Source organism: uncultured Microbulbifer sp., assembly GCF_947498635.1.
In the GTDB taxonomy this organism is placed as follows: Bacteria; Pseudomonadota; Gammaproteobacteria; order Pseudomonadales; family Cellvibrionaceae; genus Microbulbifer; species Microbulbifer echini.
Genome location: NZ_CANMKV010000021.1, coordinates 1 through 85026, shown reverse-complemented (window position 1 = coordinate 85026; position 85026 = coordinate 1). Strand labels below are relative to the sequence as shown.

Sequence of the window (85026 nt, the reverse complement as noted above, 5' to 3'; positions counted from 1 at the left end):
GTGGAAGCTTACTAGCCTACAGCCAGCTGACCTCTCTCGCTATTGCCAAGTGTGTCGGTTGTTATGGGAATCTAGGAAGAACTGCAGGCACAGGAGTATAATCGGGATATATAACTGATGGACTATTTAGCATGCTTTTCGATTTTACTATATCTCTTGTACTTATATCGCGTAATAAGATGTCAAATTGGCTGTATTTGATAGTAGTTTTAAGGCTGGAGAGCGTCTCAATATCGTGATGTCTATATTTTATTCGATATTAATTTTTCTGACTGTTGGACTATTTATTGGAACTGTCATATATACAGCCCATGTCAGTGAGAAACCTTACAGAATTATGTCAATGCTTTCGTAGCATAGTAAGAAGCCTATTTTCTATATAAATCAATGAGCTGGGTTCTTGTGTGCGTTATCGGTCGCCTGCTATGATTGCGGCGATTCCCATGTCTTAGGTTTGAAAAACGACATCTGGCAGGGAAAGTTTGTAGGCTGGGTAAAAATCCAATGCAGAGAATATCAGGGAAACCTGGCAGCGGCGTTTCGGTAGACCGAATGAAGGTACCGATACCAAGGTCTACGTCCCTACATGCAACCCACGAAGCCGGTGCTGATGAAACCTTGTTAGAAAATAATCGGGCCAGCCCGAAGAAGACGATTCACCGTGGTGGCTAGAATTCAGACGATGTAATTAAGCAAACTTTTACTTGGCAGAGAAAGCTAAAAAAATGAAGTTACCACCCCGATCAAGTGCGCTGCAGTTTCCGTAGAAACAACTGAATCCGACTCTAAATAGGAAACCTCAACAACTCGGCAATGTCAATCTGCATATTAACTGCACCGGCGGTCATTTTCTTGACGGTGCCGTAATATATAACCTCCTCAAAGGTCATAAGGCCGATGTCGAAACCTGGATTGAAGGTATTGCTGCAAGCAGGGGCAGTGTGATCGCCCTAACCGGGGATACCGTAGGCATTGCCGAAAACGCCTATTGCCTCCTACACAACCCCAGCCCCACTTCCAGAATTGATGAAAGAACGCTAGAAAAACCAAGGGAATACTCGCCAAAGTAAAAACCACCATGATCGGCCTCTACGCCTCAAGTATCAGTTATCCTACAAGGAAATTAGCCGGGTAATGCATGGCGAGACCTAGTACATTGGCGCCGAAGTGGTAGAAGCCGGCTTTGCCATTTGTGCTACAACAGAATTTGAGATAGCCGGTAACTTTAACGGTGATCTCTTTAATCATTTAAAAAATCGTAAACTATGCCGAGTACTAGTCTCGCATAACTGGATACAATCGCTGATAATGGGGTCGCACTGTAGTATAAGTTAAAGATTAGCTAGTTACTGCGCCTGATATTCAAGCCTAAACACAGGTACAAAGCTATACAGCTTGGTAATGCAGGAAAGTTAGAGCAGTAAGCGCAAAAAAGCTATCGTATCATAGTTATCTTTGTAATTACTTTGGGTGGATGAAAGGTTTACCTTGCTCAATTCCTATTGGCCTGTAAATTTTTTTCTATCTCTGTAGTGTGGTAATTAAAGGTTCTTAACTGAATTTCCTAATTTGAATCTTTCTTGTAAAAGAATTTCTAAAGCACGGCATATTATGGTTTTTTTTGAGCCTTGTGAACTTCTCCGAAAGGGTTCTTGCGGGGGGGGGATAGGGAGGTGCTCTGTTGATAAGTCAGCAACCCGTACCGGTGAAATGATGAATAACGCATTTCTAGGATATCGGTGCTATCAGGTTTGGACCTCATCAGGTGACAGATTGATGAATTTTTCAATCTGAACCGATCCAACAGAAGATATTTGCTGTCCCTGTTAGGTATGGGAAAGAATATGACAAATTATACGCCCAGACCGGTTAGTCTACACTCTGCTTTGGCTCCTGGATTCGGCATTGCAATCTAGGAATTGCGCTGAAAGAGTATATTCAGTAACTTTAAACTAAATAATAACCATAGACTGATGCGGCTTTTTTACTACTAAGAGCGCTTCTTCCTTAGGGGAAGGCTTGGCCGTGCCGAACTTGAGTGGTAGTTCAGTTCTAACAGACCGTTGAATGGCTTTACGGAAACGCAAGGCGTTTACTAGTACTTTTGTGCTGATAGCAATAAGTACAGGGTTTTAGCCGCGTATATCAGTAGCAAATCACAATAAACACAATAATGAGAGAGAAAGCGATGACCCCGGAAGAACGATACGAGAAGGTGAAGGGCCTGCAGCCATTGGAGCTTCTCTACAGAAGAGAAGATGAAGAGCCAGAGACGGTATTTCTTCGTCAAATGCAGCGACGCCAGTGGCGGGATTACACTTGGCGCGAGGTAATGGACAGAGCCAGGCATATCGCGGGTTGTTTGCGCAGTCGTTTTGAGCCCGGTGATCGTATCGCGATTCACGGTAAAAATTGTGCCGACTGGATTATTGTTGATGTTGGCATCATGCTCGCCGGAATGGTGAGTGTACCCTTGTATCCGGGCCAATCGGCCTCCTCTATGTCTTATGTATTAAAACACTCCGAATCAAAACTACTGTTTTGCGGAGCTACGGATAACAATGCGGCCCTGCAGGAGGTAGCGGACACCTTGCCTTCTGTAGCGATACAGCGTTGTGAAATTCACTGCGCAGAAGAGTTGGAGGCAGTCATAGCGAGCAGTGAGCGCTATGAGGAAAGGCCGGTTTTCGATGCGGATGATCTCTTCACAATCATGTACACCTCAGGAACCACCGGTAACCCCAAGGGGGTGATGCATAGCTGGTCTTCAGTGAGCTTTGTAGTGCCCAATATGATTCGCGGCTATGGCTTTAACGAAAGCGATCGAGTTCTCTCTTATTTGCCGCTTGCGCATGCTGCCGAGCGTATTCTGGTGGAATTTCACTGCCTCTACTCCGGCACCCCGGTGCACTTCCCGGAGTCCCTGGATACTTTCCTGGAGGACTTGCAGCGCACCAAGCCCACTATGTTCTTCTCGGTGCCCAGATTGTGGACCAAATTCAAGGAGGGGATCGACGAAAAGATTCCACCCGCTTTACAGAATGTATTGCTGCGAATCCCTGGCCTGAGTACTTGGTTAAAAAACAAGGTGCGCACAGGGTTGGGACTGGATCAGGCACGAATGTTAGTCACTGGGGCGTCTCCCATTTCCATTGAACTATTGCGCTGGTATGAGCGCATGGGGATGCAGATTGCTGATGGCTATGGGATGACAGAAAACTTTATTTATGGCTGCTTTGTGATGCCGGGTGAAGATCCTGTGCCGGGTACCGTGGGTAAGCCCTATCATGGCTGTGAAGTTAAAATCTCTGGCGAGGGGGAAATTCTGTTCAAAAGCGGCGCTTTAATGAAAGGTTATTACCTAGAACCGGAAAAAACTGCAGAAGCGATTCGCGATGGGTATTACCATACCGGGGATTCTGGCTTTATTGATGAGCGTGGCCTTTTACATATTACTGGCCGCATTTCTGAAACTTTTAAAACCAGTAAAGGAAAGTTTATTCAGCCCAGTTTACTGGAAGGGCATTTTGGTAACGAAACGCTGCTGGCACAACTTTGCATACTGGGCCACGGTATGAATCAACCGGTGATGTTGGTGACTTTATCAGAGTCCGCGGAAAAATTGCCGCGCACCGAAGTCAATGAACAATTGCGACGTGTCCTTGAGTCGGTCAATGAGCGGTTGCCGCAGCATGAGCGTATTCGCACAATCTTTATTTGCAAGGAGGAATGGACCCCATTAAACGAGTTCCTGACACCCACCTTAAAAATAAAGCGTAAAGTCCTGGAGTCACATTACCAGCCGCTATTTAAGCAATATGCGGATGCCTCAGGTATTATCTGGGAGCCGCGAGATATTGCCAGTACAGAAAAATTACAGGCGGATTTGCAGGCCGCCGATTAAGGCGATCTAAACGCCGTAATAAAAACGCCCGCCAGTAAACCACTGCCGGGCTTTTTTATTGAGAATTTTTTTCTGAGGGCTGTTTAGCCTGCTTAGTGCGTATAACTTAGGCAGTTTGTTGTGCTGTCGCTGCGTCCAACCTCAATACTGTCTGCGGAGCACTCGAAGTCGTCATTAAACTTGCAGTCTTCCATTTTGCAGGCACCTACACCGGCGGTGCGGGAGCTGCGGGTATGTTTGGAGTTTGTGAAGAAGGTGTCGCAATCGGGGTCAGAGCCCTCGCCTATAGTGATTGCCCTGGCATGGCAGGCATCGTTGGCATTATAAGCGCACTGGGTTGCGGCACATCTGCTGACTTCTGGCATATCTGTCGCGATAATCATGGCTGTCTTCTCCTAGTTGGTAAGTTGGAGACTAGTACAGGCCCTATCCATGTCAATGAAAAACCATAATTTTTGTAGGGTATTGGGGCTGTTGATTTATCCGAGGTTGGCAGGGAAAAATAATAGCGATCTCTCATGCCAGTTGAGTAAATTAGCGGCACTTGGAGCTATAAGAATGAGCGTTTATAACCCTTGGGAATTAGCGCTGCTGCTGGCTTCCCATGCCATCAAGAGTAATTCAATAGTCTCGCCCGGCAGGGTGATACGGCGCTCTATTTTTAATCCTATTTTTTCCAAAAGTTTCACCGAGGCTAGGTTTTCAGGTTGTGTTATAGCAACGATGCGTTTTAAGTTTAGTTGCTCTCGGGCAAACACCATTACAGCGCGGGCGGCCTCCAGTGCATAACCTTTTCCACGATACTCGGGCAGAAAAGCAAAACCAATATCGGCATCATCGAGGCTATCTCGTTTAATTAGTCCACAGATACCAATGCCTGTGCCATCGGTGAGTGCGACTTTAAAAAGACCAAACTGGTGTTGGCGGTACATGATCATGGGGCCAGTTTGTATATAGTCGCGTGCTTGCTTTAGGTTGCGTACCCCCCGATCGCCAATATTCCGCAAGAAATCTGCATCGTTAAGTAGAAGAAGGATCAGTTCTGCATCAGCGTCTGACAGTTCCCGCAGTGTGAGGTTGGGCGTGTTTATTTGGAACATGTGAGCAAGAGAAAGGTTAATGGGTGTTTAGTTTCCCCGTTGGAATTGTGTTTGGCTAGATGTTTGGCGGGGAGGAGATGTGCCCCCTTACGGGGGCACTGGGTGAATCACTAACGCCGGATTAGAAGCGGTAGGTCACGTTCACTGATGCAGACTCAGCCGCAGGGCGGGAGGTCATGTTTGCACTCAAAGCGATGGACTCAGCGGCTTGCCAGCGAATACCGGCAATCAGGCCCATGCCGTCATCGAACATGCCCTGATCCACACTGGAGTAGCTGGGCATGGCATTCATGTTACCAGCCATGGACTTAACGCCCACTTCCAAGGTGTCCTCATCGGTGCCGTTGGTATCTTCATACCAGATTTGTGCGAAGGCGTTTACAGTATTCCAGCGTTTATTGGCGAAGGCACCAAAGCGCATGGTGGTGTAGCGTCGTTCCTGGTCACCGTAGTGCATACCAATCGGGTCGTATTCAGCGTCAGCTGAGTCGGTGTAAGTAAAGCCTTCGATAGCGTCTTCGGTATAACCGTCAACTTCCATGGAGGCACGGGTTACACCAACGAAGGGACCAAACTGAAAGCTGGATTCGCCGAGCAGATTGGCACCGGCGGTCAGGCTCAGAGTGGTGTTCTCACCGGAAGTATCTCCTTCCAGTTCTGAAGTGAAGCTGTTGCCGAGGGCCAGGGCACGGTTTACCTGGTCGAAATCCACGTCGGTCAGAGTCGCACTACCTTCCACGAAGAATATATCGTGGTGGAAACGGCCGAACAGGCTGTAGTTGGTAGAGGTGGACTCGATGTCGGAGCGGGCATTATCCACATCGATATCAGAGCGACTTACCGCGAAGCCCAGCTCCAGGTTGTCGCGCAGGGCGAAGGTCATACCAATCAGATTGGCGTTACTGTCACCGCTCATATCGGCGGCGAAGCTGTTGTCGTAGTCGATATCACCGAAAACACTGCCCGCGAATACACCGGTCTGAGCTTGGCTATAGCGTACACCGGCCAGGTTTTCATCCAGGCTATTAGTGTGGGTGCGTGCAGCCTGGGCACCGATATCCGGCAGCTGACCGGCCACCTGGGCGGCATTGACAATTGCGGTGTAGTAGTCGGCGAGAACCTGCTGACCAACCTGGGTGGGATGCACGGTATCGTTGAAGATTAGTTTGGAAGCATCGGGGGCCGTGCCATTTACACCGTATACTTCATGTTCAATGCACTCACCGCCGCTGCCGTCATAGCAGTACTGGCTTTGATCGAACTCTGTGGATAGGCCGAGTTGACCGGCATTATTCAGAGCCACTTTAAGCAGACCGGCCTGGTCGACCATCAGTACGCCATCGATATCTTTGGCCAAGTTCAGAAGGTTGGTATTAAAGCCTTCGGAGGCCTTGTTCGCACTTAGCAAAGCTTCATCAATGGCTGCTGTGAGTTTTGCGTTAGCTTCATCCTGGGTCATTAGACCAGCCGCTACAGCCGCCTCAAGTTGAGCTGCGCTTTCACTGGACTCAACAGCATCTTTAACTGCCTTATAAACAACTGGCGTCTTACTGATATCCGGCACATTGGATACCAGAATATAGTTAGCTCCTGCGTTGGATAGAGCGCCTGCAGCGCTCGCAAGCATGACTGATGCGACGCCTGCACTAACGGTAGCTTCTTCGATGCTTATTTCGCCTTTGGCAACACCTTTGAATCCGCTCAGCAGGTCATTACCACCGCCATTTACCCAGTAAAGGGCGCTGGCATCAGCTGTTCCAAGAGTAGTTTCCAGATACCCCCTCCCTGTGGGATGAGGATTACCGGTGGTGCCGGAGTCTGCAATGATAGTAGCCGGTGCGGCTTTAATCATTGCCTCTAGACCAGTAGCCTGAGCTTTGAGCTGTGCGGCAGTTGCTGCGTCCCCAGCGGCTTCATATTGCTCTGCGGCTGCAAGGAGCTGGGCAACCTTAGTAGGTCCCAGGAGTAATAACCCCAACTGATCTAAGTCCGCATACAATTCCGTCGCGGTCTGGCGTGTGGGATCTGGCAACAAGGCACTAGCGAAGTTATGCATGTTGGGATCGTAGGCCAGTCCGTTAGCTTCTAAATAGGCCAAATAGTTTTGAGTGCCAACAATATTTAGCAGGACATCTGCAGCTTTATGCCCGCCTACAGCCCAGCCAGTACCAATATTAGGTAGGGCACTAGCCACTTGCTCTTTTGCGGAAGTTAGCAGCGCCTCATCACTTAGAGTGTCGTCAACTTCAGGGAGGCACAAAGACAGGCCGGCGCAAGAGGGTGTGACAGAACCTAGTCCTAAGTTCTGAGATAAGATGTTAATGGCAATATCATTCGCGTCACCGCCATTGGTGAAAGCTTGGTAGTTACCTACATCGGTCAGGCTGTCACCAAAAGCAATAACTTGACTAAAGGCTGAATCTTCTGCGGTCGCAGAAATGCTGGTGAGGGATGCAAGTGCAATAGCCGCCGCAAGGCTGCGCTTGGCGTTGGGCATGGTTTTCTCCTAGTCGCGGTAATGGCACACCCGCGGAGACATCGGGAGGAATCCAGAGGAAACAACTGGGCGTGCATCTTTTATTGTTTTTTGTTCCTGTACCTCAAGGAAGTTCGGCAATACTAGCGGATTTGACCCAGACAATAAAATAAGTCACGGGCAAAGTGGCTGGCTGCTTGGTCACACCGGGATTGGAGTGGCCTCAAGGCACGCTACAAAGTGGCGCAATAGTACTGAATGATTGTTTTTAGGTAAATGCGCTACAACTTTTTATTTATTCGGTGCATGGTGCGGCTTGTGTCAGGGGAGGGCAAGTGTTTTCTCGAATGGTAGGTACCCAGGTACCCAGGTACCGTAAAATAATTTTTTCCCCAAACTCATCGGGGACTTTTTTAAAATATATAGGAAGTTGCTGTTGTAGGTGGTTTCTGGTTATTGGAATTGAAGAATATGGTAAATGCTCGGCATAAGGTCAATTTGGCTGAAGTGCAGATTAGTGCTGTGCGCGCCCAAGGGGCGGGTGGTCAGAATGTAAATAAAGTCTCCAGTGCGATTCACTTGCGATTTGATATAAAAAATTCTTCTCTGCCCGAGGAAGTTAAATATAGGCTACTGCAGTTGCGGGATCAGAGAATATCTACTGACGGTATTATAGTTATCAAGGCCCAGCGTTTTCGCACTCAGGAAAAAAATCGTGCGGATGGATTGGAACGATTGCAGCAGCTGATTGAGGATGTATCGAAAGTACATAAACGACGTATTGCGACAAAACCCAGTCGCGGTGCAAAGGAGCGGCGGCTGAAAAGCAAAAACCGCCGTTCCCAGGTAAAAGCCATGCGCGGAAAAGTCAGTGATTAAATACAAGGGGGTACTCCTATAGCCCTATGTCTGAAATCCTTATAGGTAAGCGGGCAGGAAAAAAATATTTTTACCGTGAGCATTCAAGCGGCCACTGATTTATGACACCGATCTACAGGGGTGCACTGTGAAGAAGTAGATGATCCACAAAGCCTAGTTGCGGGATTATGATTCACTTTATTGCACAAGGCGCTTTAGTTCACCGAGGGTAAGGAGATCTGGCAACAAGATCTTGGTATTCCATGTGTCTTTGCCCCAGCTCAAATCTCAGATCTTCAATCTCGTGCCCCAGTTCACTATGGCGTAGTTTGAGGCGCGTGATATCGGCAAGTAAGGTAACTCGCTCTTCGCGAGTGGCCTCATCAGCCACGAGTAACGCGCCAATTTCAGTCATGTCATCCAAGAGGTGTTCTCGCTCCAATTCTCGGTCGTGAATGGCAGCCTCAAGTTCTTGCACCGCACTTTGTGCAGTAAAAAGATCCCGGCCAGTTTCATAACCACGCAGAAAGAGTCCCTCCAGGTCTGCGGGACAGGCGCCATTGTAGTTTTCTCCGGCACGCCCCTCGGAAAAGCCCCGCAGCTCTGTACAAAAAAGCTCCAAGCCCTCGTCTCGTCCGCCACGATAAGCACTGGCGTTCAGCTGAATAGCATATTTTGCACAGGATTCCCGGCGTTTGCCCATGTAATCCAGCCCCCGCCCTTGGGCGCCGTCTTCATAACCCAAAGCCTGCCAGTCAGCCATGTGGCACTCATCTTCACTCATGGTGGCGCAGCCTGCGCTTAGGAGGATTAGGGTGATTAAAGGAAGGATTCCATATCGTAGCTTCACTGCCATGTCCTATTACCGGGCAAAAACACAGTTTAAAGAAGGAAACCTGACTGAAAGCTGAAGATACAGGCTAAGAGCTTAATAATTTGGAGAGAAAAAGGGATTACCTTGTGGCAAGAGGTGGATATCTTTAGGGGGATAGCGATTGAACCTTCAGTAGACACAGCGCTGTGCAGCCGGTGAATGGCGTTCTTACCTGTTCTTTGAGCTTTATAGAATCCATTTTATTGGATGGCTTTAGTAGGGGGCCATGGGTCAGAGATGATTTTGTGGTCTTCTAGATACATCTTTGGGTCCAGCCAAGAGGGTATTCATAGTGGCATGAATATATGAAGTAGTTATATATATTGGAAAACCATGTTTCGGCTATAAGCCACCCTGAAGGCTAGGGGTTTTTCTGATCTATTAAGTGATTCCTAAAATCCAGATAATTAAAATATATCAATCAGGCTTAAATTTTATGTTTTCTGGTTGTGTTTGTTGTTTGGTTTTTTATTGAAGGGGGTAGGTGTCCATTTCAAAGATTGAATTATATTCAGTAATTTTTAACTTCTCTAAAGTCTTAAAAATTATTATTTGTTTTTTGGTGAATGGTGCTAAATTATTCAAGTACCGCTTGCTGGGTGGTGCTTGTTGTCTGTTTTTGGCTTGGAGTTAAATAAATTTCCACCCCTGCTTTTTCAAAATTTGAATAATAAAGATAGTTTCAATTGCCTTGCAGTATTTCATGTTGAGTCAGGTTGCGTCTTTAAGTTCAATGTTTGTGCGTTATTTGAATATTGCCGGCGTTCGATTTTGCTGTTTGTGCAAGATTTTTGCATGAGGTTTCAGCGCCCTCCTGTGTTAATTGGGGAAATGCCGACTTGCGCGGGGGGGAATAAATCAATGTGGAGAAGATAATGAAAAAAATGATTTGTACATCGCTACTAGGGCTGCTTGCTGTGCCTGGTATAACTTTGGCGGAGGAGTTGTGGATAACGATCGGCAGCGATGGTTATCAAACCCTGAAAAAAAATAGTGCACTTGTGGCTAAGGAGTCTCTCAGCGCACAAGGAGAGCGCAACGGTATAACCATATTGAAGGTGAATGAGGATAATTTATCCGATATTTCTACGATTATGCATAACAGCCACAATCGCTGTGGTGGTTTTATGGTGCATGAATCTCTTCAGGAGGCGCAAAAAGCTCAGCTCTCACCACTGATTAGCACGATGAGGAGTGTTGCCAGTTATACCGTCGATAACGCCAGTGTGGTGAATGCTCTACAAGCGGAAATTTCTGAAGCAAATATCCGCTCGACAATTAATAGCCTTTCCAGCTTTACCAATCGTTACTACACCACTTCAACAGGTGTGGAGGGAGCGGAGTGGATTCGAGATAAATGGCAGGCATTAACCAGCTCTCGCAGTGATGCCTCAGTGCAGCTTTATAGCCATAGTTGGGCACAACCCTCGGTTATTCTCACGATTCAGGGGCAAACGGAACCGGATGAAATTGTGGTGCTGGGCGCGCATTTAGATTCCACCGTTGGCTGGGGTACGGGTGAGGGCACGAGAGCGCCAGGGGCCGATGATGACGCCTCGGGAATTGCAACCCTCACTGACGTTGTCAATGCCATAGTGGCAACAGGTTACAAGCCGGCGAAGACTCTGGCGTTTATGGGCTATGCGGCGGAAGAGGTCGGCTTGCGCGGTTCCGACGATATCGCCACGGATTATAAGAGCCAAAATAAAAATGTGGTCGGTGTCCTACAGTTGGATATGACCAATTATTATGGCTCTAATAGCGATATTTATATTATTGGCGATTACACCAATAGCGCACAGAATGCTTTCCTCAAAGATCTTGCTCAAACCTATCAGGGGAGTCTCAGTGTCGGCACCACTAATTGTGGTTATGCCTGCTCCGATCACGCCTCCTGGCACGACCAGGGTTATGCGGTTTCTTTCCCTTTTGAGGCCACTTTTAACGGGTCTAATCCCTATATCCACACGGTCAACGATACTCTTGCCAGCAGTGGTGGAGATGCCAATCACGCAGTGAAATTTGGCAAGTTAGCGGCAGCCTATGTGGCGGAACTGGCCAAAGGCGCTATCGGTGATGATCCCGGCCCTGATCCGGACCCAGATCCCGATCCCGATCCTGGCCAAGAGCAGACCGAAAACTTCTCAGGCAGTGTATCGCGTGGAGGGGAGGAAAATTATGGGCCGTTTAGTGTGGCGCCGGGTACGAACTTTGTGGCGAATATGACGGGCACTAACGATGCCGATCTATATGTACGTTTTGGGGCTGCTCCCACCTGGCGTTATTATGATTGTCGTCCTTATGAAAGTGGTTCCACGGAAAGCTGTAGTGTGCAGGTCCCCAGCGACGAGAGCGAGGCGTATATCATGATTCGTGGTTACAGTCGCCTGACTTCCAGTTTTGAGCTGGAGGTCACTTACACTCCTCAGTAACTTTAATCGTCCGGGTTGAAGGTATCCGGGGTGAGTCATCTCTTTACTTCGCCTGGCCGTAAGATGCCGGCTCGAATTTATGAATCTGCGATATTTCATGGATTCGAGTCGGTTTTTATTGCCCAGACAATCCCTGTTTCACATAAATCCAGAAAGTTATTGTTTACTCATTTTTACTTTTGATATCGGGAAAATGACACGATTGGCAGTAACGCCTGTTAGTTCGGTATATGAGTCGTTTTTATAGGTAAAATTAAGCGTCATCCATTTTGGTTTCTAAGGTAACTGTTGTCTAATCGGTTGAGGCAATTTGGTTGAAGCTCAGTCCCTTGAGTCCTGTGGTCAAAATTAGCCGTGCACAAGACAAATTGAGCGAGTGCCAAGTGCCTAAATTGCAGGCCGGATCTCCGGCATGCCTAAGAATAATAATTGTGCATCACTAATCAGGGGTATCTGGTGGTGTGCTGTCCGAATGCATAATGAAAGAGAGGACGGACAACATGCAAACTCACTTACTGAAACCTTTATCCCTGGCAATCGCCTGTGCGTTGAGTGCACCGGCAACGTTTGCCCAGGATCAGGAAAGCTCAGCTTCTGCGGCAGATAATCGTGCCATGGAAGAGGTTATTACCACAGGCACCCGCAAGGAAGGAGTAGCTCCGACCGAAACCCTGTCACCGGTTGATGTTGTGGGTGGGGAAAAGCTCGCTGATCAGGCCAGTTTTGACCTGACCGATTCCCTGGCAAAAATTGCCCCGTCCTTTAACACTCAGCGCTTTCCCATTGCTGATGGTACGGCATTTATTCGCCCGGTGACTCTGCGCAACCTATCCCCAGATCAAACCTTGGTGTTGGTTAATGGCACGCGGCGACACCGCTCGGCCCTAGTCAATTTACAGCTTGCTCCTCTGGGTACGGTCAATCAGGGCGCTCAGGCCGTGGACTTTGCCACTCTGCCATCTATGGCAATTGAGCGGGTGGAGGTGCTGCGTGACGGCGCATCGGCTCAGTACGGCTCCGATGCCATCGCTGGTGTGGTGAACATTATTTTGAAGGATGATGCCGAAGGGTTCGGTTTCTCGGCGCAAACCGGTGAATATTTTGAGGGTGATGGTACTCGTAATAGTTTTGCCGCCAATGCTGGATTTAATCTGTTGGACCGGGGATTTGTGAATGCCACCGTGGAATATTCCAAGTCCGACAAAACTTGGAGAAGTATTGCCCGTCCCGATGCGGAATACGTAGGTTCTGTCGTTGGTCAAGACCTGGTGCCCCTTGATGGTTTGGGTCAACGCTGGGGGGATCCAGATGTGGAGGCCTTGAAATTCTTTGTAAACAGTGGCCTGGATATTAATGAAAATCTTGAAATATATGGAAATGTTGGTTACTCAACGAACGAAACCATTTCAGACTTTTTGTACCGTGGCCCAGTTTTAGACCCTGAGCACCAGTTTGAAGCACGCTCTACGCTGCAGAAAGATAGTGATGGTGATTTTTTGCCAGATCCGGCGCCTCAATCATTGATTGACTCGATTATCGGTCAGGGCTTGAACCCCTCCGACTATTTGGTGGCCGATGACTCCAGTTCCAGTGGCTATGTGCTACGCAACCCTATCTACACCCAATTTCCCGGTGGTTATAATCCGCAGTTCGGTGCTGAAATACATGACATTTCCGCCGTAGTTGGTGCTCGTGGAGAGTTTCAGAATGGTATGGCTTGGGATTTGCGCGCCAGGGTTGCTGAGAACGAAGTGGAGTATGTATTGGAAGGCTCTATTAACCCCAGTCTCGGATTATTGTCACCCACAAGTTTTAGGCCGGGTACGCTGACCCAGGAGGAGTCGAGCTTCAATGCAGATTTTGTTAAGCCTATTGATATCGCTGGTTTAGCGTCTCCACTTAATATCGCTTTTGGGGCTGAATGGCGCGAGGAGACCTATTCAATTGGTGCTGGTGATTTCTCTTCCACTGAAGTTGGTCCTACCGCAGTTTATTTTGGCGTGGGTTCGGATGGTTTCCAGGGGTTTCCTAGTGAGGCTGTGGGTAGTTACAGTAGTGAAAGTATTGCTGTTTACATTGACCTTGAGGCAGACCTAACCGATGCATTAACACTTGGTGCAGCAGTGCGAGTTGAAGAATTTGATGAGTTTGGCTCTACTTCCGATTGGAAGCTATCCGCTCGCTACGATATCAATGATCGCTTAGCTCTGCGTGGCACAGTGAATACGGGTTTCCGTGCACCCACCCCGGGCCAGGTAAATACCTTGAATGTCACTACGACTGCAGACTCTAGCGGCAACTTGATTCCGAATGGTACTTACCCTGTGAGCCATCCAGTAGCCAAGGCGTTGGGTGCGGTGGATCTTAGCCCAGAGGAATCTACAAGTTTTACCCTAGGTGCGGTTTTTTCTCCGTTTACTAATACCAGTGTTACCGTTGATTACTACAACATTGATATCGAGGAGCGTCTGGCCCTGCGTAATAATGCGATTGGTACTGCTGAAGTTGATTTGCTACAGAGTGCGGGAATAGAAAATGCGGACTTAATGAACGGCAGTAATGCTAACTATTTTGTCAACGCCTATGACTCCGAAATATCGGGCATCGACTTGGCGATTACCAGTGACTTTGAAGTGTTGGGTAATTTATTGGTAGTCGATCTGCGTCACAATCACAACAAGCAAGAGGTGAGTGATATTACTGAAAATACTATCAACGCTTCCAGAGTTTTCGATCTTGAAAACCAAGTACCCAGTGATCGCACTACGCTAACTTTTGATTTCGATACCGGCAATTTGTTTAGCGGTTACTTACGCTTGAATCGCTATAGTGATTGGGAATCTACCGGTGGTCTTTTTGGGCCGGGCGATGCATCGGATACCTATAGCTATGGTAGTGAGATATTGGTGGACCTGGAGGCGACGTTTACCCTCTATGAAAATTATAAAGTGGCCATAGGTGGGGAAAACATCTTTGATGTGTATCCAGATGATGAACAGGATGGCACCCTGCAATTTCTAGGGGCACGCTATGCACTAACCTCACCTTTTGGCTTTAACGGTGGTTTCTGGTATCTGCGTGCAAGTGCAGAGTTTTAATCTCTTGTAATGCTTTATTCGTGGTTAGAGGGTAATCGACCGTTAATCAGCTGTTCAGCGATTCCCTCATTAAAAACAAACCCGGCATTAGCCGGGTTTGTTTTTAAAGTTTCCCAGCTTTTTTGGCTGGGAATCTAGTTGCAAGCACCACTTGCTAGAATCTGCGTATTGTAATCCAGTACCATCTGGGGTTTATCCGTAAAGACACCATCTACCCCCTGAGCGGCTAACAGCGTCAGGTCAACAGAGTTATTCACGGTAAACACGTAGTTTTTCAAACCCCGCCGCTTAGCATCGGCTATCAGCTGGGTATTGGTGAAATCCAGACAGGTATGTAGAGAATAGGCTTGTAAAGGTGTTGTACAGGCGGCCAGCTCTAAGGGGACGCCGCTAATTAAAACTCCGCGGCGGACTTCGGGGATGAGTCGCAGACACTGGTAAAGCTGCTGGTGATCAAAAGAGGAAACTATATATTGATCGAAGCTCGTACCGGTATCTCTGACAAAAGCGCGGACTTCCCTCGCCACTAAGCCGGTCGTATTTGGTCCCTTGATTTCTATATTGAGCTGGACGCGGCTGCCGATCAATTCCAGTACCTCACGTAAAGTGGGTATGGTATTGCCACAGGGCAAAGAGCGTTCGCGCAGTTCCTGCGGGTGTAAATCGGTAATCAACTCACTGCCGCAAAGCAATCTGCCCAGCCGTCTATCGTGTGTTACCAGGAGCTGTTCACCGATATTCCAGACATCGATTTCAATGCCGTCCACGCCTATCTCTATCGCATGGCGTATTGCCTGAAGAGTGTTTTCGCTAGCGTGCAGCTGGTAACCGCGATGGGCAAAACAAAAGAGAGTGCCTGGGTTCATTGCCGGTTAATTCCCCTGCAAAGTTTCTGAGAGCCTGCCGCTGAATTATGGCAACTGGGTGATCGATCTACCAAAGTTTGTAGGCGCTAAGGACTGGCAGACAGAGAAAGAATTCTATCAGTTGGCTAAGCATAAGAAGAGGCGCTCGGGAGTCCCTCTGCGTTCTCTATCGTTGAGGTTTATTCCCCAGCCAGCGCGCGATAGCGGCCGCGATGGAACACCAGAGGTTCACCACCGTTAGTGGAAAACTCAAGAACCTCACCAAGTAGAATGGTGTGATCGCCGCCCTCAATACATTGGGCGCGGCGGCAATGAAAATAGGCTGCGCACTCATCCAGGCGAGGGATACCGTTCGGGCCCTCACTCCAGTGAATCTGCCCAAATTTATCGACCCCACGGCCGGCAAATAGGTTGGAAACATGTTGCTGGTCGGCGCGTAGTACATGTACGGCGAAGTGTTCGCGGGTGGTAAAAGCCTCGTAACCCAAAGATTGCTTGTCGATGCTCCAGAGCACCAGAGCTGGGTCCAGGGATACAGAATTAAAGCTATTGGCGGTCATCCCTGCCGGTTGGCCCTCGGCATCCCGGGTGGTAATAACGGTCACTCCGGTAGCAAAATGCCCTAGGGTGTCGCGCAACAGGCGGCTTTGCTGGGCGGAAGGTGTGATAATCGGGCTTCTTTCTGTCGTCATACGATAGTTGCTTGTACAAAAACTGTGCGAGCAGGCCATTTTACGGCAAAAGCGTACTGATTGCGCGTTTTGCCTCGCAGGCTATTAAAAGAAGCTCGAATATTGTAATTACTTTGACTTGGCGTTCATTAACGGAAGGCACTCTAGAGTGAGCCTATCCCTCTTTGCGATTGCGGCGCCAGTCACGGCAAAGCCCAGTAACTCACCCTTGGGACTGCGAAACTCAGCACAGAGGCCTTCCGAATCGCCGGATATTTTCCAACTGCCCACAGCGGTTGGGGGCGGCGGGCACACGGTGGTGGGGCGCAGGGTAGTTTTTACTGCAACAGGGATGGCGCCATAGTAGACAGGGCAAGGCTCTCCACTCAGGGTTTTGGCCAATGCGCGGGCACAGGTCATCAGAGGGGCCACATAAAATAGTTGATGACCTTCTACCTCTGCGCAGTCACCAAGAGCAAAAATGTGTGGATCACTGCTCTGTAGTAGTCGATCGACGGAAATTCCCCGGTTAGTGTTTAGGCCTGCAGTTTCAGCCAAGGAGGTATCGGCTTCGAGTCCCAACGCTGCCAGGGCTATATCGGCTTGCAGCTTTTCATCGTTGTCGAGCAGGGCGTCTAAGCCCGTTTGATTGTGCTTCAGTGAACGAATGGTTCTGCCCAGGTGAAAATTCACACCGCTGTTTGTCAGTGTCTCCTGCAGATCGCGCCCGGCGGCTTCGGGCAGAAGGGTGGCCAGAGGCCAACCCTGAGGATCCACGAGCTCAACGTCAAAGCCGGCCTGTACCAGGTCGTTTGCAAATTCACAGCCAATCAGGCCTGCGCCGATTAGTAGAACTCGCTTATGCCCTACAAGTGCGGTGCGGAAGCGGTGGTAGTCTCCCAGATTGTTGATTCTGAATAGTCTCGCCTGGGCATCGCCGGCGATAGCGGGCAATTTGCGACAGCGAGCACCGCTCGCCAGTACCAGTCGGTCGTAGTGAATTTCTGCTGAGTGATTACCCGTTTCCTGTTGTAGTTTCAGTGTTTTTGTCTTTGGGGCGATTGCTGTGACACGGGTATGCACCAGAATTTCGGCGTCCAGTTCACGAGCCATCTCCTCAGCACTGATTTGGCTTAGCTGCTGGGCTGTTTTTCCATGGGAAAGAGATGCCGATAAGAGCGGCTTAGAGTAAAAGGCGCCATCATCCTTGGAAATCAGCAGTAGGGGGCTAGTGCGGTCGCGCTGGCGAAACTCCCGCGCCAGGTTGTACCCGGCGAGACCGGTACCGATGATCACCAGTGGGGCCGATGCTTCTGGCGAGGTTTTAGCGTGGGCTGGCTCTGTGTGACTGCTCACCGGTGCTGTAGAGGCTAGCACCATATCGAATTCTTCTTTACTTACCCCGCACTGCGGGCAGCTCCAATCCTCAGGGATATCCTCCCAGCGGGTGCCTGGCGCTATACCCTCTTCGGGACAACCGCTCGCCTCGTCGTAGATCCAACCGCAGACCATGCACTCCCAGATACGCAAAGTGGAGTTATTTTTTTCGAGCGATGGGGGGGAAGTAAGCTCAGGGATAGTCGTGTCTTTCTCTTGAATGGGGAGCGCACGCATGGCGAAATCCCGCTTATTGGCCCCACACTGGGGGCAACACCACTCTTCGGGTATGTCTTCCCAACGTGTGCCTGGAGCGATGCCGTCTTCGGGCCATCCTTTGGCCTCATCGTAGATCCAGCCGCAGTTTTGGCATTCCCACTGGCGATATTCAGACATGGTGTTTCCCGGGTCGCAAAAAGGCCCCGACTGCCAAGGCATTCGGGGTTGGATTCTGTTCAATGGGAAATATAAAGGAGTTTATTGAGGGGCGCTGTTATTTGGGGGTGCGCTGGGCAATATTGGTCAGCGCATTTTGGTAGGTATTTGCGATTTCTCCCGGGTGGCTAATGGAAATACCCAAGTCGTGTACCAGTCCATCTTTCAGTCCGTAGACCCATCCGTTGACCGAGAGTGGTTGTCCTGAGCGCCAGGCGTCGCGAACGATGGTGGTTTGGCAAATATGAATCACCTGCTCCAACACGTTGAGCTCGCACAGTAGATCTGTGCGCTGCTGCTCCTGAAATAGGTCGATCAGGGTGTGGTGTTTGTCGCGCACATCTTGGATATGGCGCAGCCAATTGTCGATCAGGCCAAGTTGCTCGTTATGCAGGGCCGCCTGCACACCGCCACAGCCGTAGTGCCCACACACAATAATGTGTTTCACCCGCAAAATTTCCACGGCGTATTGCAATACCGATAGGCAGTTGAGGTCACTGTGCACCACAACATTGGCAACGTTGCGGTGTACGAAAAGTTCACCGGGCAACAGGCCGACAATCTCATTGGCGGGCACACGGCTGTCGGCACAACCTATCCATAGGTATTCCGGGGACTGTTGTTTTGACAACTTTAGGAAAAAGTCCGGGTTTTCCTCACGGGTGGCCTCGGACCAGTCTTGGTTATTTTTTAGTAGGTGATCTAGCGAGTGCAATGGCGTTGTATCCTGATATGACCAGTTGGACATTATGTTGGCAGGATAGCGAGTTTATTCCTGCGGGCCAAGGGGGGTTGAACTAACCTAAATGATGACTGATTTTTAGTGTTGAGTCTTATATGGAGAAAAATAATGGCGAGGAGAAATAATACCGGTTCCGGCAGGCGACAGCGTACCTCCTTGCGCTCGGGATTTGCCGACCGACACCGCTTGCGGATGCGTCAGCTTCAAGCCCGGCGAACGCGCTTGCGAGGCTATTTACCTTATTTGGGGGAATCGGTTGCGATTGAATTCGATGGTGAGGGGGAGTTATCCAGTGATAACGCAATAGAAAAAGAACCCCTCGCGTAATTTTTTCGGTTCACCGTCAAGTTCCGCCTGGGGGGTTCCTTTTGGGGGGCAAACCAGCAGTGCTAAAATGGCACACTATTTAAGTCGGGGATAAATAATCGTCAAATTATCAAAAATTTGTTTACATAAGGCCTCTGATAATAATGCGTTTTCCCACCGGAAAAAAACGGAGAAGTAATAATGGCCTTGTTAACCCCGGAGATGTCTACTGACGTGCGCGTCGTCATGGTAGATTATGCAGATCACCGTCAAGCTGAGGATATCCTCTCACTGATGGATGAATACTCCCGTCATCCCTTTGGTGGTGGCGGGCCGCTGCCAGATAAGTGCCGTAGTGAATTGGTGCCCAAGCTGGCTGATTTTCCGGGAGCCTTCACAGTGCTCGCTTACGACGATACCCAGGCCTTGGGTTTAGTTAACTGTCTTACCGGCTTTTCTACCTTTGCCTGCATGCCCCTGATCAATATTCATGATGTTATTGTTCGTGAGGGCGCACGGGGACAGGGTGTTTGTGCGGCCATGATGGAATTTGTGGCGCGAGAGGCGAAAAAAAGAGGGTGCTGCAAACTGACCATGGAAGTACTGGAAAAAAACCTCCCGGCAAAGGATGCCTATCGCAAAGTGGGATTTAAGCCCTATACCCTGGATGAGGAATTTGGGTTGGCGGAATTCTGGCAGCGATATCTCTAAGTTTTTCGGGAGTGGCGCTGCACCACTCCCTTTCACGGATAACCTTTTTAGCGGCTTCCAGATAAGTGGCGATTAACAGCGGTACTGGACTTGCTGTAATCTTTTCTTTCTGCTGATTAGGCTGGCGAGTACAGCGCAAACCGCGATCAAGGCGACACTGATTAGCATCCCGAGCAGGGGCTGCTGCGGCTCTTTTTCATACAGCCAGCCGCCGAGGGCAAAGCCAATGGTATAGCCGCCGGTATGCATCAGGGCCAGCAACCCAAACAGGCGGCCGCCGCGCTGTTGAGATTGGCTTAAAAGGGCACTGTATCCGGGAACTAAAAAAGCGATACCCACCACAAATACCAGTAGTCCGGCAGCTGCGAAGAGGCTGCCCAGGGTGCTGGAGAGCAAGATACTCCCCATACACAGAGAGGCGACTCCCAACATAAAACTCACCTGCGGGGCTTTAAGCTTGCGTACCAGGGTTACCTGAACCAGGAATCCACAAACCGCCACTGTGGCCAGCAAGACCGCGGTGGCGGACGAGGCGCCCAGGGCGCTTAGGCCGTAAAGGTCCTTGAGAGCAGGGCCCATAATCACCTGCAGTTGACCGACACTGACGGTGCTGAGCAAGGCTGTGGCAAAAAGCATCATTGCTCCGGGGGGCAGTGAAATATGTTCTGCGGGCTTTGTATCGGGTTTATCGCTGTCGATCCTGGGTAGACCGATGGTTAGAACGAGTGCCGTGAGTGGTAGTAATATCAACCATGCCAAGGGCCAAAGTGCCCCGGCCAGCAGTGCAGGTAAAGCGAGCAAGGGTCCGAGTCCGCGGCCCAGGTTGGCTGCTGCACTTAGTCCTGAAAGTATCGACAAGCGCTTTTCCGGCTCGCCCAACTCAATGGCCCAAGCCTGGCAACAGGGATAAATAGCGGCGGCATTTAATCCATAGATAATCCGACTGATTGCCAGGGCTAAAAACGCGTCACTTTCCTCTAGGTGCCCCAGCGCCATCGCAACGAGCAGCGCCACAAAGAGAATCTGGGCGAGTAGAGCGCCGCACAGGCCCGCGAGTAATATCGGCTTGCGGCCAATCCTATCCCCCATTTCCCCCCACAGTGGTCCGGCAATCATAAGGCAAAAAGTGCCTAGGGCCACCAGTCCACCAATACTGGCCAGACTCAGGCCACAGCGCTCGACAATCAGTGGAATCTGAGTGAGCAGCACTACCTGGGCGGCGCCCTGGCTGGCCACCACCATATTGATTTTACGCTGGTGATTTTTTGGGGAATTCAGAGGTGGCCGCATCCGGGGCTCCGCAACAAATAAATAAAAGAAACCGCAAAGGAAAAGCGTGAACCTTTCCTGTGTAAGAGTTCACAGCCAGACAATTTCTCTAGCGGCGGGCTTGAAGTGCGCGGAATTTACCTGCATCATATACTAAATGCAAACCATTCTCACTTAGATTTAGCTCAAAAAAGAATCACCACCATGAATAATCCTCAATCCGATGCGGCTCGAGCCGGCTGTGTCGATGGCGATGCTTTTGCTCAAAACTCAGTTATGACCGCTGGGGATACTCAGGTCAATATGGCCGCGGAAAGAATGTCAGCCAACTGCTTCTTCAACGCACTGCTGCGAGAGACCGATAGTGGCACCTGGCACGAACAGGCTGACGAGCAGCTCCCAGAAGGCATCAGAGTACCTGCGGTGGGGGTTCCCCTGCCGGCAACCGGTGCTGAGCTTTGGCTAAATGCTTTATATCGCAGTGAGTGTGGCCGGCACCAATTTGCCTTGCCCATGGTATGGCGAACAGCGGAAGGTGCCTGTAAGGCGATCGAGCTGGCTGAGGCCGCGCAATTGGTTGCACAAGAGCCCGCATTCTTCCCCGGTGCCGCGGCAGAGTCCAGGGCGCAATTCACCCGCCGGGTCTCAGCCAGTGTGAAAAATATGGCCCAGGCATTGGCCGCACGCAGCGCCGATACGGAAAAACTCTTTGGCCAGCCGCTGACATTTGCCGAGGCGGAACAGGCTCTTTTATGTGGTCATTCAATTCACCCAACACCAAAAAGTCGCGATCCTTTTACGGATACGGATGCCGAGCAATACGCGCCGGAATTTGGCAATAGCTTTACCCTGCAGTGGTTGGGGGTGGATCCTCAGTATTTACGCGGAGCCAGTGGGGCGCAAATTAGTGAGGCGCAGTTTGCCGATGTCGTCCGCAACGCCGATGGCGCTCCCGAGGCACCAGAAGGATTTGTTGCCATTCCGGCCCACCCCTGGCAGTGGCGCCAGTTGTGTGAAGATCCCAGAGTTGCCGAGTTACTTGCGCACGGAAAAATTATTGAGCTGGGTGAGGGCGGTGAATCCTGGCGCGCGACCTCGTCACTGCGTGCTATTTATAGCGGCAAGAGCCCTTATATGCTCAAGTTTTCCCTTAGTTTGCGGCTGACGAATTCGGTGCGCACCCTACAGCCCAAAGAAATGGTGCGTGGATTAGAGGTACTAAAGGTACGCGATACGCCGTTGGGCCAGGAATTTTCCAGCCGCTATCCGCGGTTCCAGGTATTGGCCGAGCCAGCGTATCTGATGCTTGCCGATAATCGAGGCGAGCAAATTATAGAAAGCCTGGTGATGTTCCGGGAAAACCCTTTCCTGGCAGAGTCGGCAGAAAATACCTGCCTACTGGCCACTCTCACCCAGGATCACCCGGATGGATCTCCCTGCAGGGCGGCCCAACTTGTTCAACGCCTTGCGGCGGAGGAGAGTATCTCTATTGAAGCGGCGAGCAAGCGGTGGTTTAACGCTTTCCTCGATGCAGTGATCGAGCCTTTACTCATCGCCCAGGCCGATTTTGGTATTTTATTCGGTGCTCACCAACAAAATCTGATTTTGTCCTTCGACGGCGCCTTGCCTGTTTCCGGTTTTTTCAGAGACTGCCAGGGCAGCGGTTATAGCCGTCTCGGCGAAAAGCTGCTCAAGCCGTACCTGCCCAACCTGGCGCAGAGCAGTGAAAATGTAATTGATGAGCAGATGGCAAATCGCCTATTTGTTTACTACCTCATCGTTAACAGTTGTTTTGGTTTGATTTGCGCACTTTCCGCCGCGGGTTTGATTTCTGAGCGGGCGCTTTTGCGTCAGTTACGCGAGCGCTTGCAGTTACTGGATGAAGGTCAGCGTCGCGATCACAGCTGCCTGGAATACCTACTCAACTCTGACGAGATATGGGCTAAGGGTAATTTTCAGTGTGCCGTTATCGGTATGAATGAAACGACTACCGAAGATCCGCTCTCGATCTACCACACAATGCCCAACCCCCTGAAGGCCGTAGCAGAATCCGAAGTTGTCGACGTCTGATCCACGCGCAGATGAATATTGAAAGGAAAGAATTATGACCAGCTCAACAGCTGTGCTTGAGAATCGCCAAGGGGAGCGTGGTCAGCTACCCGACGGTCGCTTATGGCAAATAGCCTCCGGAGGGTATCGTTGCCAGTCAAGCGCGGAGGCGTATTTTCAAGTTGAATATATTCCCGGGAGGGAGTCCTCTCGCTTTATTTTACCGCACGGTGATATTCAACTCACGCATTTGGACCTTTGGTTTGACTGGCTCTTTGCGCTGAATCCCGCTCTGCAAAAGGTAGATATTGTCCAGGTGGATACCGTTGTAAGCCGGGTCTCCCGCAGTGGTTTTTATCAGCGCACAGAACTTTGGTATCGCGGTAATAATGGAGGAAAGTTTCCCTTGCAGTGGGTGGAGAATGAACAAGGGGTACGTCACCCCCTTCGTGCACACCCGCCTGAAGGGGAAGTCTATCGGCGTTATTTTCACACACTGGGGATGGATTTTAGTCTGCGTCACCTGGACCCAAAGAAGGATTTAGCGCGCTTTACCGATTGGATGAATCAGGAGCGTGTCGCGCAGTTTTGGGAGGAAGAGGGCGAAGCAGAAAAGCAGCGGAAGTTTATCGATTCCGTAATTCAGGACCCTCATAAACATCCGCTGATTGCGTGTTTTGACGATGAGCCCTTTGCTTATTTCGAAATTTACTGGGCTCTTGAAGATCGGATTGCACCCTACTACGACTGTCAGTCATTTGACCGCGGTGCCCATATGTTGGTTGGCGATCAGCGCTTTCTGGGCAAGCGTTTTGCCCAGGCTTGGTTTAACGGTGTTTCCCATTTTATGTTTTTGGATGATAGACGCACCGAAACGCTGGTAGGAGAGCCTCGTGCAGATAACCGTGCGCTACTCAAATATATCAATGGCACCTTTGGCTGGAAAAAAATTAAAGAATTCGATTTCCCGCACAAACGTGCGGCTCTGGTGATGTGCAAACGGGATGAATTTCTACGGAATATGGGGGGAGTATGAGCGGCGATCAATATTGGAAGCAGGCAAATAGAGCCCTGCTGGTCAAGTCACTGGCCGAGCTTTGCTACGAGCAGGCACTCACAGCAACGGCAGAACAGAACAATCAGTTTTCTGTAAATCTTGCGACGGGAATTATCTACCGTTTCAAGGGGCAGTTAACAATTTGGGATTGGCTGTTGATTGACGCACAGAGTATCGAGCGGGTCGCCGGCGGAACGGTAACGTCCGCTGATGATGCGGCACAGTTTTTTATCGATGCTTGCCAAGACCTGGAAGCCACCAGTAGCACCCTGGGCAACTTGCTGCACGAGCTCGCCAATACTCTGGTAGCCGATGTTGCCCTGTTGCAAAAGCGTGAGTCCCTCGATGCACCAGCTTTGGCCTCACTACCGGATGAGCAGCTGCAGTGCCTGCTCGACGGTCACCCCAAGGCCATGGTGAATAAAGGGCGTATCGGTTGGGGAGCGCAGGAATTTAACGCTTATGGCACAGAGGCTGCTCAGGGCGTACGACTCCTGTGGTTGGGGGTTAGACGGGAATTGGCCGTCAGCGGTAATAGCGATGCGTGGGATTGGCCACAATTGCTAGCCGAAAGCCTGAATGAAACGCAACGGCAGCAGCTGGATGAAGCATGCCATGCAAAAGGGGTTGGTTGGCAGGCGTTTTTGCCAGTGCCGGTGCATCCCTGGCAGTGGCAGCACCATATTCGCCAGCACTATGCCCAGCAGATCAGTTGCGGCGATTTGGTCCTGCTCGGTGAATTTGGCGATGACTATTTGCCTCAGGTTTCTCTGCGCACCCTGTCGAATTTGGCGCGCCCGCGCGCCCTGCATGTGAAATTGCCCTTAACGGTGCTCAATACTTCTTGCTACCGGGGAATTCCAGGGAAGTTTATGCGCTGTGGCCCCGCGCTGTCTGAGTGGATGCAGCAACTTTGTGATCGCGATGCGCAGTTGCAAATGCGTGGCACCGGGATTTTACAGGAAGTAGCTGGATTGCATGTACCGCACCCCTACCACGAAATGATTGATGGTACTCCTTATCGCTACCGCGAATTGCTGGGGGCCACCTGGCGCCAGAGTCCGGCGAGCTTGTGTGCGGAGGGGGAGCGCCACCTTTTGATGGCTGCCTTGCTGCAGAGAGATGCCAGTGGTAAATCTGTCGCGGCGGCCCTGATTGCAGCTTCTGGCCTTTCAGCGGAAGCATGGCTGGAGCATTTATTTGACGCCACAGTGGTGCCGCTTTACCACCTCCTCAGCCGCTATGGCATAGGCCTGGTGGCACACTCGCAGAATCTGACCCTGGTATTGCGTGATAACAAAGTAGTGCGCGTACTGCTAAAGGACTTCCAGGGAGACCTGCGCCTAGCCCAAGGGGATTTCCCGGATCGTGCCGACCTGCCGGAAACAGCTGTGCAAGCGCTCGACCAATTGCCGGCCAATTATATTATTCACGATCTGTTTACCGGCCATTTCGTCACAGTGCTGCGATATCTGTCTGCGCAATTAATGACTGAGAGCGGCTTGCAGGAATTGGATTTCTACGGGGTTTTGGCTCGGGTGTTGCGCCGTTATCAAGAGTCCGCGCAACAGGATAACGCCCATATGGCAGAGCGTTTTCAACAATTCGATTTATTCCGCCCCCATATTGAGCGCGTTTGTATTAATCGCGTACGCCTGCGCCAGGGATACGACGATAGCGCCGAGCGCCCGGTCCCCATTGTCGGTGGAGACTTAGCCAATCCCCTTTGGCTCGCTGAGCAAGAGTTACAACAACATCAACTACAACCAAAAACCGCTGCCGCTTTAGAGGCTTAATCATGAGTAATTTCCTAGATCTCGCCGGTATCGGAGCCGGTCCCTTCAACTTGGCTGTTGCCGCTTTAATGCGGGATAAATCCTTGAGTCATCGCTTCTTTGAAGCCAAAGCGGAATTTTCCTGGCACCCGGGGTTGATGCTGCCGGGCGCTATGATGCAGACCTCCTACCTCAAGGATTTGGTAACACCGGTAGATCCCACCAATCCCTATAGCTTTCTCGCGTATCTGGTGGAAAACAAACGTTTTTATGATTTCCTCCATGCGGAACAGCGCACTGTGACACGGCGTGAGTTTGCCGATTATCTGGCTTGGGCTGCGCGCCGTTTGGACTCTATTCAGATGAGCAGTCGTGTGCAAAGCGTAGTGGATAATGGTGATTTCTTTGAGCTGGATGTTCATGGGCCGAATGGCCGTGAACAGATTCTTGCCAAGAATCTATGCATCGCTGCGGGTAAAAAACCAAATATCCCTGAGTGCAGCCGTCCACTGCTGTCTGATAATTGCTTCCATGCACTGGAAATTGCCCTGCGCAATCCGGATGTAAGTGGTAAGCGCGTCGCCGTTATCGGTGGTGGGCAGACGGGAGCAGAAGTAGTGATTAATCTTCTGTGCAAACAATGGGGCCGCCCTCAACAGGTCACTTGGGTCTCCCGTCGTAGCAATTATTTGCCACTGGATGAAACGCCTTTCACTAATGATTGGTTTACCCCAGAGTATGTTGATGTTTTCCGCCAGCTGAGCCCACAGCGTCGTGAGCAGGTTGTTGCTGAACAGAAGCTGGCTTCCGATGGAATTTCTCCAGATACCCTCAAGGAGCTTTACCAGCAGTTTTATCGCCTTGTCCACCTGGATAAAGATGCTGAACGTGTGGCATTGATGCCCAATCGCGAGCTGGTGGATATGTCTCACCGCGGCGACTACCAGTTGCAGTTGGAAAACCATTTGTTGGGTGATGCTGACGGTGCCGAGTGGATTAATGCTGACGTGGTAATTTTGTGTACTGGCTTGTGCGAAGCGCTACCACCGTGCCTGGCGCCTTTACAGGAAAGAATCTCGCGGGATGGGGAGGGGCGCTTGTTACTTGATGATGCTTTTGCTGCAAAACTGTCTGGTGATGAAAGTGGGCGCCGACTCTATTTCCTCGGTACCGGTCGCACCAGTCATGGTATTGCCGAGCCGCAGCTGAGTCTCTCTGCCTGGCGCGCCGCGCAAGTGGTTAATGATTTGCATGAAAGTGCTGTGTATGACAATCAGCAAACCGGTAACTTCATGAAGTGGATTACTTCACAAGCTCCGCAGGTAGCGGTAGCTTAACGCGATTGTTCACGCCATTAAGGTTTGTGTGATTATCGATTCCTCGGCCGAATATTTTGCTGGAATGCCCAGTAATGGATTCGGCCATGAGGAAATTATTGTTGATGGTTAATCCCGGATTACGGATTTCCTAAGTCACTTTAGATCACTTGGTAATATCAATAAAAATACCCATGTGATCAGTGACTGCCGCAGCCATATTTGCACCATTCACACTAACGGCGGTGCTTTGTGAGATGTAGTCCACATTAATGGTTTTGATTGTCGCCGTATTGTAAACGGCCACATCATACTTTTTACTGGCAGTGCTATTGGTGCCGGAAAAACTGCGCTGGTATGCGTCTGATGGTGTCACTTCATTACCGGAGTGCGCATCGAGAAAATCATTCCCCGTCGCTTGGCTGAGTACAGTGGGTGTAAAACGGGTACTGCCCTGGTTGGTATCCCCCATTACGAGATCGATACCGCCGTGCCCCTGTTGGAGGAGGAAATTATTGATGTTTTGGTAAAAAAGCGTTGCCTCCCCTTCATTTCTGGCAATCCTATTGGGAACATGTACAAATACAGCATTGACGTTACCGGTCTTAATCGCAATCCAACCCATACCGGAATTGAGTATCTGGTGTTGCAAGGTATTGGCTGCATGTACACTAAAACTGTTACAGGCCATTCCGGTAGATCTCGCTCCCACTAAGCCTCCAGCGTGCTGCTGCATGGTGCTCCACTCGCTGTTGGAGCCATTCATCTCGCCATAAACCAATAGATCGCAGGGTTTTCCGAAGGAGCGATAGAGGTGTTGATGGGTTTGGCGCGCCTTGCCTTCAATCATACTGAGAAATTGACTGTTACTGTGTTGCCCCCTGGCCATATGCCCCCGCGGTGCTTGTGCTACCAGTTGGGCCGGGCCATAAATAGGAACATGAGGTTCCACACTATCGGCAGTAGGCATGACCAAATGCCAGGAGTCCTGATTGGCGGCTTGATGGTTATGTGTCACACGAGTGAAATGTTGGCTGTTGGAGGCACCAACGCCGTGATTGGTACTGGCGCTCGAATTTATGGACTGGTAGGCAAAGGTTGGCATATTGGCCACTCATTTTTATCAGGTTATTGAGTAAAGTTATGTATTTAATACCGTTTATTAATAAGAGAAGCCAGTATTTCTTTGGGGATTACACTCTAGGGCGTAAAGCCTAAGATTCCTACGGACTGATTCGGTTGGCTTTTTTGCGTTATTCCTGTCGGTATTCACAGGCTGAACGTCGTTTGCGATAACTTTGGCATTTCTCTACAGCAATTAATCAAGTAGGGGTATAAGCTGGGGATTAAAAATCCGGCACAAGAATGCGTTTGTGCAGGCTGCGCCGAAGTGATGGCTACACTCTGGTCAATCACAAACCTGGGATTGGCTTGAAGATGTTTTCAGGTTTTTAGATCTTTACTTCCGCCGATATGGGCTTCTCTATTTTTACGTTTTCCACTGTCTGTGCAAGCAAATGTTACCTGCTGTAATTTTCTGTTTATCCTGCTCCGCGATCAGTGGGTACATCAATTTCATAAAAATGTATTTTAAAAACGCTTAATAGGCGCCCCAATTTTTTGCTAAATGTGGCGCCAAAGCCGGCGTGCGCAATGCTCCTTGTGCAATACTTTTTGGGTACTGAACCGTCGGTCTGGTGCATGCAGTGAGCAGGGAGGAAATCTGTAATGCGTTTAAATTCAACCCTTGCACAAGGGCGTTATCACTACAGTTGTGACGGGCGAGAAATGCCTGTCCAAGACAGTTGGCAACTGGGATTTGATGCTCAGGGTCGCCGCTCTCTGGTGAGCCAGAGGCTTGTGGGTGATCAGGGCTTCGGCATAGAGGTCTTTGCGGTATTAAGCCGCGGTTTGGTGAGTGAGTGCCAATTAAATTGGCGTGATGAGGTCGATGAGGTCAGTGCCAATTATCATTTATGCCCTGCCGAGGGGCATTCTCCCCGGTTAGGCGATGAAATAGAAGCCAAGTGGAGTGGACCCAACGGTCCACAGGCGTTGCGATTAGGTGGGGACAACCGCCTACTGTTTCCCCTGATGCGGGTATTTATGGGGCCTCTACTGAAAACACTGGTGAAGCACCGGGAGGGCCTGGAAGTGGTCTCTCCTGATATCGTTGATCCTTCCCAGCGAGGCAAGTTGTTGGCTCCGAGGATCAGTCATCGTACTGCGCGAGTCATGGCGGGCGATTCGGCAAGCCAGCGGGCGCAGGATCTAGGGCCAGATATCAGCGGTTATATCTACCAGGGGGACGAGGCGGAGCGTGATGCCCACTGCTATGTGGACAACCGCAGTTTGTTGGTCGGTTATGATTGGCCCTCCAGCACCGGGCGCCTGTGGCAAGTTCGCCTAAGAGACCTCGAGTGGTCGCCCAGTCTCACCAGTCTGCTCTTCTAATATTTACCCTGGGTTGTGTTCACTTATGTCCCTGAAAGTGAACACCCCTACTATATCGGCCTTGTGAATAATGATTATTCGTTGGCGCTTCGTACATAAGGGTGCCGGTTGAATTTTTCACTTCAAAAAAACCTCCAAAATACGTACTTTTTCTCACTCTTTTGAACTTTCCAATCCCAGTGGGCATCCTAGGATGCTGGCTGTAACAGGGCTTTAAGAGAGTGCCTGGAAAATGATATAGCGGGATTTTTACAGTACTGCAGTGTAAGCTTGCGTCACTTTTGTGCTTATGGGGGAACCATTTTGCCTTTTATCAAATCCAGTCCCCGATGGGGTATGCCACTGGCGATCACACTTTTTGTGACTTCTCAGTTAACGTTTAACGTCGCCTTTGCCAGTATCGATGGGGATACAGAGGTAGAGATTCAGGAACTGGACCAGGAGTCTGAGCAGCAACAGGAACAATGCTTACGCGAGCAGTTGCTGATCTCCTCCGCCGATACGACATTGCGCGATATTCGACTGCTCTGTGCCAATCGCTTAAGGGCGGATCTGGGGATAGAGGAAGATTTTTTTGAAGTCGATCCGGTGGTTGAAGCCTATTCCGAGGAGCTGCCCACCGATCAAGTGTTGCTCGGGGGGCGGGCTCAGGCTATTCGCGATGCCGCCAGTAACCCCTTTACCCTGGCTTCCCACAAAACCAATTACATCCTGCCATTGACCTACAATCCATCCCCGGAAAAAGGGGGACTGTCCGATTATGAAGGCAAAGGTTCCGACCTGGATAACCTAGAGGTGCAATTCCAGTTATCGGTTCAGGTACCTGTGTGGCGGGGTTTTCTGGGGAGCGCTTCATTTATGAGTGTGGCTTACACCAACCGCAGTTTTTGGCAGGCCTATAACTCTGATAACTCCTCGCCATTTCGCGAAACCAACCACGAGCCGGAGCTGATTTTCACCTGGCTCAATGATTGGAGCCTCTTTGGCTGGCAGAATGTGGCCAACCAGGTCGCTTTTAATCACCAGTCCAATGGGCGCAGCGAACCCTACTCGCGCAGCTGGAACCGGGTATACGCAAACTTTCTGTTCGAGCGGGATAACTTTTCCCTCGGTGTTAAACCCTGGTATCGCATACCGGAGGAGCGCGAGGATGACGACAACCCGGATATCGAGCACTACCTAGGGCATTTTGAACTGAGTGGGCGCTATCGCGACGGCGATCACACGGTGGCGATTATGGTGCGCAATAATTTGCGCTCGGAAAATCACGGTGCGGTTGAGCTGACTTGGGGTTTCCCCCTGGGCGACCGGGTGGATGGTTACATCCGCTATTTTAATGGCTATGGCGAAAGTCTGATCGACTACGATGAGTCTGTTCAGACTCTGGGCTTTGGTTTTACCCTGGCTCAGGGATTCTAGCCCTCATTTAGAGATAGAATCGTCAGATCAGTATCGGATCGTCAGGGATGGGATCGATGGGATTTGAAGACAGCTACCGGCTCAGCGCACACGCGGTAATTACCAATGATGCGGGTGAAGTCCTACAGTTGCTGGCCACCTATGCCAATCGCAGCTGGGGACTTCCCGGCGGTGCTCTCGATCCGGGAGAGACCATCCACGAGGCCCTGCGGCGCGAATGTCGGGAGGAGCTGGGTCGTGAGGTGTGTATCGAGTACCTGAGTGGTGTTTATTACCACAAAGTTTATAACTCCCATGTGTTTATTTTTCGCGCTCGCTTTGATGACAGGAGGCATATCTCCCTGTCGAATGAGCACTCCGAGGTAGCCTATTTCCCTCTAGAGCGGCTCCCCGAAGTGCAGCGACACAGGGTCAGGGACTGCCTCGAATTCGACGGCTGTGTGCGCAGCGCAAAGTTCTAACTTTCCACTCTTCCTTGGCAATAGATCTGGTCGGTCAGCTTGCTTTTGGCGAATATCGCCAAAAGCGCTGTCGTCGCGGAATTCCGATGCCCTCTCTATTAGTATTTGCCCTCTGGTTTTTCACCCAAGAATTCCAGATCCTCCGCGATTGTCGGGGGACTAAATAAAAGTTAATAAAATCAAATAGTTGAATAATTAAAGCGGCGGCCCCCGATAAGTTGCGGGCTATGCTGGTGGATAAGAATATGGGTTTGGACATGAAGATGCCTGAATTGGGCAACCTGAAACACAGCGCACAGAAGCTGGAATGCCATGTGGCGCTGGTGAGTGCAGACAGCAAGTTGGCGGGAGACTGGGTCAGCGCCCTGAACAGCACCGCAGCTTTGCATGAGAATCCCTTCGGCCTGGTTTTTGAAGCGGTGATCCCCGCAGATGCGGAACAGCTGGCGCTGGAAGAGGGGCGTCTACAGGCCGTTATAGTGGATGGGGGTACTGATGCCCAGGGCCTGGAAGCTGCGGATATGCTCGCTGACCAGATTCATGCACTTCGCTCTCAACTCAATATTTTTCTGGTGGCGCAAAGCGATGTCGCCGGTGGTACGCCACTGGCAGGGAAAAGCGGCGTCAAATCACTGACCAGTCTGCGCAGGCGCTTCGACGAACTATTTGACCGCCGTGAGGGCAACTTCAACCATATGTTCCGTCTGGTGCAGGCATTTATCGCCCGCCGGGCCTCCACTCCCTTCGCCGATACTTTGAAAGAGTACGTATTCTCCGCGCGCGATGCCTGGCACACACCGGGCCACTCCGGAGGGGACAGCCTGCGCAATAGCCCCTGGGTGGGGGATTTCTACCGCTTTATGGGCGAACACGTTTTCAATACGGATTTGTCTGTCTCGGTGCAGATACTGGACAGCCTGCTGGAACCACACTCGGTGATCCAGGAAGCACAAGATCTGGCCGCCCAGGCCTTTGGTTCGCGCCACACTTTTTTCCTGACCAACGGCACTTCCACTGCTAACAAGGTAGTGATTCAGCAGATCCTCGGCGGTGGTGGCAAGATTATTGTCGACCAGGCCTGTCACAAGTCGGTCCACCACGCGATAGTGATGAATCGCTGTGAGCCGGTTTACCTGAAGTCGGTACTGCACCCCGAATTCGGTATCTATGGCCCGGTGAAGCGCTCCGATATCGAGGCGGCCCTGGATGAGCACGGCGATGCGCGTCTACTGGTCATCACGTCCTGCACCTATGATGGCCTGCGTTACGACCTGAAGCCCATCATCGACTACGCCCATGAGCGGGGCGTTAAGGTGCTGGTTGATGAGGCCTGGTTTGCCCACGGTTTCTTCCACCCTGAGCTGCGTCCCACCGCGCTGGAGTGTGGCGCCGACTATGTAACCCAGAGCACCCACAAGATGCTATCGGCGTTTTCCCAGGCCAGTATGATTCATGTGCAGGACCCGGACTTTGACGAGTTCCGCTTCCGCGAAAACCTGAACATGCACGCCTCCACCAGCCCGCAATACGCCATGATCGCCAGCCTCGATGTGGCGCGAAAGCAAATGGCGATGGAGGGTTATGGGCGTCTTAAGCAGTGCTTACAGATGGTGGAAACTCTGCGCCGCGCAGTGAATGAAACCGGTGTATTCCGCGCCCTAACCCGTGACGATCTGATTGCCGAGCCACTTGCCGGCGACAATATTCGCTTGGACCCCACCAAGGTGACCATCGATATCTCCCGCAGTGGCTACTCGGGTAATGAGATGCAGATCAAGCTGTTCGACCAGTATGGTATCCAGGTGGAGAAGACCACCTACAATACCATCACGGTGTTGGTGACTCTGGGCAGCACCGAGAGTAAATTGTTGCGCCTGATTCATGCGCTCAAGCAACTGGCGGGCAATACCCATAAGCGTATTCATGTGGGTACTCCGCGTCGACTGCCGGAGTTTACCCGCTTTACCTGTCTGCCGGCAGACGCCTACTTTGCCGAGACTGAAGAGCTTCCGTTAATGGATAACGGCGTGGATGCGACGCAGAACCTGATCGGCCGCACCAGCGCCGATGAGATTGTGCCCTACCCACCGGGTATTCCTGTACTGGTGCCTGGTCAGGAGATTTCCGCGCAGATTGTGCAGTACCTGCAACAGTTATTGCAGGGGCAGAATACTACGGAAATTCACGGCCTGATTTTCCGCTCCGATGAACCCATGTTGCGTGTGGTCAGGGAAGTACCTGGGACCCTGGAAGCCACAGGTAAAAAATCCGGCGGCAAAAAGGCAAAATAGACCCCACGAGCTATCCGGCATGGAGGCCGGTATGTTTGATCAACCAAGGACGGTATTACTTGCTGGCGCGTCAGGCGACCTGGCCCGCGCAATAGGCGCCGAAATTGTTCGGCGCTATCCCGATATAGCGCTGCTCACGTTGAGCCGCGCTGCGGTGGATCGGGTGCCGGGGCACGCGGGTGAGCGCCGGCACCTGACAGTATCCCTTGCGGACGAGCACTCGATTCAATCGGTCAAGGCCTTTCTCTCTGAATTTTCCTCTCCGCCCGACTGGGTAATCAACTGCTGTGGGCTGTTACACGATGAGTTCCGTGGTCCGGAAAAATCCCTGGCCCAGTGTGAAGATGACTGGCTGGTACAATCCATACGCATCAATTTGCTCACTCACTTGCACCTGGCCCAGGCACTGGATAGGAAGTTGCTGCGCAAGCAGCCGCTGCTGTGGGTATCCCTATCTGCCAAGGTCGGTAGTATCGGCGATAATGAGTTGGGCGGCTGGTACAGTTACCGTATCAGCAAGGCGTCGCTCAATATGTTGATAAAAAACCTGTCTATTGAATGGGGGCGTCGACTGGAAAGTAGTTGTGTGGTGGCAGTCCATCCGGGAACCACAGATACAGTGCTCTCCAAACCTTTTCAGGGGAATCTAGCACCCGGTAAACTCTATAGCCCGGCACTGAGTGCCGGGCGTATTGTGGATGTAGTAGAACAACTGGCGCCGGCCGATAGTGGCAATTTGTTTTTTTGGGATGGTAGCCGCTTGCCCTGGTAGGCAGTCAGGGAGTCATCAGGCCCGGCCAGGTGTCATCGTCGGTTGTTCGTGGATATCCGTTATACGCCTGATCCGAGGTGATGGAATAGCGTATATAGCGTTGATTTTTCAGGAAGAAATAAGCGCGAATAGAGTTCCATTGGTGGGCCGCAGTAATCTCTGATGCATAGGCGCCGAGTCCCGGCCAGGTGTTGTCATTGACAGCTTGAGGGTAACCGCTGTCAAGCTGATCTTCTTCCAAGTCATAGCGTAAATAATTCCCATCATTGAGAAAGAAATATACTTTATTATTGGGCCACTTCAGGGCTGCGCGAATTTTATTGGCGTAGGTGGCCATACCCGGCCAGCTGTTGTTATCAACCAACTTTGGGTAGCCGGAATCCACGCGATCTTTATCGAGATCGTAGCGTAAATAGCGCCCATCATTTAAGAAAAAATAACCTTTTTCGCTACTGGTTTTAAATGCGGCAACAATAAGGTTGGCATAGTCTCCCAAACCAGGCCAAGTGTTATTATCCGTTGTGCGTGGATAGTCGCTAGAAGCCCTGCCCAGGATTTTGTTATAGCGTACATATTGATTGTCGCTTCGGAAATAGTAAGCACGCGAACCGCTCCAATCGAGACCGGCGATAATGTCCAGAGCGGATTTTCGCAGAGCGACCGGGGTATTGTTATACACAAATACATAATCGAGGATTCCCTGGGCTTTTGTGCGATCGGTCCAGCTCTGTAAACTCGCATCCGTTATATCAATAAGCTGATCATTTTGGTAAATCTCAACTGGACCGCTATCCGTTGAATACCATTGAATCGTTGTATTATTGGTCGATATCAATTTACGTATGCCAGGGCTACCAATCAGTGGATTACCATCCAGCTTCCAGGTCGTTTTTAGGTCGATATCCATAAAACGGAGCACCGTTGGTGCAATCGAAGTTTGTGCGGCATGGCCATAAATCCCATCAAAATCTTCATTGTGGATATCCTCAACATATTCACTGTGCTCGGCATTCAATGGCAGGTTACTGCCGATAAAAATAGTTTTCTCACTGGTCGTTTGTGATCCGTGTCCGCAGCCACGGGAATCACGGCCGTGATCTGTGGTTACGAGTACCAACCATTCCTCCCCGCGAGCAATACGTGACTCGACTGCATCTAGCAGCATACCCAGCTGAGTATCGCTTGTGTGAATGCTCTCGTTATAGCGATCGCCAAAGCAAGAGCTATGACCGGCACCATCGGGATCATCCAAGTGCAGGAATAGGAAATCTACTTTGCCAGAAGAAATCTCCTGCACTCCGCGAGCGGTGACATCCGCATCGGAAAGGCCACTTAAAACCAGATCGGCCTGCGCCAGGTCAGCTGTAAAGAAGTTGGTATTGATAGGGCTCCAGTGCGATAGGCTGCCTACCCAAAAGTTATTGTCCGCTTCTTTAATACGCTTGAATAAACTTGGAAATATAGCATTTGCTTGGCCAGAGTCATTGGCGGCAACTTTGTGCTTGTCCACCCAAACTCCAGTAAGAATAGTGGACCAGCCAGGTCCACTTTTAGTATCTTGCTGGTTGGGGGTACCGTTGATGCCACCGGTATAGGCTTTGTGTAAAATTAATCGGTCATAATTGGGGGTGTCTAAGGCCTTTAGCTTTTCGTACTGTAGCCCATCAACGCCAATAAGAAGTACCTTCTTATTGTTCTGGGCAAAAACGTACTGGGTACTGGAAACCAGCATGATCCACAATAGGCAGGAGATGAGCCTCTTCATATCGAATATCCTGTATTTTAAATTGTATCTGGCCTAGACCAGATTTATTAGGATAGACAATGGTTGTTAAATGCCAATGAAGGGGTTTTGACTGAGATACTGCAAAGAAAAGACGGTTAATTAAAAGCGAACAACTAACCGACCCCCTTGGGTAAAAGCCAGAAAAAAGTAGCAAGACCGTAAGGGAGGGAATTACTGGGTGGCGACTTCCATTTCTATGGCATGAGGTAGCCAGTATTCAATATTGTAATCGACCAAATGCTCACTGGAATCAAAGCGGAGTCGTATTATTTTCAGGCTTAGGGCGCCAGCGGGAATGCCAAGGGGCTCTGCACACTGTAATTCCAAGTTGGCAACCTGAATGGTACAGCGCTCATGAGTAATAGTTACCGCGTAGCGATCTTTTAATATTTCTGTAACCGATCCCGATAAATCGGAGTCAGATAATCCAGAAAAGCGCTCTGCGGGAAGATAGCTTTCTTCTACCATAACTGCCCGCTGGTCTAGGTAGCGTACTCTTCGCATCTCAAAATACTTAGTGCTTTTACTGGAGCTAAAGACCGAGTAAATAGCGCGGCGTACGATCAGTTTGCGAAATCCCAGCACATTGGTGGTGGGGCTGAACCCCTGTTGCCAAGCCATGGAATTAAAATTGACCTTTTGGGCTGGATTCATTACGAAGCGATTTGGGGCAACAAACCAGCCACGCCGATTTTGACGGTAGATCAGCCCCTCTCCCTCAAGGCGGTTTAATCCGTCGCGCAAGGTAATACGCGTGACTTGCAGTTGCTCTGCCAGTTCACGCTCGGCGGGTAATTTCTGGTTGACGGCCAGGCGACTATTAGTGATCAACAATTGAACATAGGACTTGATATCATCGTAACTGGAGGACACAGTACTTCTCTTGGGTTTGTTCTTAAACTTGGTCTTTAGCCTGGGCTACCGAAGAATTATTGTTGCAGGTTGATAGCCTATCAGGGGCGTTGTCCAAGGGCCAGCCGACGATTGATATCGACCAGTACAGGTTCAAGCTTACTGATATCGTCTATCAAGTAGTGGGCGCCACTATTCTCCAGTTTTTGATAGGCGCTAGTACGGTGACTATTTTTCTCTTCCTCTGAGAGCATCTGCCAGCTTTCCTGGGATAATCCTGAGGCGTTTCCGGAAAGCACCACTGCAACGGTCCACATACCGGCATTTCGCCCTTCGTGAATGCCTGCAGCGGTGTCATCTACCTTGACACATAGGCTGACGGAGGGGATTTCCATTTCAATAACGTTCTTCAATGCGGCGGCCGGTCCGGGTCTCGCGCCTACAGCTTCATCGGCAGCAACTACACAGTCGGGCCTCAGGCCCTGTTGTTGAGCGTTTGCCAGCATTCCCTCAATCATCATGCGGCTATAACCGGTGGTACTGCCGATACGTAAATTACGCTCACGCAAACGAACAAATAATTTGTCTGCCCCTGGCACTATTTGGCTGTGTTTATCAATTTCCTGAATTTGTATTGGGGTCAACTGACGATACAAATCGTCGATATCGGATTCCTGGGATGAGCGCCCGTACTCTTCTTGCCAGGCAGCTTGAATGGCTTCCTGTTGTAACATCCGGCGAATATGCTCTTTCTTCTCGGTACCCATTGGAATGCGGGTTTGCGCCTCATTGACAGAAATCCTCGCATCAGAAAAAACCTGTATAAATGCTTGCAGAGGAGCGCGAGAGCCAAAGTCGACTAGTGTTCCGGCCCAGTCGAGGATAACTGCTTTTAATTGTAGGGATTCCATGTGTTCTCTCTTTTAGGTGATGGATATGGAATTGAAACGACAGATTATTTATTGCGTACCTTTGCACAGACCTTTAGCCAATGATGAAAAGTGGCCATATCTCTTCCTGGAATCTTTCCGGCATCATCCCATTTGCGGAGGAGCAGGGCGTCTCTGGCGAAGGGATTTTGTAGAAAACCAATTTGCTCTTGATTGCTCATGCCTTCGCCTTGCTTTACCAGAGTGTTTCGGCTGGCTCTGGATAGCTGCGCTTCGTAATGACTATCCGTATTCTTAAGGAATCTCTTCGCCTGAACATGCAAGGCGATGGGTATGGTGACACTAGAGGGAAATCCCCACTTTTCGAGCAGAGCTGCGCCTATAAGTTCATGTTTGCAATAGCCCTCGGAATCTATACCGGGTAAGTTTTCCTTAATGGCGTAGAGATGACCGATATCGTGTAGAAATGCAGCCACAATCAATTCGTCAGTGCTATCAGTGTGTTCTGCCAGGGTTGCACACTGGATAGCATGTTGTAGTTGTGTACAGTTTTCCCCGAGTGTTAAATGACCGTACTGTAAAAAAAGCTGACTTATTTCATCCACAACATCAATATTCATCGATAAGGCACTCTTCAAGAGGATTTTCTTCAAAAATATTTTTCACTACCCGCTCCATTAATGCGGGTCCAGTCGTCATGCCTTTTCCGCCAATACCGGTCACTAAATGGATATGCTCAGCAGCCGATTTGAGGAAGATACCTCGATTATTTTCCTGGCTGTAATAGCCATTCCAGGCCCTGGCTATATTGTAATGGGGAAGGTTGAGGATACGTTTGGCTTCAGCCATTATCAGTGTGTTGATTTCTTGTCGGATCTCATAGTCCAACGTGCCCGAGTCTAGGGCAGAGAAATACTCATGGGAGTCACCGATGATAAGGCTACCATCGGCAGACTGACGAAATAGCAGGTGGATTCCAAGTTTTTTATAGTCTGGATCGATCTGAGGTTTCGGTAAATTTTTATAGTTGGGACAGCTTTTGAAGGCCTCATAACGGCGTATAGTCAGGGCTGTTAACAAATTTCCTGGAACCTTGATCTTTTCGAAGGGCTGAGTACGCAACATTTGTAACTTACTAAGTTGCATTTTTTTCGTTTGCAATAAATGTGGAAACAAGTGGCTAAGTTGGTGGCCACAACAAATCAGTGCGCGCTCTGAGAGATGAATTTCTCCAGTTGAGCAGCGAACCCCAATACCGCTATGAACTTCTTCTACGGCAATTACCGGAGTGGCTTTTTTAAAGTGGAGGTTGGCCTCATCATCCAGGTGTTTCCAGAAATATTTCATCATTAGAGTACTTTCTGAACTCATTTCCTGTGGGTAGAGGAGACCACCGTGACAATAACCCTGGGCCAGGGGGGCAATACGTTTTCGGCACTGTGTGGGTGTAAGAAGCTTGGAGGTGTAGTCCGTTTCACAATTAATCTCGTGCATTTCCTCAAGGATACTTGTCTCTTCTGCACAAGAAGCTACATAGAGAGATCCTTGTTGCTTAAGTGCATCTGGCATTAATGATGTCAGCTCGCCATAAAGCTCTAGTGATCGCCGCCCCAGGTTACGCCATAAGTTCAGATTCATACCCGATGGCACTATTTGCCCAAAATTCCGTACCGTTGCGCCGTGAGATTTAGTACTGGCATCGATGAGCAATACCTTTTTTCCGGACTTGAGTGCATGGTAAGCGGCAAAGCTACCAAGCACTCCGGCACCGACGATGGCGATATCGAATTTCATATCTTGCTTATAACCCTTTTTACACTGGAGAAGTAACTAGCTCTGACCGTGGACAATGGTTACGGCGCAGGCGGCGGAAGGAGATAAGTGAGAACAGCATTAGCAGAATGCACGCAAAACCGGTGGCGTAGGAAAACTGCTGGGTAAACTGTAACCAGTTTAGATTTGGCTGTGCGAATGTTTTATACAGCATGACTCCAATACTGCCGATATAGCCTGAACTATCTGCCAGATAAATAACGAATCCGGCATTGCCAAGACTTTTGGTACAGGCGACTAGACGTTCAAATAATAAGCAGTTAAACGGAACATAACCGATATAGAGTCCAACATTTATAGCGATCATCCAGGTGGCGCCGGTTATAGAGCCCGTCTCGAACACCAGCGTTGCTGTAATGCAAGTAGCTCCCCCAATCGCTACAAATAACTGATTTAGCTGCAATGCACGATAGTTATTTCGTACAAAAATAAGTAGAGCCAGGGAGCCAAGTACCACCAGTGCAACAAGTAGACTACTGGTGAGGAAAATATGAGGTGTTTCACCATATCCCAGAGCTTGCCAGAGTTCAGCAGCAAAATTATCGGTGAAGTCGCGAAATGCGGTTAGAAATACATAGGTCAATATTAAGGCCAGCAGACCAAAATGCGTTTCATTGAGAAAACGGTTGCGCATCTCATCAGTCATAGGTGTTCTTTTTTTGCGTGCACTAATGTCGGCTTGGCTAGGTTGTGGGGTTCTACTGAGTGCAAGTGTAGATACCAGCAGGCCAGGTAAGAATAGTAATCCAGCCGCTGCAGGCATCCAGAGTTCTGGAATTTTCCATTCCAGCAGAAGATAAGCAGCTACCGCTTTTACGGCTCCTGAAGAGACGATTAGGCTAACACATAAAATAGCGCCTAGCGCTTCAGTAAGGCGACGGCCTTCCAGGTAACTGAACACCAACCCCCAGACCATTCCCAGGGGAAGGCCATTTAAAAAAAGCATGGCCACATTATAGGGAGCAGGAGTTATTGCGAATGCAACCAGGGCCAAGTGACTGGCAAGGACCAGGGCTAGAAGTAACCGGCCTCGCTGTAATGGACGCAACTCTGAGACGACCTTAATCCCGATAACTTTTGAAAATGTATAGCCTAGTAGTTGGGAAATAATCAGCGCGGTTTTGAAGTCGAGAATAAACTCCCAGCCTGGAATATCAGAATAGGAAGCGGCTGCAAAGGGCTTTCGAAAAGCATACATGCAGAAGTAAGTAGAAAAGGCAGCGATTCCAGAAAAGAGCAGTAGAAGCTGCTCGCTGATAAAATCTTTGCTGTAATTGGGTGCCTTTCTATTGCTGATATTTTCCATACTGTTCAGTAATCATATTCTGGTCTAGTCCAGATTCTAAAGGTTATCGATTAAACTTTTGTGACCGTATCTTTCTTAAATTCAGAAATGTTTGTCTGCTGTACTAAGTGATTTCACTAAAGATATATCGTGCTGTGGGGGCGTGAAAATATTCATGCTTCTGTTATACAAACGTCATGCCTGCACACTAGCATTCTGGTCTAGTCCAGTTTGTGGTGCGGTCAAACTCGTTAAATTTACTTCGGTAACAGTTTGCCCTTCATATTTTATTTGATAAGGGGATGGAGAATGATTCGAGTCAAATTATTGCCTGCAGCGATCGCTTTGCTAATTGGGCAGGGTAGTTACGTGTTTGCTCAAGAAAGTAGTGAGCAGGGAGCTCTGGATGATTACGGCATAGAAGAAGTGGTGGTGCTAGGCCACATGTTTGATACTGAGTTGCATTCACTGGAGATACAGAGGGAATCTAACCGTATTGTCAGTGTGGTATCAGCAGATGGTATTGGCAAGCTGCCCGATCGTAACGCTGCAGAGGCAGTTCAACGAGTTTCAGGTGTTTCTATTGAACGTGACCAGGGCGAGGGACGTTTTGTAGCTGTTCGCGGTCTCCCATCCCAGTGGAGCTCCTCCAGCCTCAATGGCCACCGATTGCCATCTGCAGAAGAGGAAACGACCAGCAGGGCTACGGCTTTTGATTTCTTCCCATCGGAATTGATTGAGCGTATCGAAGTTTCCAAGGCGCTCACTGCCGATCAGGAAGGAGACTCTATTGGAGGTAATGTCAACTTTGTCACCCGCACTGCGCCTGAAGAGCGCACTCTGGATTTATCCCTCTCCGGTGGCTATGCGGATAAAGCGGATGGTGATATTAAATCCATGAGTATTCTATATGGAGATAGAAGCGAGGAAGGTAAGTGGGGATTTCTTGCTAATGTGACCGGGTGGAGCAGGGACTGGGCAACAGATAATTATGAGCCCCGCCGTAAAGGTGTGGGAATATATCGCCTGGAATTACGAGATTACACTGGGACAAGGGATACCCTTGGCTTAAATATTGCTACTGAATACCGGTTTGACGATGGAGGCAAACTTTTTGCACGTGGTTTATATGGAACACTTGAGGATGAAGAAATCCATTATAAGCATAGGCTGAGGTTTGATAAGGATAGAATGGAGCTTCAACACATACACAATACGCTGATTACTCGTATGCAGGGCTTCGAAGTTGGTGGGGAAAGCTTTATAGGAGCTGATAACCAGCTGAATTGGAGTTTAGCCAGTTATGATAATGAGTTCCGCTACGGGAATACACCTAATAAAGAAGATCACTCTTATTTTGTAATGCGCTTTGACCAAGCGAATGTGGGTTATATTGGCTTGGCTGAGGATGGACTGGCCTATAACCAGATTGATGGTGGCTATGATCCAGCAGAAAATATACCGACTCATCTTCCCGATCATTTTGTGATGGACCCGGCTCAGTCCAATTTATCCTGGGTTGAACTTTATAAAGTGTATGTCAACGAAAAAGATAAAGTAGTTGTTTCTTTTGACTTTACTTCGGAGCTTTCCAGTGAGTTGGAATTAAAGTTCGGAATGAAATATCGGGATAAGGAGCGAGTGTCAGAATTTTCCGATGAATTTTACGCCTGGGATGAGGTGAACTACGGCTCTGCTCCGGTTCTTGCTGATTTCACATTGTCTGACCAGCCTGGTAGAAGTTATTTCTTATCTGAACTGGATGTTAATTACGCCTCACAGTTCTCACAATCGGCTTCAATGTCGCAGTTGGAAAAATTTTGGAACGAAAATCGAGATAAATTTATTTTAGTATCAGAAGAATCTGCTTTGGTGGAAAATGGCGGTGCTCTTGGACGCAATTTTGAGCTAACTGAAAGTCACCTGGCTGCTTATGGTATGGGAACTTACGATTTTTCAGAGAGAGCGACTTTTGTAGCTGGGTTGCGGCTGACTCAGACACAAACTGAGGTGGATAGCCAGGTGTTTATCACCGATGAATCTGACAATGGTTACCTGGTGCCTTTTAATGGCCAGAAAGAGTATTTATCCATTCTGCCATCGGTACATCTAAAGTATGCGCTTACGGAAGATAGTAACATCCGGTTTGCTGTTACCCGAACATTTGCCAGGCCGGATTTTGGTGACCTGAATCCAGGAGGTTACTACGCCGAACACGATAATGAATTTATAGGTGGTAATCCAGATCTTGATCCCACTTACTCTTGGAATCTGGATATGATGTATGAATACTATTTCAATGAATTCGGAGTGTTATCTACTGGAGTTTTCTATAAGGATATCACCGATCCAATTTTTAAAGATGTTAAAGAGGGCGAGTATAACGGGGTTTCCGGAGTTGATATCTACAGCCCGGAAAATGGGGGCGATGCATGGCTGAGAGGTTTGGAGTTTAACTTGGTGCGTAGGTTGGATTTTCTGCCTGGATTTCTTTCAAATATTGGGGTATCGGCAAATATCACCTTGATGGAGTCAGAAATGCATATCCCAGGACGTGATGAATCTGTGCCGATTTCCCGCCAAGCAGATTTGTTACATAATTTCTCTATCTACTATGACGACGGTGCTTTCTCCATACGCTTGGCTCAAAATCATAAGGGTGAGTATATTGAGGAGCATGGAGCCAGTAAAAATGGAGATCAATACTATGGGGCCTACACCAGTCTGGAGATGAGTGCAAATTATACATTGAGTGACAGTCTGGTTGTCTTTGTAGAAGCTCTCAACCTGACTAACGAACCTCTAACATATTATATTGGTAATGAAAATAGGCCCAAGCAGTTAGAATATTATGGAGTGCGTGGACAATTTGGTTTTCGCTATAGTTTCTTTTAGCGACTTGCTTTGGTGGCTCAAAGAAACAACACGGCAGTAGCCGTGTTGTTAATTCTGGAAGTGTCGTAAAATATTTTTAATTATAAAGAAAGTGGATCCCCGCGTTTCAGTAGTGTTTCTATATCAATGTTTCTAGGAAGAGTGCCGGTACTGTGTGCCCCCTTACTTTCCAATCTAGATTGAATAAAAGCATTACTTACGGCTTCATTGCCAGCCTGAAGAAGGAGATGGGTTTGCATCGTAATCGCCATTTGGTCGATTATATGACGTGCCCGATATTCAAATTGATCCAGGTCTGCAAGTTCATTTTTCAGTAAATTTATTGCTTTATCAAATCGAGAATCTACGCCGACACTCGATGCCATTTCATCCAACCAATGGTTGACGACACTGGGCGTCTTAGTAATCGCTCGCAGCACGTCTAGAGCCTGAATGTTACCTGACCCCTCCCAGATAGCATTAATTGGTGCATCGCGGTAGAGGCGGGCGGTGATAAAGTTTTCAATAACCCCATTACCTCCCAAGCACTCCATTGCTTCATAGGCATGATGGGGGCTGCGTTTACAGATCCAATATTTACCTACGGCAGCACCCAGACGTAATAGCATCTGTTCGTGCTCCTGATCCTCTTGATCCATGGCTCGTGCCATACGCATTGTTAGAGCGATTGAGCCCTCAACTTCCAGTTGTAGGTCGCCCAATACATTCCTCATTAAAGGTTGGTCAATCAGTTTCTGACCAAAGGCTTTCCTCTGAGAGGTGTGATACATAGCCTGCACCACTGCTTGGCGCTGCCCACCTGATGAGCCAACCATACAATCAAAGCGTGTGAGGGCGACCATCTTGATGATCGCGTTTACGCCGCGCCCCTCTTCACCCAATAACCAACCTAAAGCACCTCGCATCTCCACTTCAGAAGAGGCATTGGATACATTACCAGCCTTTATCTTAAGTCTTTGAATTTCTAGCGCATTTTTGCTTCCATCAGGCCGCCAGCGGGGCACCAGGAAACATGAGAGCCCTCCTGGCGCTTGGGCTAATACGAGGAAGCCATCACACATTGGGGCTGACATAAACCATTTATGACCAAGCAATTCATAGCTCTCACCACCTGTATATAATGCGGTGCTTGTATTTGAGCGAACATCTGAGCCGCCCTGCTTTTCGGTCATACCCATACCAATGGTCAGGGAGGACTTTTCAAAATATGGGCGATTGCTGCCATCATATCCCCGGTTAAGAATCTTGGGTATCCACTCTTCAGCAATTCCCTGATTTAACTTAATTGAGGGTACTGAGGCAAAGGTCATCGTAACGGGACAACTGTGCCCCGCCTCTAGCTGGCAATGAAGATAGTTTTTCGCAGCGCGGGTTACATTGGCCCCGGGACGAGGAGTGGTCCAGGGAGAGCTGTGGAGCCCTTCTGATAGTGCGAGCTGCATAAGCTGGTGATACGAGGGGTGATAGCGTACTAAGTCAATGCGATTACCGATACGATCATGACTTTCAAATATTGGCTTAAACTCATTCGCAGCATAACCCCGCTCAATCATTTCTGGTCTTCCGCAGACTTCACCGTAACGCTGTAAGTCATTTTCCGCCCAGTGCCCACCATTGAGATGCGTATTATCAATTAAGGCTTGGTCACCGGCATATAGGTTGTGTCCACAGAGAGGAGAGACTTGGTTACTGACTATGTGAGTAGCTGTATGTGTTGAAGGGTGTAAATGATCACTCATGACTTGAACCTTTGCGGCTAAGGCGAATTTTTGCTTATTAGAAAGCCTATCTTGTACTGTATTCTCAAGTTGAGGCTGTGATAAATGATTAGAGAGTACCAGTATGGAAGCATAAATCAGCAAGCGCCTGATTACTATTTGGGCATGTTGATATTTCATGGGTAAGTTCGATTGGACTTACGCTGTACTAGAAAATCATAGGTGAATAAGTTTTTAATCAAAGCGATATTGCTTTTCCGAGCGCTATTAATTTCTTTATTTGAGAGGACTCGACTAAATTGCTTTCCGAATCTTTTTAAATTGACAGATGGTGGTGTTTACTCGGTCGGTGTGCGTTATTTGAGCTGAGTTAACATACGGTTTTACTCGATATATATCAATTAAGTTTGCGGACTAGTGCGAATTTATTGTTGTTCTAGGTGATTTTGCGTTACTTTGAAATCTATACGAAAGGATGCTAACAATTGTTCCAGGTCAAGTTAAAAGCGATACCTTTGTATGAGAAAGTAACATTTGCAAGGATTACTGGCACACTTAAGATTGAATTTTTGGTATCTGTATCACTACCTGTTGCAGTATGAGGGTTGATCGAATAGATTTAGTTCTCAGCAACGATACCGCAGGATGAAAAGAATAAAAAAGTAAGAAGCCGTCATCAGGTAGAATCAAAAAGGATCGTATGTTGGGGGAACCCAGATGAATTTGCATAAGGACTATGCACGCTTAAAAATTGTTGCGGCAGATAGTACTCTTAAGGGGCCTTCTGTAGCTTTCTTAACATCCTCAATCAACTTGCAAACTTCGATTTTTGCAGGTCATATTGAAACGGAATTTCAAACCAAGTGCTCTATTGTTCAGCGCCTTCCCTCAGTTTCTTTTGAGGATTTGGTTGCTGATTATCTTTTACTCGATTGCGCAGATCTCTCTAAGTTAGAACTTGATCAACTTTTACGGGATATTCATGCTGCAATTGATGCTCCCAGTGTCATTTTACTAAACGTAGACGATACAAGTGAATTTGATTTTGTATTGCATTGGGAAAAGGTGCTAGGGCTGATGCCCTCGAAGAGTGATGCGAAAGTGATTATGGAGAGATTAGGCAGGATATTTTGTGGGGAATATTGGTTTCCTAGAGATGTTTTGCATAATTTTCTTCGGCAGCACAGACGCCCCAAAAGATGGATGGATACAACCGCAAGCCTCACACAGAGGGAGCGGCAGATATTAGAACTTATCTGTGAGTGTCGGACTAATGCAGATATTGCTAGTGTACTCTGCGTCAGTGAACACACGGTGAAAAGTCATCTATATAAAATTTATAGAAAGATAGGCTGTAAAAATCGCTTGGAAGCAAGTAGTTGGGCGAGTCAGAATTTGTAAGATGAAATCAAAATATTTTTCTCTTTGGGGGAGGTGCCTTGTACTTTCTCTATGTTTCATGTCTTCTTTCACGGTTTCTCAGACCCTGGATTCTGGTGATGGTGAAGATTCAATTCTTACAGGGTTGATCATTGATAATACGGTGAGTGGTATAGGTCAGGAATTTGCGCGCGCACTCTCTCTGTACATCTCCTCAAATCTGACAGATTTCGATTATAACCTTACTGTTCATGAAAGACCTTCGGCACGCTGGGGTAGTGTTGTGTGGGTGACTTATGAAAATAAACAGATGTTCAGGACTGTTATTTATCCTGGGCGCAGGCGATTTGGGCAAGTAGTCGAGCAGGCAGCTTCTCAAATAAACAATAATGTACGACAGCAAAGGATACAGGAATTGTTTTCACAGAATTTAGATTTGGCTGGGGAGGAAATCTAGTGAAGTATGTAAATTTATTAATTATTTTTGCGCTATCTTGCACCGCTTTTGCTACAGAGCTTATTTATACTCCAGTAAATCCGTCTTTCGGGGGCAACCCTCTGAATGGTAATTATTTGCTAAATAATGCCAGTGCCCAAAATGGTAAAAAGGACCCTAAGGCTGGCAAGTCTCCTTACTCTGATTCGTCCTCGCTTGATCGGTTTACGGATACCCTGGAATCCAGATTGTTATCCCAGCTGCTTACAGATGTTGGCAATGGAAATGATGGAACCTTGGTAACGGATGACTTCATTGTCAATATTCTTGATGTGGATGGTACATTAACCATAACTATTACAGATGCTGTTACAGGGGAACTTTCCGAGATTGTGGTTGTTGGTCTTAATCCGGGCAACTGATTTAATTGGCCAGCGGATGGTGTTTTTTAGAGGTGGCGGTGATGGTGGTTAGAATAATATTCATATTTTCAGTTTTATTTTTTGGTGGTTGTAGTTTTTTTCAGAGTGCGGGGGAGGCTTTGTTTGGTCCAGGGGAGCAGAAGGCGACTCTGACAGATAGGATGAGTACCTACGCCGACCTTTTGAATTTGCCATCCCCGAGAGGGAAAATTGTAGTGGCCGTTTATGGCTTCAGTGATCAAACTGGACAGTATAGACCTGCTCCTTCAAGCTCTTTCTCAACCGCTGTTACACAAGGGGCAGCCTCTATGCTTGTTCAGGTCTTGAACGAGTCAGGGTGGTTTGTCACCTTGGAGAGGGAGGGATTACAGAATTTACTTACCGAAAGAAAAATAATAAGGGCATCCAATAAAGAGCAGGAATCGCCTCTTCCATTTGAACTGCCCTCCTTGATGTCTGCCAATGTTATGTTGGAGGGAGGCATAATTGCTTATGATACAAACATAAAAACTGGTGGAGCCGGAGCTCGATATTTCGGTATCGGCCTTTCTGAGCAGTATCGTGTTGATGAGGTGACTGTAAATTTACGTGCTGTAGATGTTCGCACAGGTCGCGTTTTAAATAGTGTGCTCACCAGTAAAAAAATCCTTTCACGCCAGGTTCAGGGTGATGTTTATACTTTTGTGGAGTATAAGCGGTTGCTGGAAATTGAGGCCGGGATGACGACAAATGATCCGGCACAACTTTGTGTGCTTTCTGCTATTGAGTCGGCAGTGATACATCTTATTGCCAATGGTGTCACTAACAATCTCTGGGCTTTGCAGGATGTTAATGAATTCCCGGCTTCTGTATTGAGCGAATATTCGGATGCTACTGTAAAAATTCTTTGATTATTGATGCAGTTTTGTTTGTTTTCTGGGTGTGTTCTTTTTGTGACGTATAATCACCTCCTGTGTTGTTTTCTTCAGTGGTATAAGTGGTCTTGTATTTCTGTTGTGCTGTGGTGAAATATCATGTAATTTACGTTGCTTGTTTATTTGGGGCTGTTTTTATTCGAGATAAGCAAGCTATATTTCCCCCTCATACAAAAGTCTTAATTATTCCCCATTTCTTTCTGAAAAATATACTCTTTCTTCTGATTTAATCCTTTCTCATATGTTTCTATAGTGTCCATCGGTAAACGGTATCTTTGTTTAATTTTTTTGAGGGGGTTTTGGGTGGGCACTATTAAAACGGGTGTTTGTTTTTTTCTCCTGTTTGTTTTTTGTGCTTCCGCAGCCTGGGCAGGCGATCTAGATGATTATGATGAACTGTCTTCAGCGCAAGGAGAGCTAGATCTTTTACTAAAGAGGAATGAGTCCATTACGGGCCAGCTGGCGGAGGTTGTACAGACGGGCGATTATAATCTCGTCGAAGTCTCTCAGTCAGGACAGTACAACCAGGTTTTTTTGGTTCAGGATGGGTATTCTAACGAGGCCCTAGTCCAGCAGGGGGGAGAGTATAATTATGCCGCAATCTCCCAATCTGGAGCCTATAACCAGGCTACTGCCGTTCAAAATGGGGTGAATAATATCGCCCTGATTAATCAAGTAGGTTATGGAAATTCAGCCAATATCATCCAAAACGGAGATGGGCTCTTTGGATTTGTCGCGCAGTTCGGTGACAACCATGCAGTGCAAGTAGTTCAACACTAACGCGCTGTTTTCTTTTTGTTTGTATTTGTTTACTTAGTCTGAGGGAGAAACATAAATGAAAAAGCTTTCACTTGCTGCCGCGATTGCAATGCTTGTTGGTGCTGGACAGGTTATGGCCGATAGTAACTATGGCGATCAACTACAGGTTGGAAACGATAATGGTGCTGATATTTATCAGGTGTCCGAGTCCACTAATAATGCTGCCTATCAGTGGCAGGAAGGTAATGACAACCGTGCTACCGCTAATCAGTCTACCGCTGATGCTAACTACATTGATCAGACTCAGGTAGGTAATCGTAACTATTCTGAAACCAGCCAGTTTAATCAGGATGGTTCACAGGCATATACTTTTCAGCAGGGAGAGGGTAACCAAGGGGTCATTCACCAGTGGGATGGTACCAGAAACGCTGCTTTCGCTACGCAGATTGGTAGTGAAAATGTCATGCACCTAGATCAGTACTCAGAGGCTAACGATAACACTCTCGATGCTGTTCAAGAGGGTAATGATAATATGGCCGCATTACACCAGGACGGTGACGGTAACCAGTTTGTCAGCACGCAGTCTGGTGATGGAAACAGTGTCTGGAGCAGTACTTGGTATGCTTCCGCCGATGGTTTCCTGGGTGGTCAGGTAGGTAATGGAAATGCCGGCTTCGTCTATCAGGAAGGCGTCGAAAATACATCAAATCTGGTACAAACTGGCGACTACAACTATTTGGATATGTCTCAGGTTGGTGCCAGTAATATTGTCACGGTTGCCCAGACGGGTACTGGTAACTCCAGTGTTGCCGGCCAGTATGGTGACGCTAACGTTGTCACTGTCACTCAGAATGAAACCAATAACATCGGCGATATGTATCAGTATGGCAGCAGTAACGCTGCGACCCTGGTACAAAATGGTGATCTTAACTGGACCGAATTTTCTCAGTCTGGTGATCTGAACGTGGCAACGATTGATCAGTCTGGTAGCGCTAACTCAGCCTTTGGCTATACCGAAGGTATGGCTAACACGGTAGATATTGACCAGTCTGGCGAGCTGAACTTGGCTGAAATTCATCAGGATCTGGGTGAATTCAATTTGATAGTTATGACTCAAGATGGCTTTGAACACGGCGCTCACCTGGGGCAGTCCGGTAGCGAGAATGCCACCTTTGTTACTCAGACTGGCAACTTTAACATGGCCAGTGTTCATCAAGTTGGCAATAATAATTTGGCTTCAGTTTCTCAAAACTAAGAAACGCTTGCCTCTTTAATGAGAGCCCTCTCCATTCGGGGAGGGTTCTTTTTTATTGGATAAAAAATTCACCACATCATTTATTTGTGCGCTAAACACACCGCTGCCCGCATAAATTCAGTGTGAGCTCTAGGAGGCCGATCCAAGGCGATTGATGGGTGGTGTTGCCTTTAATGGCTGAATCAACAGCTCGTGCTTTCAGTAAGAGTGCTTCCAGCTTTGGGGGCCCGAGGCGGGATAAAGCCGACTGAACGAGTGGTTGACGTTTCTGGATGCGCACCAAGCGTGCCAATGGCTGTCCCTGTTCGAGTTTTTCCGTTATTTCCAGGAGGGATCGAACCTCCCGGGCCAGGGCCCAAAGCACCACCGGCGGCTCTATTCCTTCGGCACGCAAGCCCTGCAAAGTTTTGACAGCCTTCTCGGCCTCTCCAGCCAACGCCCTGTCTATGAGGTCAAAAACACTATAGCGGGCGGAGCTGGTAACACTATGCTCTAACTGCTCAACGGTTATCGTTTCGCCGCTGTTTAATAATTTTAGCTTCTCAATTTCCTGACTTGCAGCAAGTAAATTGCCTTCCACTCGCTCGGCGAGAATACGCACGGCTTCCTTTTCGGCGGACAGCCCTGCCGCGCTAAGTCTTTGGCTGATCCAGTGTGGCATTTCCTGAGAACTTACCGGCCAAACCTGGACCAATACGCCCTGGCCTTCAAGGGTTTTGACCCACTTGCTGTTGAGTTGGGATCTGTCTAGCTTGGGCAGAATGAGCAGTAGTATCAAATCCTGGCTGGCAAGGGCGGCAAACTCCTGTAAGGCCTTGCTACCTTTATCTCCTGGCTTACCACTCGGCGCGCGCACTTCAATGAGTTTTTTTTCTGCAAAGAGTGACATATTTCCGGCAGAGGCAAGTAGTGACCCCCAATCGAAATTGTGCTCAGCGTGCAGTATCTCTCGCTCTTCAAAGCCATTTTTCCGTGCCGCTGCACGTATTTGATCGCAGCACTCCTGTACGAGAAGGGGCTCATCGCCAGAAACGATATAAGCCGTTACTAGCTCTTTCCTGAGTTGTTGAGAGAGTTGTTGAGGGTTGATACGCATAAGCCAAACTGCCTAGTAGCTTTTATCTTCCAGAGGGGCGTTGACATCGATACGGCGCAGGCGATCAATCATCCGGCTGATCAGCTCACGGCGCATTTCTGCGCGCAGGAGTCGCTCCTCTTCGCCCTTACTGACAATTTCTGAGACATCCCACTCTAGAGATCGGTAGACATCAGCCTGGGCCTTATTTAACAGAACCTCGCCACTACTTGTACGCACACTGTAAATAGCGCTAGTAATTAATTCGTACTCAGAAGCACGCCCTTCAGAATCCACAGCAACCGTGAGTTTTCGTTCGGTTTCCCTATGAATGGTCAGCAGATAGTCCGCCTCTATGGGAGACGCGGCAACGGGGACTCCGCCGTTTTCCAGGAGCCGGCTGATTTCATCTGCGATGTCACTTCGCGGGTTTTCACTGGAAATATATATAGTGCTACCTGGGGGGAAGTTTTTCGGTGCTCCGCGCAGGTGCCAGCCACAACTGGCCAGAGTAAGGGTGGCTAGTAGGACGAGGATTCGGCTTGTGGTTATTTTCATAAACTACCTGATTTGTTTGTACCGGCAAACGGGTTTGTGCAGAAGCTAGCCGGGAGCATGGTGCTCCCGGCAGGTGGGCGGGGGCCTACTTGGCAACAATGTTTACCAGCTTGCCCGGTACAACAATCACTTTGCGTACTGTGGTATCGCCGATAAATTTCTGCACGGTTTCATTGTCCAGCGCCAGTTTTTCCAGGCTCTCTTTGCCAGCATCGGCTGGCGCTTCAAGCTTGGCACGGACTTTACCGTTGACCTGTACTACCAGGGTAATAGTGGAACGGATCAGGGCTTCCTTATCCACAGCGGGCCAAGGCGCATCAATTAGGGAGTCAGAATTACCCAGTACCCGCCACAATTGGTGGCAGATATGCGGAGTAACCGGTGCCAACAGCAGTACCGCGGCTTGTAATGCCTCCCGCTCAACGGCAAGACCCTGTTCGCTATCCCGCTCAGCCAGTTTATTTACTTCATTGAGAAGCTCCATTACTGCGGCGATAGCAGTGTTGAAAGTCTGTCGACGACCGTAATCGTCTCCGACTTTCTGGATGGTCTCATGGGCCTTGCGACGCAGTTGCTGCTGCTTGTCACTCAGTGACTGCTGATGAATTTCCACTTCGCAGGAGCCAGCGGCAACATGGCTATGAACGGTTTTCCACAGTTTGCGCAGGAAGCGGCTGGCGCCCTCTACACCTGTTTCGTGCCATTCCAGAGTCTGTTCGGGAGGAGCTGCAAACATGGTGAACAGCCGCACGGTATCGGCACCGTACTCTTTAACTGCGGCGTGGGGGTCAATCCCGTTGTTTTTCGACTTGGACATTTTCACTACGCCGCCGGCGGTTACCTCTTCACCGGTCGCGCGCTCAATGGCTTTAATGGCTTTGCCCTTCTCATCCCGCTCCACATCCACGTCGGCTGGGTTGATCCAGGTTTTGTGGCCGCTCTCTTCCCGAAAGAAGGACTCCGCCAAAACCATGCCCTGGCATAACAACTGTTTGAAGGGCTCATCGGTGTTGACCAGGCCCTCATCACGCATCAGTTTGTGGAAAAAGCGTGCGTACAACAGGTGCAAAATAGCGTGCTCAATACCACCCACATACTGGTCTACGGGAAGCCAGTAGTTGGCGCGATCTGGGTCGAGCATCCCCTCTTCGAAATCAGGACAGGTGTAGCGCGCGTAGTACCAGCTGGACTCCATGAAGGTGTCAAAGGTGTCGGTTTCGCGTTCTACCGGCGTGCCATTGAGTTCGTCTTTGCGCCACTCGGGGTCGGCTTTTATCGGCGATTGAACCCCGTCCAGCTCCACATCTTCCGGTAGTAAAACCGGCAGTTTCTCAGCGGGCACTGGGATTTCGCCGCCATCGGCCAGGTTGAACATGGGGATAGGGGCGCCCCAGTAACGTTGGCGGGACACCCCCCAGTCGCGCAGACGGTAATTGGTCGTTACCTGGCCCTTGCCGGCTGCTACCAATACCTCAGAAATTGCGGTAAAGGCCCCATCAAAATCCAGGCCATCGAAGCTCCCTGAATTTACCAAATTGCCTTTCTCAGTAAAGGCCTCTTTGCTCAGGTCGATCTCTTGGCCGTCCGCAGGCTCTATTACCTGGGTGATAGGTAGCTGATATTTCTGAGCAAACTCCCAGTCACGTTGATCGTGGGCGGGTACGGCCATCACTGCGCCAGAGCCGTAATCCATCAACACATAATTAGCTACCCAGACCGAAACCTCTTCACCGCTGATGGGGTGGATGGCCTTAAGGCCGGTATCCATGCCTCTTTTATCCATGGTGGCCATATCGGCCTCAGACAAGGATTGCTTTTTACATTCTGCAATAAAGTCTTTTAGCTCAGGGTTAGCCTGGGCTAATTCCAGCGCAATCGGGTGCTCAGCGGCGAGGGATACGTATGTGACCCCCATCAGGGTGTCCGGGCGGGTGGTATAGACATCGAAGTGGTCCATGCCCGCGACGGTTGTGGGCAGTGCGAAGCTCAATTCCACACCGCGGCTCTTACCGATCCAATTGCGTTGCATGGTCCGCACTTGCTCAGGCCACTCCGGCAACTTGTCCAAGTCGTTGAGCAGCTCTTCGGCATAGTCGGTGATCTTGATAAACCACTGGGCCAGTTCACGCCGCTCCACAGTGGTGCCGCAGCGCCAGCAGGCTCCATCTTCAACCTGCTCGTTTGCGAGTACGGTCTGGTCATGCGGGCACCAGTTCACGGCGGAGTTCTTCTTATAAACCAACCCCTTTTCGTAGAGTCGGGTAAAGAACCATTGCTCCCAGCGATAATAAGAAGGCTGGCAGGTGGCCAGCTCACGGGACCAGTCGAAGCCGAAGCCGAGGGCCTTTAGCTGGCCTTTCATATACTCGATATTGGCGTAGGTCCATTTGGCCGGCGCGGTTTTATTTTGGATCGCGGCGTTTTCTGCCGGAAGACCAAAGGCATCCCAACCCATGGGGTGCAAAACATTTTTACCCTGCATACGCTGGTAGCGGGAAATAACATCGGTAATGGTGTAGTTGCGCACATGGCCCATGTGCAGTTTGCCGCTGGGGTAGGGGAACATGGATAGGCAGTAGAATTTTTCCCTGCCGGTATCTTCCTGAACCTCAAAGCTCTTTTGCGCCTCCCAGAATTCCTGGGCGGAAGCTTCGACTGCGGAGGGGGTGTACTGCTCTTCCATCGATTGGGGACCTATACTCTGTGATCAAAATTTGCGGGGGAACCCTTGGGTGTTCTGGTGGGGGCGGCCTGAGATCTACAAGCAAAGAATTGATCGTGATCAAGGATTTCCCCGAAGCATCTATTTAGGATGCGTAAACGCGAGATTATAGGAGGGATACCGTGACGAAGGAACCGAAGTTACCGCCGAAGGACGATCTGGCCGATGAGTTTCGTGAAGACCTGGAAGATTTAATCGAGGGAGAGCTGGCGGTTGAGAACCTTACCGCCAATAAAGTCGCCTTTCTTCGTGCTTGGCTGAAGGATGACCTGCACCGCGCGAAGGATTATGTGCGGGGCCTGGGCGGGGAATTGCGCACTTTGGAGGCGCGTGGAGGGGACTGGCTACTAAATGCAGCGGACCCCACAGAAACCGCTTGGCCAAATCTGATGCGCTGTATCCGCGAGGGTAAGCCCTGGGCTCTGGCTGGCGAGACGGTAGGTGCCGGTGAGGAGTTGCAGTGCCTCGGGTGTGGCTATCGCGCCCAGCCACCGGAGAAAAGCCAAGTTACTCCCTGCCATCGCTGTGGCTATGGCTGTTTCAGGCAGATAGAGGGCGGTTTAGAGTATTGATCGAGCTCCCCAGGGCAATGGTGAATCTGCTGATTCCGCCTTTGGCACCTATGTTGGGTCTGCTTGTGGCATTCTTAATACGTTTTTTGCCTGTGGGCTCCCTCTTGGAGAGGGTGTCTTTGCCCCTTGCGATTTTCTCTTTTACTTTACTTTGGCTCAGCGGCACGCCGGCCTTTTCTGGTTGGCTTGGCAAATGCTTGGGAACTGTGCCGGATCTTCCTGCCAGGGCTCCAGCCCCGCAGGCCGTTGTAATTCTCGGGGGCGGGAGCTATAGGGACGGTGAGTCTGGAAGTGAGCGCTTATCTGCTCCCAGCCTGGAGCGGGTTCTTTGGGCGGTTCAGAATGCGCCTGAAGGAATGCCGATCCTGGTTTCCGGTGGACGAGTCCATCCGAACAAGCGTGCGACCGAAGCACAGTTAATGGTGGATTTACTCGAATCTGAGTTGTCTCGCCCGGTGAGTTGGCGCGATGATTGCAGTCGCACTACTGCAGAGAATGCCGTAAACAGTGCGGAAATATTGCGTAGCTCAGGTGTTGAAAGTATTGTGCTCGCCACCCACTGGTGGCACATGTCCAGGGCTGCAGCGGTTTTTACCCGCGCCGGCCTACAGGTTCAACCCCTACCGGTGGGAAGTGTGTCCGAATTGCTACCTAGGGCTCGGGATGGGGTTCGGCGATGGATACCCAGTGCGGCGGCTCTATTGTGCACACAGATCTATTGGAGAGAGCTGTTGGCACAAGCTTGGTATCAACTGAGGCCACTGCCGGAGGCTGGCAGATGTTGAGGAACTTTTGTAGTGAGGGAATCTCTGAGACTTATCGTGTATGAAGGAATAGGCGACGCGCCTTGTACCGCAGGTCTTAGCAGACTGGTTGCACCGAGCTAAATGGTCGACTGGCGCCACAGGGTCAACCCGCTGATCACTTTTTAGAATGGAGTAGCGACTGTGGATAACAATCATAACAATAAGCGAGATAACCTTATGCCAAAGGGCATCCCGGCTAACTTTGCTCCCATCCAGCTGCACAACCGACTAAACCGGGCGGTATGGATTGGCTACAAGCGCGTGGATCAGGATGGACGAATCCTGTTTTTCCTCTGTGCTGGGCTTGAGAGTGGAGCTCAGTTGAATAAAAACTTCGAGACCTTTGCCGGGCAAATTGTCCGAGAATTCCGTCTGGATCCATCGATAGTAGAATTTATTGAATTGCGAGTTGGCGCCGAAGAAACCCAGTGGTATCGCTGGCATGCGCAGTGGGTTGGCTCTGCGCCCATGGGGTGCCACGGGGACTTGGTAACCAGTGAGTCCAGCCGGCGCTATTTGACCCAGGCTCTGGAAAGCAGCGTTGTTGCCGCTTGATTTAAGAGACTGTTTTCAACGCGGTATACGCTAGGCGCGGGCCTTATTGGTAGCGCTATTTTGATTGAGCAGGTCTGCAAGAGCCTGCTCCAGGGTGGGGAACTGAAAGCTGTAGCCACTATCCAGAGCGGCACGAGGCTCCACCCGCTCGCTGGCCAGGAGTAGTTCTTCCGCCATCTGTCCGAACAGGGTTTTGAGCAACCAGGCGGGTGAGCGAAACAAAGAGGGGCGGTGTAGCTGTTTGGCTAATAGGCGACTGAAACTGTTGTTGGTGACGGCTTCGGGTGCACTGGCATTAAAAGGTACGCAAAGTCGCTTGTCGATTGCATGAAGTATCAGACCAACCTCATCCTCCTCATGAACCCAGCTCATCCAGTGCTCACCGGAGCCCATCGGTCCCCCCAGGCCCAGGCGGAAAGCAGGCAACATTTTTGGCAGTGCACCGCCGCGGGTGGATAGCACTACTGCTGTGCGAATTGTCCCAACACACATGCCTGCTCTCTGCAGGGGCTGTGTGGCTGCTTCCCAGTCGCGGCAGAGTTGAGCGGAAAACCCGCCGCCAGGAGAACTGTCCTCCCTCAGTAATTCCCCTCCGCGGTCCCCGTAGTAGCCGATAGCGGACCCCGACAGGAAGTAGTCTGGCCGTTCTCGCTGGGCGAGGGTCCAGCGCACTAATCTTTCGGTGGTGTTTAGGCGGGAGTTACGAATTTCGGCGCGGCGTTTCTCAGTCCAACGGCTGGATATGGGTTCACCGGCCAGGTTGACTACAACATCCACCCGTTCTTGAACCTCTTCGGGTGTACCACAGGCCTTGGCCGACTCTCCACAGAGCCTGCGAACTTTGTCCGGCTGGCGGCTCAATACGGTGAGCGTGTCGCCGCGGGCAAGCCAGCGCTGGCAAAAAAGTCTACCGATCAGGCCGGTGCCACCACTGATTAAGCAATGCATAGACTGGGCATCCCCGCCAAAATTTCACTGGTAAATTGCTTGCAGCATAGCAGGCATCCCCAGGGGCGGGGCCCCGACCGCCTGCTAGAGCAAGGGTTGTGACGGGGGCTATTATTCGGCTACTCCGCCGGTGAGAGGTTTTTTGACCTTATCGGACCGCCGGCGCTGCAGCAGCATTGCCAGTACCAGCATTGGTATGGCCAGCGTAAAAACTGTGGATATGCCGGCGAGCATAAAGGGGGTGGAGCCGCGCATTGCACGAATATCGCCGGTCATATTGGCCTGCTCAAACTGCGGCAGCTGTTTGAGGATGCTTCCGTGGGGGTCAACGATGGCACTCACACCGGTATTGGTGCCGCGTACTAGGTAGCGCCCTGTTTCCAGCGCGCGCATCTGCGCCATCTGCATATGTTGCAATGGCCCTATGGAGTCGCCAAACCAGGCATCGTTACTGATGGTGAGGAGTACCTGGGCTGAGAGGGCGCTATCGGCTACCAGTCGAGGATAGACAATTTCATAGCAGATAAGGGGGGCCCAACTGGCCTTTCCCGCATTGAGTGGGCCCTGTTGATCGGGGCCGGAACGGATAAAGGAGGTGGGCAGGTTAAAGAATTCAATGGTCCCCCTGATGAAGTCCTCCAGGGGGACATACTCGCCAAAAGGCACCAAGTGACGTTTGTGGTAAACACTGGGGCTGCGGCCAAAAACGGCTGCGGAATTGTGTACTTTCTTGGCGCCGCTTTCTGGGCTGCGTGTGTCGTAAAGAATACCGCTGATCAGATCGATCCCGGTTTTTTCCGCATTGCGCTGCAGGGCCTGCATTAGGTTTGGCGCCTGACCGTACAGCATGGGGAGTGCTGCCTCCGGCCAGATAATCACATCTACATCCTGCTCACTCAGGGCGAGGGAGCCCTCTTGGTAGCGACTGATGGTCTCCCCGCGAAATTCTGGGAGCCACTTTTTTTCCTGCGGGATGTTCGCCTGTACTAACCCCACTGTGATTAAGCCACCTTCGGCCTGGGTCCACTGGATCTTGGAGAGAGCAGCCCCGAGAGGCCAGGGGAGAAGCGCCGCGCTAATCAGTGCGACATGGGCGGGTTGCTTGAGGGGGGCCAGGCGGCCACTGGCAGCCAGCGCCAATACTGCCCCGGAGAGGGCCAGTAGCAAGCCGATTCCATAGACACTCAGCACCGGCGCCCAGCCGGACAACCAGGTTTCCAGGTGGGCGTAGCCGGCGAATAACCAGGGGAATCCTGTGAACATCCAGCTGCGGAACCACTCGCTGATAAACCAGAGGGCGGCAAAGGCCAGGGCAAAACTGAATTTGTTGGCAGTGAAGCGGCCGAGAAAATAAAAAGGCGCGGCCAAAAGCGCTGCCATCAAGGCGACAAATCCCCCGGTGAGGGCGAGCCCTAGGGCGGGCGAGGAATTGCCAAAGTTCGTGATGGAAACATAGACCCAGGAGCCACCTGTGGCATACAGGCCGAATCCATAGCAAAAAGCCAACCAGAGGGCGTTGCGCCCGCGCAGCGGGGTGCCGCGGGCGGCGAACAGGAATAACCACGCCAGCAGGGTCAGGGACAGGAGGCCGCACACCCAGTAGTTAAAGGGGGCGAGGGACAATGTCATCAGCCCGCCGGCACTAGCGCCGGCGAGGGGTAATAGTATTCTTCGCATAGACTCGCTTAATCGATAGCCGCCAGTGCCGCCGAGCTCTCAACCCCGAAGAGTTTTGACCAGTGTCGCCCAGGGGGCATACCGCTTAATCCTCATCGGGCGGCTTGCGCATATGGGCAACGCGAAGCAGGTGGATCTGCCGGCTGTCCGCGTAGAGCACCCGGAATAGGAAGTCGCCTAGGCGGGTGACTTCATCTCGGCCAGGCAGGTGGCCGAAAGATTGCATAATCAGACCACCAACCGTGTCGAATTCTTCATCGCTGAACGTGCAATCAAAAAATTCGTTGAACTCTTCGATGGGGGTCAGGGCCTTGACGATATAGTCATTCTCGCCCACGCGACGAATAAAACTATCCGCTTCTTCCTCATCGGTTTCATCTTCGATTTCGCCAACGATTTCTTCGAGGATATCTTCAATGGTGACCACGCCAGATACACCGCCATACTCGTCGATAACAACGGCCATATGGTAGCGATTTTCACGAAATTCCCGCAGGAGAATATTCAGGCGCTTGCTTTCGGGGATGATATTGGCCGGGCGAATGATGTCTTCGAGCTGGAATTCGCCGACACCTTTGAGGAGCAGAGGTAATAGGTCTTTAGCCAGCAGTATTCCGCGAATATCGTCAATGCTCTCGCCAACCACGGGGAAGCGGGAGTGACCAGATTCGATAATTTTGGGGAGAAACGTTTCGGGCTTGTCCTGCAGACCCACAACCACCATCTGCGAGCGGGGGATCATAATCTCCCGAACTTGCTGGCTGGATACATCCAGGGCGCCTTCAATAATGGACAGTGCCTCGGCGTCGACCAGCTGGTTTTCAGCAGCATCCTTGATGATATCCAGCAATTCATCACGGGACTTGGGTTCGGCGGAAAATGCGCCAAACAGTCTTTCCAGCCAGTTTTTTTCACTCGACCGGGGCTTGCTGGAAGAGTGGCTACTTGGGGGCTCGTCTGTGGTCATGGAAGTGGCCATGCTCCGGGTATCTCTCGTCTGTTGTCAATTCAGGAATCGTTAATGGGTCACTTTCATCTCGGCCGGGGGCCATCACCCCGCCTCATCGAGAGGCGTGTAGGGATCGGCAAAGCCGAGTTGAGCCATCAGGCTTGTCTCCAGCTTTTCCATGATTTCCGCATCGCTATCTTCGATGTGGTCATAACCCAGAAGGTGCAGTGTGCCATGGACCAGCATATGTGCCCAGTGTGCTTCGGATGATTTGCCCTGTTGTTTCGCTTCTATCTCAACAACCGGTGCGCAGATGACCAAGTCTCCCAGCAGGGGTAGATTCAGCTCCGCGGGGAAGTCTGTGTGGAAAGACAAAACGTTGGTGGGTTTGTCTTTGCCCCGGTACTGGGCGTTGAGCTGTCGGCTCTCATCTTCATCGACGATACGCACCGCTAATTCGGCTTCTTCACGTTGGCTGGAAAGGGCGCTAATTACCCATGTGCGGATCTTTTCATCGGGGGGGAGGCTACTGCAGCGGCTCGCCCGCTGCACATCGAGGGTCAAGTCAATCATAACTATGCGGGGGGACCTCAGGCGGCGTTCTCATCGGCTTTGTTACTGATGTTGGCATCCCGTTCCGCCTCGTGGATATCGTAGGCTTCCACGATGCGCTGTACGAGAGGGTGGCGGACCACATCCTTGGCGCTGAAATGGGTAAAGCTGATACCGTTGACCTTGTTGAGTACTTCCACGGAGTGGCGCAGGCCCGAGGCCTGCCCGCGTGGCAGGTCCACCTGGCTCGGATCTCCGGTGATCACCGCCGTGGAGCCGAAACCAATTCGGGTCAGAAACATTTTCATCTGTTCGCGGGTGGTGTTCTGGCTCTCATCGAGAATCACAAAAGCGTTATTGAGTGTACGCCCGCGCATGTAGGCCAGAGGAGCTACTTCGATCACGTTGCGTTCTATCAGCTTACCGACCGTCTCAAAGCCCAGCATCTCGTAGAGGGCGTCGTAGAGTGGGCGTAAGTAGGGGTCTACTTTTTGGCTTAGGTCACCGGGGAGAAAGCCGAGTTTTTCACCGGCTTCCACCGCAGGGCGCACCAACAGAATGCGTTCCACCTGGTCTTTAAGTAGGGACTCGACTGCACAGGCGACCGCCAGATAGGTTTTGCCGGTACCGGCGGGGCCTATACCGAAATTGATATCGTTGCTCTGTACCGCATGCACGTACTTGCGTTGGTTTAAACCACGCGGGCGTACAGAACACTTTTTGGTGCGAATCAATACCACTTGGTCGGCTTCTGTGGATTCGCCCCCTTCACCCTTGCGGAGCAATTCCTCTACGCCTGCCTGTTGTAGAGCCAAATGGATCTCATCGGGCGTCAGGTCATCGCGGGTGCCGGTCTCCTTGTAGAGGGCGCTCAGCAACTCACAGGCAGCCTTGGCCGTTTTCGGGTCGCCGTAGACGGCGAACTGGTTGCCCCGATTACGGATTTCAATACCCAGTCGCTGTTCTATTTGGCGCAAATGCTGGTCGAACTGACCGCAGAGGTTGGCGAGGCGTCGAGCGTCATTGGGCTCGAGAGTGATACTGTGAGCGAGAGCTTGAGTTTCCAAACTGGTTTCCGGCACCTTAATTTGTAGTGTTCATTGCTAGGGTATACCCATTTTCCCTGGATAGGAAAGCCTTGGATCTTACCAATAGGTTCTAACTTTACCCGATTTTAATTACAGCTTGTAATTTCAGCGGTGCTGTTAGGCTATTTTGGCGGCAAGGAGTGGTTTTTAAGCACACCTTGCCGGGATGTGGGGATTGAGAGAACCTTAGAGCAGGTCCTCTTCCAACTCAGAAGTGATTAGGGTACCGCGCAGGGAATTGGGCAGGGCTTCTTCGATCAGTACATCGGCAAACTTACCAATCAGGGCCAAGTCGTCGGCACGGAAGTTGACTACTCGGTTGTTTTCCGTGCGCCCTTGTAACTGGCCCGGATCTTTCTTGGAAACTCCGCTTACAAGTACCCGCTCGGTATTGCCCACCATATGTCTGGCTATAGCCTGAGCCTGTTGGTTGATGCGATTTTGCAGTAATTTCAGGCGCTTTTTCTTAACCTCTTCCGGGGTATCGTCGGGCAGGTCGGCAGCAGGGGTTCCCGGGCGTGGTGAGTAAATAAAACTGAAGGAGAGGTCAAAGCCCACGTCCTGAATCAGGTTCATGGTGGCTTCAAAATCTCTGTCGGTTTCACCGGGGAAGCCCACGATAAAATCTGAGGATAGGCAGATATCCGGACGAATATTTTTCAGACGGCGGATTTTCGATTTGTATTCCAGCGCTGTGTGGCCACGCTTCATAGCCATCAAAATACGGTCGGAGCCGCTTTGCACCGGCAGGTGAAGGTGGCTGACCAGTTCTGGTACCTGTGCGTACACGTCGATCAGTGCATCGGAGAACTCGACCGGGTGTGATGTGGTATAGCGGATGCGGTCGATACCATCAATCGCCGCCACGTAGGTGATCAGCTCGGCGAAATCCACTTCCTGGCCGTCTTCGCCGGCAGCTCGGTAGGCGTTGACGTTTTGGCCCAGCAGGTTCACTTCCCGCACACCCTGCTCGGCCAAATGTGCGACTTCTTCCAGTACATCGGCGACCGGCCGGCTTACCTCTTCACCGCGGGTGTAGGGAACCACGCAGAATGTGCAGTATTTGGAGCAGCCTTCCATAATAGAGACAAAGGCTGAGACACCATCGGCTTCTGGCTGGGGCAGGCGGTCGAATTTCTCGATCTCAGGGAAGCTGATATCGACGATTACAACGCCGTTTTTCTGCTCTTTGGTTTCCATCATTTCCGGCAAGCGGTGTAGGGTTTGCGGGCCAAAGATCAGGTCTACATGGGGGGCGCGCTTGGCGATGGCTTCGCCTTCCTGGCTGGCGACACAGCCGCCGACGCCAATCACCAGTTCGGGATTTTTTTCCTTGAGGCGCTTCCAGCGACCGAGCTGGTGGAATAACTTTTCCTGGGCCTTTTCGCGAATAGAACAGGTGTTGACCAGTAGCACGTCCGCCTCTTCAGGATCGTCGGTGGGTACCATCGCGTGTGATTCGCCGAGTAGATCGCGCATCCTGGCGGAATCGTACTCATTCATTTGGCAGCCGTGGGTTTTGATGTATAGCTTTTTCGCCGGTGTATCGGACATATCGCGCCTGATTAAAAACTGGTCAATTAAACGGGTGGGGCATTATAGCGACAGGACCCGGCACTGCATAGATGGCTATATTAGCGCTTGAGAACCTGTGCTATTCTTGCGCGCTTTTTCGGGCATTGCCCGTTTTCTGAACAACTTCGAGCTTCGGGGTATTCCCCATCCTGAGAGACTTATGGCCAACCCGATATATAAAGTGATTTTCCACAACCAGAACCAGGTGTATGAACTCTATGCCCGGGCTATCTATCAGAGCGATATGTACGGCTTTATTGAGGTCGAGGAGTTCGTATTTGGGGAGAAGGCCCAGCTGGTAGTGGACCCGAGTGAAGAAAAACTGAAAACCGAATTTGCCTCGGTGACCCGCTCCTATATTCCCATGCACAGTATTGTGCGTATTGATGAGGTGGAGAAAGAAGGCACCGGCAAAATTGTCGAGGTTAAGGGCGATAAAGTAGCAAAATTCCCTTTCGCACCGCCTATTCGTCATCCCCAAGATACTGAGTAATCCCCCCCTTTTTTCACCGAATCAGCAGGTCTTTGGCCTGGCTGATTCGGGCGCCTAAAACCCTCGCAGTCCTTCGGGTTTCACTGCAATATAAGCTTCAATAAAAATCCTCCGGGTTGTCATCGAATCGCTGCAAAGTGATTGTGCGGGTGATTATCGATTTTACTCAAGTTTGATCCTGAATTGATGCTCGATAGGTACCCGCCTGTATCCAGCTTGCAAGCCCCCGGCTGATATATACGACTGACACCGTGTGTGACGCTTACTTTGGCGCCCAGTAAGTCGTTTATCAGCCCCTGATTGCAAGTTGATCACTGATCAAAGGTTGGAACCTTGCTATGAGCAATCGCTACCGTGCGCTGTGGGTATCCGATGTCCATTTAGGTAGTAGAGACAGTGAGCCCCACCGGCTGGCGGACTTTCTGGCACAGAACCGTGCCGATAAGGTGTACTTGGTGGGGGACATTTTCGATATGTATGCCCTATCCAAGGGCAGGGGCACTTGGTGTCAGGCATCTTCCCTACTGCTGGGTATGCTTTCGGAGTTGAGCAACCTTATCCCGGAAGTCATTTATATCCCCGGTAATCACGATGCCCCCATGCGCAGCTGGGCGGGTAAGCGACTGGGTAATATCCGGATTGAACGGGACTGGGTGCACACTGCTGCGGGCGGCAAGCGCTACTGGGTCACCCATGGGGATCAATTTGAGCACCATATAAAAATTAATCCGGTTAGTTACCACATCGGTGACCGCAGTTATTACCTGATGTTGCGCTTGAACCGCTGGATTAATTATTGGCGCAGTCGTTTCAATAAGCCCTGGTGGTCTCTGGCCAGCCAGATAAAAAACCGGGTGGGTGCGGCCCGGCAGATGATGAGTGACTTTGAACGTGTCGCCGTTGCTGCGGCGGACGCTCGGGGAATGGATGGAATAATCTGTGGGCATATTCATCGCCCGGCGCTACGCAGTAAAAATAATGGTGGTAGCCCGGTAATTTATGCCAATTGCGGTGACTGGGTCGATTCAATGAGTGCCGTAGTGGAGCAACAAAATGGCAACCTGGAACTGCTGCATTGGTACCAGACGCCGAAAATAGCCAGCATAATGACAGAGGTGGTGGCCGCATGATTCAATTTGAAGCACTCTTGCAAAAAAATACCTGGTACAGCGCAGCACCACAAAAGCCAACGCGAAAATTGGTTTCCGCCACTCTGAAAAAAATATGCTGTGAGGAGAGAATTGTCGACTTGGGGCGGCGCTATCCCCACTTGGGGGGATTGGATTTTATTCGTCAATTATTTACCGATTTGAATTTTCGTTATGAATTAAATCCCTCGGAATTAGAGCGGGTGCCGACAACGGGTCCCTTGATTATCGTTGCCAACCACCCCCTGGGCAGCCTGGATGGATTGGCACTGATCGATATGGTGGCGAGGGTGCGCCGAGATGTGCGCGCAGTTGCTAGTGAATTGCTGTGGAATATTAAACCTCTGCGCTCCTACTTTTTGCCGGTGGATAATTTTAATGGGCGTACCCGCCGTGCGGATGTACAGGGGATTTATGATTATCTGGATCAGGGGGGGGCTGTAATTATTTTTCCCGCCGGAGAGGTTTCACGCCTCAGTCCCAAAGGCGTACGCGATGGGCGTTGGAATCCAGGATTTGTCCGCTTTGCGGAAAAGGCCAATGCGCCGATTTTACCTATGCAGGTACTCGGCAGGAATTCCTGGTGGTTTTACGGTTTGTCAATGATGAACAAGCCCCTGTCCACACTTTGGCTGATTCGTGAAATGTTTAAGCAGGCCAGTCGAGGGATTGATATCCGAATTGGCCGCCCCCTGGAGGCGGAGCACTTCCGCACCTGGCCATTGACGCCTCGCGCCCAGGCTGCGCTCTGGCGTAAACATGTTTACCAGCTGCATCGCTCTCCCGCGCCCCTGGGCCCGGAACTTATTGCAGCTGCGGAGTCTCAGGCAGAGGTTGAAAAAGTCATCCAAAGTTGTGAAGCATTGATTGCCCAGGGAGAGTTTTCTGTACGCCTGTATCGCCAGGGGGCGGATTGCCCGGTTATGCGGGAGCTGGCGCGGATGCGTGAAATCGCGTTCCGCGCAGTAGGTGAGGGTACTGGGCAGAGCCGGGACTGGGATGCCTTTGATGCGCACTATGATCACCTATTGCTCTGGGACCGCAAGCGCCGGCAAATTGCCGGCGCTTACCGCCTGGCGTGCACTGAGGTATTAGCGGAAGATGAAATCTACAGCAGCACTTTATTCAATTACCCAAGCCCACCACGACAATGCCTACCGGGCTCTGCGGAACTTGGACGCAGTTTTTTGCTACCGGAATACTGGCGAGGCAAGGGCTTGGATCTGCTCTGGAGTGCTATTGGTCAGTGGGTTTTACGCAATGATGTACGTTATTTATTTGGCCCGGTTTCTATGCCGGGCAGTTTCTCTGTGCGGGCGAAATCTGCAATTGTGCGCTACTTCTCTCATTATTTTTCCCCGCAAAATTCCTTGGGAGATGCGCGTCTGCCTTTCCTGCAGGCTGGTGGGCCCCTGCCATTATTGTCGGGGAGCTCTATTGCGGATATGCGCCAATTAAAGTTGCTGCTGCGCGAGGAGGGCGTAGTCCTGCCGCCGCTTTTTAAAAAGTATGCAGCATTGACAAGGCCGGGCGGTACCAGCTTTCACGCCTTTAACGTCGATCCGGATTTCTGCGATGCAGTGGATGGGCTTGTGGTTGTTGACTTAAGCATGGCCGAGGAAAAGTTCGCGCGGCGCTATTTATCCAGTGAAAACGAAGTGTGAGTAAAAAGGGCGGCCAGTTAAGGTGCCCTTTTTATCGATTAATACGATCTTTCTAGGCAGCTACCCCTTCTGGTATAGCTGTTCCAGTCTTTGGCGTACACTCGCCAACTTCACACACAGCACAAAAACTGCCATGGCGGTATCGAGTTCCTCCAGGGGAGGAAAGCTCGGCGCTATGCGGATATTACTGTCCTCTGGATCCTTGCCGTAGGGAAAGGTAGCTCCGGCCGGCGTCAGTTTTACTCCAGCCTCCGCGGCCAGGTTTACTACCGCCTTGGCACAGCCCGGACGGGTATTAAAGGAAACAAAATACCCTCCTTGTGGTTTCTCCCATTGGCCCAGATTCATACCTTCCAGTCCGTTATGCAGGTGTTCCAGCACGCAGTCAAACTTGGGTCTAAGGATAGTGGCGTGTTTGCGCATATGATCCTTGAGGGAGGTACACTCGGTAAAAAAGCGCGAGTGTCGCAGCTGGTTGACTTTGTCGGGACCAATGGTCATTGCCTGCATTTGTTGCTGCAGAGACTTCAGGTTGTCACCAGTGGCACTGACGAAAGCCACACCACTTCCGGCGTGGGTCACTTTGGAGGTGGAGGCGAATTGAAGCACAGAATCTGCAGTGTCATTTTCCAGAGTGGCCGCACGAATACTGGGGAGGCTGACGTAGTGTCCGAGATCGTGTACGGCATAGGCGTTGTCCCAGAAAATGCGAAAGCCCGGGTTAGCGATTTGCCCGAGTTGTGCCAAGCGCTCTACTGTTTCCTCGCTGTAGGTAACGCCGGTGGGGTTGGAATACTTGGGTACACACCAAATACCGATGATCTCGTTATCCTCGCGGATATGCTTTTCGACAAGATCCATATCGGGGCCCTGCGCATTCACGGGGATATTGATCATGCCAATCCCCAGTTGTTCGCAGATGGTGAAGTGCCGATCGTATCCGGGCACCGGGCAGAGAAACTTCGGTGCCTTCAGCTCGCGCCAGGGGGTATTGCCGGCAAATCCGAACAGGTAGCCAGTTAGCACTGCGTGATACATCAGTGTGAGGGAGCTGTTGCCACCGGCGATGACTTCCTCTGTGGGCACCTGGAGCATATCCGCACCCAGTTCGCGGGCACAGGTGAGCCCGATCAAGCCGCCGTAATTGCGGGTGTCTGTACCACCGGCGGCGCGATAGTCGCCGGAAAGGATACCGTCGAGTTTATCGGATAGATTCAGTTGCTCGGTTGAAGGTTTGCCGCGGGTGATGTCCAGATTCAGTTCGTGTTGGCGGATGCGCTCATAGTGGGTGCTCAACTCTTTTTCCCACTCCACTAACTGGCTAATACTGGCGGATTCGATTTGCACGTGATGTCCCCTGGCTGGTCATTGGAGGCGGTGAGCTTAGCAGTATGAAGCGGGCTTCGTCAGCCCCGCAGCAATGCTTTTAATGGTTGTCCTCGTGTAAATTTGGAGTTCTCGCCCAAGCTGTGGGTTCTTTGTTCTATGCTCACCCACTCGTTTATTGGCTGGCTAAGGCGCGGAAATCCTGTGCATATTCTCTGAGGTTGCGGCTCAGGTGGCGCCGTTGCGAGGGGCTGGTGCTGGTTAATATTTTTTTTGCCAGTGTCTGCGCCTGCTGTTGGCGTTGTTCTTGGGCTTGGCGATATTCGGCTGACCAGAGCTGTTCTGGTTTAAGTAGCAGGCTGCGTATTTCTTCCAGGTAACCCTCAGGTTTACTGTGTAATAACTCAAAGGTTTTTGATTGCCACAGCCTGCGTTGTTCGATGCGTTGTAAAGGGTTGTATTCCATCTTGGCGACCCAGGCAGAGATCATATTTTTTTGCGCCTCGGTAAGGGTGCCGAGCCAGCGAATACTTTCCTTGCGTATAATTTTGTCTCGCTTGTGCTTAATTTTCTCTGGTGAGCGTTGCCACTTATCCAGGGTCTTTTGTTCTTTTTTCCACAGGTTACCCTGTAGTTCCTTAATTTGTTGGTCGCTCAGTTGCGCAGCCAAAGGCAGTATTAAGTTGTAGGTGTTTTCACTGGCCACTTTTAGAAACTGATGAACCTGTTTTTCTATTGGTTGCAGTTGAGGGTTTTCCAGTGCGCCCTTATCCACTCGGTCTGCCAGGTTGTCGAGGAAGTTGGCGTATCGTGGGAGTTGGGTTTGTCGATGCCAGCGAAAAAAGCTGTTGAGGGCCGCCTGTAATTCGCCCTTCTGGTTTCTGTCCAGTTCGACATATTTGTGGACTTTCCAGCGAATCCAATAATCCACATTGTTATAGGCAAACTGGATGCTGGAGCAGCTGCTGATGAGCAGTAAGAGAATTAGTAACGCAACGTTGCGCCAGTAACGGTGTATTGGCGTGCCACCGGCCTGTGCCATTGACTTTTTCCTGTAAGCATTGCCCGACTGTTACCGGGGAATTATTAAAAAGCATAGATGATTGGGGGGCACGCGCCGTTTGGCGCGCAATCACTTTTCAGGGTAAATCAGTAGGGGAAGTCCTGCTTTTTGTGCTCGGGGAAATTGCAAATAGAAGTGACAATACTCACCCTGCGCAGCAATACAGGGCTCCCAGTATGCGGCCAACACATAGACTGATAACTGTAGCCCTCTCCGCTTCATTGCAGGGAGGGCTGAGCCCCGTGGAAAGTGATAGCCCGAGTGGAGGGCAGTATGGCCACCACGACTATGGAAGCCGAAGCCCGTGAGGCTCCGGCAAGAATAGCCGAACAGTTGCGCAGTAATGCGAAAGTCATGGCGCGGCTGGGGGAGCGTTTACGTGCGCATTCGCCGCGCTTTGTGATGATTGTTGGGCGCGGTTCATCTGACCACGCCGGTGTCTTCGCCAAGTACCTGATCGAGATAGAAACGGGAACGCCGACCTTTGCCGCAGCGCCCTCGGTTTCCAGTGTTTATGGGCGCAAGCTAAAGCTGGAAGGTGCTCTGGTGTTGGTAATATCCCAATCGGGGCGCAGCCCGGATATTCTCGCCCAGGCAAAAATGGCCAGGGACTGTGGTGCTTATACCGTCGCTTTGGTAAACGATGAACAGGCGCCCATCAAGGACATTGTCGATCAGTTGATCCCCCTCAAGGCGGGCCCGGAAAAGGCAGTGGCGGCGACCAAAAGTTATTTGGCGACGCTCTCTGCGATTTTACAACTGGTGTCCTGTTGGAGCGGGGATAAATCCCTGGGGGATGCCCTGGCAAAACTGCCAGAAACTCTGCAGGCGGCGGTCCGCGCGGAGATTCAATTGCGGCCTGAAGATTTGGCTTCTGTGCAAAACTTGGTTGTGCTCGGTCGCGGACCCGGTTATGCGATCACCCGCGAGCTGGCCCTGAAGCTCAAAGAGGTATGCAATATTCACGCGGAGTCTTTTTCCAGTGCGGAGTTTTTACATGGGCCGGTTACCCTGGTTGAGGACAGGCTGACGGTGGTGAATGTCCCCATTGAGGATGAATCATATGTTGCGCACAGTGAGCAGATCGATGACATCGTGCGCCGGGGAGGTACCCTGATTAACCTACATGTGCCCAGCAAGGGTGTACACCCGCGCATCGCGCCTCTGGCATTGTTGCAGCGTTTTTATATCGATGTTGCCCATGTGGCTGTAAATCGCGGTATTAATCCCGATGAGCCGGCAGGTCTGAAAAAAGTCACCCAGACCGTGTAATAATTTACCGGAAAAACTTACGACCAAGAATTATTTTAATGCTAAGGAGGGGGTGTGGCTTTTGCCCTGGTCGCAGAGACACTATTTGACGGTGAGCAGACTCTGCAGGATGTGCCCCTGGTCGTCGCCGATGATGGCCGCATTGTTTCCATCGGTGATTCGGCCCAGGGCACAGCGCCCTATGTCCGTGGCTTGCTAGCGCCGGGATTGGTTGATGTGCAGGTGAACGGCGGCGGTGGTGTGCTGTTTAATCAAGAGCCCAGCGTTGCCGGGCTGCGCACCATGGCCGAGGCCCACGCCCGTTTTGGTACCACGGCTTTTTTACCTACCCTGATCACCGACCGCCTCGACGTTATGCAGCGCGCTGCCAATGCGGTCAGTGCCGCACTGCGGGAGCGGGTACCTGGTGTCGCGGGGATTCACTTTGAAGGGCCGCATCTGAGTGTGCCGAAAAAGGGTACCCACGAGTCGTCATTTATTCGTCCCCTCAGCGCTGAGGAGTGGGGAATTTATGCGCGGGAGGACCTGGGGGTAAAGGTCGTTACCCTGGCACCGGAAACAGTTCCGGTAGAGGATATTCATCGATTGGCAGCGATGGGGGTGCGGGTTTGTCTCGGTCACTCCAATGCCGATGGTGAAACAGTGCGCTTGGCGCTGCGTGCGGGCGCCGTGGGCTTTACCCATTTGTACAATGCGATGTCGCCGTTGCATTCCCGTGAACCCGGGATGGTGGGGACCGCTCTCGTTAGCGATGAAGCCTGGTGCGGAATTATTGCCGATGGTCATCACGTCAGTGCGGAGGCTATGACGCTTGCCCTCAAAGCCAAGCCGCGTGGAAAACTGCTGTTAGTCACCGATGCCATGTCTCTGGTGGGTAGCGATGCGCTGAGTTTTCCGCTGTATGATCGAGTGGTGACCCGAGAGGGGGACAGGTTGACCTCCACTACCGGAGAGCTGGCCGGTTCGCACCTGGATATGATGGGTGCGGTGCGCAATTTCAGCCGCTGGTGTGGCTTGGAAATTAACGAATCCTTACGCATGGCAAGCCTGTATCCATCCCAGTTCCTGGGGTTGCAGGGGGGGAGGATCGCCCCTGGCGCCAGGGCGGATTTGATTTTGCTCGATCGGCATCTTCGGGTGCAAAAAACCTGGATCGGTGGGTGCCCGGTGTACGGCGAATAGCGCTTCGGTTGTTCGGTGCGGGTTTACGTTTGGGGGTTTAGGGTCCTTTCCGCCACAGGTCCGCTGGAGTCCCGTACGACCAGTGTGGGGGTGAAGCTGCGGCGGAGGTTGGTGGTTTTCCTTCCAGCTTGCTGCTGATCCTTTTCTTGGTTTCCCCGGCACTGAATGCGCTCCAGCACCAGCTCGGCGGCACAGCGGGCAATGTCTTCATTGGGTTGTTGGGCCGTGGTGAGCTTGGGCCAAGTTTGGCGTGAAAAGGGGCTATCTTCGAAGCCGGCGATGGAAAGCTGCTGTGGCACCTCGATATTCAGCATGCGCGCGGCAAACAGTGCGCCTGCGGCAATTTCGTCATTGCCGGCAAAAATAGCCGTGGGGGAAGTGGGTGAATGCAGCAGCGCCGTGGCTCCGGCCACACCGGAATCAAAAGAATACTCTCCCTCTTTCACCAGCTCGCTCTCAAAAGGCAGTCCCGCTTCCCGCAGTGCCCTCCTGTAGCCCGCCAGGCGACCCAATGTGGAGTAATGTTCGGTGCCGCCGCAGAGGTAGCCGATGTGCTTGTGGCCCAATTGCAGTAAATGCTGGGTAATGGCGAAGGCGGCAGCCTCGTCATCAATATGGATGCAATTTTCCTCCAGCTGAGGAGAATCTTGTGCAGAAATAATTCGTACGAACTCTACATCCAAAGATGTCAGGGTATCGATTACCGCGGGCGTTTCCGAGAACGGTGGGGTGAGTACTAGCCCGGCAACTCGGCTCTGCTCCACCAGCTTGCGTAACTCCCTGTGAATAGAGTCTGTGTGGCCGCTGCCGGGGTGGATTAAAAGCTCGTAGCCCTGCGTTCTGCAGGCTTCGAGAATGCCATTTTGCATATCGATTACATAGTAGGCATTTGGATTGTCGTAAATAAAGGCAATGGAGTAAGAGTGGGTGCCAGCTAAGTTGCGCGCCGCTAAATTGGGGTGGTAGTTGAGTGCTTGCACCACATTCATAACCCGTTCTCGGGTGCTGGAGCGCACAGAGGGCTCATTGTTGATGACTCGCGAGACTGTCTTGATCGATACGCCAGCGCGCTCGGCCACGTCATTAATGGTGACTTTCATCGATATCAATCCTTCTCGCAAAATCCGCAGTAAAGGGTGGGCTTTGGCCCCTGGTGCACTATTGCCTCCGGCCCACTGCTTCCCCAGGCCTTGGGGCGGCCATACAAAGACAGTCTGGCAGTAGTTTAGAAGCTCAGCTGGAGGTGGATTCTAGCAATAAAGTAACTCTGCATATGAGGGGCAAGGCTCAGCGACCCTCTATTTTTGTAATTTTCTTACATTCCTGTGCTTTGGGTCTTGAATCCAGAGTCCTGCCTTTGCTCTATCTGTGGTACTAGTTTCTTCTTTATGTTGATTTAAATGACGCTCAGGCAGGCTGGTCAGCCCATTTTGTTGATTGTGGGTATTTACTGGAAAGGGGCGCTTGATGTTTTTTGTAGTTTTACTACATAATGCACTCCAACGCGCTTGCCCGATGTTTTGCGGATGCATTCCTTGTTTTGTCATCGGGGTCCCTCCTCCGGCGGTGGGGGGGAGGTTTCGATCTGTTCGACCCACTAGTATCCGGTGCGGCTTGCGGGTTCCAGCAAAGGTTGCCCTTAGCAAGAAATTCCACTCTTGGTGGCCAAAAAAGCCTTCAGGTGTTTTTTTATTTTCTCCTTGGTTCAAGGTTGCGGCTAAAGCGCCCTGAGGGGAATAAAGTCCTTTAGCGTTCTCGCTCCTTGTCGGGTGATGGGGCGTCGGTTGCACTACAACCCAGTCAACCGGCGGGGGATTTTCCGCCGGGATGTGCGATCACTGGTGGTTCAGGCCATCGCAATATCACGTCGGCACGGGTCTTGGGCTGTGCCGCAGCAGATTAATACGGAAAGGTCATGGTTCACAGCAAGGTTCAGGCAGTTACCGAGCGTATTATCCAGCGCAGTGAAGAAACCCGCGCTCAGTATTTGGCGCAGGTGGATAAGGCACATATTGAAGGGCGTGCCACTGAGCACCTGTCCTGTGGCAACCTGGCCCACGCAATTGCCGCTTCTCCGGAAAAGGATAAGCAGCTAATTGCCTCCGGCCGCGGGCCCAACCTGGGTATTGTCACCGCTTATAACGATATGCTATCGGCGCACCAACCCTATGGAACCTATCCAGCTCGCCTGAAGGAGGCTGCGGCGCGCTGTGGCGCTACTGCACAGGTGGCCGGGGGAGTGCCGGCGATGTGCGATGGCGTAACCCAGGGGCGACCGGGAATGGAGCTGAGTCTCTTTTCTCGCGACGTAATCGCCATGTCCACGGCCGTAGCCCTGTCTCACGATGTGTTCGAAGGTGCGATGTTCCTTGGTATCTGCGACAAAATTGTGCCCGGGCTGGTCATCGGTGCTCTGGCGTTTGGTCATCTGCCCTCGATTTTTGTGCCGGCAGGTCCCATGCCCACCGGCCTTTCAAATGCCGAAAAAGTACGAGTGCGCCAGCTGTATGCAGAGGGCAAGGTGGGCCGCGCCGAGTTACTGGAGGCGGAGAGCGCCTCCTATCACAGTGCTGGCACCTGTACTTTTTATGGCACTGCCAACAGCAACCAGATGCTGGTGGAAATCATGGGCTTGCAGTTACCTGGTAGCTCTTTTGTCAATCCGGGGACCGGTCTGCGCGATGCCCTGAATGAGGCGGCTGTCGAGCAACTGGCAAAAATCACCGAGCCCAGCCAGCACACGCCGATTGCCCATATTCTCACGGAGAAAGCCTTCGTCAATGGTGTGGTGGGCCTGCTTGCCACAGGGGGCTCCACCAATCATACGCTGCATATGGTGGCGATGGCTCGCGCCGCTGGAATCCAGCTCACCTGGCAGGATATGGCGGACCTCTCCGAGGTGGTGCCCCTGCTGTGCCATGTCTATCCAAACGGGACTGCGGATATCAACCATTTTGCCGCCGCCGGCGGTATGCAGTTGCTGATCCGCGAGTTGCTCTCCGCTGGTCTCTTACACGCCGACGTGCATACCGTACTTGGTAATTCCGGGCTGGAACCCTACTGCCGCGATCCCTTCTTAAACGATGCTGGGGACGGCGTGGTATGGCGTCCCACCGCGGAGGAGAGCGGTGACACTGCGGTGATTCGCTCAGTGAGCGACCCCTTCTCCCACCACGGTGGTCTGCAACTGTTAGAGGGGAATCTCGGTCGCAGTGTGATCAAGGTCTCCGCGATTAAACCGCAACACCTTAAGGTGAAGGCGCCGGCGATAGTACTGCACAACCAGGATGAGCTATTACAGCGTTTTAAGGCTGGCGAGCTGGAGCGGGACTTTGTCGCGGTAGTGCGTTTTCAGGGACCCCAGGCAAACGGTATGCCGGAACTGCACAAGCTGACCCCAACTCTAGGGGTATTACAGGACCGGGGCTTCAAAGTGGCACTGGTGACCGACGGGCGTATGTCCGGAGCTTCCGGTAAGGTGCCGGCCGCTATTCATATGTCGCCGGAGGCCGTCGAAGGTGGCCCCATTGCCAGGGTGCGCGACGGTGACATCGTCGAGCTGGATGCAGAGGCCGGGGTGCTGCGCGTCCTGGTTGACGAGCAAGAGTTTGATGCACGCGAAATAGTGCAGTGCGATTTGTCTGGTAATGCCCGCGGTATGGGTCGCGAACTGTTCGCGAATATGCGCGCTATTGCCAGTGGTGCCGAGAGCGGCGCCAGTATTCTTTATTAATGAATGCGCTGCTGCGTAGCCGCGCAAGAGATACGATTTCAGAGAAAAATTTATGTCTAAACCATTTGATATGGTGTTGTTTGGTGGTGTTGGGGACCTTGCCCTGCGCAAGCTGATTCCGGCGCTCTACCGTGCCTTTAGGGAGGGTAGCCTGAAAGAGGGGTGCCGTGTTCTCCCCGTTTGTCGCCACCAGAAAGATGCCGATCAATATTTACAAACCGCGCATCAGGCTCTGCAGCAATACCTGAGTGATGGCGAGTATTGCAGTTCCATCTGGACAGGCTTTAGTCAGTTACTACGCCCTATCTCCCTGGATATTTCTGTGCCGGATGAGCAGTGGGAGCACTTGTCGGATATCCTTAGTTCCGCCCCGCAGCGGGTGCGTCTTTTTTACCTGGCCATTCCGCCCGGTGTTTTTGGAGCCTGCTGTGAAAACCTCTCCGCTAAGGGATTAATCAGTAAAAATTCCCGTGTGGTGGTGGAGAAACCTCTCGGTTATAACGCTCAATCTTCCGATGAAATCAACAGCAAAATCGCCAGCTACTTCCCGGAAAACAATATTTTCCGAATTGATCACTACCTGGGAAAGGAAACCGTACAGAATCTGTTGGCGCTGCGTTTTAGCAATGTGTTATTTGAGCATTTGTGGGATGCGAAAAGCATTGATCATATTCAGATCAGCATTTCAGAAACGGTTGGCTTAGAAGGGCGCGCTGGTTTTTATGATGAAACCGGTGCGATGCGCGATATGGTGCAAAACCATCTTTTACAACTCCTGTGCCTTATCGCGATGGAGTCCCCCAATTCTATGACCGCAAAAAATATCCGTGCGGAAAAAATCAAAGTGTTGGAGGCGCTGCGTCCACTCAGTGGCGCGAAAGTGGATGAGGATGTGGTGCGCGGTCAATATATGGCTGGAGAAATTAATGGGCAAAAAGTGCCGGGGTATCTGCAGGATTTGGAGGGCGACGCCAGCGCGACGGAAACCTTTGTCGCCCTGCGCGCCCATATCGACAGCTGGCGCTGGGCCGGTGTGCCCTTTTTCCTGCGCACTGGCAAACGTATGGAAAAACGCTGTGCTGAAATTGTGGTGCAGTACAAAAAGGTTTCCCATCACGTTTATGGTGAAGATGCCGGTCATGTCATTCCTAACCGCTTAGTGATTCATTTGCAGCCGGAAGAGAGCATTAAGTTGGTATTGATGGCTAAGAAAATGGATAGCCTGACCACAGAGCTGCAGCCCGCGGAATTGAATTTAACCCTTTCGGATACCTACGACAGTTTCCGTAGTGACGCTTATAAGCGCTTGATGCTCGATGCCGCCGCGAATAATTCCGCCCTGTTTATTCATCGCGATGAAGTTGCAGCGGCCTGGGCCTGGGTCGATCCGATTATTGAGCACTGGCGTGAAACCAGCGATCAGCCCAAACCCTATCCGGCGGGTAGCTGGGGGCCGCAAGAGGCCAGTGAGTTACTGGCCCGCAGTGGTCGACACTGGTTTAACGCCAAGTAATAAACAGGCGGATTACCCTTTTTTAGGGTAAACCCCAACATTGAATGGAAGTATTCATGGCAGAAGAAAAATTTTTCACAAATCGTGAGCGCCTCGTCCAGGCTCTGGTCCACGATTGTGCTTGCGAACTGCAAAAGGGCTTGAAAGAGCATGGCCAAGCCACTTTTCTGGTTTCTGGCGGCAGCACCCCTGAGCCTGTTTATCGCGAGCTTTCCAAGCGCCCGCTGCCCTGGTCACAGATTACGGCGGCGCTGGTCGATGAGCGCTGGGTGGATAAATCTCACGAAGGCAGTAACCAAGCGTTTATTGAAAAAAGCCTGATGCAAAATTTTGCCGCGGAAGCTTCGCTACTCGGTATGAAAAATGCCCATACCAGCGCTGCTGAGGGCGAAGCCGATTGTGAGCGAGTCTATGCCGAGCTGATACGCCCTTTTGATGTTTGCATTTTGGGTATGGGCAACGATGGTCACACCGCCTCTCTTTTTCCCCATGCACAGGGTCTCAAGGAAGCGTTAAATCCTCGCTCCGAAAAATTGTGCAGTGCAATCACCGCACAGCAGAGTGCCGTAACCGGTGCGAATACCGAACGAATGACGTTGACTCTGAGTGGGATTTTACAGGCAAAAAATATCAAGCTGCTGATCACCGGTGAGGAAAAATTGAAAGTGTACCGTGAGGCCCTTCTCGGCAGTGATGAAATGGAAATGCCAGTGCGCAGTATTCTCAAGCAGGGGTTGAAACCGATCACGGTGTATTGGGCACCTTAACGAATTACTTGGAATTGATTGATGCAGAAAAATATCGCCGACATTTTGCAGGTTGCTGGTGTGGTCCCAGTGTTGGTTATAGAGCAGGCTGAAGACGCGCTGCCCCTGGCGGAAGCTCTGCTTGAAGGTGGTTTGCATGTACTCGAAGTCACCCTGCGTACAGAGGCCGCTCTGGCGGCGGTGGCGCTTATTGCGAAACATCTGCCCGAAGCCCATGTGGGCACCGGCACGGTGCTGAATAGCAATGATCTGCAGCGCTCTGTCGATGCGGGAGCCGGCTTTATGGTGAGCCCGGGAGCTACAGAAAAATTATTGGATGCGGCGGAAAAAAGCGAGGTGCCGCTGCTTCCCGGCGCTGCCAGTGCCTCCGAGGTGATGCGCCTTTACGAGCGTGGTTATCGCTACCAGAAATTCTTCCCAGCCGAAGCTGCGGGTGGTGTGCCCATGTTGAAATCTCTCGCCGGCCCACTGGCGGAAGTGCACTTCTGCCCAACCGGCGGCGTCAGTGCCAAGAATGCAGCCGACTACCTGGGCCTCAACAATGTGATTTGTGTGGGTGGCTCCTGGATGGCTTCCAGTGCCCTGATGCGGGAAAAAAACTGGGCAGAGATCACCCGTCTGTCCCAACAAGCCGTGGCTCTGAAACCTTAACTCAATCGTACTTTGTGGTTGGAGAGGGATCGTTGATGAAAAATGCGAAGCTGCCAGGCTAGCCGTAACAAATGTTTGCTAGGGTGTGCTCATCGTTGGGTGCACTGGGGAAATCAGAAGCTAATAAAAAAGGTAACGCCTGATGAGAATTAAAATTGCCATCAATGGTTACGGCCGTATCGGCCGCAATGTCACCCGCGCCATATACGAATCCGGTTACAGCGATCGTATCGAGCTGGTTGCGATTAATGATCTGGCTCCGGTTTCCTCAAACGCACACCTAACCCGCTTCGATACCATTCACGGTCGCTTTGCCACGGAAGTCAAAGTGGATAATGACGCCCTGATTATCGGTGGTGAGCGTATACAGGTTTTCCAAGAGCGCGATCCAGCCAGGCTACCCTGGAGAGCACTGGGTGTGGATCTGGTGCTGGAGTGTACCGGCCGCTTTACGGATAAAGCCTCTGCCTCCGCGCATATCGAAGCTGGCGCTGCGGCAGTGCTGATATCCGCGCCTTCGAAAGATGCGGACCTCACCGTGGTTTATGGGGTAAATGATCGCGATCTGACCGCGGATCATCGCGTGGTTTCCAATGCCTCCTGCACGACCAATTGCCTGGCTCCAGTGGCGCAAGCATTGCAGTGCGAGCTGGGTATAGAGCGCGGCTTTATGACCACCGTGCATGCCTATACCAATGATCAGAGTACCCAGGATGCGGTACATGCCGATATTTATCGGGCGCGCGCTGCGGCCGACAATATGATTCCCACCAAGACCGGTGCGGCTGCGGCCGTGGGTCTGGTGCTCCCGGAATTAAGGGGACGCCTGGATGGTATGGCGGTGCGGGTACCAGTGAACAATGTTTCCCTGGTGGACTGCCAATTTATCGCAAGCCGTGATACGACTGTCGAGGAGGTGAACCACATTATGCAGCGGGCCGCTGGAGGCAGTGATGGTATTCTGAGCTATTGCGATCAGCCCCTGGTTTCTGTGGACTTCAACCATACTAGCGCTTCCTGTCACTTCGATGCCAACCATACTCGTGTGAACGGTAATTTGGTTAAAGTAATGGCTTGGTATGACAACGAATGGGGTTTCTCCCACCGTATGCTGGATACGAGCTTGGCTATGGCTGCGGCCCAACAATTGGATCTGCCGGTGGCGGAGTCTGCCTGAGCACATTGTTTATAGAGGGGTATGGGAAAACCTGTGAATTCGTCTTGTATCTTAGCGGGGCAAAGTCATCGAAAAGAAGACAGTTCACCGCTCACATAAATTATTCATTTAACGAACATTTGACGGGATCCTATGATTCGCCATACAAAAATCGTCGCCACCTTGGGGCCCGGTACAGACAAGCCGCGCGTTATCGATGAAATGATTCGCGCGGGTGTCAATGTTGTGCGCATAAACTTCTCTCACGGCTCCGCCGATGACCATCGCCGCCGGGTGCAAGAGGTACGCGATGTGGCAACTGCACAGGGCAAAACCGTCGCGGTGTTGGGGGATCTCCAGGGTCCGAAAATCCGTATTGCCCGCTTTGCCGAGGGTAGTGTATCCCTCGAGAACAACGACGAATTCACTTTGGACCTCGACTGTCCGCCGGAAGGTGGCGATGCGCATCGCGTGGGGGTGGATTACCCCAGTCTGATCAGCGATTGCCATTCCGGCAACATTCTCCTGCTCGACGATGGCAAGATTCGCCTGGAGGTCACGGGTACAACACCGAGCAAGCTTTACTGCCGCGTTTTACAGGGGGGTAAGCTCTCCAATAACAAGGGAATTAACCTGCTGGGTGGTGGCTTGTCTGCGCCAGCTCTGACAGAAAAGGATTATCGGGATATCAAACTGGCTGCGGAGCTGAACGTGGATTTCCTCGCGGTGAGTTTCCCCCGCTGTGCCGAGGATCTGGAAACTGCCCGCAAGGCTATGGAGGCTGCCGGTAGTCAGGCGGCTATAGTGGCTAAGATTGAACGGGCCGAAGCGGTGGCCAACGATGCGCAGATGGACGCTCTGATTCTCGCTTCAGATGCCATTATGGTGGCCCGCGGCGATTTGGGTGTGGAGATTGGCGACCCCGCGCTGGTTGGAGTGCAGAAGAAACTGATCAACCGTGCCAATGCCCTCAATCGCGGTGTGATCACCGCGACACAAATGATGGAATCCATGATTACCAGCCCGACGCCCACGCGCGCCGAAGTGATGGATGTGGCCAACGCCGTGCTCGATGGTACTGATGCGGTAATGCTCTCCGCCGAGACCGCCGCCGGTGATTACCCGGTGTCTGCGGTCGAATCTATGAGTGAAGTCATCGTAGGCGCGGAGCAGTATCTCGGCAGTGTGCCTTACACACCACAGGAGCACGGTGCTACGAATCGTATAGACACGGTTATTGCTCAGGCTGCGATCGATGTCGCCTCCCGTGTAGAGAACCTCTGTGCCGTGGCGGCGCTGACCGAATCTGGGCGCACCCCACGTATGATGTCGCGCGCCAACACTCGCCTGCCCATTTATGCGATGACACGGCACCCAAACGTTGCGCGGCAGCTGGTACTTTTGCGCGGAGTAGAGCCCATTAGCTACGATCCGGCCACCGTACCGCTCGGGCACCTCACCGAGTCGATTATTGAAGTGCTGGGCTCGCGTATTGACTTGCAAAAAGGCCAGCGTGTACTGATTACTCAGGGTGAGCGCCTCAATGTGGGTGGGCAGACCAGTTCCATGCGTATTAAAGAAATAGAATAGTTCCTACGGTGTAAGCCATTACTAACTCCGGGCCTGAGGAGGTTAGTAATGGTTTTAGTAGTGCTGGGAGTGTTGATCCGTTTACTGGGCTCCTTGATTGAACGGCCTGAGTCTGCTCCCTCCTAATTACCCTCCACGCTTTATCGGGTGTCACTCTAATAATCAACTAATAACGCTTAGCTGAATTTATCGGCGCTAGCACAGCCGTAAATTCTGTGTTTAAAAAAAGCTGTGGTTGGATTTTCTTAAGAAATACGAATTTTATTTTTCTCGTAGAGACTTTTATTAAATTTTCTACACACGTTAGCGTTTCGCGCTCATCGATTGCCTTAAATCGAATGTTTTCTGTTATTTTGCCGGCGTAGCTCTTTGTACCAGTTGTCTTACTCGTGTAATGCCGTTTATCTATCCCCTCTGATCTATTTGCGGTAATCTGCCTCGATAGGTCGCAATTTCAGGTATCCCTTACCGGTAGCTTTGGCCTCATCCCATCCGAGCACCGGTGAATTGGAACTACTGGCAATTAGATTTTCCATAAGCCACAGGGGTAATGAGGTTCACTATTTAAGATTTCACAGATTGTGATTACCCTAATTCAACCACTTTTATGTGATTCAGCGGTATAGAAACTACAGCCGTTGATTGCGGAATGAACAGTTGGGTATCGGTAAGGAGCCTGGCAATCAAGCCGGGGATTCTTACATTAGAGACGAGAAGGTAAATTGGGATGATTTATCGGATCAGGAAATGATAACAGAGAGCTGGCGAAAAGCGGGCTTACGGCGTTTGAAGGATTATCCATGCAGCTAAGTGTCGAGAATAGACAAGGCATTCGTTATATGGTCCGGGTTGGCTGGGCGTACCAGATGGGTATCCCCATGAAGGTGGATGCCACCCAACTCCTATCTATGTTTGATAACGCTGTAATTCAGGAAATCTACGAGCACTTTTTTGGCCTGAATGGTATTTCCTGTAACGTGCTGAGTGTCAGTATCCAGTCCAGCCAGGCGGGCACGGTCTTTCTCGGCCCCCTGAGTGAAGCACCGGGCCACCTCAGCAGTCGGGAAAAAGAAATCTACCTGGCCCTGGTACAAAACCGCCTCATTATCGAAGAAGCCCCATTCGCGGCTACAGCGTTGGCCGACAAGCAGGCTGAGCTGATCACCAAGATCCGTATGGGGTTGCAACAAATTGTTGCCCAAGAGCGCGCAGAAGCGGCACTTATTCAGCAGCGCCACGAGCAGCGCTCAAAGCTCGAGAAGGTGGGCGCCTATATCGATCGTGGTGCTACCGGTGTGGGTAATGCCGCCTGGGGGCTAGCTGTTTGGGCCAAGGATGTGCTGGAAGTGGCAGCGCTAACCCATCCTTTGCGCCAGTCGATTGAGCTGAGCAGCGCTACGGCCAATTATCTGCTCTATGACAAAAGCTTTGAGGAATCCCATCGGGAATATTTATCGGCCGTTCAACGGGAAGTTGTCGATGTACTCGGCTTTGACCCATCCCAGATTACTAAGCAGCAATTAGAGCTGGCCTGTGAGGTAGCCCAGCTTATTTATGAAGACCCGGCGTTGCGCGATACCATCTTCCGCTTTGCCCAGGATTACGTGAGCGCCCAGCACAGCCTGGAAATTACCGAGATGGCGGGCGGCGGTGCCTTTGAGATTATTCTCACGATCGTACTGGCGGCAGTTACCGGTGGCGTTGGGGCAGTAGCGGCCATGGTGAAGAATGCGCGCCTGTTAAAAGCCTTCCGCGGTATTGGCGATCTGATGTTGGATTTCGCCAAGTTAAAAAAACAACGCAACCTACTTTCGAAAAAGCGCGGCGGCAATGCCAAGGGCAATGGAGCCAGCTTCTCCGATTTAAGCACTTCAGAGGCTGCGGCACCGCCCTCTTCCAGCGGTTCCTCGCCGAGTAGCTCTTCCTCCAGCAGCAGCTCCTCTAATGGTTCCAGTAACAGCAATCAAAGTAGCCAGGGGAGTGGATCAGGCTCCAATGCCGATGGTGGAAACCAGGCCAGCGGCAGTTCCACTTCCAATGAACCGGATAGCGCCAATAGTGAAACTGGCACCAACCAAAATGGTAGTACTTCTCAGTGCAATGCGAATGCTTGTGAGGGCGGCGAGCCGATTAACTTAAAAACGGGTGAGGAGCGCCTCACCCTGGTGGATACGGTTCTGGATGGCCCACTGCCTCTTACCGTAGCGCGCACCTACCGCAGCAGTAATCCCAAGGACTTCGGTATGGGGCACGGCTGGACCCATACCCTGGGCGAAAAACTGCTATGGCGCCCTGGCAAAGCGGTGCAGCTCCACGATGCTGAGGGCCGAGTGATTAACCTGCCGGCACCGGGAGATAGCGGCCGCAGCCACAATGTGGTGGAGCAGTTAACGCTTACTCGCGTTAATGACGAGCATTGGATAGTTACCCCCTACGGCGCCCCCAATGGAGTGCAGAGGCACTTTAAAGCTATCGGGGATAAGGGGACTCTTAAGCTTGCAGAAATTCGCGATGGTTACGGCAACTTCTACCTGTTCCACTATATCGATGAGCGTTTACTCTGCATCGAGAGCAGTCTCGGTGAAGCCCTGCATATCAGCCCACCAGAAGGGCAGGCTAAGAGCCTGCGTATTGGTGAACTGAAAAAAGAAACCCGCGATGGCCACATTAAAGTACTCGCCAACTATGAGTACAGCGATGAGGGCGACCTGATCAAAGCCACCGATGCTGATGGCCACAGCGAGCAGTATCAGTACCGCCAGCATGTTATTAAGCAGCGTACCCTAAAAACCGGCTACCGCTTCCACTTCGAATGGGATGCCGAAGGTCCCTCGGCCCGCTGTGTACGCCAGTGGGGCGATCCTATCGATGGGCAGGCCACTTACAACTACCAGTTTGATTGGGATGATGATGGCAAGGGTGTCACCGTAACTGATACCCGCGGCGGTAAAGAGCGCTATCGCTTTAACGACCGCGCCCTGCCCATTTATCACCGCGACCCTGAAGGTGCTGAGACCCTTTACAGTTACAACGACCTGGGCCAGATCACTAAGGTACAGCTGCCAAGCGACGATGGCAGCTTGCGCGAAGAGATTTATCAATACGATGATCAGGGCCGCTTGGTACAAAAAACCGATGCCGCCGGCAATAAGCACCGCATTGAATACAATAGCGAGGGCCTGCCCGCAAAAGTTACGGACCCTGCGGGCAATAAGTGGCAACGCGAGTACAACAAAAAAGGTCAGATCGCTGC

The 85026-nt window shown here is 51.0% G+C and carries 68 protein-coding genes; 38 read left to right on the top strand and 30 right to left on the bottom strand.

Features of this window, described 5'->3' with window-relative positions; translation table 11 throughout:
* Positions 1-773 precede the first annotated feature (773 nt).
* Positions 774-1070, top strand: a complete 297-nt coding sequence (locus tag Q1A69_RS20385; RefSeq protein WP_366525579.1) for an ATP-dependent Clp protease proteolytic subunit — start codon at positions 774-776, stop codon at positions 1068-1070.
* A 1118-nt stretch (positions 1071-2188) separates the two neighbouring features.
* Positions 2189-3904: an AMP-binding protein gene (locus Q1A69_RS12425; RefSeq protein WP_299585743.1), complete on the top strand. Its 1716-nt coding sequence runs from the start codon at positions 2189-2191 to the stop codon at positions 3902-3904.
* Positions 3905-3996: 92 nt separating this feature from the next.
* On the opposite strand, the gene Q1A69_RS12420 is transcribed toward Q1A69_RS12425, so the two are convergent.
* The 3 genes from Q1A69_RS12420 to Q1A69_RS12410 form a co-directional block, all read right to left on the bottom strand.
* Positions 3997-4287, bottom strand: coding sequence for a DUF1540 domain-containing protein (locus tag Q1A69_RS12420; protein ID WP_299585742.1), 291 nt, complete (start codon positions 4285-4287; stop codon positions 3997-3999).
* 183 nt (positions 4288-4470) lie between these two features.
* Positions 4471-5004: a GNAT family N-acetyltransferase gene (locus tag Q1A69_RS12415; protein ID WP_299585740.1), complete on the bottom strand. Its 534-nt coding sequence runs from the start codon at positions 5002-5004 to the stop codon at positions 4471-4473.
* 121 nt (positions 5005-5125) lie between these two features.
* Positions 5126-7501 (bottom strand): autotransporter domain-containing protein, encoded by a 2376-nt coding sequence (locus tag Q1A69_RS12410; RefSeq protein WP_299585738.1) that lies wholly within the window; start codon positions 7499-7501, stop codon positions 5126-5128.
* 450 nt (positions 7502-7951) lie between these two features.
* Here Q1A69_RS12410 and arfB point away from each other — a divergent pair, with 450 nt between their 5' ends.
* Positions 7952-8359, top strand: a complete 408-nt coding sequence (gene arfB, locus Q1A69_RS12405; RefSeq protein ID WP_299585736.1) for an alternative ribosome rescue aminoacyl-tRNA hydrolase ArfB — start codon at positions 7952-7954, stop codon at positions 8357-8359.
* 199 nt (positions 8360-8558) lie between these two features.
* On the opposite strand, the gene Q1A69_RS12400 is transcribed toward arfB, so the two are convergent.
* On the bottom strand, positions 8559-9101 hold the full coding sequence (locus Q1A69_RS12400) for a DUF2799 domain-containing protein (protein ID WP_299585734.1): 543 nt from the start codon (positions 9099-9101) through the stop codon (positions 8559-8561).
* 986 nt (positions 9102-10087) lie between these two features.
* Here Q1A69_RS12400 and Q1A69_RS12395 point away from each other — a divergent pair.
* A complete protein-coding gene (locus tag Q1A69_RS12395) occupies positions 10088-11644 on the top strand; it encodes a M20/M25/M40 family metallo-hydrolase (protein WP_299585732.1) in 1557 nt (518 codons plus the stop codon).
* A 500-nt stretch (positions 11645-12144) separates the two neighbouring features.
* Positions 12145-14742, top strand: a complete 2598-nt coding sequence (locus Q1A69_RS12390; RefSeq protein WP_299585730.1) for a TonB-dependent receptor — start codon at positions 12145-12147, stop codon at positions 14740-14742.
* A gap of 134 nt (positions 14743-14876) precedes the next feature.
* On the opposite strand, the gene Q1A69_RS12385 is transcribed toward Q1A69_RS12390, so the two are convergent.
* The 4 genes from Q1A69_RS12385 to can all read right to left on the bottom strand — a co-directional run bounded on the left by Q1A69_RS12385 (position 14877) and on the right by can (position 18806).
* Complete coding sequence (locus Q1A69_RS12385; protein ID WP_299585728.1) at positions 14877-15608, bottom strand: glycerophosphodiester phosphodiesterase; 732 nt, start codon at positions 15606-15608, stop codon at positions 14877-14879.
* A gap of 179 nt (positions 15609-15787) precedes the next feature.
* On the bottom strand, positions 15788-16300 hold the full coding sequence (locus tag Q1A69_RS12380; protein WP_299585726.1) for a flavin reductase family protein: 513 nt from the start codon (positions 16298-16300) through the stop codon (positions 15788-15790).
* Positions 16301-16408: 108 nt separating this feature from the next.
* Positions 16409-18052, bottom strand: coding sequence for an FAD-dependent oxidoreductase (locus tag Q1A69_RS12375; protein ID WP_299585724.1), 1644 nt, complete (start codon positions 18050-18052; stop codon positions 16409-16411).
* Positions 18053-18149: 97 nt separating this feature from the next.
* The gene (can, locus tag Q1A69_RS12370; protein WP_299585747.1) at positions 18150-18806 is read right to left on the bottom strand and encodes a carbonate dehydratase; all 657 of its coding nucleotides are present in this window, start codon (positions 18804-18806) and stop codon (positions 18150-18152) included.
* A gap of 135 nt (positions 18807-18941) precedes the next feature.
* Between can and Q1A69_RS12365 the strand changes: the two genes are divergently transcribed.
* Together Q1A69_RS12365 and Q1A69_RS12360 are read left to right on the top strand one after the other, a co-directional pair.
* Positions 18942-19160, top strand: coding sequence for a hypothetical protein (locus Q1A69_RS12365; RefSeq protein ID WP_299585722.1), 219 nt, complete (start codon positions 18942-18944; stop codon positions 19158-19160).
* Between the two features lie 180 nt (positions 19161-19340).
* Positions 19341-19850, top strand: a complete 510-nt coding sequence (locus Q1A69_RS12360; RefSeq protein WP_299585720.1) for a GNAT family N-acetyltransferase — start codon at positions 19341-19343, stop codon at positions 19848-19850.
* A 72-nt stretch (positions 19851-19922) separates the two neighbouring features.
* Here the strand turns inward: Q1A69_RS12360 and Q1A69_RS12355 are convergent, their stop codons facing one another.
* Positions 19923-21140, bottom strand: coding sequence for an MFS transporter (locus Q1A69_RS12355; protein WP_299585718.1), 1218 nt, complete (start codon positions 21138-21140; stop codon positions 19923-19925).
* Positions 21141-21323: 183 nt separating this feature from the next.
* Between Q1A69_RS12355 and Q1A69_RS12350 the strand changes: the two genes are divergently transcribed.
* Genes Q1A69_RS12350 through Q1A69_RS12335 form a run of 4 tightly spaced genes read left to right on the top strand, consistent with a single transcriptional unit; the run spans position 21324 to position 27337 of the window.
* Positions 21324-23189 carry an IucA/IucC family protein gene (locus Q1A69_RS12350; RefSeq protein WP_299585716.1) on the top strand — a complete coding sequence of 622 codons (1866 nt, stop codon included), beginning with the start codon at positions 21324-21326 and terminating at the stop codon, positions 23187-23189.
* Between the two features lie 34 nt (positions 23190-23223).
* Positions 23224-24204, top strand: coding sequence for a GNAT family N-acetyltransferase (locus Q1A69_RS12345; RefSeq protein ID WP_299585714.1), 981 nt, complete (start codon positions 23224-23226; stop codon positions 24202-24204).
* Positions 24201-26021, top strand: a complete 1821-nt coding sequence (locus Q1A69_RS12340; RefSeq protein WP_299585712.1) for an IucA/IucC family protein — start codon at positions 24201-24203, stop codon at positions 26019-26021. The genes Q1A69_RS12345 and Q1A69_RS12340 overlap by 4 nt, the downstream gene beginning before the upstream one ends.
* Before the next feature lie 2 nt (positions 26022-26023).
* The gene (locus Q1A69_RS12335; RefSeq protein ID WP_299585710.1) at positions 26024-27337 is read left to right on the top strand and encodes a SidA/IucD/PvdA family monooxygenase; all 1314 of its coding nucleotides are present in this window, start codon (positions 26024-26026) and stop codon (positions 27335-27337) included.
* 145 nt (positions 27338-27482) lie between these two features.
* Here Q1A69_RS12335 and Q1A69_RS12330 read toward each other — a convergent pair whose 3' ends face one another.
* Entirely contained in the window at positions 27483-28421 is a 939-nt protein-coding gene (locus tag Q1A69_RS12330; RefSeq protein ID WP_299585708.1) for a hypothetical protein, read from the bottom strand.
* A gap of 623 nt (positions 28422-29044) precedes the next feature.
* Between Q1A69_RS12330 and Q1A69_RS12325 the strand changes: the two genes are divergently transcribed.
* The 5 genes from Q1A69_RS12325 (at position 29045) to Q1A69_RS12305 (ending at position 34713) form a co-directional block, all read left to right on the top strand.
* Positions 29045-29770, top strand: coding sequence for a hypothetical protein (locus Q1A69_RS12325; protein WP_299585706.1), 726 nt, complete (start codon positions 29045-29047; stop codon positions 29768-29770).
* Between the two features lie 303 nt (positions 29771-30073).
* Positions 30074-31189 (top strand): phospholipase A, encoded by a 1116-nt coding sequence (locus Q1A69_RS12320; RefSeq protein ID WP_299585704.1) that lies wholly within the window; start codon positions 30074-30076, stop codon positions 31187-31189.
* A gap of 56 nt (positions 31190-31245) precedes the next feature.
* Positions 31246-31650 carry an NUDIX domain-containing protein gene (locus tag Q1A69_RS12315; protein ID WP_299585702.1) on the top strand — a complete coding sequence of 135 codons (405 nt, stop codon included), beginning with the start codon at positions 31246-31248 and terminating at the stop codon, positions 31648-31650.
* Positions 31651-31877: 227 nt separating this feature from the next.
* Positions 31878-33941, top strand: a complete 2064-nt coding sequence (locus Q1A69_RS12310; protein ID WP_299585700.1) for an aminotransferase class V-fold PLP-dependent enzyme — start codon at positions 31878-31880, stop codon at positions 33939-33941.
* Positions 33942-33972: 31 nt separating this feature from the next.
* A complete protein-coding gene (locus tag Q1A69_RS12305) occupies positions 33973-34713 on the top strand; it encodes an SDR family NAD(P)-dependent oxidoreductase (RefSeq protein ID WP_299585698.1) in 741 nt (246 codons plus the stop codon).
* Between the two features lie 4 nt (positions 34714-34717).
* Here Q1A69_RS12305 and Q1A69_RS12300 read toward each other — a convergent pair whose 3' ends face one another.
* The 6 genes from Q1A69_RS12300 to Q1A69_RS12275 all read right to left on the bottom strand — a co-directional run bounded on the left by Q1A69_RS12300 (position 34718) and on the right by Q1A69_RS12275 (position 41380).
* Positions 34718-36478 (bottom strand): alkaline phosphatase family protein, encoded by a 1761-nt coding sequence (locus tag Q1A69_RS12300; protein ID WP_299585695.1) that lies wholly within the window; start codon positions 36476-36478, stop codon positions 34718-34720.
* A gap of 192 nt (positions 36479-36670) precedes the next feature.
* Positions 36671-37372 (bottom strand): UTRA domain-containing protein, encoded by a 702-nt coding sequence (locus Q1A69_RS12295; RefSeq protein WP_299585693.1) that lies wholly within the window; start codon positions 37370-37372, stop codon positions 36671-36673.
* Positions 37373-37452: 80 nt separating this feature from the next.
* Positions 37453-38262: a phosphonoacetaldehyde hydrolase gene (phnX, locus tag Q1A69_RS12290; RefSeq protein WP_299585691.1), complete on the bottom strand. Its 810-nt coding sequence runs from the start codon at positions 38260-38262 to the stop codon at positions 37453-37455.
* A 44-nt stretch (positions 38263-38306) separates the two neighbouring features.
* A complete protein-coding gene (locus Q1A69_RS12285) occupies positions 38307-38861 on the bottom strand; it encodes an HD domain-containing protein (protein ID WP_299585689.1) in 555 nt (184 codons plus the stop codon).
* A complete protein-coding gene (locus Q1A69_RS12280) occupies positions 38851-40035 on the bottom strand; it encodes a TIGR03364 family FAD-dependent oxidoreductase (protein ID WP_299585687.1) in 1185 nt (394 codons plus the stop codon). Before Q1A69_RS12280 ends, Q1A69_RS12285 begins: the two co-directional genes overlap by 11 nt.
* A gap of 19 nt (positions 40036-40054) precedes the next feature.
* Positions 40055-41380 carry a DUF5690 family protein gene (locus Q1A69_RS12275; protein ID WP_299585685.1) on the bottom strand — a complete coding sequence of 442 codons (1326 nt, stop codon included), beginning with the start codon at positions 41378-41380 and terminating at the stop codon, positions 40055-40057.
* A 288-nt stretch (positions 41381-41668) separates the two neighbouring features.
* Here Q1A69_RS12275 and Q1A69_RS12270 point away from each other — a divergent pair, with 288 nt between their 5' ends.
* Complete coding sequence (locus Q1A69_RS12270) at positions 41669-44254, top strand: TonB-dependent receptor (RefSeq protein WP_299585683.1); 2586 nt, start codon at positions 41669-41671, stop codon at positions 44252-44254.
* A gap of 80 nt (positions 44255-44334) precedes the next feature.
* Here Q1A69_RS12270 and Q1A69_RS12265 read toward each other — a convergent pair whose 3' ends face one another.
* Entirely contained in the window at positions 44335-46152 is a 1818-nt protein-coding gene (locus Q1A69_RS12265) for an acyl-CoA dehydrogenase family protein (RefSeq protein ID WP_299585681.1), read from the bottom strand.
* Positions 46153-46689: 537 nt separating this feature from the next.
* Between Q1A69_RS12265 and Q1A69_RS12260 the strand changes: the two genes are divergently transcribed.
* The 6 genes from Q1A69_RS12260 (at position 46690) to Q1A69_RS12235 (ending at position 51138) form a co-directional block, all read left to right on the top strand.
* Positions 46690-47373, top strand: a complete 684-nt coding sequence (locus Q1A69_RS12260) for a response regulator transcription factor (RefSeq protein WP_299585679.1) — start codon at positions 46690-46692, stop codon at positions 47371-47373.
* Between the two features lies 1 nt (position 47374).
* Positions 47375-47809, top strand: a complete 435-nt coding sequence (locus Q1A69_RS12255) for a CsgE family curli-type amyloid fiber assembly protein (RefSeq protein ID WP_299585677.1) — start codon at positions 47375-47377, stop codon at positions 47807-47809.
* Positions 47809-48210 (top strand): curli assembly protein CsgF, encoded by a 402-nt coding sequence (locus Q1A69_RS12250; RefSeq protein WP_299585675.1) that lies wholly within the window; start codon positions 47809-47811, stop codon positions 48208-48210. The genes Q1A69_RS12255 and Q1A69_RS12250 overlap by 1 nt, the downstream gene beginning before the upstream one ends.
* A gap of 41 nt (positions 48211-48251) precedes the next feature.
* A complete protein-coding gene (locus Q1A69_RS12245; protein ID WP_299585673.1) occupies positions 48252-49100 on the top strand; it encodes a CsgG/HfaB family protein in 849 nt (282 codons plus the stop codon).
* A gap of 327 nt (positions 49101-49427) precedes the next feature.
* Positions 49428-49904: a hypothetical protein gene (locus Q1A69_RS12240; protein ID WP_299585671.1), complete on the top strand. Its 477-nt coding sequence runs from the start codon at positions 49428-49430 to the stop codon at positions 49902-49904.
* 55 nt (positions 49905-49959) lie between these two features.
* Positions 49960-51138, top strand: coding sequence for a hypothetical protein (locus Q1A69_RS12235; protein ID WP_299585669.1), 1179 nt, complete (start codon positions 49960-49962; stop codon positions 51136-51138).
* Between the two features lie 91 nt (positions 51139-51229).
* On the opposite strand, the gene holA is transcribed toward Q1A69_RS12235, so the two are convergent.
* The 3 genes from holA to leuS all read right to left on the bottom strand — a co-directional run bounded on the left by holA (position 51230) and on the right by leuS (position 55454).
* Complete coding sequence (holA, locus tag Q1A69_RS12230; RefSeq protein ID WP_299585667.1) at positions 51230-52234, bottom strand: DNA polymerase III subunit delta; 1005 nt, start codon at positions 52232-52234, stop codon at positions 51230-51232.
* A gap of 12 nt (positions 52235-52246) precedes the next feature.
* On the bottom strand, positions 52247-52771 hold the full coding sequence (gene lptE, locus Q1A69_RS12225; protein WP_299585665.1) for an LPS assembly lipoprotein LptE: 525 nt from the start codon (positions 52769-52771) through the stop codon (positions 52247-52249).
* Between the two features lie 85 nt (positions 52772-52856).
* Positions 52857-55454 (bottom strand): leucine--tRNA ligase, encoded by a 2598-nt coding sequence (leuS, locus tag Q1A69_RS12220; RefSeq protein WP_299585663.1) that lies wholly within the window; start codon positions 55452-55454, stop codon positions 52857-52859.
* 161 nt (positions 55455-55615) lie between these two features.
* Between leuS and Q1A69_RS12215 the strand changes: the two genes are divergently transcribed.
* The 3 genes from Q1A69_RS12215 to Q1A69_RS12205 all read left to right on the top strand — a co-directional run bounded on the left by Q1A69_RS12215 (position 55616) and on the right by Q1A69_RS12205 (position 57426).
* Entirely contained in the window at positions 55616-56065 is a 450-nt protein-coding gene (locus tag Q1A69_RS12215; RefSeq protein WP_299585661.1) for a hypothetical protein, read from the top strand.
* 206 nt (positions 56066-56271) lie between these two features.
* On the top strand, positions 56272-56850 hold the full coding sequence (locus Q1A69_RS12210) for a YdcF family protein (RefSeq protein ID WP_299585659.1): 579 nt from the start codon (positions 56272-56274) through the stop codon (positions 56848-56850).
* 198 nt (positions 56851-57048) lie between these two features.
* Positions 57049-57426 (top strand): hypothetical protein, encoded by a 378-nt coding sequence (locus Q1A69_RS12205; protein WP_299585657.1) that lies wholly within the window; start codon positions 57049-57051, stop codon positions 57424-57426.
* 30 nt (positions 57427-57456) lie between these two features.
* Here Q1A69_RS12205 and Q1A69_RS12200 read toward each other — a convergent pair whose 3' ends face one another.
* The 6 genes from Q1A69_RS12200 to miaB all read right to left on the bottom strand — a co-directional run bounded on the left by Q1A69_RS12200 (position 57457) and on the right by miaB (position 64194).
* Entirely contained in the window at positions 57457-58374 is a 918-nt protein-coding gene (locus Q1A69_RS12200; RefSeq protein ID WP_299585655.1) for a TIGR01777 family oxidoreductase, read from the bottom strand.
* A gap of 111 nt (positions 58375-58485) precedes the next feature.
* The gene (gene lnt / locus Q1A69_RS12195; RefSeq protein WP_299585653.1) at positions 58486-60051 is read right to left on the bottom strand and encodes an apolipoprotein N-acyltransferase; all 1566 of its coding nucleotides are present in this window, start codon (positions 60049-60051) and stop codon (positions 58486-58488) included.
* Positions 60052-60136: 85 nt separating this feature from the next.
* On the bottom strand, positions 60137-61018 hold the full coding sequence (locus Q1A69_RS12190; RefSeq protein WP_299585745.1) for a transporter associated domain-containing protein: 882 nt from the start codon (positions 61016-61018) through the stop codon (positions 60137-60139).
* 84 nt (positions 61019-61102) lie between these two features.
* Positions 61103-61573, bottom strand: coding sequence for an rRNA maturation RNase YbeY (gene ybeY / locus Q1A69_RS12185; protein WP_299585651.1), 471 nt, complete (start codon positions 61571-61573; stop codon positions 61103-61105).
* Positions 61574-61590: 17 nt separating this feature from the next.
* Positions 61591-62619: a PhoH family protein gene (locus Q1A69_RS12180; protein WP_299585649.1), complete on the bottom strand. Its 1029-nt coding sequence runs from the start codon at positions 62617-62619 to the stop codon at positions 61591-61593.
* 207 nt (positions 62620-62826) lie between these two features.
* The gene (miaB, locus tag Q1A69_RS12175) at positions 62827-64194 is read right to left on the bottom strand and encodes a tRNA (N6-isopentenyl adenosine(37)-C2)-methylthiotransferase MiaB (protein WP_299585647.1); all 1368 of its coding nucleotides are present in this window, start codon (positions 64192-64194) and stop codon (positions 62827-62829) included.
* Between the two features lie 181 nt (positions 64195-64375).
* On the opposite strand from miaB, the gene Q1A69_RS12170 reads away from it, so the two are divergent.
* The 3 genes from Q1A69_RS12170 to Q1A69_RS12160 all read left to right on the top strand — a co-directional run bounded on the left by Q1A69_RS12170 (position 64376) and on the right by Q1A69_RS12160 (position 67520).
* Complete coding sequence (locus Q1A69_RS12170; RefSeq protein ID WP_172975496.1) at positions 64376-64708, top strand: DUF1820 family protein; 333 nt, start codon at positions 64376-64378, stop codon at positions 64706-64708.
* A gap of 338 nt (positions 64709-65046) precedes the next feature.
* The gene (locus tag Q1A69_RS12165; protein ID WP_299585645.1) at positions 65047-65838 is read left to right on the top strand and encodes a UDP-2,3-diacylglucosamine diphosphatase; all 792 of its coding nucleotides are present in this window, start codon (positions 65047-65049) and stop codon (positions 65836-65838) included.
* Positions 65835-67520, top strand: a complete 1686-nt coding sequence (locus tag Q1A69_RS12160) for a GNAT family N-acyltransferase (protein ID WP_299585643.1) — start codon at positions 65835-65837, stop codon at positions 67518-67520. Before Q1A69_RS12165 ends, Q1A69_RS12160 begins: the two co-directional genes overlap by 4 nt.
* 60 nt (positions 67521-67580) lie before the next feature.
* On the opposite strand, the gene Q1A69_RS12155 is transcribed toward Q1A69_RS12160, so the two are convergent.
* Both Q1A69_RS12155 and Q1A69_RS12150 read right to left on the bottom strand, forming a co-directional pair.
* Complete coding sequence (locus tag Q1A69_RS12155; RefSeq protein WP_299585641.1) at positions 67581-68867, bottom strand: aminotransferase class I/II-fold pyridoxal phosphate-dependent enzyme; 1287 nt, start codon at positions 68865-68867, stop codon at positions 67581-67583.
* 154 nt (positions 68868-69021) lie between these two features.
* A complete protein-coding gene (locus tag Q1A69_RS12150; RefSeq protein ID WP_299585639.1) occupies positions 69022-69888 on the bottom strand; it encodes a DUF6279 family lipoprotein in 867 nt (288 codons plus the stop codon).
* 294 nt (positions 69889-70182) lie between these two features.
* Between Q1A69_RS12150 and nagB-II the strand changes: the two genes are divergently transcribed.
* Together nagB-II and nagA are read left to right on the top strand one after the other, a co-directional pair.
* Positions 70183-71181 (top strand): glucosamine-6-phosphate deaminase NagB-II, encoded by a 999-nt coding sequence (gene nagB-II, locus Q1A69_RS12145; RefSeq protein WP_299585637.1) that lies wholly within the window; start codon positions 70183-70185, stop codon positions 71179-71181.
* A gap of 54 nt (positions 71182-71235) precedes the next feature.
* Entirely contained in the window at positions 71236-72363 is a 1128-nt protein-coding gene (nagA, locus tag Q1A69_RS12140) for an N-acetylglucosamine-6-phosphate deacetylase (protein WP_299585635.1), read from the top strand.
* Between the two features lie 23 nt (positions 72364-72386).
* Here the strand turns inward: nagA and Q1A69_RS12135 are convergent, their stop codons facing one another.
* A complete protein-coding gene (locus tag Q1A69_RS12135) occupies positions 72387-73463 on the bottom strand; it encodes a LacI family DNA-binding transcriptional regulator (RefSeq protein ID WP_299585633.1) in 1077 nt (358 codons plus the stop codon).
* Between the two features lie 198 nt (positions 73464-73661).
* Positions 73662-73910: a hypothetical protein gene (locus tag Q1A69_RS12130; RefSeq protein ID WP_299585631.1), complete on the bottom strand. Its 249-nt coding sequence runs from the start codon at positions 73908-73910 to the stop codon at positions 73662-73664.
* A gap of 368 nt (positions 73911-74278) precedes the next feature.
* Here Q1A69_RS12130 and edd point away from each other — a divergent pair, with 368 nt between their 5' ends.
* The 7 genes from edd to Q1A69_RS12095 form a co-directional block, all read left to right on the top strand.
* A complete protein-coding gene (gene edd / locus Q1A69_RS12125) occupies positions 74279-76096 on the top strand; it encodes a phosphogluconate dehydratase (protein ID WP_299585629.1) in 1818 nt (605 codons plus the stop codon).
* 52 nt (positions 76097-76148) lie between these two features.
* Positions 76149-77609, top strand: coding sequence for a glucose-6-phosphate dehydrogenase (zwf, locus tag Q1A69_RS12120; RefSeq protein ID WP_299585627.1), 1461 nt, complete (start codon positions 76149-76151; stop codon positions 77607-77609).
* A gap of 56 nt (positions 77610-77665) precedes the next feature.
* Positions 77666-78376 carry a 6-phosphogluconolactonase gene (pgl, locus tag Q1A69_RS12115; RefSeq protein ID WP_299585625.1) on the top strand — a complete coding sequence of 237 codons (711 nt, stop codon included), beginning with the start codon at positions 77666-77668 and terminating at the stop codon, positions 78374-78376.
* A 21-nt stretch (positions 78377-78397) separates the two neighbouring features.
* The gene (locus Q1A69_RS12110; RefSeq protein ID WP_299585622.1) at positions 78398-79027 is read left to right on the top strand and encodes a bifunctional 4-hydroxy-2-oxoglutarate aldolase/2-dehydro-3-deoxy-phosphogluconate aldolase; all 630 of its coding nucleotides are present in this window, start codon (positions 78398-78400) and stop codon (positions 79025-79027) included.
* 142 nt (positions 79028-79169) lie between these two features.
* On the top strand, positions 79170-80204 hold the full coding sequence (gap, locus tag Q1A69_RS12105) for a type I glyceraldehyde-3-phosphate dehydrogenase (RefSeq protein WP_299585620.1): 1035 nt from the start codon (positions 79170-79172) through the stop codon (positions 80202-80204).
* Between the two features lie 132 nt (positions 80205-80336).
* Entirely contained in the window at positions 80337-81773 is a 1437-nt protein-coding gene (pyk, locus tag Q1A69_RS12100) for a pyruvate kinase (protein ID WP_299585618.1), read from the top strand.
* Positions 81774-82573: 800 nt separating this feature from the next.
* The coding region (locus Q1A69_RS12095; RefSeq protein WP_299585616.1) for a DUF6531 domain-containing protein at positions 82574-85026 on the top strand (2453 nt) is incomplete at its 3' end.

Bases quoted from the DNA above. Each gene is read 5' to 3' on its own strand.
- Q1A69_RS12425 (WP_299585743.1), top strand. From the start codon at position 2,189: ATGACCCCGGAAGAACGATACGAGAAGGTGAAGGGCCTGCAGCCATTG.
- Q1A69_RS12420 (WP_299585742.1), bottom strand. From the start codon at position 4,287: ATGATTATCGCGACAGATATGCCAGAAGTCAGCAGATGTGCCGCAACC.
- Q1A69_RS12415 (WP_299585740.1), bottom strand. From the start codon at position 5,004: ATGTTCCAAATAAACACGCCCAACCTCACACTGCGGGAACTGTCAGAC.
- Q1A69_RS12410 (WP_299585738.1), bottom strand. From the start codon at position 7,501: ATGCCCAACGCCAAGCGCAGCCTTGCGGCGGCTATTGCACTTGCATCC.
- arfB (WP_299585736.1), top strand. From the start codon at position 7,952: ATGGTAAATGCTCGGCATAAGGTCAATTTGGCTGAAGTGCAGATTAGT.
- Q1A69_RS12400 (WP_299585734.1), bottom strand. From the start codon at position 9,101: ATGGCTGACTGGCAGGCTTTGGGTTATGAAGACGGCGCCCAAGGGCGG.
- Q1A69_RS12395 (WP_299585732.1), top strand. From the start codon at position 10,088: ATGAAAAAAATGATTTGTACATCGCTACTAGGGCTGCTTGCTGTGCCT.
- Q1A69_RS12390 (WP_299585730.1), top strand. From the start codon at position 12,145: ATGCAAACTCACTTACTGAAACCTTTATCCCTGGCAATCGCCTGTGCG.
- Q1A69_RS12385 (WP_299585728.1), bottom strand. From the start codon at position 15,608: ATGAACCCAGGCACTCTCTTTTGTTTTGCCCATCGCGGTTACCAGCTG.
- Q1A69_RS12380 (WP_299585726.1), bottom strand. From the start codon at position 16,300: ATGACGACAGAAAGAAGCCCGATTATCACACCTTCCGCCCAGCAAAGC.
- Q1A69_RS12375 (WP_299585724.1), bottom strand. From the start codon at position 18,052: ATGTCTGAATATCGCCAGTGGGAATGCCAAAACTGCGGCTGGATCTAC.
- Q1A69_RS12365 (WP_299585722.1), top strand. From the start codon at position 18,942: ATGGCGAGGAGAAATAATACCGGTTCCGGCAGGCGACAGCGTACCTCC.
- Q1A69_RS12360 (WP_299585720.1), top strand. From the start codon at position 19,341: ATGGCCTTGTTAACCCCGGAGATGTCTACTGACGTGCGCGTCGTCATG.
- Q1A69_RS12355 (WP_299585718.1), bottom strand. From the start codon at position 21,140: ATGCGGCCACCTCTGAATTCCCCAAAAAATCACCAGCGTAAAATCAAT.
- Q1A69_RS12350 (WP_299585716.1), top strand. From the start codon at position 21,324: ATGAATAATCCTCAATCCGATGCGGCTCGAGCCGGCTGTGTCGATGGC.
- Q1A69_RS12345 (WP_299585714.1), top strand. From the start codon at position 23,224: ATGACCAGCTCAACAGCTGTGCTTGAGAATCGCCAAGGGGAGCGTGGT.
- Q1A69_RS12340 (WP_299585712.1), top strand. From the start codon at position 24,201: ATGAGCGGCGATCAATATTGGAAGCAGGCAAATAGAGCCCTGCTGGTC.
- Q1A69_RS12335 (WP_299585710.1), top strand. From the start codon at position 26,024: ATGAGTAATTTCCTAGATCTCGCCGGTATCGGAGCCGGTCCCTTCAAC.
- Q1A69_RS12330 (WP_299585708.1), bottom strand. From the start codon at position 28,421: ATGCCAACCTTTGCCTACCAGTCCATAAATTCGAGCGCCAGTACCAAT.
- Q1A69_RS12325 (WP_299585706.1), top strand. From the start codon at position 29,045: ATGCGTTTAAATTCAACCCTTGCACAAGGGCGTTATCACTACAGTTGT.
- Q1A69_RS12315 (WP_299585702.1), top strand. From the start codon at position 31,246: ATGGGATTTGAAGACAGCTACCGGCTCAGCGCACACGCGGTAATTACC.
- Q1A69_RS12310 (WP_299585700.1), top strand. From the start codon at position 31,878: ATGCTGGTGGATAAGAATATGGGTTTGGACATGAAGATGCCTGAATTG.
- Q1A69_RS12305 (WP_299585698.1), top strand. From the start codon at position 33,973: ATGTTTGATCAACCAAGGACGGTATTACTTGCTGGCGCGTCAGGCGAC.
- Q1A69_RS12300 (WP_299585695.1), bottom strand. From the start codon at position 36,478: ATGAAGAGGCTCATCTCCTGCCTATTGTGGATCATGCTGGTTTCCAGT.
- phnX (WP_299585691.1), bottom strand. From the start codon at position 38,262: ATGGAATCCCTACAATTAAAAGCAGTTATCCTCGACTGGGCCGGAACA.
- Q1A69_RS12285 (WP_299585689.1), bottom strand. From the start codon at position 38,861: ATGAATATTGATGTTGTGGATGAAATAAGTCAGCTTTTTTTACAGTAC.
- Q1A69_RS12280 (WP_299585687.1), bottom strand. From the start codon at position 40,035: ATGAAATTCGATATCGCCATCGTCGGTGCCGGAGTGCTTGGTAGCTTT.
- Q1A69_RS12275 (WP_299585685.1), bottom strand. From the start codon at position 41,380: ATGGAAAATATCAGCAATAGAAAGGCACCCAATTACAGCAAAGATTTT.
- Q1A69_RS12270 (WP_299585683.1), top strand. From the start codon at position 41,669: ATGATTCGAGTCAAATTATTGCCTGCAGCGATCGCTTTGCTAATTGGG.
- Q1A69_RS12265 (WP_299585681.1), bottom strand. From the start codon at position 46,152: ATGAAATATCAACATGCCCAAATAGTAATCAGGCGCTTGCTGATTTAT.
- Q1A69_RS12260 (WP_299585679.1), top strand. From the start codon at position 46,690: ATGAATTTGCATAAGGACTATGCACGCTTAAAAATTGTTGCGGCAGAT.
- Q1A69_RS12255 (WP_299585677.1), top strand. From the start codon at position 47,375: ATGAAATCAAAATATTTTTCTCTTTGGGGGAGGTGCCTTGTACTTTCT.
- Q1A69_RS12245 (WP_299585673.1), top strand. From the start codon at position 48,252: ATGGTGGTTAGAATAATATTCATATTTTCAGTTTTATTTTTTGGTGGT.
- Q1A69_RS12235 (WP_299585669.1), top strand. From the start codon at position 49,960: ATGAAAAAGCTTTCACTTGCTGCCGCGATTGCAATGCTTGTTGGTGCT.
- holA (WP_299585667.1), bottom strand. From the start codon at position 52,234: ATGCGTATCAACCCTCAACAACTCTCTCAACAACTCAGGAAAGAGCTA.
- lptE (WP_299585665.1), bottom strand. From the start codon at position 52,771: ATGAAAATAACCACAAGCCGAATCCTCGTCCTACTAGCCACCCTTACT.
- leuS (WP_299585663.1), bottom strand. From the start codon at position 55,454: ATGGAAGAGCAGTACACCCCCTCCGCAGTCGAAGCTTCCGCCCAGGAA.
- Q1A69_RS12205 (WP_299585657.1), top strand. From the start codon at position 57,049: ATGCCAAAGGGCATCCCGGCTAACTTTGCTCCCATCCAGCTGCACAAC.
- Q1A69_RS12200 (WP_299585655.1), bottom strand. From the start codon at position 58,374: ATGCATTGCTTAATCAGTGGTGGCACCGGCCTGATCGGTAGACTTTTT.
- lnt (WP_299585653.1), bottom strand. From the start codon at position 60,051: ATGCGAAGAATACTATTACCCCTCGCCGGCGCTAGTGCCGGCGGGCTG.
- Q1A69_RS12190 (WP_299585745.1), bottom strand. From the start codon at position 61,018: ATGACCACAGACGAGCCCCCAAGTAGCCACTCTTCCAGCAAGCCCCGG.
- ybeY (WP_299585651.1), bottom strand. From the start codon at position 61,573: ATGATTGACTTGACCCTCGATGTGCAGCGGGCGAGCCGCTGCAGTAGC.
- miaB (WP_299585647.1), bottom strand. From the start codon at position 64,194: ATGTCCGATACACCGGCGAAAAAGCTATACATCAAAACCCACGGCTGC.
- Q1A69_RS12170 (WP_172975496.1), top strand. From the start codon at position 64,376: ATGGCCAACCCGATATATAAAGTGATTTTCCACAACCAGAACCAGGTG.
- Q1A69_RS12165 (WP_299585645.1), top strand. From the start codon at position 65,047: ATGAGCAATCGCTACCGTGCGCTGTGGGTATCCGATGTCCATTTAGGT.
- Q1A69_RS12160 (WP_299585643.1), top strand. From the start codon at position 65,835: ATGATTCAATTTGAAGCACTCTTGCAAAAAAATACCTGGTACAGCGCA.
- Q1A69_RS12150 (WP_299585639.1), bottom strand. From the start codon at position 69,888: ATGGCACAGGCCGGTGGCACGCCAATACACCGTTACTGGCGCAACGTT.
- nagB-II (WP_299585637.1), top strand. From the start codon at position 70,183: ATGGCCACCACGACTATGGAAGCCGAAGCCCGTGAGGCTCCGGCAAGA.
- Q1A69_RS12135 (WP_299585633.1), bottom strand. From the start codon at position 73,463: ATGAAAGTCACCATTAATGACGTGGCCGAGCGCGCTGGCGTATCGATC.
- Q1A69_RS12130 (WP_299585631.1), bottom strand. From the start codon at position 73,910: ATGACAAAACAAGGAATGCATCCGCAAAACATCGGGCAAGCGCGTTGG.
- edd (WP_299585629.1), top strand. From the start codon at position 74,279: ATGGTTCACAGCAAGGTTCAGGCAGTTACCGAGCGTATTATCCAGCGC.
- zwf (WP_299585627.1), top strand. From the start codon at position 76,149: ATGTCTAAACCATTTGATATGGTGTTGTTTGGTGGTGTTGGGGACCTT.
- pgl (WP_299585625.1), top strand. From the start codon at position 77,666: ATGGCAGAAGAAAAATTTTTCACAAATCGTGAGCGCCTCGTCCAGGCT.
- Q1A69_RS12110 (WP_299585622.1), top strand. From the start codon at position 78,398: ATGCAGAAAAATATCGCCGACATTTTGCAGGTTGCTGGTGTGGTCCCA.
- gap (WP_299585620.1), top strand. From the start codon at position 79,170: ATGAGAATTAAAATTGCCATCAATGGTTACGGCCGTATCGGCCGCAAT.
- pyk (WP_299585618.1), top strand. From the start codon at position 80,337: ATGATTCGCCATACAAAAATCGTCGCCACCTTGGGGCCCGGTACAGAC.